Origin of the sequence: Thiorhodococcus fuscus (genome assembly GCF_042682685.1) — a bacterium.
Taxonomy (GTDB): Bacteria; Pseudomonadota; Gammaproteobacteria; order Chromatiales; family Chromatiaceae; genus Imhoffiella; species Imhoffiella fuscus.
In genome coordinates this window covers 57,672-173,014 of the sequence record NZ_JBHUHX010000001.1, presented here as the reverse complement: position 1 = coordinate 173,014, position 115,343 = coordinate 57,672, and the positions used below count along the sequence as shown (strand labels likewise).

Below are 115,343 nucleotides of genomic sequence, written 5' to 3'. Positions count from 1 at the left end.
TTCTGAAGCCCATTTCGCAGCGCCGCTTCATGGTCTTCCACCCTGCCTGGGGCTATTTCGCCGATGCCTATGGACTCACCCAAATTCCGATCGAGCATGAAGGCAAGGAGCCCGGCCCCCGAAGCCTGGCCGCACTGATCGACCAGGCACGACACGCGGAAACTCGGGTCATCTTCGTCCAGCCTCAGTTCAGTCGCCGTGCGGCCGAGCAGGTCGCCAACGCCATCGGCGGGCGCGTCGAGTCGATCGACAACCTGGCCCCCGACTATTTCGCCAACTTGAGGCACGTCGCCCAGGTCATCGCCGACGCCCAGCGATAGACGTAAACAGACGCCATGAACCTCAAGCGTGCATGCGTCGGTGTCGACATCGGCACATCCGGTTGCAGGGCGGTGGCGATCGACGACCAGGGTAACGAGATCGCCCAAGCCAGCGCTGCCATGCCGGAGCCGCAGCGTCCTCGACCTGGCGCGGTCGAACAGGACCCCGAATGCTGGTGGCGGGCCGTCTGCGAGGTGCTGCGAACGCTCGCCGACCAGATGAAGGACCACAGGCCAGCGGCCATCGGTCTGGACGCCACCTCGGGCACCCTACTCCTCGCGAACAGCTGCGGGCAGCCGCTCGGACCGGCGCTCATGTACGACGACCGTAGCGCGATCGAGGCCGCCGAGCGAATCGCCGAATTCGCGCCAGCCGACTCGCCGGCCAGAGGTATTGGATCCAGCCTCACCAAGGTCCTGGCACTCGTCGAGCGAACCGAACCGACCTCGGATGCGCTCGCGCTCCATCAGGCGGACTGGATCATCGGCCGACTCACCGGCCGCCATGGCCTCAGCGACTGGAACAATGCGCTGAAACTGGGATACGAAACAGAGCGTCTGCTCTGGCCTGGATGGGTCAAGGCATGCATCCCGAACGGCATCCGGTTACCCCAGGTCCTGGCGCCCGGAAGCCTCATCGGCACCCTGGATCCCGCCATCGCCAAGGAGATCGGCTTCCCGGCAACCACCCTGATCCTCGCCGGCACCACGGACAGTACGGCGGCCGTCATCGCGGCCGGAGCAGCGTCCCCGGGTGACGCCGTGACCTCGCTCGGCAGCACGCTCGTGATCAAGATCCTCTCCGAGCGCCCGGTGACCGCCAGCCGCTATGGGGTCTACAGCCACCGCTTCGGCGATCATTGGCTGGTCGGCGGCGCCTCGAACAGCGGCGGACGGGTGTTGCGCCAGTTCTTCAGCGACACCGAGATCGCCGCGCTCAGCCAGAGGATCGATCCGGCGACGGACTCGGGTCTCGACTTCTATCCGCTCCCCGGCCCGGGCGAGCGCTTCCCGCACCAGGATCCCGATCTGCGCCCGCGACTGGATCCGCGTCCCGCCGACCCCGTCCGGTTTCTTCAAGGGCTCCTTGAAGGCGTCGCCGCGATCGAGGTCGAGGGATACGCGCGTCTGGCCGAACTGGGCGCCCCCGCGCCCACCCGTGTCCTCAGCGTTGGCGGCGGTGCGCGGAATCCCGTTTGGACACATCTGCGAGCACGACGTCTGGGCATCCCGGTCATCCAGGCCGAACGGCAGGAAGCCGCACTCGGAGCGGCACAGCTCGCGCTCGACTCGATGACCAAGCCGGAACTGGTCAGCCATTCGGATCCCACCTAGAATCGCCCGACCAGCAGTCAATCAGGAGATGAAGGCGTGGCGGTTTCTTTCAATCTGGACCTGGAGCATGTGCGGATCGGAGTCATCGGTCTGGGTTACGTGGGACTCCCGCTCGCCGTCGAATTCGGCAAGGGCTATCCGACGACAGGCTTCGACATCAGCCAAGCCCGCGTGGACGAGCTGCGCGCCGGGCGGGATTCATCGCTGGAGGTGGAGCCGGCCGACCTGGTCGCCGCCACTCAACTCAGCTACAGCCTGAATGCGCAAGACCTGGCGGACTGCAACTGCTACATCGTCACCGTCCCCACCCCCATCAACGAGCACAAGCAGCCCGACCTCACCCCGCTCGAATCGGCCAGCCGCACGCTCGGCGGCATCCTGTCCGCAGGCGATGTCGTGATCTTCGAATCGACCGTCTATCCAGGTGCGACCGAAGAGGTCTGCGTCCCCATCATCGAGTCGGTCTCGGGACTGGTCTACAACCAGGATTTCTTCGCCGGCTACAGCCCGGAGCGCATCAACCCTGGCGACCGCGCGCATCGTCTGCCGACCATCAAGAAGGTCACCTCCGGCTCGACTCCCGAGGTCGCGCGTTTCGTCGACGCGCTCTATGCCTCCATCATCACCGCCGGCACCCATCTGGCGAGCAGCATCCGCGTCGCCGAGGCGGCCAAGGTGATCGAGAACACCCAGCGAGACCTCAACATCGCGCTCATCAACGAGCTGGCGCTCATCTTCAACCGCTTGGGCATCGACACCCAAGAGGTGCTGGAGGCGGCCGGAACCAAGTGGAACTTCCTGCCCTTCCGCCCGGGTCTGGTCGGCGGACACTGCATCGGTGTCGATCCCTACTATCTGACCCACAAGGCGCAGCAGATCGGCTACAACCCCGAGATCATTCTCGCCGGGCGACGTCTGAACGACGGCATGGGCGCCTATGTCGCCGGACAGGTCATCAAACTCATGACGCGCCGTGGCCGGCTCGGACCTGACTCCCGCATCCTGGTGCTGGGACTGACCTTCAAGGAGAACTGCCCGGATCTGCGCAACACCCGGGTGGTCGACATCATCGCCGAGCTTCAGGACTACGGCATCCGCTGCGACGTCCACGACCCTTGGGCCAACCCGGCCGAGGCCGAGCACGAATACGGCATCCAGCCGATCGCCGAGCCCCAGGAGGCTCGCTACGACGCCATCGTCCTGGCGGTCGCCCACCGCCAGTTCGCCGAGATGGGCGTCGCGCGGATCCGCGCGCTCGGCAAACCGGACGCGATCCTCTACGACGTCAAACAGGTCTTCCCGCGCGATGCGGTGGACGGGCGTCTCTGACCGTTCGTGCAGATCGTTTCGAACCGCGAAGGCGCCAAGAGCGCAAAGAGATCGAGAGCTAGCCAGAGTCATTTGGATCGGTCCAGCGGCTCATACCTTCGTTCACCCTTCGTGACCTTTGCGCCTTTGCGGTTCATCGGCCATATCCTTCGTTATCCAAATCTACGGAGTCTCCATGAAAGTCCTCGTGACCGGCAGCGCCGGTTTCATCGGATCGGCCCTGTCGCTGCGTCTCCTGGAACGGGGCGATGAGGTCATCGGGGTCGACAACCTCAACGACTACTATGACGTCAACCTCAAGCTGGCACGGCTCGCCCGCACCCAGGATCATCCGAATTTCACGGACGTCCGGCTCGACATCGAGGACGACCAGGCACTGAGCGAACTCTTCTCGGCCGAGAAACCGGACCGCGTGGTCAACCTGGCGGCCCAGGCCGGGGTGCGCTATTCGATCGAGAATCCTATGGCCTACGTCCGCACCAACCTGGTCGGATTCGCCAACATCCTGGAGGCCTGCCGCCACAACGGCGTCGAGCACCTGGTCTACGCCTCCAGCAGCTCGGTCTACGGCGCCAACACCGAGATGCCCTTCTCGGTACACCACAACGTCGACCACCCCTTGAGCCTCTATGCCGCGAGCAAGAAAGCCAACGAGCTGATGGCGCACACCTACAGCCACCTCTATCGGCTGCCGACCACCGGACTGCGCTTCTTCACCGTCTACGGCCCCTGGGGCCGCCCCGACATGGCGCTATTCAAGTTCACCCGCGCCATCCTCGCCGGCGAGCCCATCCAGGTCTTCAACTACGGCAAGCACCGACGCGACTTCACCTATATCGACGACATCGTCGAGGGCGTCATCCGAGTACTGGACCGAGTCCCCCAGGGCAACCCGGACTGGTCGGGCGCAGCGCCCGATCCGGCGACCAGCCAAGCGCCCTATCGGGTCTACAACATCGGCAACAACGCGCCGGTCGAGCTGATGGAATACATCCGGGTGCTGGAACAGAGTCTGGGCCGCAAAGCCGAGATGGAGATGCTGCCGCTGCAGCCGGGCGACGTCCCGGACACCTTCGCCGACGTCCAGGATCTGGTGCGCGACGTCGACTACCAGCCGAGCACCCAGGTCGCGGTCGGCGTCGCGCGGTTCGTCGATTGGTATCGAGACTTCTACCAGGTCTGATCGTCTGCGGATCGATTTCCGACCCGAGAATGCTTCGGGTTTCGCAACGCTCCACCCGGGCTACGGCAGGGCGCGCCTAGCCCGGATGAAGCGACAGCGGAATCCGGTAACGACGGAACCGGCGACCGGAAAGCCATGCCCGAACGGCGTTCTCAGAAAGGCGCATCCTGGCGGGTCGGCGCCGGACCTGGCTCGGCCGAACTGGATTCGGTCGGACTGGCCGCAGCCAAACTGGTCGCGGACAGGACGAACAGTTCGTCGAAGCGGGCGATCAACTGGCGCAGCTGTAGGGCCAGGATGGCGAACTCGGCATCCAGACGCATCGCCGGGTCCATATCATCATCGTCGAGCTCCTCCAGCAGCGAATCGCCGACCCGCAGACGCTTGAGCGACAGATCCTCGGCCAGGGTGAAGCTCAGACGCTCATCCCATTCGAGGGCCAGCTTGGTCGCCCGCTTGCCGGCGCGCAGATGGTTCAGGATCTCGTCACTCGCCAGATCCTGCTTGCTGCAGCGGATCACCCCGGCATTGTCTTCCGCATCGCGCAGCTCGCAGGCATCGCCCGGGACGAAGTCGTTGGGCGCAGAGTCTTCCAGCAGCCAGCTCGACATGATGGCGGTCGGGGTTTTGCTCGGGGCGGGAAGTTTCGCGGGGAGCGACTCCAGGGTCTCGCGCAGCAATGACACGATGTCCTCGGCCTGTTTCTCGCTCGCGGCGTCGACCACCAGCCAACCGGCCTCGGTGTCCACATAGAGCTGAGTGCGGCGCGAACGGGTGAAGGCCCGTGGCAGCATCTCGTTGATGATCTGCTCGCGCAAACGGCGCCGCTCGGCACGACCGATATCGCGTGCCTCGCCGGACTCCAGCTCGGCGACGCGCTCGTCCAGGGCCTCGGCCACCGCTGCGGACGGCAGCAACCGCTCCTGCTTGCGCGCACACATCAGAAAACAGCCGCCAACCGCATGCACCAACGCGGAGGTTTCCTCGCCAAGCGGCGCGGCCCAACCCATCGTCGCTGTCTCGATTGGACCGCAGGGGCGGAAGCGCCGGGTCGCCAGACGTTCCTCCAGTTCGGCGGCGTCCAGGCCGAAGGAGGTATCCAGACGAAAGAATCGAGCGTTCTTGAACATGGTCAGCCCTGTCGAAAAAGGGCCGGAGTATGCCCGACTCGGTGCGAACTGCAAGGGGTAGTCGATCGAGCGCCCGATCAATGTCACCCGAAACTCAGCGATCCAGCATCCGACGCAGCTCGGTCTCCAGACATTCGACCATGTCCGCCAGCTCCGCCGCCTCCGCGAAGGCGGCCTCCCGCCCCGCCTTGGCGGATCGCTCGGTCAAGGTGGCCTGCTTGACGACCCGAGGAGCCTCCAGATTGGCCACCGTACCCTTGATGGAATGGGCGACGAAATCGACCTCGCCGAGATTTCCCGAGGCGATTGCCGCGCGCAAGCGTCCGGGCGACTCGACAGTGACGCTCAGGGAGACGCGAATCAGCTTCTCGACGAAGCCAGGGCGACCTTCGAACCGGCGCGTCAACCTATCCCAGTCGACAAAGGGAAGCTCGGAGTCCAACGCGCGCCCAGTATCAGCATCCGAATCCGGCATGCCGGAATCCTCTTGTTCGATCGCAATATCCGGCTGAATCGGTGCGACATGGCTCAAAATAGCGGCCACAAGCGCGTCCGGCTCGATTGGCTTGGAGACATGATCCACCATACCGGCGCTCATGCACTTGGCACGTTCCTCGGGCAAGGCGTGAGCGGTCAGGGCGATCACCGGCAGGCCGGGGGCCACCTCGTGGAGCTGACGGGTCGCCTCGTAGCCGTCCATCTCAGGCATCTGCACATCCATCAGCACCAGATCGAATCCCTGAGGTCCAGCCTCTCTCACGGCGTCCACCGCCAGGCGACCATTCTCGACCAATCGACACAGAGCCCCCTCGTGCTCCAAAAGATCCTCCAGGATCACCCTGTTCAGCCCCACGTCCTCGGCCGCGAGCACATGAATTCCGGCGAGCCTGCGCCCGGCCATCTCCGACTCGAACTCAGCCCGATCTTGAACGGGCTCGGCGACCGGCAACGACAGGCTCAATGTAAAGCGGCTCCCCTGACCCGGAGCACTCTCCACCAGGATCTCGCCCCCCATGAGCCGCGCCAGGTTGCGACTGATCGCCAGCCCCAGCCCGGTGCCGCCGAATCGGCGGGTAGTCGAGCCATCCGCCTGCTCGAACGGCGTGAAGAGACGCGCAATCTGTTCATCACGCATTCCGACCCCCGTGTCCGTCACGCTGAATCGAATGCAGGGACCGGCCACCTCGACGCTCAGACACACCTCGCCCCGCTCGGTGAATTTGACGGCATTGGAGAGCAGATTGACGAGAATCTGCCGCAGCCGCTGGGCGTCGCCCATAACCCAGTCGGGCAGATCGGGCGAGCACTCGATGCGATAGCCCAACCCCTTGTCGCGCGCCACACCGACTTGCAGATCGGCGACCCTGGAGATCAGATCGGCCAGCCGAAAGGCGTGGGACTCGAGCACGAAACGCCCTGCCTCGATCTTGGAATAGTCAAGAATGTCGTTGATGACGCCGAGCAGATGCTCGCCGGCAACCAGGATACGCTCGAAGTTCGAGCACACCTTGAGGCCAACGCTATCGCGCGCCCCGATTCGGGCCAACCCCAGAACCGCGTTGAGCGGGGTTCTGATCTCATGGCTCATGTTGGCGAGGAAGGCACTCTTGATCCGCGCTAGGCGCTCGGCCTCGTTGCGCGCGGCAGCCAGTTCGGAGGTGCGGACCTCGACCAGCTCCTCCAAATGCAACCGATACTGCTCCAGTTCCTCGACCAAACGCTTCTGGTCCGTCACATCCATGTTGATGCCGAACAGCCGCGACCGACCCGAGGCGTCTCGCACCAGATGCCCCTTGGTGACGATCCAGCGCACCTCGCCATGCTCGCGGAAGATACGGAACTCATCCTCGAAGGCCGGATAGCCTTCCGGATTCGCTAGCCAGCCCGAACGCAAACGCTCGAAATCCTCGGGATGCAGACAGGCGCCCCAGTCGTCGATCTTGGAGAAACTATCCGGTGGCAAACCATAGAGCCTGTGGCATTCGGGCGAGCAATAGAGCCGATCCTCAGCCGGATCCCACTCCCAGATCCCAACATGCGCCCCCTCCTGCGCCAACAGCAGACGCTGCTCGCTCTCGCGCAGCGAAACGAAGGCGGTCTCGGCCCGCTCGCGGGCGGCGATGGCCTCCTCCATCAAGCTGAGCGCGGCAATCTGGGCGCGGCGCTGCTCCTCAAGCGCCGCCGTTTGCTGCTCGAACAAGGCGCGGTCGGCCCTCTTGCGCTCGCTGATATCGCGGATGAACGCGAAGAGCCGGCCACCGAACGCCGGACTGAAGGAGACGCTGATCTCCACCGGCCAAACCGCTCCACCCTTGGTCCGGTGGCGGGACTCGAAGAGATCGTGACCAGAACGCTTGATGCGCGCGATATGCGTTGCGACATGCTCGGGCGCCTCCATCGCCTCAAGGTCGGCGACCCGCATCCCGAGCAACTCTTCGCGCCCATAACCGGACCGCTTCAGATAGGCATCGTTCGTCGCCAGGATGCGCCCCTCGGAATCGAGCATCCAAAAGCCGTCGATCGACGTCGCGATCATGGCCTCGTAATGCAGGGTCTTCTCGGCCAGGGCGCGTTCGGCCTGCTTGCGGGAAGTGACGTCCTGCAAGGTGCCGCGCAGGGACTCGATCTCGCCCGAGTCATTGCGCAACGCCTCGCCGCGCACCGTGATCCACCGATGTCCGCCGTCGCGACGCAGGATGCGCAGATCGCATTCGTATGCGATCCCATCCGAGCGCGCGCGGTTCAGCGCCTCGGTAAAAACGGGCCAGCTCTCGGGATCGAAGAGATGTTGGAGCTCGGTCAGTCCGGGTGCTGGGGAGGCCGGATCGAGCCCGAAGATCTCGTAGATCTCCTCGGACCAGACCGGATGCTCCCGATCCAGACTCCAGTACCAATGCCCCAGCCTGGCCAACCGTTTGGCCTCTCTCAGGTTCGACTCGCTCTCCCTGAGCGCGGCGTCACTCTTCTGGCGCGCCTGCAACCAGAGATGCTGGCGACGCACGGCCAGGATCACGATGCCGATCGTGACCATCAAGGCCAGCACCGCACCGGTCAAGGTCACGACGAAATTACGCTCGATCCGCCCATTGAGCGCAACCAAGCCTTGCTCCACAGCCGCATCGGATTCCTCGGCCCTGCGCTCCAAATCGCCATAAGCAACCCGTAGCGCGACCATGCGCGATGGATCGGAGGACGGATCCCGACGCCAACGATCCAGCAGACGTTCGAACTCGGAGGCGGCACGCTCGAAGGATGCCAAGGCATCGGTCGACGCGCTCCCACGCGCAGCGAGCGCCCGCCCGAATGAGTCGATCGACTGATGCAGCAAGACAATCCCTGCGTCGCGACTGAACGGGGCGCCGGGACTGCCGGACAGGGACACCTGAAGAAAGCCCTTGGCGAGATCGATCCGGGCTTGACGCATCTCGGCGAGACTCTGCGCGACATGCTGCAACGCCACACGATGCTCCCAGTGCTGCCAGAAGAGAAGCACGCAGACCCCGATGGAAAGCAGAACCACGATAGGCACCGATCGACTCAGACCGGCGGCGAATGGTTTCGAATGATTCGACATCATCGGCGCGCAGGAACCTCCGTATTCTGGAAACCGAATCCAAGCAGGAGATGACGATGGGCCTCGCTACCGACAAAAACACGCTGCGCGGCATTCCAGGCCGAAACAAGCGCCCGGTCCTCGACTCTGAAGGCGAAGGCGCCGATGCCATAGGTGTCCCCGAGCACCGGGGCGGGATCTTCGGCGGAGATGAACAGTTGGGTCAGATCCGATCGATGCGCGGTGGCCATCCAGTGCACCGCCGGCGCGGAGAGCATCAGGGCATCCGCAACGCCCGATTCGACGGCAACCCGTCCGGTGAGCGCATCCGGAACCTGGACGAGACGCCCCGGATCGACACCCAGTCGCCGCAACAGCGACTCTTCCACCGAACCCGAGAGAACGGCCAATCGCACGCCGGAATCCTCGGCGATCTGACGAAATGCGTGCAGCCCGCGCGGATTGCCCTTGGAGACCAACAAATCTGGGCCCACCCGAAAGGTTGGGTCGGAGAAGCGTACCCGGCGCGCGCGATCCGGGGTGAAAAAAAGTCCGGCCGCAATCAGATCGATCCGCCCGGCCTCCAACTCCGGGATCAAACTGCCGAATTCCATCTGACGCCATTGGATGCGATGGATACCCAGCGCTTTCACGATCCGCTTCGCCACCTCGGGCGACTCTCCGGTAACCCGCCCGCCCGCGTCGATGAAGGCATAGGGCGGCTCGATAGCGTAGCCGATACGGATGACGCCCGAACTGCGTAGGCGCGACAGCGAATCATCGCGTAGATAGGCGGCGCCGAGAAACGACAGGATAACAGCCGCGATCAGCAGGATCGCGCCCCAGGTCCGTCCGTGCGTGTTCACGCCACGACCTCATGGGTATCGAGCACCTGACCGGCGGCTTCCTGGCCGATGGAGGCCGCTACGCCCGTTGCTCCAGCCAACGCGTCGCGATCAGAGATAACCATCCAATGCGAACCCTCGCGATGCCATCCAGAGACGGCAGGATGTGAATGTCGATCCCTACGTTCTACTCCAATCTATCGTCAAACGGGGCGTCGAACCTACGATGGTCATGCAAGGCGGTCCCGGACGGAAAACCGCTCTCCCGCCTCGATTCGCGGGGCACCGGGAGTTTCGCTAAAATGGCTCCCATCTTTCGCCATTGACCGGCCCCCCGTGAACGATCTCCCCCTACCCGGACTCTTTTTCGCACTCTTCATACTCATCAATCTTTCGGCCTTCTTCTCCGGCTCGGAAACCGCGCTCCTGACCATCAACCGCTACAAGCTGCGGCACATGGCCGACCAGGGACACCGAGGCGCACGCATCGCCCGCCGACTGCTCGAACGCCCCGATCGGCTGATCGGCCTCATTCTGCTGGGAAACAACTTCGTCAACATCATGGCCTCCTCGTTGGCCACGATCATCGCCATCCGTCTCGGCGGCGAGGCGGCGATCGGCATCGCTGCGGGCCTGCTGACGCTCGTCATCCTCATCTTCGCCGAGGTGGCACCGAAGACCTATGCCACGCTCCACCCAGAGCGTCTCGCCTTCCCGGCGGCCTATGTCTACCAGCCGCTGCTCAAGCTGCTCTATCCCATCGTCTGGTCCGTGAACCTCTTCACCAACGGGCTGCTACGCATGGTCGGCATCGTCCCGGAGGGCGCGCCGCCGACGGATCTGAGCCGAGAGGAGCTGCGCACCGTGGTCAGCGAAGCCGGCGCCATGATCCCGGAGCGCAGCCGTTCCATGCTGCTGGCGATCTTGGACCTGGAGCACGCGACCGTGCGCGACATCATGATCCCGCGCAACGAGGTCGAGGGCATCGACATCCAGGACGACGAAGAGGACATCATCAAGACGATCCGCAACGCGGGATATACGCGTCTACCACTCTATGACGGCAGCATAGACAACGTCATCGGCATCTTCCACGCGCGCCACGCACTGCACGCGCTACTGGAAAAGGGCCTGAGCAAGGATCATCTGCGCACTCTGGCTCAGGAACCCTACTACGTTCCGGAGGGAACGCCGCTCTACCAGCAGCTGCTCAACTTCCAGCGTGGACGCCAGCAGATCGGACTGGTCGTGGACGAATATGGGGACTGTCTCGGACTCATCACCCTGACCGACCTCCTGGAGGAGATCGTCGGCGAGTTCACCACCGACCCCTCGGACCACACCGAAGAGATTCACCGCACCGAAGACGGCAGCCTCTTGGTCGACAGCAGCATCAGTCTGCGCGCGCTCAATCGGGCGTTACGCTGGGAGCTGCCGACCACCGGGCCCAAGACGCTCAACGGACTCATCCTGGAATATCTGGAGACCATCCCCGAAACCGGAACCAGCCTCAAGCTGCACGACCATCCGATCGAGATCATCCAGACCTCGGATAACGCGGTGAAGACCGTCAAGATCATCCCGCGCCCCGTCCGCAAGGTAAGGCGCTGAGTTGGGGAGAGAGCCTCCAGCCTCCAGCCTCCAGCCTCCAGCCTCCAGCCTCCAGCGGAGAGTGTGCTGGAGTCGGGTGCGTCACTCCCGGGCAATCTTGAAACCTGTCTGCTCCTTGCGATTCACTCGTCAAGACACGGCGTCCAGTGCCTCGGCCAGGGTCCGCACGGCGGTGATCTCCAAGCCCTCGACGCCCTCCTTGGGCACGTTGCCCTTTGGGACCACGGCCCGGCGGATGCCGTGCTTGACCGCCTCGCGCAGCCGGTCCGGACCGTTCGGCACCGGGCGCACCTCGCCCGAGAGCCCCACCTCGCCAAAGACGGCCAGATCCAGCGGCAGCGGACGATCGCGATAGCTCGACAGCACGGCCATGATGACCGGCAGGTCGGCGGCGGTCTCGGCGATGCGCACACCGCCGACGACGTTGACGAAGACGTCTTGATTGAACATGCCCACCCCGCCATGACGGTGCAGCACGGCCAGCAGCATCGATAGCCGATTCTGATCCAACCCCAGCGCAACCCGGCGCGGATTGGCCAGCGGGCTCTCGTCGACCAGCGCCTGGACCTCGACCAACAAGGGCCGGGTCCCCTCGCGGGTCACCATGACCAGGCTCCCGGAGACCGGCGTGTCGTGACGCGAGAGAAAGATGGCGGATGGATTCTTGACCTCGCGCAGCCCCTGATCGCCCATGGAGAAGACGCCCAGCTCGTTGACCGCGCCGAAACGGTTCTTGATCGAGCGCACGATGCGGAAGGGACCGCCGTGCTCGCCCTCGAAATAGAGCACGGTGTCGACCATGTGCTCCAAGACGCGCGGCCCGGCGAGCGACCCGTCCTTGGTCACGTGCCCGACCAGGAAGACGACGGTCTCCTGCTGCTTGGCGAAGCGCACCAGCTGGGCGGCCGCCTCGCGCACCTGGGAAACCGAGCCCGGCGCGGACTGGAGCCCATCGGTGAAGAGCGTCTGGATCGAGTCCACGACCATAACGCGCGGACGTTCCCGAACCGCCTGCGCCAGGATCTGCTCGACGCAGGTCTCGGCCAGCAGCCGGATGCCGCCGCCCGAGAGCCCGAGCCGACGCGCGCGCAGACCGATCTGCTGCGGCGATTCCTCGCCGCTGACATAGAGGACGGACTGGTCGGTCGCGAGCGCAGCACAGGCCTGGAGCAGGAGGGTCGACTTGCCGATCCCGGGATCGCCGCCGATCAGCACCACCGACCCCGTCACCAGACCACCGCCCAGCACCCGATCCAGCTCACCGATCCCGCTCAGAATGCGCGTGCGTTCCTCTGGGCTGACCTCGGCCAGAACCTCGACCTTCGAGTCGATGACGACACCGGCATAACCACCGCCGCGATCCGTGGGACGACGCCGGATCTCGGCGGCCTCGGCCAGACTGTTCCAGGCACCGCAATCCGGACACTGACCGGCCCACTTGGGCTGACGCGCGCCGCAGGCATTGCAGACATAGGAGGTTCGGGTCTTGGGGGCGGCCATGGTCTTAATTACCTCTGGCCCATCAAGGTGAACCACAAAGACGCAAAAGACACCTCGATGCTTCGATCGGTTCGCGGCAGCACCGACCAGTGATCGCATCCCATCAGCACGGCTGGGGCACCACTTCAAGTTCGATCAGACACTTGAGATTGCCCATCATGCGATCGGAGGTCTCCTGGATCGCGCGTCGGACCATGCCCTCGAATGGTCGCAACGCACCGCTCAGATGCTCCAGCTCGAAGGTGAAGGCGATCTGGGTGCCACAGTCCAAAGGCTCGAAGCGATAGTCGATCAGATAGGAATCCGTGATCCCCTTGAAGGTGATCCGGCGGCCCGCCTCGAAGGTGGTGACGCGAAACTGGCTATCGCTGCGTCGTCCGCGATCGAAGCGGATCTGACGACCGATCCAGCCCACCTGCATTGGCCCCTCGGTCACCGCCTCCAAGGAGCGGACCTCGGGCGACCAGCGCGGATAGTTGTGCAGAAAATCCTCGGCGACGAACTGGAACACCAGCTCCGGTGGACGTGCGACATGGACTTCCGCTTGGCTCGTCAACATGCGTTCTCATTCTCCCAGCAGCTGGCGTTTGGCTGCGTTGATCTTGGCTGCAAGATAATCGGATCCGCCCCGGTCGGGATGCAATCGCTGCATCAACCGCCGATGGGCGGCGCGGATGGTCTCGACCTCGGCGCCCGGCTCGACGCCCAGGATGGATCGGGCCTCGGCGTCCGTCATGCGTCCGTCGCGGCTCGACGAGGCGCCGCCGGCGGATTGCTGCCCGGCACCGGCCGCCCCGTTCGCCCAAGCCCCCAATCCCAGGCCGTTCAACAGCTCGCGCAACCCGGACACCGTGCGCAGCAGATAGACCACACGCATCAGGGCCGGAATGGCTGCGGCCACGGCGGCGAGCAACGGATTCAGATGACCGAAAAGCACAGCGACCACTAGCACTCCGAGGCCGCCCCACACCAACGACTGGCGAAGCAGACGTCTGCGTCGCTCGATCGGCGTGCGACGCCAGGCCTGGAACGCGAAGAACATGGCGGCGACCAGGATGAGCAGAATCAACACACGTGACATGGAGAGAATTCCTGAAAACCGTGACGCAAAGATTTGGACATCGAATCAGGCCGCGTCCTGGAACGCAGCCGAGCACTCGGATGCGTTTCCGCACGGGCGCGCCGGATCATGGCCCGGCGGAGGCCCCATGATCCAGAGACTGGGATGTGCCCGCCGAGTTCGCCTCGAAGAAGGCCCGCACATCCTCGATCTTGCGGGTGCGCGCCATCGGCGGCAAGCTATCGAGAAAGGTGTAGCCGTAGGAGCGCGACAAGAGGCGCGGATCGCAGACCACCAGCACGCCGCGATCCTCCACGCCACGAATGAGACGTCCAGCACCCTGTTTGAGCGCGATCACTGCGCGCGGCAGCTGATAGTCGCGGAACGGATTGCCGCCGCGCTGACGCAACGCGTCGATGCGGGCCGACAGCACCGGATCGCCCGGCGAGGCGAAAGGCAGACGATCGATCAGCACGCAGGACAGGGCCTCGCCGCGCACATCGACCCCCTCCCAAAAGCTGGAGCTGCCGAGAAGCACGGCATTGCCAAGGGTGCGGAAGCGCTCCAGCAGCTCGGCGCGCGGGGCCGTCCCCTGGACCAGGATCGGATAGGGAATGCGCCCTTCCAACCCCTTCGCCGTCTCGCGCAACGCGCGGTGGCTGGTGAAAAGCAGAAAGGCGCGACCACGGCTGTAACCGATGATCTCGCAGGCCAGCTCCAACACCTGGCGATTGTAGTCCGGCTCCGAGGGCTGGGGCAGACCGCGCGGAACGAACCAGAGCGCCTGGCTCGGATAGTCGAATGGACTGTCCCAGCGTGCGGTCTCGGCGTCCTGGATACCCAGCTGATGCGAGAAGTGCTCGAACCCCTTCCCCACCGCCAGAGTCGCCGAGGTAAAGATCCAGGCGCTGTCGTCGCGCCCGACCTGGTCGCGAAAGAGATCCGCGACCTCCAGCGGCGTCTGGTGGAAGCGGAATCCGCGCCCCTGGATCTCGAACCAGCGCACCGCATCCTCGGACTCGGGCGCGGTGAGGATATGGAGTCGTCCGAGCAGATCCTTGGCGCGCGCCTGGCAGGCATCGAGCCCCTTGTCACGGCCGAGCAGCGCCTTGAGCCCATCGGCCAGGGCTGCGAGACGCCGATCCAAGGTCTCCAGCGCCCGCTGGACCGCCGGATTCTCGCCCAGCTCGCGCCAGGGGCCACGCCGCTCGGAGTCGCCCAATTCCAGGCGCGCATCCTGAAGCGCTCGCTTCAGCCGCGCGATCCGCTCGACCAGATCGGGCGCGTCCGATGCGGCACGCTGGGCCTCCAGTTCGGTGTCGCGGATCAGATCCATGAGCTGGCGGCTGCTGAGCGAGATACCGAAGAAGTTCGAGGCGGTCTCTGGCAGCTGATGGGCCTCGTCGATGACGAAGCAATCGGCACCGGGCAGGATCTCGCCAAATCCCTCGTCCTTGAGCGCCAGGTCGGCGCAGAACAGATGGTGGTTCACCACCACCAGATCGGCGGATTGGGCCTCGCGCCGCGCCGCGACCAGATGGCAGTCCTGCAAATCGGCGCACTCCTGGCCGAGACAGTTGTCGCTGCTAGAGGTCACATGGGGCCAGATGGGCGCATCCTCCGGAATGCCCAGCTCCACGATATCGCCGCTCCGGGTCGCTTTGGACCAGCGGGCGACTTCATTGAGCTGGGCGCGCTGATCGGCGTCCAGCGCGGCGGGGTCGTCCAGCGCCAGCTTGAGACGATAGCGGCAGAGATAATTCCCTCGCCCCTTGAGCAAGGCGATGGACAGAGGGCGCCCCAGCACCTTGCGGATCAGTGGAAGGTCGCGATGGAAAAGCTGATCCTGCAGATTGCGGGTGCCGGTGGAGACGATGACCTTACGCCCCGAAAGCAGCGCCGGAACCAGATAGGCGAAGGTCTTGCCCGTTCCGGTGCCGGCCTCGCAGATGAGCACGCCTCCACTGTCCATGACGGCGGCAAGCCGCTCGGACATCGCCTGCTGCTGCTCGCGGTGGATGAAACCGGGAATCTGGCTCGCCAGCAGACCTTCCGGGCCGAAAACATAGGATAGGTCTGACATCGAGTCTGTAACGGAATCGACCGAGGGCACGCGCCAGCGATCAGTTGGCGTTCGCGCGCTGCTCGGCGGCGCTGGCACCGGCCGCGTCGCCGGCACGCCGCTTGGCCTCGGCGATCATGCGCCAATTATCCCGCTTGACGTCCGAATCGCCACCGGCCAAATCGTTGGAGCGCGACGCCAGATTGCCCGCCTGAACCGCCTGTCCCTGCTCCATGCGCACCCGGGCCAGTCGATTCCAGAGATAGGCCTCGCGCGGCGCGATGCGCAACGAGCGTTCGAGCGAGGCGGCCGCGCCTGCGTAATCACCCGCCTGGCGCTGCTGCTCGGCCTGGTCAGCCAGAGCTCGGGCGGCCGGCGCCAAACTCGGCGCAGCGACATTGGATGCAGGCAGCGGTGCCGACGCAGGCTCTGCAGTAGCGACCTGCATTGGCGGTGTCGGCGCCTCGGAGGAGGGCTGCGGCATGATCGGAGGCTTCGACTTGGGTTTCGGCGGCTCGGCCTTGGCAGCCGCTGATTTGACCGGGGCGCTCTCGGGCGCAGCCTTACTTGCCGTCGCGGAGGGATTCGACGCGGACGCCGGAGGCGCCGTCCTCGGGGGCTCGGAGACCGCTACTGTAGGACTGGACGGCGCCGCACCCTGGGCCGATTGAGCTGGCGGCTCCGATTGAGCCGGTTCGGGGGGGGCTCCGGGATCCCGATAGGCATAGACCTGGGTCTCTTTCTGCACCGGCTTGGGCGGCTCTGCCGGCTTCGGCTCGGGCGCGGGTTGCGCCGGCTTGGCGGTCGAGGGCGCGGCTGAACGCGGCGTCACCTGAACCACGGGCGCGGGTGGCCCCTCTCGCGAGGGTAGCGCACAGGCCGCGAGGATCAGGGTCGGAAAGAGAATCGAGAGGACTCGCATGCCGGATCGCACGCGTGCGATTCGGGGCGCGACAGGACACCAATGAGCGACAGCTGACATCAGTTGTAGAAATCTCTCATGAAATGGTTGACGGGTTTGGACGGCTCCACCGGCTCGGGCTTCGGCGGTGGCGGCGGCTCCGACCGTGTCTCTTTTTCCGCCTTCTGGGCAACGCGTTTCTCACCATCACCGGAGGTCCGCTTGCCGGAGCCACAACCGCGTGCCGCCGCAGAGGCATCGCCGATGTAGGGAACGTCGGATCGGCCGCAGGCATCGGCGATCGTCACGCCATCCGGCGGCACGTCGGGCAGCGGCTCGTTCTCCATGGCCAGCATGAACTCGCCCCAGACACGCAGGGCCCCCGAACCGCCGGCGAGTCCCATCGGTTTGTAGTCGTCGCGACCGACCCAGACCACAGCGACCTTATCGCCCGAGAAGCCGGCGAACCAACTATCGCGCATATCGTCGGTGGTGCCCGTCTTGCCCGCCATGGTCATGCCTTTGGGAAGCTGGCCACCCAACCATCTGGCCGTGCCATTGGTCACGACCCGCTTGAGCGCCCAGGTAGTGAGAAACGCGGCCTTGGGATCGACCACCGCCTCGACCGCCAACGGATAGCGGTTCAAGGGGCGACCGTGGGCATCGACGACCTCGCGAATCGCCCGCAGCGGGGCCCGGTAACCGCCGGCCGCGATGGTCTGATACACCTGAGCCACCTCCAGCGGCGAGAGCGCCACCGAGCCGAGCAGCAAAGAGGGCACGACCCGAATCCGGCGCTGAGCACCGAGCCGGTAGAGCGTATCGGCCACCTTCGAGACGCCGACGCTGAGGCCCAGATTGACCGTGGCGAGATTGAGCGAGCGCATCAAGGCGTCGGACAGCATGACCGAGCCATTGACACGATGGTCGTAGTTCTTCGGCTCCCAGCGTTTGTTGCCGTCGGGCAGACTGACCGGCTTGTCCTGGATGCTGGTCGTCAGGGTATAGCGATCGGGCTCAGAGAGCGCGGTCAGATAGACCGCCGGCTTGACCAGGGATCCGATGGAGCGAACGCTGTCGAGCGCGCGGTTGAAACCCGCATAGCCCGGCTGACGACCGCCCGCGATCGCCAGCACCTCGCCTTGATTAACCGAGGTCACGACCGCAGCCGTCTCCAGGGTTCCAGCCTTCATGCGGCGGGATTTTTCGAGCTCGGCAAGCTTCTTGGGCAACGCCTTCTCGACCGTCGTCTGGACCAGCGGATCCAGCGTGGTGAAGATGTTGAGCCCCTCCGAGCGCAAATCCTCGTCGCGATAATCGCGCTGCAACTGGCGGCGCACCAGGGTGATGAAGTCTGGGTATTCGCCGGCCGGACGTCCGCCGCCATCCTGGATACCGAGCGGCGTGGTCTTGGCCGCCTCGGCCTGTTCCTGACTGATGACGCCATCGCGCACCATGAGGTCCAGGACCAGATTGCGACGTCTCAAGGCCGCCTCCGGATGGCGGCGCGGATCCAGACTGGAAGGCGCCTGAACCATCCCGACCAGCAAGGCCGTCTGCTGGACGCTCAGTGCGCTCAGCGGCAGGTCGAAGAAGAACTGGCTGGCCAGACCGAACCCGTGGATGGCACGGCTGCCATCCTGCCCGAGATAGATCTCGTTGGCGTAGGCCTCCAGGATTTCGTCCTTGCTGTAGCGACGCTCCAGCAGGAAGGCCATGTAGGCCTCCTTGATCTTGCGCTCGAAAGTCCGGTCGGCACTGAGATAGAAATTCTTGACCAACTGCTGGGTCAGGGTACTGGCGCCCTCGACCACGGCTCCGGCCTGGAAGTTGCTGATCGCCGCGCGCAGGATGCCTTTAGGATCGATGCCGAAATGTTCGTAGAAATTGCGATCCTCGACCGCCATCAGGGTCTTGACCAGCAGATCCGGCAGATCCTTGCGGCGCACCAGCACCCGATCCTCATGATGGGTCGGATAGATGCTCGCGATCAGCATGGCATCCAGCCGCACAAGTGCAGGATCCGGATCTCCCTCGGCCCCCTTGAGACTTGCCACCTTGCCGTCGGCAAACTGGATATCGAGATGCCGGCTCGGCTCCTGTCCGTCCCAGAAGCGGAAGGCGCGGGTCCGCACCAAAAAGCGATCCCCTTCGCGGCGGTAAGTTCCAGGCGTGCTGAGATCGGAGGCGGTGTGATACCCCAAGCGCTTCAGTTCGTCTTGAAACTGTTCGGGCTCCAGACGTCGCTCGGCATAGAGTTCCAGCGGACGCGCATAGACGCGCGCTGGCAAGGCCCAACGCTGCCCCTCGAATTTACCGCGCACCACCCGGTCGAGATGAATGCCGTAAACGAAGGCCACCGCGCCACCGACGACCCCAAGCAGCAAGACCCAACCGAGGAGAAAGGGGAGAAGACGGAAACGCTTGCGCCGGACCGAAGGTTTGCGGGCACGCGTGGAGGTTCGACGCTTATCGGCCACGGGTCAGCAACCGCCCGGCAGCGTCGAAACGCCACCATCCGTGTCGGACAAGGAAGGGGAAGGGTATGGATACATCCAGGGAGCTCGATCGGCCTGATTCAAAGACGGTTCAGCAGCTTATGGTCCCATTCGCGGCGCCCGGACACAACCGCTCGCGGCCGAGCGAAGACAGTGAGATGACCGGGGCTATCGCTGAAGGGAAGGACACGACGGGGTTAGATTATGGGGGTTCGGGACGCGAACGGCAAAAGTCGCTGCGGTTTGTGATGACGCGGTGCGGGGAAAGGGCGGGAGAGACTTGCGGGAGGCCCGGCCACCTCATCGGAAGGAAGGTGGCCGGGGCACGCGGGCACTCGGTCGGTCAGGAGCAGCTCAGGATACCGAAGCCGCCTTCTGGCGACGCCGCCGACCGGCCCAGCCAACTAGGCCCAGACCACCGAGGAACAAAGGTGCGGCGGCCGGCACGGGAACCGGAGTGCAATCAAAAGAAACCTTGGCAGACTTTAAATCAAAACAATCGGCAGACCAGTTTCCACTCGTCTCATAGAATTTAAAATTCAAGCCCGTATTATAATAGCCAGACCAATTCTTATGATTTCCAGCATATTCAGCCAAAGCGTCCACCACCGCCGCATCCAATTGGACAGATAACGAATTGCCACTCAAGGCAATCGTCTGAACGGCCGAAGAGCCATAGGAGCTAATCTCAACCTTACTCCAATTCTCACCGACCCACCAGGCATCAGAAATCCCGCTATAACTCATATCGAGAGACACGACCATCTCTCCATTCTTCGCGCTATCCTTCGCGGATGCAGTCCAATCCCAACTCATCGTGGTCGAGCCAGTTCCGTTCGGCTCCCAACCATACCCCCATTTCGATCCCTCCGAGATCTTTCTATTACCTATAGGGTAGGTGTCAGGCCAATCTTTCGTGCCCGGATCGCAATCGTAACAGGCTTGCGCCACTCCCATCGGACCAAGCATCAATGCAATCAACCCGAGAGCACCAACATATAATTTTGTCACGGCTAAACCCCTTAACATTGAATAAAAAACAGCTCACAATCCGATTGTTTGCACAGAAATCCGATGAACGATGGCATTATCAATCGAGTGCCTCAGCGATCGATTGCCCAAATCGAAGCTACTGGGATCCGGTATTGCTCCAATCCAACATTCCCATGGAACTTCAATGAACCGGACCAGAAATCGGCACTGAGACCGACCCCACAGGCTGCATATATGCATGCAAAAAGTGCGCCTCTCTCCGATAAACTCAACAAAAATTTCAACATCGCAAGCGATTATATTCAGGAACTTTCGGGACAGTTCAAATACATCGCCTCACACGCGCCCACACAAATGTAACAAAACCGCGAACCTAGACCACAAATGCCACAGAGACGTTACAGCTCACAGCAAGGGTCCAACGAAGGATCGGCAAGCATCGAATCCCCCAAAAGCATCAAGTCTTGATGCCGACGCCCTTCCGCAGCAGCCTCAGACTGTATCCAGCAAGCACAACGATAAAGACCAGAATCATGCCGAAGGCGGCGCCGAGCGGGATATCACTCACGCCCAACAATCCGTAGCGGAAGGCGTTGACCATGTAGAGGACGGGATTGGCCATGGAAACGGCCTGCCAGAAATCGGGCAACAGCTGGATGGAATAGAAGACACCGCCCAGATAGGTCAGCGGCGTGAGAACGAAGGTCGGGACGATGGAGATGTCGTCGAAGCTGTTAGCATAGACGGCGTTGATGAATCCGCCGAGCGAGAAGAGCGTGGCGGTCATGAGACAGACCAGCAGCATGACGCCTGGACTGTGGATGTGGATATCCGTAAAGACGAGCGCGACTGCCAGGACTGCGCCGCCTACCACCAGGCCGCGCGCGACCCCCCCGCCGACATAGCCGGCCAGAATGACCCAATGCGGCGCGGGCGAGACAAGCAGTTCCTCGATATAGCGCGAAAATTTGCTGCTATAGAAGGACGACACCACGTTCGCATAGGAATTGGTGATGACCCCCATGAGCACCAGACCCGGGACGATGAAATCCAGATACGCGAATCCGTCCATGGTGCCGATACGATCCCCGATCAGACGACCGAAGACCACGAAATAGAGGGTGGTAGTGATGACCGAGGGCAGCACCGTCTGCACCCAGATGCGCGAGAAACGCAAGATCTCCTTGGAGAGGATGGTCTGAAAGGTGACCGCATAGCGCGTCCAACGACGCCCCACCCCAGTCACGCCACACCTCCCTCAGCCGCTGCGACGCGACCGTCCACCATCTCCAAGAACAGACGTTCCAGCCGGTTCTGTTTGTTACGCAAACTGATGACCTCGATCCCGTTGCGCGAAAGCGCGTCGAAGAGCCCGTTGATGGTGTGATCCCGATTCATCTCGACCTCCAGGGTGCAATCATCGAGATACTGGAGCACGAAGCCGCCCAGCTCCGGCAGCTCGGACACCCGCCCCTTGAGGTTGAGCACGAAGGTCTCGGTATGGAGCTTGTTGAGCAGCGCCGAGATGCTGGTCCGCTCGGCGATCCGCCCCTGATTGATGATGGCGATGTTGCGACAGAGGCTCTCGGCCTCTTCCAGATAGTGCGTCGTGAGGATGATGGTCGTCCCCTCGGCGTTCAGATCGCGCAGGAAGGACCACATGGAGCGACGGATCTCGATGTCCACACCGGCGGTCGGCTCGTCGAGGATCAGCAGTCGCGGCTGATGGACCAGCGCGCGCGCGATCATCAGACGCCGCTTCATACCGCCCGACAGCCTGCGCATCTCCTGATTGCGACGATCCCAGAGATCGAGCTGGCGCAGATAGCGCTCGGCACGGATCTTGGCCTCGTGACGCGGGATACCGTAATAGCCGGCCTGATTGAGGACGACCTCGATCACCGGCAGGAAGAGATTGAAGTTGAACTCCTGCGGGACCAGACCGATGCAGGACTTGACCGCTTCGGGATCCGCGTCCTGGTCGTTCCCGAACACCCTCACCTGCCCCGTGGTCTTGTTGACGAGCGAGGAGACGATCCCGATGAAGGTGGATTTGCCGGCCCCATTCGGACCGAGCAGGGCGAAGAAATCGCCCTCGTCGACCTGGAGGTCGATTCCTTTCAGGGCCTGAAAACCGCCCCTGTAGGTCTTGGTGAGCTGCTGGACATCGAGTGCGAACATGTAATTCTTGGTCGTCTTGAATCTGGCGGCTCGGCGCCGGGGCTGGGGCCGAACCGAAATGAGCGAGACCGGATCGCCTGAACCGTCAGCATCGAGCGGCGGTCAGCGCGCCGAGCCGGCCATAATCTGATGCGGGTCGAGGGTACCCGAGTAGCGGTAGGGCAAGTCGATCAGTGCGCCGGCAACGGATAGGGTCCCGACAACCGTCCATTCGAGCGGGGTCTCCTTGCGCGCCAGGAGCGGCCAACGTTGAGCGATCGTCAGTAGGTTGCCGATGACTTCGACATCGACCGCCGCCTCACCGTGAGCCGGGATCTGGCGATCGAGACTCGCCGAACCCTCGGCCACCTCTTGGCCCTCAAGCGCAAGCCGATAGCGCAGCCCCTTCACCGGCAGCGTCCGATCGCTCGGATTCCTGACCGCCAAGGTGGCGATGAAAACCTGTCGCGCCAACCCCAGTTGCTTCGGCTGCAGCCCAATGAGCGACACTTCGGGGGCCTGCCAAGACTGAAGCGGGCTCGCGCACGCGGCGATCAGCCCCACCAGCAAGGCGATCAGAGCGATAATGCCAAACGACCGAGCCCGCACGAAACCATAGCGGACGCATCCAGCGATCGTCGACCCTCGTTGCAAACCCGCACTCGACATAGATCCACTCCGAAAAACAGAGCTTTCCGACCTTGCCATCCCTCGAACTCGCCCTCTGGTTGTTTCCTGTCGCCCTCACGGCCGGCCTCATCGACGCCATCGCCGGTGGCGGCGGACTCCTGACCATCCCCGCGCTTCTCTGGGCAGGACTCTCGCCGGTCGAGGCGCTGGCGACCAACAAGGCGCAGGCAGTCTTCGGCAGCGGGATGGCGACCGCGCATTTCGTCCGCCAGGGTTACATCGAACCGCACACGATGAAGGTCGCTATCGGCTTCACCTTCGTCGGCGCGGCGGCCGGGGCGCTCTTGGTGCAACTGATCGACGCGGCCTTTCTGGAGCGTCTCATCCCGCTGTTGCTGATCGCCTTCGCGCTCTACTTTCTCTTCTCGCCACGCGTCTCCGATCTGGATTCGCATCAGCGCATCAGTGAGCCGGCCTTCGCCGTCAGCGTCGGACTGGGAGTCGGTTTCTACGATGGCTTCTTCGGACCGGGAACCGGCACCTTTTTCACCATGAGCTACATCGCCCTGCTCGGCTACAACATGCGCCGGGCGATCGCCCATACCAAGGCGCTCAACTTTACCAGCAATCTGGCCTCACTGCTGTTGTTCATGGTCGGAGGACACATCGCCTGGACCATCGCGGCAGTCATGGCAGTCGGTCAGCTGACCGGGGCCTGGATCGGCGCCCATCTGGTCTTACGACATGGCGCGACGCTGGTACGACCGGTCCTTGTCGTCTCCTCGCTGGCCATCTCGGGCAAGCTACTGTGGGACGCGATCAGCTCGGGCTAAACGACCGATTGCGCGCCGCCCACGAGACTGCCAGACTGCGCGCGGCGTTTCGATTCACTATGGAGAGGTCCTCGTGTCCGCCGCCCTACCCCCTTCCGTCGGCCCCACAGGGCTGACCACGCGAGCCCTACTGCTCGGCCGCAACCTCGATCTGAAACGGCTCGATGCGATCGAGTCATTGGCCACCAACCCGCTCCTGGTTCAGGTGAGCGGCGGCGGACGCGCCGTGCTGCTGCGATCCGGGGCCGTCGTCCTATTCGACGTCGACCCTCAAGCCGAAGCCGCCTTCCTGGCCTATCTGAGACCCTTCGTGCGCGAGCCGCTCGATTCGCCAGAGCTGGAACAGCTCTCGATCACCATCGACCCAGGACGCACCGAGGGGCTGGAGCGCGACCGTCTGGTGATGACGGATACGGACACCGCGCGCCTGCAGGTCATCGCGGACATCCTCGGCAAGAGCGTCCTGCTTGCGCATCAAGAATCGCGCGTCGCGCTCGCCTTCGACCGCATCGAACCGCTCGCCGATCAGCTGCGGCGATTCGGGCGCGGCGCGAGCAACGCCCGCATCCTCATCCGTCACATCGGCGAATCGCTGGCGATCCAGCAAGAAATGGTGGGGCGGGGCGAGGTGGGCGACAAGCCCGAGATCATCTGGGAGCGCCCGGACCTGGAACGCCTGTTCCTGAATCTGGAGGCGGAATACGAGATTCGCGAGCGTCAGCTCGCGCTGGAGCGCAAGCTGGCCCTCATCAACGACACGGCCAACACGCTCCTCGATCTGCTGCAGAGCAAACGCAGCCTCAGGGTCGAGTGGTACATCGTCATCCTGATCGTGGTCGAGATCGTTCTGACGCTCTACGAACTCTTCATCGCCGGCCATCCCACGCCCTGAGCCAAGCACTGTGCCGCGCCGGGCTCAGTGCCTGGCGTCGAGCGCGGTACGCGAGATCCAAAGAATGGCCGGCTCCTCATCATCGCCCAGCGCCCCTTGGCGGATGAAGATCTCGCCATCGTCCACAGGATAGATCTTGACGCCCTCGCTCGACTCGCCCGTCACCGGTGGCGCCGTGCCGCGTCCGCCGAGACGGCGGCTCAGCCAATCGGACAACAGGGCATGGTAGGCGTGGCGATAGACGATCTTGGCGGCGCGCAGATCCGACCCGGCGAAGAAGAAGGTGACGCTAGAGGCCGGGATCTGGTTGAAGGAGCCGATATCGGCCTTGCACAGGCGGTCGCCGAACGGATTGGACCCATCGCTGCAGATCCAATCGAGCTTGGGGAAGACCTCGCGCAGACGCGCCTCGCTCAAAGAGCCATTGAAGGACTCCACAGCCGGATTGAATTCGGGATGCCCGAGCAGTGCCATGAGGGCCAGATCGGTCCGACGCTGACCGTCATCGGTGAAGGCCAGCCAATAAAATGGCCCCAGCACCAGGGCCAACATCAGCAGCGTCTTGTAGGTCTTGGGAAGTTTCAGATCCTTTTTCATGGCGGCATTCTAAGCGCGGACGCCGGACACCGCCATCATCGCCCCATCCAGCGCCGGATCAGCGAGGCACCAGCTCGATTCGACGATTACGTGCACGCCCCTCGGGCGTAGCGTTGGTGGCGACGGGCGCGAGGCTGGCCACACCTCTGGGGGTGAGACGCTCCCCCGGAATGCCGTAATTGAGAATCAGCGCCTGAACGACCTCGGTCGCGCGTCGGCGTGAGAGATCGAGATTCCCGTCCAAATCGCCTTGATTGTCGGTGTGACCCACGATGTAGACCGACAGGTCCGGCGACTCGCTCAGCATCCTGGCCATGGCTTCGAGCTGAGCCCCGGAGTCGGGCAACAGTGTGGCGCGCTCCGGCTCGAAACCGATGGCATAGAGGACGGCATGCCCCTCTTCGGTCGTCAATCGCGCCAACTCCTGGGCATCGATAACGTCCCCAGCGGGCGCCGCCGCAGACCTGGCCGCGTCGACGCCCTCCACAAATACCGCGACCCGCTCTCCTGCACCGGAATCGGCATAGTTGTCCTGATAGGCACCGAAGACGAAGAGATGCGCCTCCGCCCCGTCCGAGCGACGCTCGCCGACCAGCATCCAGGGATCCTTGGCCGAATCGCCCGAAAAGGCCCGCTTCAATAGATAGGAATCGGTCAATCCCTTGCCTTGGGCTGCGTCCGAATAGAAGTGAGCAACGGACGTACCGCACTCGTCCTCGCCGACACAGGCGTAGAGCGTCTCGTAACCCGCGCGCCCCAGGGCATCGCGGTAGTATTCCATGACCTCGCGCGATCCCACCGTGCGGGGGATGAGATAGAGGATGCGCGTGCGCCGACCGGCAACCTCAAGCGATTTCTTCCACTCGCCCTTGGACCGCCCAGCCACCCAGGGACCGAGCGGCACGCGCGTCGACTGTCCATCCTCGACACGGTAACCGATGATGACCGATTCCGCGAAACGCCCCATGTCCGCCGGATCCCGAGCCCCGGGCAGATCTCTGTCCAGCCCGCGCGCAAGGCCCACCTGGACAGCGGCAAGCAGCAGGAGACAGAAACAGACCAGCTTGGGACCGACATTCGGACGCATCGAGTTCCTCTCGGACGGATTCGTAATGATCTTTGCAAGGATGGGCATTCTAGTCTGGCACCCGATCGATATCGAATCGGACCGAGAACGGCGCCTGCACATTTGCGTCCAACCGCACTAGACTAGCGACCCTTTCGACCTCCAACAGACAGAATGGATCGCATGTCCAACGATTTCTCCCAGCACACGCCCATGATGCAGCAGTACCTGCGAATCAAGGCGGACCACCCGAACATGCTGCTCTTCTACCGGATGGGGGACTTCTACGAGCTCTTCTTCGAGGATGCCGAGCGCGCCGCGCGGCTGTTGGACATCACCCTGACCAAGCGCGGCCAGTCGGCCGGCCGGCCCATCCCCATGGCGGGCGTCCCCTATCATGCCGCCGAGGGCTATCTGGCCAAACTGGTGCGCAAGGGTGTCTCGGTCGCCATCTGCGAGCAGATCGGCGATCCGGCCGCAAGCAAGGGTCCGGTCGAGCGCAAGGTGGCGCGTATCGTCACGCCCGGTACGCTGACCGACGAGGCATTGCTGGACGAGCGCCGCGAGAACCTGTTGACCGCCATCGCCGAATCGAAGGACGGATTCGGTTTGGCCGTGCTGGAACTCTCCAGCGGCCGCTTCTCGGTGTTGGAAGTGGCCAGCCGCGAGGCGCTGGCGAGCGAGCTGGAACGGCTCAAGCCCGCCGAGATTCTGGTCGACGAGGACAGCCGCCTGCCACTGGACCTGCGTCTGGAGCGCGGCGTCACCCGCCGCCCGGCCTGGCATTTCGACGCCGATTCGGCGCAACAGTCGCTGTGCGAGCAGTTCGGCACCCGCGATCTGAGCGGATTCGACTGTGCGACCCTGCCGCTCGCCATTGGCGCGGCCGGCTGTCTGCTGCAATACGTGCGCGACACCCAATTCGCCGCCCTGCCCCACATCCGTGGTCTCAGCACAGAGCAGCGCGACGAGGCGCTCATCCTCGACGCCGCGACCCGCCGCAATCTGGAGCTCACCGAAAGCCTGACAGGACGCCCCGAGCACACCCTCGCCGGCATCCTGGACCGCACCGCAACGGCCATGGGCAGCCGACTGCTGCGACGCTGGCTCAACCGTCCGCTGCGCGACCTGCAATCGGTGCGCGAGCGCCACGCGGCCATCCGCACCCTGACCGACCAGCGTCGACTCGAACCCCTGCGGGAGCATCTGTCCGAGATCGGCGATCTGGAACGCATCCTCGCCCGTGTCGCGCTGGGCTCAGCCCGACCGCGCGATCTGGCCGTGCTGCGCGACTCGCTCGCGGTGCTTCCCGTGCTGCGCGAGCAGATCGCCGGACTCGACGATCCATTGCTAACGCGCCTGGATGCCGAGATCGGCGAGCATCCCGAGATCCTGGACCTGCTGATCCGCGCGATCCTCCCGCAGCCGCCGGTCCTGATCCGCGACGGCGGCGTCATCGCACCCGGATACGATTCGGAGCTGGACCAGCTGCGCGATCTCTCGAACAACGCGGACAGGTTCCTGATCGACCTAGAGACGCGCGAACGCGAACGCACCGGAATCCCCGGACTCAAGGTCGGCTACAACCGGGTGCACGGCTATTACATCGAGCTTTCCCGCGCCCAGGCCGATCAGGTGCCGGCCGAGTACATCCGCCGCCAGACGCTCAAGGGCGCCGAACGCTACATCACGCCCGAACTCAAACGCTTCGAGGACCAGGTACTGAGCAGCCGCGAGCGGGCCCTGGCGCGCGAAAAGGCGCTCTACGAAGAACTGCTCGGCCGGCTGACCGAACGACTGGCACCGCTACAAACGAGCGCCGCCGGAATCGCCGCGCTCGATGCCATCGCCAACTTGGCCGAGCGCGCCGAGACACTGAACTGGTCATGCCCCACGCTGACCGAGGACAGCCGCATCGAGATCCGCGACGGCCGCCATCCGGTGGTCGAGCGGGTGATCGACGTCCCCTTCGTCGCCAACGATCTGCTGATGGACGCCGAACGCCGCATGCTGGTAATCACCGGCCCCAACATGGGCGGCAAGTCGACCTATATGCGCCAGAATGCGCTCATCGTGCTGCTCGCCTATGCCGGCAGCTATGTTCCGGCCGCATCGGCAACCATCGGCACGGTGGACCGTATCTTCTCGCGTATCGGCGCATCGGACGACCTGGCGGGCGGGCGTTCGACCTTCATGGTCGAGATGGAGGAGACCGCCAACATCCTGAACAACGCGACCGAGCGCAGCCTGGTGCTGATGGACGAGGTGGGACGCGGCACCAGCACCTTCGACGGACTCTCGCTGGCCTGGTCGTGCAGCATCGAGCTGGCGACCCGGATCGGCGCCTACAGCCTGTTCGCGACCCACTATTTCGAGCTGACCACCCTGCCCGACGAGCACCCAGGCATCGTCAACGTGCATCTGGACGCCGTCGAGCACGACAACTCGATCGTCTTCATGCACGCACTACGCGAAGGCCCGGCCAACCAGAGCTACGGACTGGCGGTCGCGGCCCTTGCGGGCGTTCCGTCCGAGGTGATCAAGCGCGCCCGCACCCGGCTACGCGAGCTGGAGGCTGCGGCCCATCGTCACGCCGAGCGTGAGGCCGTGCAGCTATCCCTGTTCGCATCCGAGCCGGAACCGATCCCCGAGCCTCCGGTATGCGACGCGCTACGCGAGCTGGACCCGGACGCACTGTCCCCGCGCGAGGCGCTGGCACAGCTGTATCGCCTGAAGGAGATGGTTGATTAGCCAAAGAGCTACCAGCTACCAGCTACCAGCTACCAGCTACCAGCTACCAGCTACCAGCTACCAGCTACCAGCTACCAGCTACCAGCTACCAGCTACCAGCTACCAGCTACCAGCGATTGTTCACCCAATGACTGGAATCGAGAAAGCGCAGATCGATAATGCCCCTGGAGGCTGGAGGCTGGAGGCTGGAGGCTGGAGGCTGGAGGCTGGAGGCTGGAGGCTGGAGGCTGGAGGCTGGAGGCTGGAGGCTGGATCAGCCGATACGCTCGCCGACCTTGACCAGGGCCAGCGTGATGTTGTCGGTTCCGCCGCGCTCGTTGGCCATGCGGATGAGTGCGTCGGCCGCCGCGTCGAGCGAGTTTTCGCCCACGACCATGAGGATCTGACACATCCAGTCCTCCGGGACCATGCCGGTCAGACCGTCGGTGCAGAAGACGAAGACATCCCCGCTTTGGATCTCGACCAGATCGGAGGAGACCCCGACGCCAGGGGCGGAGCCGAGCGCGCGGGTCAGGATGTTCTCGCCGATCCCGTAACGTCGGGCATCCTCGCGCGAGGTAAAGAATCCCTGATCCACGACCTCTTGGATAAATGAATGGTCGCGCGAGAGCTGAACGAACGCGCTCTCCCTCAGCCGATAGATGCGCGAATCGCCGACATGGGCAAAGGCCATCCAGTCCCACCCCAGCGATCCGACCACCACCGTCGTGCCCATCCCGGTGCACTCGGTGCGCTGCTTGCTGTGACGCCAGATGCTGATATTGGCCTCTTCGACTGCGGCCTCGACATAGAGACGCGCCTTTTCCGGGTCGGAACGCGGCGTCGAGAGACGGCCAAAACGCTCGGAGATGGTCTCGGCCGCCAAACGACTGGCCACATCCCCGGCGCTGGCGCCGCCGACGCCGTCGGCGACGACCACCAACCCCCATTCGGGGTGGACGACGACCGCATCCTCATTACGCGACCGCACCCGCCCCTTATCCGTGCGCCAGGCGAACTCCAATTCAAATGCACTGATCGGACGACGCACCATGGTTCTCGACACTAAAAAGACAGAATGAGGGTTCGTTCCCGGATCAACTGCCGGTACCGCCGTCGAGCTCAGCCGCCAGACGCTTGGGCTCCACATAGCCCGGAATCAGCTGACCATCCTCGGTCACGATGGCCGGCGTACCGCGCAACCCGATCTCCTGACCGAGCGCCATATGGGTATCGACCGGATTGTCACAGGTCTTGACCGGAATCTTCTCACCGGTCTTGGCCTTGGTCATGGCCGCGCGACGCGCATCGGCATCGCCGGCACACCAGACCGATACCGCCTCTTCATAGGCTGGACTGTTCTTGCCCGCGCGCGGGAAGAAGAGATAGCGCACGCGAATCCCCTCCTTCTCGTAGTCGGCGATCTGGCTATGCAGCTTGCGGCAATAACCGCACTCGATGTCGGTGAAGACCGTCACCGTATGCTTGGCGTCCGGCTGGCCGAAGATCACCATCTTGTCCTCGCCGACCGAATCGATCAAACGCTTGCGCGCCTCGGCCAGACGGGGCTCGGTCAGGTCCTTGCGGGTCTTCAGATCGACGATATGACCGCTCATGTAATAACGGCCGTCAGCGGTCACGTACATCAGCTCGGAGCCGGCCATCACCTCGTAGAGGCCCTTGATGGGTGACGCCTGAATGCTGGTGATCTCGATGTCCGGGATCACCTTCTTGAGCGAGGCGCGCACATCATCCTCGGGCGAGGCGAGCGCCGCGCTCGAAACCAGGGCCAGCGAACCGGCCAGCAGGGCGAAATCACGAAGTCTCAGCATGAGGAAAAGTCTCTAGTCTCTGAAATTATTGAACTGGACCGGCAGCCCCCAATCCTGCGCGCGCAAGTGCGCGATCGCCTCCTGCAGGTCGTCACGTTTCTTACCGGTGACCCGCACCTGGTCGCCTTGGATCTGGGCTTGCACCTTGAGCTTGCTGGCCTTGATGGACTTGACCATCTTCTTGGCCGTGTCGGAATCGACACCCTGTTTGAGGAGGACCTCCTGGCGGGCGGCATTGAGCGAGGAAACCGGTTCCTTGGGATCCAGGCAGTCGAGATCGACCTTCCGTTTGACCAGTTTCTGGCGAAGGATATCCATCATCTGCTGAAGGTGGAATTCCTGCTCGCCGACCATGAGGATCTTGTCGTCGGTCAACTCGAAACTGGCATCGATCCCTTTGAAGTCGAACCGCGTACCGATTTCGCGATTGGCCTGATCGACCGCGTTGCGGACCTCCTGAAGGTCGATTTCAGAGACAATATCGAAAGAGGGCATGAATGAATCTCTCGCTGGAACGCCGAAAGCGACTAACTATAACGCGTTCGGACGTCCGGTGCGTTCGCAACGGAATGGCGCCGCAAACGCGAATACCGCATGACTCATCCTCTCGGATGGTGCCGCGCATGCAACCGCTTCAGCCGCTCACGCGCCACATGGGTATAGATCTGAGTGGTTGAAAGGTCACTATGCCCCAGCAGCATCTGAACCACTCGGAGATCGGCGCCGTGATTGAGGAGATGGGTCGCGAAGGCATGGCGCAGCGTGTGCGGAGACAACGGCTTCACGACCCCTGCCTGGATGGCGTAACGCTTGATAAGCAGCCAGAATGCCTGGCGCGTCATGCAGTCGCTACGTCCGGTCGGAAAGAGATAGTCGCTGACCCGCCCGCCGAGCAGATCCATGCGCGGCCCCCGGAGATAGTCCTTCAGCCAGACGCAGGCCTCCTCTCCCAAGGGAACCAGACGCTCCTTGCCGCCCTTGCCCATGATGCGCACCACGCCCTGGGTCAGACTCACCTGACTCGGCGTCAGGGTTACCAGCTCGGTGACGCGCAAACCGCTCGCATAGAGCACCTCCAGCATGGTGCGGTCGCGATGACCGCGCGGATCCTGGGTATCCGGCGCGCCGAGCAGCGCCTCGACCTCGGACTCGCTGAGACTCTTGGGCAGCGGACGACCCAGCTTGGGCGAGTCCACGCGCGCACTGGGGTCCTCCGAGATCAAACCCCGGCGCAGCAGGTGCTGATAGAACTGCCGAAGACACGAGAGCAGACGCGCCGTCGAGCGTGGGTTGCGCCCCTGCTCGGCGAGTAGCTCCAAATACCCCAATAGATCGATCCGCCGCGCCTCCACCAATCCGTGCCCTCGCTCTCGGACCATCCAGACCGCGAAGGCACGCAGATCCGACTGATAGGCCGCCAGGGTGTTCTGACTCAGACCGCGCTCCATCCAGAGCGCATCCGCGAAACCCTCGATCACTGCCCGATCGTCGGCCATCAGCGCGCCCCCCGATCAGACATGGGCGACACCCTCGTGGCGCAACAGCCAGCGCTTCACCTCCAAGCGACGACCGCTCGTATCGCCCGCAAATCCGCCCAGTCCCTGCTTGGCCACCACCCGATGGCAGGGCACGACGATCGGACAGGGATTGGAGCGACAGGCCTGACCGACCGCGCGCGCGGCGCTTCCCAACTCATGCGCCAGATCACCATAGGTACGGGTTTCGCCGACCGGGATCGCTTGCAGCGCCGACCAAACGCGCCGCTGATAGGGCGTTCCAGCCAGTGCCAAAGGGAAATCGAAGCGGGTCTCGGAGCAGGTGAAATAGGCCTCCAGCTGCCGAGCGATCCAGCCGGGCAATGACGCCAACGAACTGGAATCCGGGCCGGCCAAACCCAGTGGCTCCAGATCGATCCCAGTCAAGGTCTCGCCCTGCCAATGGACCGCGATGGGGCCGAGGGGTGTATCGAAAAGAGAGGATGGCATCGAACATCGCCCCTGAAGCGACAGATACATCGACATTCCCGCTGGAGCCCAAGTCGATCGGGTTCCGCGTGTGTGGAGTCCGAGTATAACGCGAGCCGCACCAACGATTTCGCCCTTCCGCTATACTCGCCCGCCTGCGATGAACCACTGACGATGCACGGGCGGCGACGAGCGAGATGAACGAACCATTCTGGGAAACAACTCCACTGACAGACATGACGGCCGAGCAGTGGGAGTCGCTCTGCGACGGCTGCGGCAAGTGCTGCCTCGAAAAATTCGAGGACGAGGACACGGGCCGCATCATCTATTCGCGCGTCGCCTGCGCACTGCTGGATCTGGACAGCTGCCGCTGTAGCGACTACAGCAATCGCGCCCGATCGATGCACGACTGCGTGACGCTGACTCCGGAAACCTTAGAGAAACCCTCCTGGCTGCCCGAGACCTGCGCCTACCGGCGTCTCACCGAGGGAAGACCGCTCCCGATCTGGCATCCGCTGCTGACCGGCGATCCCCAGTCCGTCTTCGAGGCCGGTCAAGGCGTGCGCGGACGCGTCATCAGCCCAGAGACGGGGGCGAATCCACTGATGAACCTGATCGACTGGGTCGAGTGACGGTTGGAGCCCTGGATTCGACAGGGTGTCTAATCGGCTCCCGAGTCCGACTCACCTGGCGCTCAAGAGGCATCGAGCACGCGCGCAAGCAGCGACATGGATGCGGGCCGTTCGGGCAACGGAATGCGGACGCGCCAGCCGGCGCCGGGGGCGACCTCCAGTGGACCATGTTCCAAATCCAGCATGCGATCGAGCCGAAAGCGCCGATTGCCCTCGGGAGACATGAGCTCCAGTTCGTCGCCGACGGCAAAGCGGTTGCGGACCTCGATCTCGGCCCAGTCGCCCTCGCCCGGAGTCACATCCCCGACGAACAGCAGCCGCTGGTTGCGCGAGGCACCGTCGGCATAGTTCTGTAGATCGGACGCTGCGGCATGGCGCCGGTAGAAGCCTTCCGTATAGCCGCGATTGGCAAGCCCCTCCAAATCCCCGATCAGTTCGGGACGGAATGGACGACCGGCGAGCGCATCGTCGATGGCCGCGCGATAGACCTGCGCGGTCCGAGCGGCATAGTAGTGCGACTTGGTGCGCCCCTCGATCTTGAGACAGTCGATCCCCATCGCGACCAGACGCCCGACGTGCGCGACCGCCTGTAGGTCGCGCGAGTTCATGATGTAGGTGCCGTTCTCGTCCTCGAAAACCGGCAGATACTCGCCGGGACGCTTGGCCTCTTCCAGCAAATAGACCTCGTCCGCAGCCGGGTGGCGACCGCCTTCGGACGCGCCCGCGACTGGCGAAACGGCGCCCAGCCGATAGTCCCAGCGGCAGGCATTGGTACAGGACCCCTGATTGGCATCGCGATGGTTGAAATAGCCCGAGAGCAGACAGCGTCCCGAATAGGCGACACAGAGCGCACCATGGACGAAGACCTCCAGCTCGATATCCGGACAGGCGTCGCGGATCTCGGCGATCTCGTCGAGCGAGAGTTCGCGCGAGAGGATGACGCGCGTCAGCCCCTGGCTCGCCCAGAAGCGCACGGACGCGGCATTGACCGTATTGGCCTGGACCGAGAGATGGATCGGCATCTCGGGCCAGCGCTCCCGGACCAGCATGATCAGTCCAGGATCGGCCATGATGAGCGCATCCGGTCCGAGCGCCAGGATGGGTGCCATATCGTCGAGAAAGGTACGCAGCTTGGCCCCGTGCGGCATGAGGTTGGCCGCGAGATAGAAGCGCCGGCCCTGGGCGTGCGCCTCGGCGATCCCGAGCCCCAGGTTCTCCAGATCGAAGTCGTTGTTGCGCACCCGCAGGCTGTAGCGCGGGAGCCCGGCATAGACCGCATCGGCACCGTAGGCGAAGGCGTAGCGCATGTTGCGCGGGGTTCCGGCCGGCGACAGCAGCTCCGGCCGGCGATCGAGGGACGTCGTCAATGCAGTTCAACCTCAAGGGTCAGGCGTTGGTCGCCGCCGACCAACCGTTTACGCAACACCTCGACGGACAGACGCTGTCCAGGTGAGGCGTCGAGCAACGCGATGCGAATGTCAGCATAGCGGGCAACCGGCTGTCCCTCGATGCTCAGGATGCGATCGCCCTCATCCATCCCGGCCGCCTTGGCCCCGCTGCCCTCGCCAAGGCCGACCACTCGGACGCCCTCGCCCGGCGTGTCTTCGTCGAGCTGGATGCCAAGCAGCCCGGAGGCCGGCAGCTCGACCGAGGCCGGAAATAGGAAATAATCGGCGGCCTCTCGATCCAAGGCGCGATCGGTCCCGTTGAGCACGACGGCCGCCGGCGCCGGAACGCGGCGCAGCAGACGCTGGGGAATCCCTTGCCCATATTCCAGGTGTCCAGCACCGGCCAGCACCACCAGGGTGCGATCCGGATGCGCCTTCAGATACTTGGCAGCGCGCTCGGCCATGCCCTCGTCCCACAACAGCTGCACCACCAGGAAATGCTCGAAGTTGCGATGCTCGGCGCCCGGATGCTGATCGAAGACCGCACGCAGGCGGTCACGATAGGCGGGATCCCCGCGATCGATCTCGGCCGGGATCGACGTGCGATCGGCCGCGTCGAGTCCATCGATCCCGAGCGCGCCGACCTTGCCGGTCAGCTCGGCGGGCAGATTGAGCGCGATCAGCGGAATTTTATGGGCGCGCGCATAGCGCAGGATCGGACGATAGAGTCGATAATCGAAACGCCAGCGGTCGAAATACTGGGTCCGGCGCAACAGCTCGACCTCGTCGATTCGGCCGGCGACATAGTCGTCGAGGGCGCCCTGAAAGGGCTGCTGGAAGCACTCCATGCCGATCGCGAGCCTCTTACCCCGAGCGACCAATCCCTGAATGATGGCCAACTGGTTCAGATGGTCCGCATAACGGTCGTGGCGTTCGCCGACGAAGACCAGCCGCCGATCGGCCAGGCGCCCGATCAGCCAGTCCATACCCAGCAGGCGCGCCGACTCGACCACCCGAGTGTCGTTAGCCGCCAGCGCGTCCTTCGCATCGTGGGCGAAGGTCGTCCGATCCGCCATGCTCGTCGAGCAGGCCAGACCACCGAACCCAAACAGTGTGGCCGCGAGGACCATGGCCGAATGTGTGTTGTGAGACACGCGTTCTCCCAGCCGCCATCGAAACGGGCGGCCTCCTTATGGTTGCGGCATCCATAGATGGGTGCCTGTTCTTGAATCGTTCCCATCCCTCGGTCATTCTCATCCAGAGACCGCCGAACCCGAAAGGATATCCAATGTTTCCGCACAGATTCCCAGCATTCCAGTTCGCCGCACCGCTCGTCCTCATCGCGCTCGCGCTCATGCCGCCTGTCGCGCATGCGACCGAAGCAGCAGTCATAGAACACCGGCTGAGCGTCAATCTCGACCCGGCTGCCGGTCGCATCAGGGTCCAGGATCAGATGCGGTTCCCCGAGGGCCGGGACGCATGGACGCTTTTGCTGCACGCGGGGCTCGATCCAAAGGTCGCATCCAACAACGCCGAGCTGATCCCAAATGGCCACTGGCGACACCTGGAACGCTTCATCCTGCGGCCAAGCCAAACCGGACCCGTCACTCTAACCTATGGCGGCACCATCCAGCACGGCTTGCAGCCGATCGACGACGGCATGGGTCGCACCCGGCACGCCTCCACCGGCACCATCCAGCCGGACGGGGTCTTCCTCGACGGCAACAGCGCCTGGTATCCGCAGGTGCCGGACACGCTGCAGCGCTTCGCGCTCGACGTCGCGCTTCCGACCGGCTGGATCGCCGTCTCGCAAGGCGCAGGTCCCGGCGACCCCGCATCCGGACATTCGGTCTGGCGAGAAGCGCAGCCACAGGACGACATCTATCTGGTCGCAGCCCCCTTCGAGCTCTACCGCAAGCACGCGAACGGTCTCGACGCCCAGGTCTATCTGCGCCACCCCGACCCCGAACTGGCGCAACGTTATCTGGATGCAACGCTGCGCTACGTGCGTTTCTACTCCGACCTGATCGGCCCCTACCCCTACGCCAAGTTCGCCCTGGTCGAGAATTTCTGGGAAAGCGGCTACGGCATGCCTTCTTTCGCCCTGCTCGGCTCCCAGGTCATCCGCCTGCCATTCATCATCGACACCTCATTCCCGCATGAAATCCTGCACAACTGGTGGGGCAACGGCGTCTATATCGATGCGGCGTCGGGCAACTGGAGCGAGGGCATCACCAATTATCTGGCCGACTACTGGATGAAAGAACAGCAAGGCCAAGGTGCCGAGCAACGTCGAGCCATGCTCAAGGACTATGCCGACTACGTCCGCACCAGCCAGGATTATCCATTGACGGAATTTCGTGCCAATCACGGATCGGCCTCGCAGTCGATCGGTTACGACAAGGGGGCCATGTTCTTCCATATGCTGCGACGCCAACTGGGCGATGAGACCTTCAAACAGGGGCTGCGCCGCTTCTATCGCGACAACCGATTCCGCGCCGCCGGCTATGCCGATTGGCGCCTGGCCTTCGAGTCGGTCAGCGGGCGCGATCTCGGCAACTTTTTCTCCGCCTGGACGCAACGCACCGGCGCCCCGAGACTTGAGCTGAGAGACACCAACAGCCGGCGGACGAATGCCGGATTCGAGGTCACCGGAACCATCGGTCAAGCACAGCCTGAAGCGCCTTTCCCGCTGGAGATTCCGATCCTCATCGAACAACGCGACGGGGCGCCCGTGCGACTGAAGATCGCGAGCGATGCGCGCGAAACGGCCTTCAGCGCCACACTCGATTCGGCGCCGACCCGGGTCGCCGTCGACCCGGAGTTCGATCTCTTCCGCCAGCTGCGTGCAGGCGAAACACCGGCAACCCTGAGCACTTTATTCGGATCCGAACAAGGCACCGTCATCCTGCCGACCAGGGCGTCGAAGGCGCTCCTGCAAGGCTATCGCCAGCTCGCCGAGACCTGGGTGCGAACACGCCCAGACTGGACGATCCGCAACGACACGGATATCTCGGAGCTGCCAAACACCGGCCCCGTGCTGCTGCTCGGCTGGGAGAATGCCATGTTCGACAGGTTCACCGCCGATCCCAAGGGTTTCGCGCTGAAACAGGCCTCAGGCCACCTCAGGGTCGCGGAAACGCCGATCGACCCGCGTTCGGACAGCCTGGTACTGATCCGTCTGCACCAGGGTCGCTCGCTCGCCTGGCTGGCAACCGAAGACGCCCAGACGCTTCCAGCACTCGCGCGCAAGGTTCCGCACTATGGACGCTACAGCTATCTCGTCTTCGCTGGTCCGGAGGCCACCAACCGTCTCAAAGGGCAGTGGCCATCCGGTGACTCGGCGCTCGCCCATCGTTTCGACGCGCCCGAACGCCCCTGACTCCGAGCCCCCTCGCAACGATTCAGGTCGCCCCAAACTCGGATAAGACATCGCACGCCCAGACACCAAGCGCCACTCATGCCGACTGAGAAGGATGAGGACAGCAAGAACCGACTTTCCAGCTGAGAGGGCGCAAAGGGCGGACCGATCCTATACTGAATCGCAAGGACGCTCCGACCTAATTCAGCGAATTCGATTGATGGTAGCGTTTTCTGGAGCGGGAACAGAACAACAACGGGATCCCTGGATGCCAAATAACAACCACCACGCCCACACCCGAATGAGCGGCATTCAACCTGCGATCGGCATTGACGCAAACTCTAAAGCACTCCGCCGCGAACCAATCAAGCCATAGTGAAAAACGGGAATTAGCGAACATGACCGAACTTGACGCGAATAATCGCAAAGCGCTGGAGCAAATCGCCGAGATTAAACGAATACTCGTCGCGATCGAGCATGCATTGAAAGGAAATCGGCCAACAACGATCTTGTGTACGAGCGCGACCACTGGTGAGGGCAAGAGTTTACTCATGTCCTCACTCGCCACCACCTCTGCGCTCATGAAGGAATCCCGTGCGGTCCTCATCGACCTCAACTGGTACAGGCCCGCAATACATCGCTTTTTCGGTGTGGAGTTGATGCATCCGCTGGAACGATTCCAAAACGCGGATCTCGCCGACCTGACCTTGAGACCCGACGGCTATGACTTGGACGTTCTTCTTGCCCCAACCGATCATGAAACGCATCAGCGCACGAGCAGCGACCTGCTTCTCATTGGACAGCGGCTGATCGAGCAGGCGAAAGACACGTATGATCTCGTACTAATCGATGGCGGCGCAATCTTCCCAACGAATCGAATGATGATGGACCCAGTCATGCTCGCGCGCATGGTCGACGGAGTCATCATGGTCGTCATGAATGGAGTGACCCCGCGACAGAGTGTAAGAAAGGCGTGCAAGGCACTGGAGATTTCCGGAGTGAACATCATCGGAGCGGTAACCAATCAGCGAGGTCTATCGAAGCGCAGGTAACGGTGCATCGCTGACGAAGAGCCAGTCACGCCGCTCCGAAATTCAAACCCTCTCATAGCGAGCGAAAACCGCATCGCTCAGGCCACACCAAATACGGATAACGACACCATGCACTTCAATGTCAAACGCCTTTTGACCGCATTAAACACGCATCGAAAATGGCTACCTTTGGCCTTACTCCCGCCATTCATCTATTTAGCCTCGGCGACTTTATCGGAGCGTGCCGTAACCGTAACGCAAACGTTTTCGTATTCCGGAAACGTTCTCATCGCGAAGAACCCAGTGGTTTCGATCGATCTCAACGAGTTGATCGCGAGCCCTGACCTCTTATTCCAGGAAGGTTTCGCCCTCACGGATTTATCACGAAAGGCCGAACTCCTACAAAAGGCCAACTTTGCGACCGACAACACAACGGACCTCCGCCGACTCGTCTATAAATCACTAAACTTGTCGAAGGTTGGCGACTCGGATTTGCAACTCGCGTATCAGGGATCCCAAGAGGCGCTGGGGCGTTACTTGGTCGATTACTATAGCGATCGCCTCATGACCAGACACAAAGAAGCCTTACAGCACGCCAAGCGGCCTATCGGAGTGGCTCCCAGCCTAGACAGGGGTGCACTCACGATCGACTCTCGCCTGGTTTTTTGGAATCCCGATCGACTGCCGCGCGCATTTTGGGTCTTGATCGTCTCGATGTTAGCGATGATGGCTGCAATCGCAATCCGCGAATTCTCGGACCCGGCATTCAAATCCGAACGCCAAATCGCACGTTATCTTGGCCTACCCATTCTGGGAGCACTTCCGGACGCCGAGCCCCTGACAAAACGACTCAATCATTAACATGATGATCGCGTCACACCTAAAATCAGAGCACGCGATCACATCGCGATTTCTGATGGAGTTCAGACATGAAGAGCCGAACGAATCGCCTACAGTTGACATGCCTCATGGCTACCGCCCTAGCCTCCAGCAGTGCCCTAAGCCAGCCCAACTCCATTACCATCGAATGGGACCCTGTCGATGACACGCGTGTAACGAACTATGAACTCTACTATGGTACACAAACGGGAGATTACGAAAATCCACCCATCGAATTAGGCAAACACACGACCACCTATACCTTTTCCGATCTCGATTCACTCCAAGTCTATTATTTCGCCATCAAAGCCACGGACGGGCAGAATGAAACATCCGATTTCTCGAACGAAATCACATCTGGAGAATTTCGCTATGTTCTTGGAGCGAAATCCGGCGATGGGGAGGCCGGATGGGTCGAGATCGATAACAAGAACAAGGAACTGGAGCGCACCCTATCCGTCGGCCCGCAGAGATTTCTTCAGACTGAAGGGGATTCGAGAGTCGCGGTCGGCGATATCGATGGTGACGGTCGCGACGAGGTGGTTATTGGCTATGCCGCTCGGGACGGACAACCCCCATTGGAAGGCTCATTCCAAGTTCTCGACGATGATTTTTCCGTTCTCGCCTGGGGAACTGTCTCTTGGCCTGAATACAACTCGACGAGCGGCGAAACATATCCGGCGATCGGCGATATCGACGGCGACGGTCGAGACGAGATCGTCATCGGCCTCGGAACCGGCGGCTTGGGCATGATGGAAGTGTTCGGTTACAAAAACGGCGCCTTGACGTCGCTCGGCTGGACGGCGGTTGACTGGCCCGAATATTTCGCGGCTGGAGGTAAGACGTTTCCCGCACTCGGTGACATCGACGGCGATGGGCGTGACGATCTAGTCGTTGGATTCGCAGGAATCGATGGCAACCCGAACATCATGCCTGGAGGTATTTTCGTCGTTCAGAAAGGCATCGCGCTAGACAAGAAGGCATTGACCACCCCCGAAGCGATTCGTAATGTCGCCAAGGATCGACTTCTCCGAGTCGAAGACACGGTCAGTGGCGATCTCACCTGGAGCAGTTACGCCTCTCAGATCGGCGAAACTCGTCCTGCGCTCGGCGATATCGATGGCGATGGTCGGGACGAGGTCATCATCGGCCTCGGGTCGGCCGGAGACGGACTCGTGGAGGTCTTCGACTATCAATCCAACGCACTCGTGTCCAAGGGACTTGCCGGAGTCAACATGCCGAATTACGACTTCGTCAATGGTGAGACCCGCCCAGCGGTCGGCGATGTCGATCTTGATGGAAGAGGCGAAATTCTCGTCGGCCTAGGAGCAGGAAGCCACGGAGTCATCGGAGTGCTAGACGACGCCACGCAAGGCTTCGTTTCCCTGGATAGCTTTCAGGGCAACTCGTACTCCGTCGGGTACGAGGACGCTGGGTTCTGGCCTGCGCTCAAGCACGAAGTAAACAGACCCATCAACGCTTCCGGCCAAGGAGCATCACGCGAAAGCTATCAGTCCCGATGAGACGTGAGCGCGTGAGCACTCCCCAGTGACGAAGGGGCGAGAGTCCCGGAGTCGCACAGGCAAAATACAGAGCCCTCGTTGAAAGGACATAACGAAGTGGCAGGAGCGATTTCAGACCTCGACTCCAAGCGAGGCCGGCACGAGACTCATGCCACCGACTGGTAGTAAAGATTCTGCGGATGGCGCGCCTCGGCAAAAAAGGACCAGCGTTCCAGCATCAAGCCCACGAACTGGATAGCAAAGGCCAGAATCGGGAGCGTCGAGGACTCGGTGACATAGGCGGCGCCGATCAGCAGGATGGGAGCCGGGAAAACCAGGACCAGGAAGCAATAACGGATCAGAATCAGGACCTTGGAATCCCGGCCATGGAAGAACTCGCGCGTATTGAAGCTCCCGCCGGTCGCGCCTTGAGCCATCTGGTTCAAGGCGGTGTGACGCACACCGATGGCCGTCTGAACGGTGCTCTTGTGCTTGATGCGCGCATTGCGCAGAAGATGGGCGAGACGCGAGCCCAATGCGACGACGGTCAGAATGGCCGCCCAGGTGCCGTAGAAGGTCACCAGCGGATTGCCGACGTAGGCGGAATAGGCCGCAGCCAGCATGAATCCGGAGGCTGCTCCGAAAAAGATGAAATTGGTCACCGTCAGGGGGGTGTGCCACTCCTCAAGGAATTTGACCCCGGCATAGATCATGGCGGTGCAGACATAGAGCGCGAAGCTTGCGACCGTTCCCAGCAGACCGAGCAAGAGCGTCACATCGACATCAAGCGACTGACCGACCCGGAACAGCGGCTGCGTCCAGTCGAGCAGATGGGCGATGCCATAGGCGAAGACCAACGCCATGACCACCGGAAGCACGATGACCTCGCGTGACAGCCAGGATGTCTTCCACATGGCGGCAGCGCGCCAGGCGCGTTCGGGACGCCCCAGATGAAAGAAGGAGGCAACCAGACCGGCGATCAGCAGAACCAGCGCGACCAGACTGCCGATCGCGTAGAACTGCTCCTCCTGCCGTGGCAAAAAACGGGCAACCGCATACAACTGCCCCGTAACCATGGCCAGATAGAGACCCTGACCGGCACCGATCAACGTGGTCAGGAAGATGACAGAAAGGGCTGGATGCATGGCGATGGGTCCTGGTAAATGTCCGATATCCGGGGTGTGCGCGGGCAAAGGCGCCGCATCGGCGACGCTGGCCTACCAGGCCACATCGTCGAGCGTCTCCTCCCCCGTGTAGCTGGTGAGATCTTCCTTGCGCAACGGGTTGTCGACACGCGTGAGCTCGTCCGGATCGATATGTATCCGAGTCTTCTGGCGAGGCAGATAGTGATTCGCCGGCTTGGTCCCCCACTCCGGCATCAGTTGATAGCCACCATGCTCGCGGATCGCCACCGAAACCTCCGAATCCGGATCGTGGACATCCCCGAAGAGCCGTGCGCTCGCTGGGCACGCCAGCACGCAAGCCGGCTTGCGATCCCGTTCGGAGAGCTTGGGGTCGGTAATGCGATCGATGCACAGCGTACATTTCTTCATCACCTTCTGCTCGGCATCCAGTTCGCGCGCGCCGTAGGGGCACGCCCAGGAACAATACTTGCAGCCGATGCATTTGTCGTAGTCGACCAGCACCACGCCGTTGTCGGCGCGCTTGTAGGACGCACCGGTCGGACACACGGGAACGCAAGGCGGCTCCTCGCAATGCAGGCAGCTCTTGGGGAAATGCACCGTCTCCGTATTAGGATAGGTTCCGACCTCGAAGGTCTGCACGCGATTGAAAAAGGTCCCGTTGGGCGAAGCGCCATAGGGATTCTGATCGACCATCGGTCCGGCCCACCCGGAGGTGTTCCACTCCTTGCAGGACGTGACGCAGGCATGGCAGCCGACACAGACGTTGAGATCGATCACGAGCGCGAGTTGAGTCATATTTCAGCCTCCAGCCCCCAACTCCCGGCCGCTGGCTCGCAGCGCGATACCGGCGATCGGAAGTGACGAACTGGTCGTTGGGGGTTCATTTCTTGCCGAAGACGCCGGCGACGTAGGCCTGCCATTTGCCGCGTTTCTTCTCCTGTCCAGGCAGACGCGGCATCGCCTTGAACTGCGGTGAGGTCGTCTTGGCCTCGCCGTCTTCCGCCTTGTAGACCCGTACCCGTACATCGAACCAAGCCGCCTGGCCCGTCACCGGATCTGAGTTGGAGAGATGGTCCCCCGCCGCGCTGGGCGGAAGTTCCTCGGCGATGACATGATTCAACAGGAAGCCCTTGCGCGACTCGTCCGCGTCGGCGCTCAACCCCCAGGCACCCGATGCCTTGCCGATGGCATTCCAGGTCCAAACGGTGCCAGGCTCGACCGCCTCCGAGAAGCGGCACATACAGCGCACCTTGCCATGGGGCGACTCGACCCAGACCCAATCGCCATCCCCGAAGCCGTTCGAGAGTCCGACCCGAGGACTCATGAACAGATAGTTATGGCTATGGATCTGGCGCAGCCAGGCATTCTGGCTATCCCAGCTGTGATACATGGCCATCGGGCGCTGGGTTAGGGCGTTGAGCGGATAGCGCCGGGTGTCGATCAGCTGAGACTCCAGCGGATCGTAATAGAAGGGCAAGGGATCGAAGAAGGTCTCGACCCGCTCGCGCAGACGCTCGGGCGGAATCCGCCCCGGCCACTTGCCCTGGGCCGCGAGCCGGAACTTCTGCAGCACCTCGGAATAGAGATGCAGATTGATCGGCTCGGCATAGCGGATCATGCCGTGCGCGCGTGCCCAGTGCAGATAGCCCTTGTTCCAGTTGCGCATGTACTGGTAATTGCGCGGCAGCTCGTAATGGAAGACGCAACCGTTCTGGGCATACATCTCCCACTGGCGCGGATTGGGCTCGCCCTTGAGCACCTTGTCGCCGCTCTGACCGCGCCAACCGGCCAGGAAACCGATACCCGAACCAGGCGAGGTCTCGTAATTGACGACGAAGTCGGGATAGTCGCGGAATTTACGGCTGCCGTCTTCCTTGGTGAACGCTGGCAGCTTGAGCCGCGACCCGAGTTCGACCAACACATCCTGGAAGGGCTTGCAGTCGCCCTTGGGCGGCAGGATCGGAATCCGCACCGCATCGACCGGTCCATCGAATTCGGAGATGGGACGGTCGAGCATGGAGAACGCATCGTGGCGCTCCAGATAGCTGGTGTCCGGCAGCACCAGATCGGCAAAGGCCACGGTCTCAGAGGCAAAGGTGTCGCACACCACCAGAAAGGGGATCTTGTATTCGCCGTTCGGATGCTTGTCGACCAGCATCTTGCGCACCTCGACCGTGTTCATGGTCGAGTTCCAGGCCATATTGGCCATGAAGAGAAAGAGCGTGTCGATCGGATAGGGGTCGCCGCGCCAGGCGTTGGTGATGACGTTGTGCATCAACCCGTGAACCGAGAGCGGATACTCCCAGGAGAAGGCCTTGTCGAGACGCACCGCCTCGCCGTCCGCGTCGACGAAGAGATCGTCGGGCTTGGCCGGCCAACCGAGCGGCATCCCATCGAGCGGGGTGTTCGGCTGCACCGCCTCGGGACCATGCGGCGGCTTGGGACAAGGTGGAATGGGGCGCGGAAAGGGTGCCTTGTGTCGAAAGCCACCGGGACGATCGATGGTCCCGAGCAGGGTCATCAGGATGCCGAGGGTCCGAATCGTGTGAAAGCCATTGGAATGCGCAGCCAGTCCGCGCATGGCATGGAATGAAACCGGATTGCCCGTGACCGACTCATGCTCGTTGTCCCAACAGTCGGTCCATTTGATCGGCAGCTCAATCTTCTGATCCCGCGCCGTGACGCCCATCTCGTGGGCCAGACGACGGATGGTCTCGGCTGGAATACCGGTGATCGGCGCCGCCCATTCCGGGGTGTATTGCTCGACCCGCTCCTTCAGCAGCTGGAAGGACGGCTTGACCGGCGTGCCATCGGGGAGCACGTAGCTGCCCATGAGACGCGGATCGGCACCAGGCGTGTGGGTGCTGATAGGGCCGTTGATGTCGCGATCCCACCAGAGCTTGTTCTGCGGATCGAAACAGCCCTCCTCCACATGCATCTCGGCACGATAGAAGAGACCGTGATTCTCACGCTCCGGGTCGTCCACGACCAGCTCGGCCGAGTTGGTGTACTGAACCAGGAACTCGCGGTCGAAGAGTCCCTTGCTGATGATCTCGTGGACGATAGCCAACAGCAGGGCGCCGTCGGTGCCCGGCTTGATCGGCACCCACTCGTCAGCGATCGCCGAGTAGCCGGTGCGAATCGGATTGATCGACACGAAACGCCCGCCACGCCGTTTGAACTCGGAGATGGCGATCTTGAGCGGGTTGGAGTGATGGTCCTCGGCGGTGCCGATCATCACGAACAGCTTGGAGCGCTCGAGGTCCGGCCCGCCGAACTCCCAGAAGGAGCCCCCCATGGTATAGATGAGACCCGCAGCCATGTTGACCGAGCAGAAGCCGCCGTGCGCCGCATAGTTCGGTGTCCCGTACTGCTTGGCGAAGAGTCCGGTCAGGGCCTGCATCTGATCGCGACCGGTGAAGAGCGCGAATTTCTTGGGGTCCTCGGCGCGCAGCTTGGCGAGACGCTCTTCGAGCATTCCGAACGCCTCATCCCAGGAGATCACCTCGAAGGCGCTCTCGCCACGCTCGGCACCCGGCTTGCGCCGCAGCGGTTTGGTGATCCGCCCCGGCGAATACTGCTTCATGATCCCCGAACTGCCCTTGGCGCAGATGACGCCCTTGTTCAACGGGTGCTTGGGGTTGCCATCGATGTAGCGGACCTCGCCGTCGCGCAGGTGGACACGGATGCCGCATCGGCAGGCGCACATGTAACACGTCGTTTCCTTGACCTCGACCCGGCCGATCGTGCTGTCCGAGTGGCTGACTGGATCCTGCATGGGGACACCTTCTGGCGGAATGCGGCGATAGATTTACCGCATTCTAATATTCGCGCAGTGGATGTTTCAAACCCACGCAATACTCGGCATTGATTTCGCCAAAAAAGAAAAAGGGCCGCAAGCGGCCCTTTTCGAGATCGACGAGCGGTGCGTGCCTCAAGCGGCGTCGCGATACTCGACCGGCAGCCAGCTGCTCAGACGCTCGCGCTCCTGATTGAAATCCAAGGTGAAGAAGTGATTCAGCACCTCCAGCGCCTCGTCCAAGTCCTCGCAGGGCCACTCGTTGGTGACCGTGCGGCAATTCCAATCCTCGACGTGGAAGCAGCAATGGCAGCCCTTCGCAGCGCCTTCGGCGTCGAAGCGCAGTTTGAATCCGGTCGATGTGCGGGGATCCCATTTGTAGCGGATCGCGTTTTCGGTTGCATCAAACATGTCTGGACCTTCTCGGAATTTGGTTCATGAAGTCGGTAGTCCCACCCGAGACACCGCCAGAGCTGCCATCAAACCCCCGCCGAAACAAACAAACAACACGCTTGTATCATTTAGGCTGCATGCAGCATCTCATGGTTTAATTCTAGTACCAAAACGCAACAGTTGACAACCGGGATTTGCACCCATTCGCGATAAAAAATGTGATGGATTAAGACTTATCAAGAATCCATAACCAAAGGCCGGATTAACGAATTGCGTATCGATCAGCCGGAAGCTCGTATCAATTTCACAACAAAACGTGTGGTAAAAGCATACGCAGCCCTGATAACACGGAGACCGGCCCGACGACCTAACCGACGGTACCATCGGTTTCGGACTTATCTGTTGCGAGAAAGTGTTTTTGAGCCTTTAAAAGCAAGCACTCGGCCAATCCAAACCGAGCGGATCATCGGGATTCACGTGCGACATGAAGTTCCGGGCACGATCATGATGGGTGACCTTGTAGACGAGCCCCATCCAGTTGCCGAGCACCCCTTCGGCCGTGTCGTGCCAGGTATTGTGCAGCCCATGGAGGATTAGATCCTCCGGAAACTCGGGCATTTCGCACCCTTGATCCAGGGCCGCGAGCACATGGGCTCGGTGCTCGTCGAGAATGGCGCCTGCCTGCACCCCGAAATAGTTTTCCGGGAATGGCGGGTAGTCCGGTCGCGCACCGACGGCAAACCGCCTGACCTCGCGCTTGTACTCCTTGAGCAGCGAAACAGTGTCGTATTCAGGATGTCCCTGAAAGAAGACCTGGCGGAAGCCGTCGGGACTCACCGCCAGATGAACCCCGGCCTCATCGCTCCCTGCAAGCACGCTCAGACCAGCGGCCTCGAACTGCTCGCGACTAATGTCGTTGAAGCGCGAATGGGGTACGTCGAAGCGCGTATTCACGTTGCTGACCAACGGATGGGTACGCGCCAAGACGCGATGCGAGAAGACGCCCCAACGCTTCTCGGGCAACCGCCGACGACGCTGGTCATAGCGGAACTGCATGACGGCATGGGTGGCGAGACAGGAACAGAGCGTGGAACAGACGTTCTCGTAGGCCCAATCGACCACCTCGATCAACGGCTGCCAAAAGGGCTCGTCGGCAAGCTCGGGACCCGAGACATTGGCGCCCGTAATGATGAGCGCATCCAGCCCCTCCTCACGAACCCGCTCGAACGGCTCGTAGAAGCGAGCGATATGGGCGCTCGCCTCCGGGCCGCGTTCAAGACCACTCAAGCTGAATGGATGGACGTAGAACTGCGCGATCTGGTTGCTCTGCCCAATCAAGCGGAAGAACTGGCGCTCGGTCGCGGCCAGGGCCGCGTCGGGCATCATATTGAGCAAGCCCACGTGCAATTCCCGAATGTCCTGCTGCAACGCCAGATCGGGCGGAAGGATCTGCTGCCCCTCCTCGCGCAGACGGGCGAAGGTGGGCAGGTCGTTGTGGGCGACGATCGGCATAGTCTTGGCGTTCCTCTATTTCACGCTCGGGAACCGTCCAGCAAGAGACCTCCGAAGTCTCGTGGACGCGCAGTCATACGCATCACCGAGGCTTCACGCGCGAAAACTCGCGCGGCCACACCGGGTCGCCCTGCTCTTGAAACGCCAGCCGCACCCAGAGATCGGGAAGCAATCGATGGACACTCAATGTAGAGAACACCGTTCTCTAAATCACACAATTGGGCGCCATCGGCTACCGCCGATGGCGCTAAGGGTCAGGACCGGACCGTCTCGGCCTTTGCGATCGCCGACTCGATCAAGAGCAGGAAGTCCTGCTCGTCACGAACCTGGGCCACGTCCTCGGACGACACCGTATAACCATACGGACGCGCGATCGCCTCGTATCGAGGCACCCGCGAATGGAAGAGACGCGGGAAAACCCAGCGCGTAAAGTCGTCCGGATCGATCTCGGCGACATAGTCGAGCGACTTGAGGGCGAGATAATCCTTGACGGCGACCTGCAGGAACTCGGGACGATAGTAAAGCGGCTTCGGGTCGGCCTGGGCACGCTGGATGAGCTTGATCTCGTCCACCTCCGGCACCCGGATATAGAGTATCAAGCTGTGCTTGGCGAGCATCTCGATGACCCGCGGCTCGTCGAGCTCGCACAGACTGCCGCCCACGTCATTGACCAAATGGGCATAGCTGTAGATGTCCTGCGCCTTGCGCACGAAATCCGGGAGGTCGAGCATGGCGGCGATCTCGGCCTCGCGATAGAGCGCCTGGCGCCGGTTGAACTCGTCCAGCGGCAGGCCGCCCTGCTCGGGATTGCCGAGCTTGCCGATGAAACTCAGCACGGGTCCCAGGTCGGTGACCTTGATATTGTTGCGGATGGCGATCCAGTCCCGACGCAGTAATTCGCGCAGGAAAGGCTCGCGCATCGCCTGGGCCTTGATGAGGTCGAGGATCGGCTCATCCAGATAGCGGGTACCGATCCGGTAGTCACCCGAATAGTGGAACCAGTCGTTGCGACGCAGCATCGCCGACAGGTAGGTTTTGCCCACCCCGGACATGCCGAGCAGGGTCACGCATTTGTGCTTCCAGGCGCGGAATTCGTCGACCGAGAACTTCAAGGATCAGGACTCCATTAGGCGATGATTGGGATGCAGGACAAACGACCGCAGACCTCGACCAACATGTGCCGAGCCTATCGGGACCAGCCAACCCGCAGAAGGATCGATGGTAATGCAGCACCCGCCACGCTGACCAGAGACGCCAGCCCAGGAACGCCAGACGGCCGACCCGCTCAACGCCGCGCCTCCAGCGCCTCCCAGCGCGCATAGGCGTCTTCCAGGATCGATTCGACCTCCGCCAGACGCTCCTTGACCCGCACCACCTCGCCCGAATCGCCCTGATAGAGTGCAGGATCGGCCATGCGCGCCTGCAGGTCGGACTGCTCCGATTCGAGCGATTCGATACGCGACGGCAACTCGGCCAGCTCGCGCGTTTCCTTATAGCTGAGCTTATCCGCTGTCCGTTTGGGGCTGGCCGGTTCGACGGGCGGTATCGCCTTCGACTTGGGTTCGAGATCCGGCTTCGGGGCCGGACGCTGGCGCAGCCAGTCCTCGTAGCCGCCGATATAGTCGCGCACAAGGCCGTCGCCCTCGAACACCAGGGTGCTGGTCACGACGTTATCCAAGAGCGCGCGGTCGTGGCTGACCAGCAGCAGGGTGCCATTGAACTGGACCAGCAGCTCTTCGAGCAACTCCAGCGTCTCGGCATCGAGATCGTTGGTCGGCTCGTCGAGCACCAGCAGGTTGGCCGGACGGGTGAAGAGCTTGGCCAGCAGCAGCCGATTGCGCTCGCCGCCCGAGAGCGCCTTGACCGGCTGTCGCGCACGCTCCGGGGTGAAGAGGAAATCCTTGAGATAAGAGAGGACGTGCCGGCTGGCGCCCTCAACCTCGATCTGATCGCTACCGCCTGCGACATTGTCCTGGACGCTTTTCTCCAGATCGAGCTGATCGCGCATCTGGTCGAAGAAGGCCACCTGCAGGTTGGTGCCACGCCGGATGAGGCCCTGCTGCGGCTCCAGATCCCCGAGCAACAGCTTGAGCAACGTACTCTTGCCCGCGCCGTTCGGACCGATGATGCCGATCTTATCACCGCGCAGAATTAGCGTGTTGAGGCCCCGAATCACCGGACGCTCGCCCCAGCTGTAGCCGACATCCTCGGCCTCGGCGACCAATTTTCCAGAGCGATCGGCCTCTGTCATACGCAGCCGCGCGGTCCCTTGCAATTCGCGCCGCTGAAGACGCTCGTCGCGCATCGACTTGAGTGCGCGGACACGCCCCTCGTTGCGGGTTCGCCGCGCCTTGATGCCCTGACGGATCCAGACCTCCTCCTCGGCCAGCTTGCGGTCGAACTGCTCGGCCGCCAGCGCCTCGGCATGCAGCCGCTCCTCGCGACGCCGCAGATAGTTGGCATAATTGCCGGGCCAGTCGGTGATGTGGCCGCGATCGAGTTCGAGGATGCGGGTGGCGACGCGCTGCAGGAACCGGCGGTCATGGGTCACGAACAGCAACGATCCGGAAAAGCCGAGGAGGAACTCCTCCAGCCAATCGATGGATTCGATGTCCAGATGGTTGGTCGGCTCGTCGAGCAGCAGCAGATCCGGCTCGATGACCAGGGCGCGCGCCAGCAGAACGCGACGCTGAAGACCTCCGGAGAGTGATTCGAATCGGGCCTCGGCATCCAGCCCCAAGCGCGAGATGACACGCTCGGTACGCTGCTCGATCTCCCAGCCTCCCTGGTCGTCGAGCTGATGCTGAAGCCGCGCGAGATGCGCCAACTGCTCCTCCGTGGCATTGGTCCCGAGCGCGTGCGACAGCGTGAAATACTGCTGCACGACCGAACCCAGCTCGCCCAAGCCATCGGCCACCACCTCGAAGACGCTCGCCGTCTTGCCGCGCGGGACCTCCTGCGCCAGCGTGGCGATCCGCAGCCCCTGAGCGCGCCGCAATTGGCCGCCGTCGGCCTGCACCTCGCCCGTAATGATCTTGAGCAGGGTGGATTTTCCCGCACCGTTGCGGCCGATCAGACAGATCCGCTCTCCCCGGTCGATGGTGAATGAGACCTCATCCAGGAGCGGAGGAAGACCGTAGGACAAGCTGATCGTGTCGAGACTGAGCAATGACATCTGAATTCCAGAAAATTGAACGTGCGATGGAGCAAGGGGTCTGAAGCCGATATCCGGTCGAGAGTAGAGAGGGCGACCGGGTGACGCAACCTCAGCCCAACCCCGCGCCCTTGCGATATGTCAATGACAGGATTCGCCCGGACGCCACTCGGGGCAAATCGGTTACTATTCGCAGATCGCGCGCGCCGTAACGAGACGCGCATGCCTAAGGGATCAACCTAACCCGATGACGAAGAGTGTGACTTTACGGGACGCCTGGTCGGGCGAAGCCAATTGTCTGAATTGTTCCCTGCGCACATCGGTCTTGTTCGCCGGCCTGCAGGAACGGGACTTCGAGCGTATTCACGATCCCATCGATCAGTTCACCCTCAAGCCCGGCAACAATCTCTACCACGCCGGCGACCGGGGTGACTACATGTTCACCGTGCGTACCGGCGTGCTCAAGCTCGTCCAGTACCTGCCCGACGGCGGTCAGCGCATCGTGCGCATCGCACGCCCGACGGACGTGCTCGGACTGGAAGCCATCCTGGACGACGCCTATCACCACGATGCCGTCGCACTGCAGCTGACCGAGGTCTGCCGCTTCCCCGCCCGACTGGTCCGCGATCTGGGGGCGGAAACCCCGGAGCTGCACCGCGAACTCATGGCACGCTGGCAACGCGCGCTGAACGAGGCGGATGCCTGGTTGACCGAACTCTCCACCGGCTCGGCGCGCCAACGCGTGGCGCGACTGCTGCTGCGACTCGTGCGCGACCGCGAGACGAGCGAATGCCATCTCTTCAGCCGCGAAGACATGGGCGCCATGCTCGGGGTCACGACGGAGACCACCAGCCGCACCATCGCCGAGTTCAAGCGCCAGAGCCTGCTGGTCGAGACAACGCCCAACCTCTTCCTGCTGGATATCCCCAACCTGCGACGCATCGCCGAGGACTGAGGTCGCGGCCGGTTCTCGCCCCGCGAGACCCGGCACACCTCGGTGAATGTGCATCCCTGGTGGCCCGGAAACAAAACACCTCGACGGCTTGACTGATTTCAATGCCCGGGCCGGATACGACCGCTTAATCTGTCGCTCTTCCGTCGCACACGGCCGTTTCGTCTCGGCCGTCGCGGGAATCATGACCCTGAGTGGACCTCAGAGCGCCCCGCATCCGCATCGCTCTGCTGCTGTACTGGCCCCGGCCATCCTCCTGCCGCGCGACTCCATTGTCACCGCACTCGCCGTTGGAGCCCGCCATGAAACAGACGTTCTCAACCACAGAATATCCAGTCTTCACACTGGAATTCTCACGAAACGAGACCAGCTTCGATTCGGTGGACGCCATCTGCGGCTACTTCAGGGCCTGTATCGAGGCACACAGGGCCGCAGTCTTCATCGCCGAATTCGATCACCTCGCGCATACGATGAGTCTGCCCGAGGGACAGGTCGGGGATGAGATACGAGCGGCCAAGAACGTGGTCTTCTGTTTCGGCATCGCCTTACCCAGTCCGCAGGCGCTCGCCGGTCGACCGCGCTCCATCGGGGTGGCCGAGATCGAGCAAGGCTTCATGGTCACCTTCCTGGAGGCGCCCATGCCGATCGCAAACGCCGCCATGGAGGACTGGGCCAATGGCCTGCTCAAGGTCCAGAGCGCGGTCGCCTGATGTGACGGAAGCACCCATTTCATCATCCTTCATTTCGTGGAGTACGCGATGCGCATCGCTGTCACCAGCCAAAACTTCCGGACCATCACCGGCCACGCGGGCAAGACCCGGCGATTCCTCATCCTGGAAGCCGACGGCCGCTCGGAGCCGATCGAAATCGACCGGCTCGACCTCCAACCCAATATGTCGATGCACGATTATCAGGGAAACGATCATCCACTATTCGAGCTGGGCCTCGATGTCATCATCACCCAGAGCGCGGGGCGCGGCTTCATCGAGCGTATGGCCCAGCGCGGCATCCAGGTCCATGCCACGAGCCTCACCGACCCGCGCGACGCAGCCACCACCCTGGCTGCGGGTCGCCCCCTACCGATGGCACAACCGCACGCGCATGAACATGTTCAACTGAACGTTTCAAACAACTGACCAGATCACCGTTTGCCCCGCAGCACTTGCGATCGCGGGGCACACCCCCCATTTGGCTCTCCGCCTGAACGCCTGAACCGCGCCAGCCGTTCGACACCCAGGTATCCCGACCTATTCGCCATCCGTTGGATCCGCTCCGTTTCGCTCGGGCACCCCGGTTCCTATGTGTTGCGGTAGGTCATTTCTGATGATCCCCGACTCCTTTAGTCTGGACTCGAGCGCTGGGCAACCGGATTGCCGCCTCAGGCCCACGCAAGCCGGAACGCAGGGCCTCGGCACTCAAGCTGAATCATCCGCAAATCAGGTTTTCGTTCTCCAGGAGAATCGCTCATGCTCGACAGTTCCATGATCGAACTCTCGCGATGGCAATTTGCCGCCACGGCGATGTATCACTTTCTATTCGTTCCCCTGACACTGGGTCTCTCCTGGATTCTGGTGATCATGGAAAGCGTCTATGTCATGACCGGACGCGAGATCTACCGGGACATGACCAAGTTCTGGGGCAAGCTCTTCGGCATCAACTTCGCCCTGGGCGTCACCACCGGACTCACCATGGAGTTCCAGTTCGGCACCAACTGGGCCTACTACAGCCACTATGTCGGGGACGTCTTCGGCGCCCCGCTGGCGATCGAGGGCCTGATGGCCTTCTTCTTGGAATCGACCTTCATCGGTCTCTTCTTCCTCGGCTGGGAACGCCTGTCCAAGCGCCAGCATCTGACCGTCACCTTCCTCACCGCATTTGGCTCGAACCTGTCGGCACTCTGGATCCTGATCGCCAACGGCTGGATGCAAAACCCGGTCGGCTCCGAATTCAGCTATGAAACCATGCGCATGGAGATGACCAGCTTCGTCGATTTGGTCTTCAATCCTGTCGCTCAGGTGAAATTCGTCCACACCGTCGCTGCCGGCTATGTCACCGCCTCCATGTTCGTGCTCGGCATCAGCGCCTGGTACATCCTCAAGGGCCGCGACCTGGCGTTCGCCAAGCGCTCATTCTCGGTCGCGGTCGGCTTCGGCCTCGCCTCGATCTTCTCCGTCATCCTGCTCGGCGACGAATCCGGCTACGAGGTCGGCGACGTGCAGAAGGTCAAGCTCGCCGCCATCGAAGCCGAATGGGAGACCGAACCGGCCCCCGCCGCCTTCACGATCTATGGCGAACCGAGCAACGACGAGCAGGAAACGCGCAACGCGATCAAGATCCCCTGGGCACTGGGCCTGATCGCGACCCGCTCGCTCGATACCGAGGTGACCGGCCTCAAGGAACTCATGCGCGAGCATGAGGTGCGCATCCGCAGCGGCATGCTCGCCTATCAGTATCTCGAACGTCTGCGCGGCGGAGAGGACACCGCCGCGAATCGCGGGCTCTTCGAGGAACACAAGGACGACCTCGGCTATGGACTGCTGCTGAAGCGCTATACCGAGAATCCGGCCGAGGCCACCGAGGAACAGATCCAAATGGCCGTGAAAGACTCGATTCCCGAGGTCGCACCGCTGTTCTGGACCTTCCGCATCATGGTCGGCGCGGGTGTCTGGATGTTGCTTCTGCTCCTGCTCGGCTTCTACTACAACGCCAAACGCGTCATCCAAGAGAAACGCTGGCTGCTGCGCCTCTTCCTCATCAGTATCCCCGTACCCTGGATCGCCGCCGAAACCGGCTGGTTCGTCGCCGAGTTCGGCCGTCAGCCTTGGGCGATCGGCGAGGTCCTGCCGACCAGCATCGCCTCATCGAGCCTCACCGCAAACGACATCATGATCAGCCTCTCGGCCTTCATCCTCTTCTACACCGGGCTCTTCGTGATCGAGATGTTCCTCATGTTCAAGTTCGCCCGCCTCGGCCCCAGCTCGCTGCACACCGGGCGCTACCACCACGAGCGCGGCAATCTCCACGCCGGAGGCATGCCACCCGCGACCGCCCCTCAGAAACCGGCCGAATAAGCCCAGGAGGAAAGATCATGATCCTCGATTACGAAACGCTGAAGTTCATCTGGTGGGTTCTGGTCGGCGTGCTGTTCATCGGCTTCGCCGTCACCGACGGACTCGACATGGGGGTGGGCGCACTGCTCCCATTCCTCGGCAAGAACGACCTGGAGCGGCGCGTCATCATCAACACGGTGGGGCCGCACTGGGACGGCAATCAGGTCTGGCTGATCACGGCCGGAGGCGCCATCTTCGCAGCCTGGCCGATCGTCTATGCCTCGGCCTTCTCGGGCTTCTATTTCGCCATGCTGCTGGCGCTATTCGCGCTCTTCTTTCGGCCGGTCGGGTTCGACTACCGGAGCAAGATCGCCGATCCGCGCTGGCGTAACGCCTGGGACTGGGGGCTGTTCGTCGGAGGCGCCGTGCCCGCGCTGGTGTTCGGCATCGCCTTCGGCAACCTGCTGCAAGGCGTACCCTTCCATCTGGACGGCATGTTGCGCCCCTACTACAGCGGCAGTTTCTTCGGCCTACTGAACCCCTTCGCCCTACTCGCAGGCGTCGTCAGCGTCGGCATGCTGGTCATGCATGGCGCCATCTGGCTACAACTGCGCACCGCCGACCCCGTGTCGAGCCGCGCCAAGGTCGCAGTGAAAAGGGCCGGCCTGGTGACGATCGGGGCCTTCGCATTGGCCGGAGTCTGGCTGAGCCTCGGAATCGACGGCTTCCGCGTCGTCGCCATGCCCGCGCTCGACGCCACGCCCAATCCGTTGACCAAGGAGGTCGTTCAGGAATCGGGCGCCTGGCTGTCCAACTACGCCAACTATCCTTGGACGCTGGCCTTCCCGCTACTGGGATTCGGTGGACTGGCGCTCGCGATTCTCGCCTCCATGTCGAATCGTGCCGGACTCGGCCTCGTCGCCAGCAGCCTCGGCCTGACCGGGATCATCGTGACTGCGGGGGCCGCCATGTTCCCCTTCATCATGCCGTCGAGCACCAACCCCAATAGCAGCCTGATCGTCTGGGACGCGGTGTCGAGCCACCTGACGCTGACGGTGATGTTCTGGGCCGCCGTCATCTTCGTGCCACTGATCATCGGCTACACCACCTGGACCTACACCAAGATGTGGCGTCGCGTGACGGTCGAGGAGATCGAGGCGCAGGACCATCTGGCCTACTGAAACCGGACCGGGTCTTCGTCGCGGCGAACCCGGCCTTCGCGGCCGGGCCGCCGGACGGACGATAGCCCTGGGATCACCGCAGATTGAGAGGAAAACGCGATGTGGTACTTCTCGTGGATCTTGGGCGTCCTTCTGGCGCTCGCATTCGGCATCGTCAACGTCATGTGGTACGAATCGGAGCAATTCGCCGGCCCCGCCTCGGATGACGATCACGCCCCAAATTGATGCCTGAACAGGTCGGGCGGACGTCCGCCCGACCTATCGAATGGAGACTCAGCTCGCCCGAATGGGGATGATGACGATATCGACGCGGCGATTCAGACGCCGCCCCTCCTCCGTATTGTTGCTCGCCACCGGCCGCGTCATTCCATAGCCACGCGACTCCATGCGCCCCGGGTTGACCCCGCTGCTCGCCAGATAGTTCTCGACGGAGACCGCACGACGTCGCGAGAGGTCCATGTTGTACTGGGCGGCCCCCGTGTTGTCGGTGTGCCCCGCGATCGCCAGCTGGGTCTTGCCGTACTTGTTCACGACCCCCGCGATTTTGTCCATGGTGCTGTAGAAGGCCGGTTTGATACGATCCGAATCCACCTCGAAGCTCGTGGCGCCGGTCATACCGACCAGCAGCTGATCGTCGGGCAGCTTCTCGACCCAGATCACGCCGCTCGCGATCTCCGGGGCGAGCACCCGCTCGAAATCCTGCCGCTGCTGATCCATGTAGGCGCCCACGGCCGTTCCTAACAGGGCGCCACCGACCGCGCCGATCAAGGCGCCCTTGCCCGCATCGGCGCTCAATGAGCCGATCAGCGCCCCCGCAGCCGCGCCAGTTGCCGTACCGATCGTAGCGCCCCGGCCAGTCTCGGTCATACCAGAACCATCGGCCGCACAACCAGAGACGAGTACGGCGACGGTCGCCGAAACGATCAGGCGTTTCGAGATAGCAGGACTCATTGATGCCCCCTTCAGTAGATTGAGGTATGGAGTAATTGATCCAGAGCCGGGCAGCACAACGAGACGCCGCACAGATGCTGGAGCAGCCCGAAATCGGGCCTGGCCCAATAAAAGACGGGCGCTCCAGGCATCATAACTGATGTCCGCATGGCTCAGCGGCAAGAACTGACGACGGCAGACAGGACGCATTGACACCCCCTAGATCCTACAAACCCGTCAGCCCCTTCAGCGTCAGAATCGCCAAGGCGGTCACGACGCTCGCCCTGAGCAATCCGTTCCTCGATTCGGCGTCGGACATCAACACCTCGATGGCGTAGAAGAGAATGATGGCGCCTAGCGCCAGCCAGCCGACACGCTCATACAAGGGTGCACTCAGATTGGGTACGACGACGGCGACGACCAGGATGAGGACATCGAGCGAATTGACCTGAAAACCGGTCTTGGAAAATCGCACCCAAATCGCCGTCAATCCGCCAAACAGGCCAAAGGCCGCAAAGGCCCAGGATTTATGGGATTCGATCGCGGAGATGCTCGACATGAAATAGACGACGGCGACCGCAATCACATAGGCGGCCAGCCGCTCGCCCCAGAACCGCCAACTCGGCGGCAGCCAAAACCCGAGCATCAGGAACACCAGCAGGAGACCCGAAAGGGTCGCCACATCCGAGCTGACATCCGGTGCGATCACCGCGCCGGCCACCAGGGTCGAGGAAACCGCGATAGCGAGAAATCGAGAGGCCCAGATTGCCACATACCTGCCGACCAACTCCGTCGATCGGCGTCCATCCGAATCGACATCCAGATCGACCCGATCGGGACCCTGCCCCGAACGGGATGCGCGCACCGACAAGACGCAGAGGGTATAGAGCAGACCCGCAGAGAAACCGGCATAAACGGCCAGGAGCACCAGGTCGGCGCTAAAGCGCAACACATAGGCCAACAGAATGAGAAACAACTGAGCGCCATAGATGCTCACGACCGCCTGGTACTGATTCCAGCCCAACCCCAACAATCGGTGGTGCAGATGCAAGCGGTCTGGCGAAAAGGGCGATCGGCCATCCGCGATGCGGCGAATCATGACCGAGAGCGTATCCAGAATCGGCAGCCCGAGAATCAGCACCGGAACCACCTTGCTGACCGCCGTGTCAGGACGCTGGGTCACAATCAGGGCGATCACGGCGGTGCTGAACCCGAGAAACTGACTCCCGGTGTCCCCCATGAAGATCTGGGCCGGATTGGTGTTGAAACGCAGAAACCCGAATATCGCACCCATGATGGCGAAGGAGACCATGAGCGCCGCCGAATCCTCGCATTCGTAGGCAAGAACTGCGAGCGCCCCCAGTGCAAGCAGACTCAAACCGCCCGCGAGCCCATCGAGGCCATCGGAGAGGTTGACGGCGTTGGTCAGCCCGACCAGCACGAGCAGGGTCAAAGGCAGGCCCAGCCAACCCGGCAGTGGATCAAGCCCCAAGAAGGGGATCCGATCGATCAGCACCCCACCGAGCAACACCACGACGAGTGCCGACACCAGCTGTCCCAGCAACTTCAGCCGGTAGTCGAGGTTGAACCGATCGTCCAGGATCCCGAACCCGAAGATCACAACCGACCCCAGCACCCAGGCGAGCAGATCGGGTCGCATCGGCACCCACAGAAGAATCGGCGTCAAGGCGCCGATGACGATCGCGATCCCACCCGTTCGAGGAATGGCGCGGCTATGAATCTTCCGATCGCCCGGCTGATCCGTCATACCGAGCCGACCGGCGAAACGCGACAGCGGTGGGACCAACAGCATCGAGATGAACAAAGCCACGAGCAATACGTAGATGGCTTGCATATTCAGATAGGCACCGAATTGCCCGTCGACGTCCAGCTGAGGGAAGGATACGCCTGAGGAAACGCCCAGCTGCCAGCCAGCCTCAGCGCAGACACGGAGATGACAGCAAAAGCGTCGAAAACGCGCCTGTATGGCACAGTCCCCGGCCCAAGGCCCCCAGATGGAGGATTCGAATCTCGGTCGGCGTCCATTATAGATGGGGCGCCATACGTGTTTCCCTCAAGTCATGGACAAGTAACACCTGTCACCACTCAGAAGGCCCGTTCGTCAATCGGCGTTCTCACAACCCCAGTTCGCGCCATCGCCCCTGAAGGCGCTTGATCGACACCGGCACGGGCGTTCCAAGCTGCTGGGCAAACAAGGAGACGCGCAACTCTTCGAGCAACCAGCGGATCTCGTCGAGACGGGGATCCTGACGTCCAGCCGCCTGGGCCGCCCTGTCGCGCTCGCGCCAACGAGTATTGACCTCGGCCATCTCCGCCATCCACTGACGATCCCGACCAGGGGCATGACCCAACCGCTCGATGCGCTGCTCGATCGCCTTGAGATAGCGCGGATACTCCTTGAGACGCCTGTAAGCCACCCGCTGCGTGAAACCGCGAAAGACGAGCGCGTCCAGCTGCTCGCGGATATCCATCACCGACGGCATCCAGTTGACCTGAGTGATCGCTGAAAGCTGCTTGCGCAAGGACTGATAGCCAGCGAGGATGCCGCCGATCAGGACGCCAACCTCCTTGGCCGTCCCGAAGAGATGCGACTTGCGCTCCGCCAATCGCTGCTCGAAGACGGACTGCCCCCGAATCGGCGGCAAATCCTCGACAAAGGTCAGATCCAGCGCGAGCGCGACCAGTTCGTCGGCCAGATCAGGCTCCTTACCGCCACCGGAAGACGCACTCACGGCGCTTACGGGCGGCTTGGGTGCCTTGGCGTACTGCAATCGCATTCGATCGAGATTGGGCAGATCCTTGCGCAACCGACGCAGATCCGCACCAAGATGCAGCATGAACAGCCGTCTGAGCCCATCGCGCTGGACCAGCGCCGCACTCTCGGCCGAATCCAGCACCTGGATCGCCACAGAATCCCCACGATCGACCAAGGCCGGAAACCCACGCAACCGGATACCGGCGCGGGTCAGATCCACATGTTCGGGCAGATCGCCGAAATCCCAACGGGTGATGCCCTCGCGCTCCAGTCCGCTGGTTGGGATGTGGGCGAAACCCTCCTGGGCCTGACCGCCGAACTGACGTTTGAGCCGGACCGGATCGTCCCCGACGGCGAGCCGCTTCCCGGACTCGTCGACGAGACGGATCTTCATCCGCAGATGCTCGGGAATATCGCTCTGATCCCAGACATCCTCCGGCACCTGGACCCCAGTCATGGCCTTGAGCGCCTCGCCCAGCGCCTGGATCAGGGGACGATCAGAGGGCTCAAGCCGAGCCGCCAGCCGGGCGGCCGTATCCGGGATGGGCACGAACGCCTTGCGCAGCTGCTTGGGCAGACCGCGCAGCAAGGCGGTGATGCGCTCCTCGATCAGCCCCGGCACCAGCCACTCCAAGCGCTCGGGCGAGATCTGATTGATCAGCGGCAGCGGGACCACCAGGGTCACGCCATCAGCCGCATGGCCCGGGTCGAAATGGTATTCCAGAGGCAGCGCGGTCGCCCCCACCTGGAGACTGTCGGGAAATGTCTGCTGAGTGATGTCCGCCGCCTCGTGGCGCATCAGGTCGGACATGCGCATGTGCAGAATCTTGGGATCCTTCCTCGACGCCTTCTTCAGCCACTGCTCGAACAGCGGCTTGGAATAGATGCCGCTCGGGATCCGCTCGGCATAGAAGGCATAGATGGATTCCTCGTCGACCAGGATGTCGCGCCGTCGCGACTTGGCCTCCAGATGATGAACGTACTCGATGAGGTCGAGGTTGTGCCGCCAGAAGGGCGCGCGGGTATCGAAGTCGCCCTCGGCCAGACCGAAGCGCAGAAAGATCTCGCGCGACTCCGCCGGATTGATTGGACCGTAGTTGACACGCCGCTTGGGCACCAGGGTGACGCCGTAGAGCATCACCTTCTCGAAGGCCGCGACCTGCCCCGACTTAGCCTGCCAGTGCGGCTCCGAATAGCTGCGCTGGACCAGGTGCCGCCCGGCCTCCTCCACCCAGGTCGGCTGGATCTTGGCGGCGATGCGCCCGTACTGGCGCGTCGTCTCGACCCGCTCCGCGACCATGACCCACTTGGGCGGCTTGGCGAAGAGTGCCGAACTGGGATGGACTAAGAAGCGACTGTTGCGCGCCCCCTGGAATTCGCGCTCGGCCTCGCGGAAGCCGATGTTGCCGAGCAAACCCGCCAGCAGGGCGCGATGGATCTTTTCGGAGCTATCAGCCTCCAGCTTCCTGCCTCCAGCCTGAGGCTGCAGCTCCTGAGCTGGAGGCTGGTGGCTGGCCGCTGAAAGCTGAAAACCCATCTCCAACATCTGCTCGCGCAGCTGGGCGTGGATGTCGCGCCATTCCTGCACCCGGTTCCAGGACAGGAAGTGCCGCTGGCACAGCTTGATGAACTTGTTGCGCGAGAGCGCCTTGCGTTCCTTCTCGATGAAGCGCCAGAGATTGAGGAAGGTGAGGAAGTCCGAGTCCTCGTGGGCGAAGGTGGCATGGATCTCATCGGCCGCCTGCTGCTTGTCGAGCGGACGCTCGCGCGGGTCCTGGACGCTGAGCGCGGCGGCGATGACCAGCACCTCCTCCAGACAGCGATGCTCGGTGGCAGCCAGCAGCATGCGTCCGATCCGGGGATCGACCGGTAGCCGCGCCAGCTGACTGCCCAGCTGGGTCAGATCGCCCTTGTCGTCGATCGCCCCCAGCTCCTCGAGCGTGCGGTAGCCGTCCGACACCAAGCGCGAGTCGGGCGGATCCACGAAGGGGAAGCGCTCGATGGCCCCGAACCCCAGCAACTTCATCTGCAGGATGACCGAGGCCAGGTTGGTGCGGGCGATCTCGGGCTCGGTGAACTCGGCGCGGGACTGGAAGTTGTCCTCGCTGTAGAGCCGGATGCAGATGCCCGAGGCGACGCGACCGCAGCGCCCCTTGCGCTGGTCGGCGCTGGCCTGGGAGACACGCTCCACCGGCAGCCGCTGGACCTTGGTGCGATGGCTGTAGCGGCTGATGCGGGCGAAGCCCGGATCGATCACATAGTGGATGCCGGGCACGGTGAGCGAGGTCTCGGCCACGTTCGTGGCGAGCACCACGCGCCGGGTGCTGTGCGAGTGGAAGATGCGCGCCTGCTCCTGCGGCCCCTGACGGGCGAACAAGGGCAGGACCTCCGTCGAGGGCGGATGGTGCTTGCGCAGTGTCTCGGCGGTCTCGCGGATCTCGCGCTCGCCCGAGAGAAACACCAGCACGTCGCCCGGGCCGCTCTGCGCCAGCTCCTTCACCGCGTCCGAGATCGCCAGCTGCATGGCGTCGTCGCGCTCGGCCGCGCTCTCCTCCTCGGGCGGGCGGTAGCGCACCTCGACCGGATAGGTCCGGCCCGAGATCTCGACGATGGGCGCCGGATTGCCCTGCCCGTCCGCGAAATGCTTGGCGAAGCGCTCGGGATCGATGGTCGCCGAGGTGACGATGATCTTGAGATCCGGCCGCCTGGGCAGGATGCCGCGCAGATAGCCGAGCAGGAAGTCGATGTTGAGACTGCGCTCGTGGGCCTCGTCGATGATGAGGGTATCGTATTCAGTGAGGAAGCGGTCCTGCTGGATCTCGGCGAGCAGCATGCCGTCGGTCATCAGCTTGATCGCCGTCTCCGGGCGCACCCGGTCGTGGAAGCGCACCTTGTAGCCGACCAGACCGCCGGTCTCGGCGCCCAGTTCCTGCGCCACCCGTCCGGCCAGGGTGCGCGCGGCGATACGCCGCGGCTGGGTATGGCCGATGCGCCCGGCGATCCCGCGCCCGAGTTCGAGACAGATCTTGGGCAGCTGGGTGGATTTGCCCGAGCCGGTCTCGCCGCACAGCACGACCACCTGATTGCGCGCGATCAGCTTGGCCACCTCCTCGCGGCGCTCGCTGACCGGAAGCTCGGGCGGATACAGGATCTCGGGCACCGAGGTGCGCCGCTGCTCCAGGAGCGCCTGGGAACGACGGATATCCTGCCACAGCTTGTCCAGGCCCTGATCGCAGGGCTGTCCGGCACGCTGACGCTTGCGCAGACCGCGCAGCCGTGCCTGCACGCCATGCCGGTCGCGGATCAGACAAGCGTCGAGATCCGCCTCGGTGGGAAACTGGGAGGCGTCGGGTAAAACGGCAGTCATCGAAAGAATACACCGCAGGCCGCGAGCGCAGCACCCGCGGATGTGAAGATAAAATCAGGCCTCGGCAATCGCGAAATCGAAGCCCATCTCCGGGCTGGGCGGCTGCACGTAAGGCCCCTGAATCAGATCCACGCCCGCCCCATAGAGACGTGCGATGGTAACGGGTCCGTCCACGCCTGTCGCGATCACCTTCGCCCCGGATGCCTTGACGGACTGAATCAGCCAGGCGATCGCATCCAGCTCCGGCCCCTGCACCACGCGTCGCCCGATGCGCACGAAGCTCGACGACAGCGCCTGCAGCACCCGCGTGCTCTGTTCGCTGAAATCGACCCCGTTGAGACAGACCCGTATGCCGAGCCGCGCGAGCTGGCGGGCACGGCGAATGGCCAGCTCCAGATGTCGGTCTACATCCGCCACCTCGAACTGCAGAACGGGACGCAGCCGAATCAGATCGCGCGCATTGATCTGATCGCGCAGCCAAACGACCCAGTTATCGTCCGCGATCCCCTCTGGAGACTGGTGGATGAAGAGCTGCACCGGGCGCCGTTGGTCGAGCCGCGCCTTGAGCGCATCCAGTCCGGCGAGCAGAATCCTGTGATCGAGATGCGCGGACAACCCCGCCTTGGCCGCAATCGGGATGAACTCGCCTGGCCCGAGCAGTTCGCCATCGCCGATCAAAAGACGCGGCGTCAGCTCGTAACGCTCGCCCATCAGACCGGTCAGCGCGACCATGGGTTCATAGAGCGGCTGGAGCTGTTCCAAGCGGATCGCCTCTACGACCAGGGCGCACCGATCGACCTCTTGCGTGGAGGTCTCTGGCGAGCCGTACCTCCCCAGCGCCCTGGCGCCATCGCGCAGCGACCAATGCGCGGCCTTGCTCGCGCGCGACAGCAGGGTGACCGAGTCGGGACAACCATCCGTCAGCGGATACCAGCCGGCGCCCAGGCGCGCCTCGGGGATATGGCGACCGAGCACCTGCCCGATCTCGTAGGCAAGATGCTGGGCGAACTCAGCGAGCGACAGGGCATCCTGACGATGGATGAGCACGGCGACGGCCTGATCGGCGGCCCGCGCGGCGACATCCCCAGGTCCAATCTCGGCGGCCAGGCTGGCCGCGACCAGCTCGAGCGCGGCCGCGTCTCCGTCGACCTCCAGATAGACCAAGGCCCGCTGCACGCCAGGATAGTGTTTCCCGAACCGTCCGCCATCCTTGGCGATCGCCCCGGATTGGATCTGTCCGATCAGACGATCCAGTTGCCGCAACAGCCGGTCTCGCGTTCCCAGACGCGTCAGATCGTCGATGGAGTCCGGTGCGTGCACCGAATGCCGACGGTTCCTGACGCGCATCAGACGCCCCTGCACACTGGCAACCAGCCGATCCGGGGCCACCGGCTTGGACAGAAAATCGTCTCCGCCAATGCGTAGCGCCGCCATCTGCTGATCGGGATCCAGCTCCGACGACAGGAAGATGATCGGTAGATCGGCAAAGCGCTCTTGGGTGCGAATGACGGCGGTCAGCTCGATTCCGCTCGCGCCCGGCATGTGCAGATCCATCAGGATCAGGTCCGGAGCGAAGCGGTCCAGGGCCTCCATCACGGCGAGCGGATCCAGGACGCGCTCGGTCACCATGCCCGCGCCCTGCAGGACGCGCGCGGCGAAGAGCGCAGCGACCGGCTGGTCGTCGACCACCAGGATGCGGTCCGGTCTCTGTCCCTGGATACCGAGGATCTGAACGAGCCGTTCGGCGAGATCCTCGGCACTCGCGGAAACCGAAAGATAGGTGCCGGCCCCAGCGCGCATGGCGGCGAGACGGAAGCGGATCTCCTCGGAATGCGCCAGGACGACCAAAGGCACGGATTTCGGAAAATCCTTCAACAGCGCCGAGGCGGTCGTCTGCAACGTCTCGGGCTCGCCAAAGACGCGCGAGTCGAGCAGCAGCGCCGCCGGTCGCTCCCCCGCCCCATCCAGACTCGCGGGCGGCTCGGCAGAGGATCGGAGCGACACGCGATACACACTCAGCGCCTCGGACAAGGAGTCCGCCAGCACCGTATCCGATGTGACGAGATGAACGACAGTCAAAACGCTGGGATCGGAAGTCATGGATTCAGGGTCACCGGAATAGGTCGCGCCAAGACTGGCCGCACCAAAAGATACGCAGTCGTATGGTCGAATCTTGCCACAGCGTACACGCAATCATCCAGGGCATGGACAGGACGAGCAGCAGATGCGCGGATGGAGATGACATCCGATGGCATGGGCGGGATTATCCGCGCCGGAGACACGCGGGGGAAGCGAATGCCCCTGAAAATTGGCCTGCCGGAACGGCGAAGCCGACCGGGATCCGACGCGCGGGGGCCGAAGCCGGCTCCCGCGCAGGAATCACAAACCGTAGGGATCCTGATACCAGTCGCGCAGCACCTTGAGATCGCGCGCAGGGAGATAATCGTAGGCGCCCATGAGATCCGCATGCACCGCCTCGGCCAGCTTGTGCGAGACCTTGCGATTGGTGAGCATGTGGAAGTACCAGGCGAAGGGATAACCGGCCTCGCGGTCGAAACCGTGGATCTGATTCGCCAGCCCGGAGCCGCGGGCGACCTGAGAATCCGACAGTACCGGCAAGGGGTTGGCCACGACCGGCACGGGTTTGGCGGTCAGATGTCCATCGCCATCGCGATCCTGGTATTCACGGATCGACAGGACCCAATGGTGACAGAAACCCTCTGACTCGGCGGCCGAGCTGCGATCCCATTCGTCGAGAAAACGCATCAGATGCGAACCGGCATCCTGAGAGTCCATGAGATCGGAGACCCGAACCAAACGCCGGAACAGCAGCCTGGGCGAACCGATCGGCTCTGGCTCCAGACGCGGGAAATCGACCGGATCGACGAAATCGGCGATGCTGTCCGGAAACCAATCGGGATCCGAGATACAGCGATCGAGCACCTCCTGGAGCTGCTCAATCTCGATTTGGATGTAATCGCGCGCGAGCGGCCCCGTCTGGGCCACCAAATAGTGCGTCTGACCGTTGAGGCGGGTCGCGAAATACTGAACGTCGGAAAGCTTGAACATCAGTTCGTCGACATCGCCCTCGGACTCCGCCTCGGCCCATTCGGTGATGTTGTGCGCAATCCGGTTACCGTCCAGATCGACCACGCCGCCAAGCCGGTGCCAACCCGAACGCGTCATCGCATGATGCACGCTCAGGTCCGGCAACAGTGTCTGGATGGCCTCGATCAGGGGCGCGATTCCGTCCGTCACCTCGATCGAGCGACAGATCTCGGCGACCTTCAAGTCGAGTTCGGCCGCCAGACCTGAATCCAGGTTGCTCGCTGTCTTCGCCATAGTTATTTACGCCATTGTTCTATTCGTTGTGGTTCACGAATCACGGTTCGTCCTGGCCGAACGCGTCTCGATCCGGCGCATCCTCGTTGAGTCCGGCACGCTCGACCCGACTCTGCGCGATCGCCCGCACATCCGGGTCCGAATCCGCCAGCAAGGCTCCCAGCCTATCCAGCGGAAGACGTTCGGCGAGACGGGCGCGCACCCGCCAGTCGATATCCTTGACCATGAGTTCCGCCTCGTCGAACGGAATGCGCTCGGCGACCTTGAGGCGCACCTCGGGTTCGGAATCATCACGCATCAGCCCGAGGCTTTCGAGCGGTAGCCGCTCGGCCACGGTCACACGTACCTGACGGTCTGGATCGCGAATCATGCGGAACAGCCGACCCGGCGCGAGTCGCCGAGCCACGTACTGTCGCACCAGATAATCGGGATCCGAGGCCAGACGCTCGACCCGGTCCGGCGGCAGACGATCCGCCACCGTCACCCGGACCTCACGGTCGGGGTCGCCGATCAGTTCGTCCAGCGCCTCGATCGGGAGTCGATAGGCCAGAACCCGGCGCACGACCTCATCGGGGTCGCGGATCAGCGGAAGGAGTTTTCTCTGCGAGAGATACCGCGCGGCGATCGCACGCCGCTCCCAGAAGCCGTCTCCGGCATAGTCGTCGGCCAGGGTCGGATTGACGCGAAAGAAACGCTCGATCTGACGCCCGCTCATGGCCCGGACACAGACGTCACCAGGCGTGCAGCGCCCCTCTGTCAGCAGATCCCGGCGATGGGGACAGCCATTGCAGTTGCCGACGGAGGGTCGCGTTGGCTTGACGTGGTCCGAATTCATGTCCGCAGGGGCGCCGCGAATCAGTCCTCGTCCTCGACCTGAGCGAGGAGCAGACCAGTCGCGCCATCGAGATCGTTCGTCAGTTTCAGACAATGCGAGCGTCCGTCGACCAAATAGATATTGAAGTCCTCGTCGCGATGCGCCGGCTCACCGACACCCACATCCTCATCCAAACAGCTGGTGAAATGCAGTTCGGTGAAGGTCTCGCGCAGCAGTGACAGGGTCTGATCGTTGAGACCGGCGCGGCGCAGGATCTCGGCGACCTGCTGAAGGCGGGTCTCCTCGATCATGCCTCGACCTCATCGCGCTCGAAGCGGATACGGTCCTCGGGTGCCTGACCCATGACCTTAGCCAGCCAAGGCGGGGCCTTGCCGGCGAGGATGCCCTGGAGCGCGACCATACGATCGCGGGCGCTGCCGCCCTCGGCGTCCTTGATGGGATGGATATCCCGTTTCACCACCTTGGCCGCCGCCGGTCCGCCGATCGAGGCGACGTAGAGCACCTGACAATCGGAGATGAGTTCGGCGCGATAGGCGTTCTTGTCATCGCCGGCCTTGGCGTCGTCCACCACACGGACATCGATCAGGCGATTCTCATTGGCCGACACCTGATAGATGAGAAAGCAATGCGCGGCACCGAAATGGCCGTCCAATTCCTCGCCACGATCGGAGGCGCAGGCGACCCGGATGGAATCGGGCATGTCGCCATCGGCATAGGGCTGGACCGGCGGGGGCGGATCGGACTCCTCAAACCCCTCACCTTTGAGGATGGCGAGCGCGGCCTTCAGCTCGGCCTGGTCGAGATGGGCGAACTCACCGTCGGCGGCCTGCTTGAGGTCCTTGACCTTGAGCGTCGCGAGACTCTCGGCGGTCGGCGGAAGACCGACGGCGTCCGCCAACACACGAATCAGTCGGGCGGGATCGGTGTCCGGAAGGGTGCGCGCGGCGAGGCCAATGCGCAGTGCGACGTCTTCGGAGAGTGTTCCGGCAACCATGGTGAATCTCCTCGATCTCAAGTATCAGGCCGATAGATGGCGCAATAGGCTGGGCTATCGCACCCGACCCAGCGCGCTCAACCTCGCGGCGGCGCCTGGGGTGTGGGCGATCCCTCGCCCCGAGCCGTGTCAGACGGACACGATACAGTCATCTTCCATACAGGCTTCCATGCATTGCGGGACGCCGGGCTCGCCGTCGCCCTCGCACTCGGTACAAGTCGCAGCATCGATCTTGTAGACACCCTTGAACGGGCTGATGGACATCGTCGGGCAGACTGGCTCACAGTCACCGCAAGCGGTACACAAATCACGAACGATTTTCAAAGCCATTGGACTTCTCCATTACGAAACAAACGAGAGGGCATCATCGCCCTCGCGATCATCACTCGTCGCCGCGCTTGAAACGCAGCGTCGTCGGGAAGGTGGGCGGGGGACTGATGGGATCGATGTACCAGCGCGATCCGTCGGTGAGAACCACATCGCCGCCCCAGGTCTCGGGAGTATCCATCTCGACGGAGGAGATGGTCTCCTCCATGTCCTTCTTCGCGACGTAAAAGAGCAGATCTCCCGCGTCGTTCTTACGAATCATCACATTCGGCATAGGGATCTCGCTTCTTCAAGGATCCGTTCATCGGGTTCGATCAGCAAACGCGAAGAACGGCATTCTCCAGTCATGCAACGCTTCAGCTCAACGCAAACCGCGCACCCCGCACGAGGCGAAATGCGCGGAAGCTTACATCAGCGGACCAGATCGTAGTTATAGTCGGTCACGCCCATCTCGCGGGTTTCCTCGTCGAGACGATCCAGAACCGCATTGACCAGGGTGGTGAGGATGTACATGGCACCCTCGTAGCCCAGCGTCGTCATGCGATGCAGGTGATGACGGTCGAAGATCGGGAAACCGATGCGGATCAGCGGAACCTCGAACTCCTTGCCCTTGTGCAGCGTGTCGCGCTGGATGAACTTACCGTAGCTGTTGCCGATCAGGAAATCCGGCTTGTCGGTGAAGCACAGCGAACGCAGGTGCCAGAGGTCGCAACCGATGTGGACCTGACCACCCGCACCGTAAGGCGAGGATGCCAGAACCTTTTCCACTTCCTTCTTCCAACGCTTGTTGGCGTGGTTGCAGAGGATGTGGGTCGGCTCAGCGCCCAGCTCCAGCAGGAACTTGACCATGCCCAGGACGTAGTCGGCATCGCCGTAGAGGGCGAACTTCTTGCCGTGCAGCCAGGTGTGGCTGTCGGTCATCATGTCGACCAGACGACCGCGCTCCTTGGCCAGCGACTCGGGGATTTCCTTGCCGGTCAGCTCGGAGACCTTCATCAGGAACTCGTCGGTCCACTCCAGTCCCATGGGGATGTTGACGGCCGGAACGTCGTGCTTCCAGGTGATCTGCGCGAACTTCTTGGTCTTCGGCAACTGCCAGGGCTGGAGCAGGATGGTGTCGATGGCGTTCGGCGCATCCTTCATCTCGGCCACCGGGGTGCCGCCCGCGTACATGCGGAACTCACCGTCGGCCGGGGTATCGAGCACCTCGGTCGGATCGCACAGCAGGCTGTAGCCGACGCCCATTTCCTTCATCATGCGATGCATGACGCGGTAGTTGCCGAGATAGGTCTCGAAACCGGGCACCAGGTTGATCTTGGCGTTGGAGCCGACGACCTTGTCGTCCATCTCGTTCAGCGTGAAGTAGCGCTGAATGCCCTCGAACATGTTGTCCCAGCCGGTGGTGTGGCTGCCGACGAAGCTCGGGGTATGGGCGAACGGCGTCGGGAACTCGGGCGGGATGTGCCCTTCCTTCTTGGCGTTGCCGATGAAGGCATTGAGGTCGTCACCGATGACCTCGGCCATGCAGGTGGTGCTGACCGCGATCATTTCGGGCTTGTAGAGCGCCTTGGCGTTTTCCAGGCCGTCGAACATGTTCTTCTGGCCGCCGAACACCGCCGCGTCTTCGGTCATGGAGTCGGAGACGCAGGCGACCGGCTCCTTGAAGTGACGGTTGAAGTAGGTGCGGAAGTAGGCGACGCAGCCCTGCGAACCGTGAACGTAAGGCAGGGTCTTCTCGAAACCGAGCGCGCAGAGCACGGCGCCGAGCGGCTGACAGGCCTTGGCCGGGTTGATGGTCAGGGCCTCACGCTTGAAGTTGAGCTCCTGGTATTCCTTGGTGGTCGTCCACTGGAAGACCTCTTCGATCTTATCGAGACTCTCGACTTCCTCGACGGTGTTACGCTTGGCTGCAAGGTTGGCCTTGTAGTCTTCGTCGCCGAACAAGGGGTAGCAGGGTTTGATCTTATCGACTGTCTGGCTCATGAGTGTGCTCCTACCGCGCCGCTAATCTGCGGACAGACGGCATGACAAAGGGGGTCGGGCTTCCAGCCGCCAGCCTCCAGCGGCCAGCTCGAAGCTGCTGGCGGCTGGCCGCTGAGAGCTGGTGGCTAATTCAATCAGGCGCTGGCGGCAACCGCCTCGGCCTCACCCTCGGCAGACTTCTGCCAGGGCGCCTGCATGCTCTTCCAGCAGGGATTGTTGACGGTCATGTCCATATCGCGAGCGAAGATGGCGAAGCCGTCGTAGCCGTGGTAAGGACCGGAATAATCCCAGGAGTGCATCTGACGGAAAGGCACGCCCATCTTCTGGAAGATGTACTTTTCCTTGATGCCGGAGCCGATCAGGTCGGGCTTGACCCTCTTGACGAACTCCTCGAACTCGTAGCCAGTGACGTCGTCGTACAGCAGGGTGGCGTCACCCATTTCCTTGATGGTGCGGTCGTAGTCGTCGTTGTGCGCGAACTCGTAGCCCGTGCCGACCACTTCCATGCCCAGATCCTCGTAGGCGCCGATGACGTGACGCGGACGCAGACCGCCGACGTAGAGCATCACCTTCTTGCCTTCCAAGCGCGGACGGTACTTGGCGATGATGGCCTCGTACTCTGCCTGATACTTGGCGATGACCTTCTCGGCGTTGGCCTGGATGGTCTCGTCGAAGAAGGCCGCGATCTTACGCAGCGATTCGGCGATCTTGGTGGGACCGAAGAAGTTGTACTCCATCCACGGAACCCCGTACTTCTCTTCCATGAAACGACTGATGTAGTTCATGGAGCGATAGCAGTGGATGAGGTTCAGCTTGACTTTGGGGGTCAGCTCCATCTCGGACAGGGTGCCGTCACCGGACCACTGAGCGACGACGCGCAGACCCATCTCTTCGAGCAGGATGCGCGAGGCCCAGGCATCACCGCCGATGTTGTAGTCGCCGATGACCGCCACATCGTATGGAGTGGTCTCGAAAGAGTTGTCGCCGTCACGGTTGCCGATGACCCAGTCGCGGATGGCGTCGTTGGCAATGTGGTGACCCAGCGACTGGGACACGCCACGGAAACCCTCGCAGCGCACCGGAACGATCGGCTTCTCGATCTCCTTGCCCATCTTCTTGGACACGGCCTCGATGTCGTCGCCGATCAGACCGATCGGACACTCGGACTGGACACTGATGCCCTTGACCAGAGGAAAGAGCTCATTGATCTCGCTGATCAGCTTGGAGAGCTTCTTGTCGCCGCCGAACACGATGTCCTTCTCCTGGAAATCCGAGGTGAAGTTCATGGTGCCGAAGGTGTTCACACCGGTGTGACCGACGTAATAGTTGCGACGACCGGCGCGGGAGTAGGCGCCGCAGCCGACAGGGCCGTGGGAGATGTGGACCATGTCCTTGATCGGACCCCAAACCACACCCTTGGAACCGGCGTAGGCACAACCACGAACGGTCATCACGCCCGGCTGGGACTTGCGGTTGGAGATGATGCACTTCTTGGACTGCTCGATCGACTGATCGTTGACGGCCAGGTGCTTGGCGCGATCCTTCTTCGCCTTATCCGGATAGACCTCAAGCACCTCTTGGATGAGGGACTGGGTCTCTTCGCGAGTCAATGTTGCCATGTTGGCTTTCCTCTATTCGGCGCCGCGGCTAATCCGCCGACAGTCACACGGTGAGAAACCTTAAAGCGATGGACGACGGCACTCGGGTGCCGCGCCCGCTGGACGAGCAGAGGGCGACTTAGGCCGTTGCGTCTGCAGCCTTGCCGATGATGCTCTCGTCTTCCTCGTCCATCAGACCGAAGTCCATCAGCAGGTCTTCGAGCGCATCCATGGAAATCGGGGTCGGGACGACGAACATCTTGTTGTCGATGATCTTCTGCGCCAGGGTGCGGTACTCGTCGGCCTGCTTGGCCTTCGGGTCGTACTCGATGACGGTCATACGACGGATCTCGGCGCGCTGCACGACGTTGTCACGCGGCACGAAGTGGATCATCTGGGTGCCGAGCTGACGGGCCAGCTCCATGATCAGTTCGTCTTCGCGGGCGGTGTTGCGGCTGTTGCAGATCAGGCCAGCCAGACGCACGCCACCCGAGCTTGCGTACTTCACGATACCCTTGGAGATGTTGTTGGCCGCATACATGGCCATCATCTCGCCGGAGCAGACGATGTAGATCTCCTGCGCCTTGTTCTCGCGGATCGGCATGGCGAATCCGCCGCACACCACGTCGCCCAGCACGTCATAGAAGACGAAGTCCAGGTCTGCCTCGTAGGCGCCTTCCTCTTCGAGAAAGTTGATAGCGGTGATAACACCGCGGCCAGCGCAGCCGACACCCGGCTCAGGACCACCGGACTCGACGCACTTGATGTTGCCGTAACCGACCTTGAGCACGTCTTCGAGCTCGAGATCTTCCACGGAGCCAGCCTCGGCGGCCATCTCCATGATGGTGTTCTGCGCCTTGGAGTGCAGAATCAGACGCGTCGAGTCGGCCTTGGGGTCGCAGCCGACGATCATGACTTTCTTGCCCAGCTCGGCCAAACCGGCCACCAGGTTCTGGGTGGTGGTGGACTTGCCGATTCCGCCTTTGCCGTAAATGGCGCATTGACGCATTGCCATGGTATGGTCTCCTGTTGGCTCGCTACCGCGAGCGTTGAACGAATTCTTCACTCGACAGCTATTGAGCAATCGCTGTGCCAAATCCAGGAAAAACGCACAAGCCTTTGATTCAAAAGAGACCATAACCATTAGTGGTGGCTGTTCGAGTTGGTCGCATCCCCGACAAAGCCGCAGGGGCTGTATGGATAACAACAGACAAATCGAACAAGAAACCCGACAACCGCCCCCCAGCCTGCCACCAAACGCCCAGCTTCCCATCAACCGCTGCAACCTCCCCGCCGTCATCCTCGGCAGCCTGACCTTTCAGGAGCATCCGATCGCACTGGAGATCGACGGAATCAGAGACTTCCACGCCAGCCTCTTCCGCACGCTGGACGCCATGGAGCAACAGGACGAGCGCGCCCAGCACTTCATCGACTACATGACGGTGCGTTTCTTATTGGAGGAACTGGAAGAGGCGGGACTGACGCCCGGACGCAAGCGCAAATCCAGGGTCAACGCCAATTATCTAAGGATGGTGCGCGGCTGGTCGTTCGACTCGGACGGACGCGAGGGCGCCATTCTCAAACGCTGGGTGGAAAGCCGCTTCGGGTTGCTCGCCCGCCATCACGCCGGACCTCTGCTCGACCCGAGCGGCGATGCCTATCACCGCTACATCAGCGAAGGCACCCGAGGGCTCTACGCCACCAACGCCCTGGAGGCGCAGCTCGACCTGCTCTTCACCTACTGTCAGTACGAGCTGACCCGCGAACACGGCGAAAACGCGCACCTGAAGCTCTATCGCGGCATCAACCGCATGGATGAACACGAGATCCTGGAGACCCGCCCCTGCGGCCGCAACCGCGTCCTGCTCAACAACCTCAACAGCTTCACCAGCAACCGCGAGCGCGCAGACGAATTCGGCGACTACATCCTCATGGCCCAGGTCCCGACCTCCAAGATCTTCTTCTACAACAAGCTACTGCCCGGCATGCTCAAGGGCGAGGACGAATACGTCGTCATCGGCGGCGCCTACGAGGTCTGCATCAGCTCCATCTGAAAAACCCGCTGCCGACCGAAGCACAGGACCGTCTTGTCGGAGAGGCTCCACAGGCGCGGGTCGATCGCGACATAAGCCGCATCTCGCGGACGAACGCCCTCGACACGCCTCAGAAACCGTCGCTCTCCTGAATGGGCCGGCTCCACCAGCGCGACAGCCGCTGCTCGACGCAACGCCCAGGCAGCGGGTCATAGTGTGAGATGTCGTTGAACAAACGCAGCCGAGCGCGAACGTCGTTGGCGAACTCCAAGATGGTCAGCGCCGCAGGACTCTGGTCGAGCCGATCGCGGTAGCCCCGCGCATCGAACCCGAGCAGGCTGCTGATCAGGAGCCGATTGGTCCCTTTGTGGGAAACGACCAGCACGGACTGATGGCGATGGCTCTGAACGATGCGCCGCATTACCGGCAAGGCGCGCGAGAGCACCTGGATACCGGATTCGCCGCCCGCCGGAGCCGTCGTCAAGGGATCCTCCTCCCAAGCCTCATATTCCGCAGCGAACTCGCGCTCGATCTCGTCGCGCGTCCGACCCTCCCAGTGCCCGTAGGCGATCTCGCGCAGATCCGGCTCGACCTGAACCTGGCAGTCGTGAGGCGCGCCGACGATACGCGCGGTCTCGATGGTGCGCCCCATCGGGCTGGCGTAGATACCGTCGAGCCGATCGCACTTCAGCCGCTCCGCCAGCGCCGCCGCCTGATGCCGCCCCTCGTCGGAGAGCGGGACATCCGTCGATCCGGCGAAACGGTCCTCAGCCGTGAGTTCAGTCGCCCCATGTCGGACGAGATAGATTCGAGTTGGCATATTCGCTCCTCCACAAATGGTTGACCGTACGCATTATCGCCACAGAACGTGACAAGAGCACCGAGTTCTACTGATTGCTGCCTCGCGCGCCCTCTGAGCAGGCATCGCTAGGGCGCGCATTACCATGCCTCGACCGAGCTCCCAACAGGCGACCCAATCCCAATGAGCCAGGAACTGGTCATCCGCCACAATCGCCCCCAATTCGAAGCAGGCCGACGCACACGATCAAGGTGCGTCGCCAACACGCCAAAAACACCGGCTCACACAGAAACGGGACCAGCATGCGCCCGTTACAGCCAACGATAGGCATCGAAAACAACGCCGCATCGAATCCGGTCCAACCGAGGGATGAAGGGAGAAACGATGGCCATCACATCCATCCAGCAAAAGATCGCGCTCACCGGCGGGGCCTGCCTCCTCGCCACCGCAGGCATTCTGGTCGGCTACGGCGTCTATTCCGCCTATTCCACCCAGCGGCTGGTCTCCGAACGCGTCGAGACGCAAGCCGAAAAGGCCGCCCTCGACAGCCTCGTAAACCTCGCGGGCAAATATGCCGGAGACATCCGCAGCAAATTCGATGTCGCCCTTGATGCGGCACGCACGATGGCGAGTATTTTCGCCGTCTCAAAGGCGCAGACAGGGCTTGCGGCCGACCTCAGCCTACAGCGGCGCGACGTCAATGCCATTCTTCTGGAGATCCTCAAGGAAAATCCGGAATTCAACGGCACCTACTCCTGCTGGGAACCGAACGCCATCGAGGGACAAGACCTTCTGTTCACGGACGAGGGCAATGGGAACAACGCCCAAACCGGCCGCTTTACGCCCTACTGGACGCGCGACCCCAACGGAAAGATCGATGTCCAGGCGCTCGTCGAATACGACACCCTGGATACGCATCCGAACGGTGTCATGAAGGGCGGCTGGTACATCAACCCCAGCAAGACCCACAAGGAAAGCATCCAGGCCCCCCTGCCCTACGTGGTGCAGGGCAAGCAGGTCTGGCTGGCCACGCTATCGGCACCGATCCTGGTGCAGGACACCTTTCTAGGCGTTGCCGGAACGGACTACAACCTGGACTTCGTCCAGCAGATCAGCAAGCAGGTCTCCCAGCAGATCTTCGACGGCCAGGGCGACGTCGCCATCGTCAGCGATCAAGGTCTACTGATCGCGGCCAGCAAACATCCCGAATTCATCGGCCAGCATTTCAAAGCGCTCGACGCGAATGACTGGCAGAAGAGTCTGGAGATCATCCAGCAGAAACAGGCGGTCGCCAGAATCAATCAGGAGTCGCACAAGGTCGAGGTCTTCTCGCCGATCGAAATCGGTCGCACAGGCACCATCTGGTCGCTCATGCTGACCGTCGATACCGATCTGGTACTCGCCAGCGCGCGCGCTCTGAGTCAGGATATGGCCGAACAAGGAAAGCGTAGCGCCCTGATGCAGGTTGCCGTCAGCATCCTGGTCGTCCTGCTCGCCATGGTGGCACTCTGGCTCGCCGCGCGCTCGATCGCAGGACCGATTCGCCGTGCCGCAAACTTGGCTGGCACCATTCGAGCCGGCGATCTATCGCAACGCCTGGCGCATCGCTCGGCGGACGAAGTCGGGCAACTGACCAACAACCTCGACGAGATGGCCAACAGCCTCCAGGAGCGCGCCGAGCTTGCGGAGCAGATCTCCCAAGGCGAACTGGATCTCGACGTTCGACTGGCATCCGACAAAGACCAGCTCGGAATCGCCCTCAGCCGCATGGTTGAAAACCTCAATCAACTGGTCGCCCAAGTCCAATCCGGCGCAACGCTCATCACCGACAAGGCACAGGCGGTCTCGGATCTGAGTCAGAGCTTCGCCAGCGGAGCCACGCAATCGGCGGCCTCGGTCACCGAAATCAGCGCCACCATCAACCAGATGGCGGGACAGATTCGCCAAAGCTCTGAAAAGGCGGACCGGGCGAACGCGCTCTCCAAGAGCACCGAGCAAGCCGCCCAGCAAGGCAATGCGCTGATGGAGGGTCTACGCTCCGCCATGCAGGACATCGAACACTCCGGGCAGGACATCACCAACATCACCATCGTGATCGAAGAGATCGCCGCTCAAACCAACCTGCTCGCACTCAACGCCGCGATCGAGGCAGCCCGAGCGGGCGAACACGGACGCGGCTTCGCGGTGGTCGCCGACGAGGTACGCCGCCTCGCGGCCCGCAGCGCCGAGGCCGCTCAGCAAACGGCTCAGCTGATTCAAAAGACCGGCGAACGCACGGTCAAAGGCATGGAGTTGACGGACGACACGGCGCTCGCCCTGCAAAAGATCGTGACCGAAGCGGCAGAATCCTCCTCGCTGGTCGCGGATATCGCGCTGACGGCCAACGAGCAGGCGACGGGAACCGAGCAGCTGAGCGATGCCATCGGGCAGATTGACGAGGTCATCAACCACAACAGCGACAATGCCGAGCAATCCTCGATGGCCGCACACACCCTGACCGAGCAGGCCAAACAGCTGGAGCAGCTGGTTCGCAAATTCAACATAAAAGCTGACGCGAGGCAGACAACGTAGATCCGGGGCGTTTGCGAGGACCAAGTCCTCGCCCCGACTCATCCTCGACGGCCCCAGGCTCGCCACAGCACAACGCCTGGTCGAAAAACCAGCCATAGACGGCAATGACGGAACCGCAACACGCGGAGACTGCGACGCACGTTCAGGAAGACCAGAATCGCTGATCCCAATCGCAGCCAGTGGAGAACCGGGGGAGACTCTAACGAGACGTCATGCCGCGCTCTTGCAGAGACGCGATCGGCCACAGCCAAGCCGCACCCCGCACGCCCGAGGAGTCACCATACCTCGCCGGAAGCAGGCGGGTCGAGATCTGATCGGAAAAGATCCATTCGCCCCACAGCCTGGGCACATTCCGATACAGCCGTTCGAGCTTCGAGAGTCCGCCTCCGAGCACGATGACGTCGGGATCCAGCAGATTGACGACACCCGCGAGCGCGCGGGCCAGACGTCGCTCGTAGCGTTGCAGCGTTTCAATGCATCCGGGATCGCCGTCCTCGACGCCTGCCGCGATGGCCACCGCATCCAGCGCCATGCCCGTATGGCGCACATGATCCAATGCCATGCCGGGACCGGAGAGATAGGTCTCGATGCAACCCGAACGACCGCAATAGCAGCTCGGCAGCGGCAAATCCTCCTTCTCAGGTGAAGGCAGCGGCGAATGCCCTCACTCGCCCGCAATGGCGTTCGCCCCGACCAGCAAACGACCACGCACGACCAGACCACCGCCGACGCCCGTACCGAGAATGGCGGCGAATAGCGTTTCAGCCTCGGCGCCAGCACCATCGCTCGCCTCCGACATCGCCAGACAGTTGGCATCGTTGGCCAGCCGAACCTCACGACCCAAACGCGTCTCCAGATCCTTGCGCAGCGGCTGTCCGATCAGACAGGTCGAATTGGCGTTGCGGATGAGCCCAGTCAGGGGTGAAACCGACCCGGGAATGCCAACCCCAACAGAGGCACCGGCCCCAAGCACGCGCTCGGCTTCCTCCACCAGGTCGCAGACCGTTTCGACCGTGGCGCGATAATCACCTGCAGGTGTCGGGACACGCCGACGCCATCGTTCGCGCCCATCGGGGTCGAGCACGATGATTTCGGTCTTCGTACCGCCAAGATCGATTCCGATGCGGACCATGAGGACCTCCATGAACGGATCATTGATACCAAGCAAGATCGCCTGCTGCTCGACGCGTCATCAAGATCATCGTGGAACCGATCCACGCTGACGCAGTGAATGGGGTTGTAGCAATCAAGAGAACCCCGAAGACCCAAGGCTTACATCGCGGGAGACCTGTTCTGTCTCTTTGCTCTGGATAGGTTAGCAATGCACGGCCCACGATAAGGAACAAACAAGCCCCCGGTGCCGCCTCGATGCCTGCGCGCTGGAGGCACGCACGTACCGATCGGACGATCCGGCTTGGTTTCAGATCGACCTTGCAGGCACAATGCGGCTCTTTTCCGACCCGCAAGACCATGCCTCAAGCACGCATCCGCCTCATCACCTTCGATCTGGACGACACCCTCTGGCCCTGTCTGCCGGCGATCCAGGCGGCGGAGCAGGCGCTCCACGACTGGCTGCGCGATCATGCGCCCCGGCTCGCCGAGGCGCACGACATCGAGAGCATGCGCGCGCATCGCCGCGCAGTCATGGAGACGATGCCCGAGATCGCGCACGACCTGGGTCTGGTCCGGCACCGTTCGCTGATCCAGCTCTTGGAGTTTTTCGAGTATCCGATCGACCTAGCCGACGGGGCGGTCTCGCTCTTTTTGGACCATCGCAGCCGGGTCGAGCCCTATGCGGACGCACTGCCCGTACTGCGCTCGCTGGCACCGAACTACCGTCTGGTGAGCCTCACCAACGGCAATGCCGATGCCGAGGCGACGCCGCTGCGCGGGATCTTCGACCACAACCTCACGGCGGCCGGCATTGGCGCGGCCAAGCCGGACCCGGCCATGTTCCGCCGTGCGCTGGAGCTTACCGGCTGCCGCGCCGACGCATGTCTGCACCTGGGCGACGATCCCTGGACCGATGTGGAGGCGGCACGCGCGCTCGGCATCGCTGCAATCTGGGTCAACCGCACCGGTCGCGACTGGCCGGACGAACTCCCACCACCGTCGCTGACGGTGACGAACCTGTACGAATTGACCGCCTGGCTGAACGGCGGTTGCACCGGAGACACTGATGGAATTTGATCTGCTTGGCCAAGACGGTCTGGCACGACGCGCCCGCCTGACGTTCGAACGCGGAACGGTCGAGACGCCCGCCTTCATGCCCGTGGGCACTTACGGCACCGTGAAGGCGATGACGCCCGAGGAGCTACTGGAGGTCGGCGCCGAGATCGTGCTCGGCAACACCTTCCATCTGATGCTGCGGCCCGGGACCGAGATCATCCGCCGGCTCGGCGATCTGCACGACTTCATGCACTGGGACAAACCGATCCTGACCGACTCAGGCGGTTTCCAGGTCTTCAGCCTCGGCGACCTGCGCAAGATCACCGAGGAGGGCGTGCATTTCCAGTCGCCGGTCGACGGCAGCAAGGTCTTCATGAGCCCGGAGGTCTCGATGCAGGTCCAGCGCGAGCTGGGATCGGACATCGTCATGATCTTCGACGAGTGCACCCCCTACCCGGCCGACGAGACCCGGGCGCGCGCATCGATGGAGCTGTCTCTGCGCTGGGCGGCCCGCTCGCGCGAGGCGCACGGCGACAATCCGTCGGCCTTGTTCGGAATCGTACAAGGCGGCATGCACGAGGGTCCGCGCGCCGAGTCGCTCGAAGGGCTGACGCGGATCGGCTTCGACGGCTACGCCATCGGCGGGCTCTCGGTCGGCGAACCGGAAGAGGACCGACTGCGGATCCTCGATTTCCTGTCCGACAAGATGCCGACCGACCGGCCACGCTATCTGATGGGTGTCGGCACGCCCGAGGACATCGTCGCGGCGGTGCAGCGCGGCATCGACATGTTCGACTGCGTCATGCCGACCCGCAACGCCCGCAACGGCTATCTCTTCACCCACCAAGGCATCGTCAAGATCCGCAACGCCGCCAACCGCACCGACGAGGGGCCGCTCGACCCGCTATGCGACTGTTACACCTGCCGCCACTACAGCCGCGCCTATCTGCACCATCTCGACCGCTGCAAGGAGATCCTGGGCGCGCGGCTCGCGACCATCCACAACCTGCATTATTACCAAACGCTCATGCGCGGTCTGCGCGAGGCCATCGCCGCCGGCAAACTCGATGCATTCGTCAGTCATTTCAAGGAACAACGCCGCCCGAGGGCCGTCAGAGTGTAGCCTGGCGGCGAAGATTGGGGTCTTACTCGTCATCGACCTTGTGCGATAATCCGCCGCCATGTCTCGTGCGGCAGCTGCACCGCCGCACGATGCAGCGCTGTTCATGCAACTGGATCCGGATCACGGATCCACACACCACTAGGGAAGCGATATGAGCTTTTTCATCACCGACGCCCTGGCCCAGGGCGAGCCTGCGGCAGCCGCTGGCGACCCCTTCATGGCACTGCTGCCGCTGGTGCTGTTCGCGGTCGTCTTCTACTTCCTGCTGATCCGCCCTCAGTCCAAGCGTCAGAAAGAGCACCGCAAGATGATCGAGGCCCTGTCGAAGGGCGATGAGATCACCACCGTCGGCGGTGTCGCCGGCCGCGTCATCGACCTTGGCGAGAATTTCATCCTCGTCGAGATCGCCGACGGCGTGCAGATCAAGGTTCGCCGGATGGCGGTCGAGGCTGTGATGCCGAAAGGAACCCTGAAAGACCTCTGAGCCACCGGCAGAGAAGGCAGGGACCCGGCTCGATCGCCCCTGGCGAGCGAGCCGTCTCATCCGGAATGCCGCTATATCTCCAAATTCGGTCGCGGCCACCGCTGCACGGCGGTCTCTCCCGCGCGCCCTCCCCGCCTCCCCTCCAGGCTGTCGCGACCAGCGATGTTGAGATTTGAACTGCAATGAACCGATATCCCTTGTGGAAGAACCTGCTGATTCTGAGCGTGATTCTGGCGAGCCTCTTACTGGCCTTGCCGAACATCTATTCTCAGGACCCATCGATCGAGATCAGCGCCGCACGCAGCTCGACCATCACCGACGCCAGCAGCGGAGAGATCCGCGCCGCGCTGGAGAATGCCAAGGTGCCCTTCAAGGACATCGAACCCCGCGAAGGTGACAAGCTGCTGGTGCGCTTCTCCAAACCGGGCGAACAGCTCAAGGGCCAGGAGGCGATCGAGCGCACCCTGTCCGAGCGTTACCGCACCGCGCTCACCCAGGTCGCCGATCTGCCCGGCTGGATGCGCGCCATCGGGCTGAACCAGATGGCCCTGGGTCTCGACCTGCGCGGCGGTATCCATGTCGTCATCGACGTCGACATGGAAGCCGCACTGGATCAGGCGCTCGAACGCTATATCGGCGACCTGCGCTCGCAGCTACGCGAGGCCAAGATCCGCTACCTGACCGTCACCCGCGATGGCGGAAATATCATGGTCAAGTTCTCGGATGCCGACAGCCGTGCTGCGGCCGAGAAGCTCCTGAACCGCGAATTCCGCAACCTTCAGGTGCAGTCGAGCGAGAGCGGCTCCACCTTCGAGCTCCAGGCCAGCCTGCCCGAGACCGAGCAGAAGGAGATCAAGAACTTCGCCCTGCAGCAGAACATCACCACCCTGCGCAATCGCGTCAACGCACTGGGCGTCGCCGAACCCAGCATCGCGCGCCAGGGCGATCGGCGCATCGTCGTCGAGTTGCCCGGCGCCCAAGATCCCGGGCGCCTCAAGGAGATCCTCGGCGCCACGGCAACCCTGGAGTATCGCCTGGTCGATACCGAGGGCAGCGTAGCCGATGCGATCGCCGGACGGGTTCCGGTCGGCAGCAAGCTCTACTATGAGCGTGACGGAACCCCGATCCTGCTCAAGCGTCGCGTCATCGTCACCGGCGACCAGATCACCGACGCCTCGGCCGGCTTCGACAACCAGAGCGGCACCCCGACGGTCTTCGTCAACCTGGACGGACAGGGCGCACGGCGGATGCGCAACGTCACCACCGAAAACGTCGGCAAACCGATGGCGGTCGTCTTCATCGAGAACCGCACCACCACCAAGATGGTCGATGGCCAACCGGTCAAGAACACCCGCAAGGTCGAGGAGGTCATCAGCGTCGCCAATATCCGCGAGCCCTTCGGCCGGCGCTTCCAGACGACCGGTCTCGACAGCAGCGAGGAGGCCCACAACACCGCACTGCTGCTGCGCTCCGGCGCGCTGGCCGCACCCATTCAGATCGTCGAGGAACGCACCATCGGCCCCAGCCTGGGTCAGGACAACATCGACCAGGGTTTCTTCTCGGTCATGGTGGGTCTGGCGCTGGTGGTCGGATTCATGGCGCTCTACTACCGCAAATTCGGCCTGATCGCCGACCTGGTGCTGGTGGTCAACCTGGTGATGATCATCGCCATCCTCTCCATGCTCCAGGCCACCCTGACGCTGCCCGGCATCGCGGGTATCGTGCTGACGGTCGGCATGGCGGTGGACGCGAACGTGCTCATCTTCGAGCGCATCCGCGAGGAGATTCGCAACGGCAGTTCGCCTCAGGCGAGCATCCATGCCGGATACGACAAGGCGCTCTCGACCATCGTCGACGCCAACGTGACCACGCTCATCGCCGCCGTCGTGCTCTTCAGCTTCGGCACAGGCCCCGTCAAGGGCTTCGCCGTGACACTCTTCATCGGCATCGTGACCTCCATGTTCACCGCCATCCTCGGATCGCGCGCCCTGGTGAACCTCATCTACGGCGGCAAACGCCTGAACAAGCTGTATATCTGACGGAGGGACCACCATGAAATCGCAAAACACGGTCAAAACGAAGCGTACGATCAACGACTTCGGCATCGACTTTCTGGGCAAGCGCAAGCTGGCGGCCATTATGTCCGGCACCGCCCTGGTCATCTGTCTCCTGTCGATCCTGTTTCGAGGATTCGACTTCGGCCTCGACTTCACGGGCGGCACCGTGATCGAGGTCGGCTATCAGGAACCGGCCGAGCTGACCGATATTCGTCAATCGCTCGAATCGCAGGGCTTCCCCGGGACGACGATTCAGTATTTCGGCTCGAACCGCGACATCCTCATCCGCCTCCCCCCCCAGGAGGAAAATGACAGCGCCAAGCAGAGCGACCGGGTCTTCCACATACTCAGCGAGGAGGCCAAGGGCCAGGTCGAGCTGCGCAGGGTGGAATTCGTGGGCCCGCAGGTCGGTGAGGAATTGCGCGAGCAGGGCGGCCTGGCGGTCCTCTTCTCGCTCATCGGCATCCTCATCTATGTCGCGCTACGCTTCGAGTGGCGCTTCGCAGTGGGAGCCGTGGTCGCACTCGTCCACGACGTCCTCTTCACGGTCGGCATCTTCTCGATCTTCCAGATCCAGTTCGATCTCACGGTGCTCGCCGCCGTGCTGGCGGTCATCGGCTACTCGCTGAACGACACCATCGTCATCTTCGACCGCATCCGCGAGAACTTCCGGCGCATGCGCAAGGGCACGGTGATGGAGATCACCAACAACTCGATCAACCAGACCCTCTCGCGCACCATCGTCACCTCGGGAACCACCCTGCTGGTGCTGTTCGCGCTCTATCTGTTCGGGGGCGAGGCGATCAGCGGCTTCTCGCTGGCACTGATCGTCGGCATCTTCGTCGGCACCTACTCCACCATCTACGTGGCGACCGCCATCGTCATCTGGCTGGGACTGACCAAGGCCGACCTGCTGCCGGTACCGGTCAAGAAGGAAGGCGCCGAACTGGACGCCATGCCATAGCCAGCCGCCAGCCGCCAGCCGCCAGCCGCCAGCCGCCAGCCGCCAGCCGCCAGCACTATAATCTTGCTGGTAGCTGGTAGCTGGTAGCTGGTAGCTGGTAGCTGGTAGCTGGTTCAGGCCGAGCGGTAGCGGCGCAGATACATCCACTCGAAGAAGCGCTTGAGCCAGTGGAAGAGCTTCATCGAGGGCAGCACCAGGTTGTATTTCTCGTTTCGGGCCACGAGCATGCCGCTGTCGTTGGTATCGACGATGCACAGCAGCTCGACCCGGAATCCCGCCTTGGGCTCGCGACCGGCGAATTCGGCCAGCAGATTCTTCGCCGCAGCGCGTGCCTGCAGATCCGCCATGTGGCCCTGCTTCGGCATCCAGTCCGGCCCGGGGAAGCTGCCCGAGTCGCCCGCCACGTAGACCCGCTCGAACCCAGGCACCCGACACTGGGCGTCGGCCTGGAGCAGACCGCCCGGCGAGCGCGGCAAACTGGTGTTGTCGAACCAGGCGTTGCCCGTCACACCCGGCATGAAGAGGATGAGATCGGCATCGAACTCATCGCTCTCGGTGGTGACCTTGGTCTCCGAAAAGCCCTTCATCTTGCTGCCGAGATGGGTCTCGATCCCCCGACGCTTCATCTCGGCTAACAGGCCATCGACCGCCTTGGGCCCGAGACGGTTGCCGGGACGCTCGGCCGGGGTGAAGAAATGGAGCTTGAACCTGTCGCGCCGCTTCTCCTTGCGCAACTGGTTGTCTATGCCGAACAGGAACTCGAACATGGGTCCGCCGCGCATGGAGCTCTGCTCATTCGGGTTGCTGGCGAAGCCCATGGCGATGCTGCCGCCGTCCATCGCCTTGACCCGATCGCGAATCGCCTTGGCCGCCGCCACGCCCTCGCAGGGAACGATGGCATGCTCGATTCCAGGCAGCTTCTTGATGAAGCGTCCGCCGCTGGCGAGGATGAGACCGTCGTTCTCGATCGGACCATAGGTGGTCTCCAGGACGCGACCATCCGCGCTGAGACCTGTCGCCTCGCCGGGGATGTGATTCACCCGCATCCGCTCGAAAAAGCGCCCCAGGTCGATGACCAGATCGTCCCCGGTGCGCAGCCCCGAGGGCACCCAGATCAGGCCGGGATAGTAGACGAATTCGGGCTTGCGGCTGACCAGCGTGATCTCGAGACTCGGATCGGCTTGGCGCAGCGCCCGGACGGCGGTCAAACCGGCAAAGCCGGCCCCCACGATCGTCACGCGTTGCATGTCATAGACCCCCAATCGATGGATATCCAGCCGAGGCTGGACAAAAGGAAACCAAGACCATCCAAGGATGGCCAATGATCGAAACCTGGCACGAAATCAGTGCTCCTCGGACGCGCTCAACAGTGGTTCGAGCGCCGGCCAAACATTATCGAGGATACGCCCCTGAGCCTTGGCCAGCGGATGCAATCCATCCGCCTGCATCAGATCCCAGTGCTCGGCGACATCGGCGAGCAGGGCCGGAACCAGGGGCACGTCGAGCGACGCGGCAACCTCGCCGAACAGGGATTGAAAGCCCTGGGTGTAGGACGCACCGTAGTTCGGCGGCAGCCGCACGCCGATCAAGAGAACACGACACCCGGCGTCCCGCCCCAGCTGAACCAACCGAGTCAGATTCTGTCGGACCACATCGAGCCCAAGCCCGCGCAGACCGTCGTTCGCGCCCAATTCGATGACCAGCACCGCCGGCCGATGCCGAGCGAGCAGCGACGGTAGACGCGTCAGGCCGCCCGCCGTGGTGTCGCCCGACACGCTGGCATTCACGACGGTCTGCGCGCGACCATCGGCCTTCAAACGCTCGGCGAGCAGCGAGACCCAGCCTTCGCCCGGAGCCAGCCCATAGCCGGCGCTCAAGCTGTCGCCCAGAACCAGCACGACCGGCGGCTTGGCGATCACGATGGCGGGAAACGCCAGGATACAGATGAGGAGTAGTCGGATCATGTCAGAACCTTTGACTCGAACAGTGCCGCAAACCCTGTCGAAGGCGATCGGCTTGGGCAAACATGTTAACGGTCCGGCCGGCGGATTGACCATCCTCGAAGGGCTGGACCTGGAGATCGACGCTGGCGAGGCCGTGGCCATCCTCGGCGCCTCCGGATCGGGCAAATCCACCCTGCTCTCGCTGCTGGCGGGACTGGACGACTCCAGCGCGGGCGAGGTCTGGCTCTGCGATCGGCGCATCGGCGACCTGGACGAGGACGGACGCGCCGAGCTGCGCGCCGGCCGGGTCGGGTTCGTGTTCCAGAATTTCCAGTTGCTCCCGACCCTGACCGCGCGCGAGAACGTACTACTGCCCCTGGAACTCACTGGGACAGCGAATGCGGCCGAACGTGCCGATTCGGCGCTGGAACGGGTCGGTCTCGCCGCCCGCGCGGGACACTATCCGCGCCAGCTCTCGGGCGGCGAACAGCAGCGGGTCGCCATCGCGCGCGCCTATGCGCCGCGCCCGAGCGTGCTCTTCGCCGACGAACCGACCGGGAATCTGGACCAGCAGACGGGCGAACAGATCATCGACCTGCTGCTCGATCTGCGCCAGGCCAGCGATGCGGCCTTGATCCTGGTCACGCACGACCCGCGCCTGGCCGAACGCTGCGACCGCCGCCTGCGGATGCGCGACGGCCGACTGGAGACGCTGGCATGAGCGCCTGGCGGATCAGTCTGCGACTGCTGCGCCGCGACTGGCGCAGCGGCGAGCTCTATCTGCTGGCCGCCGCCCTGGTGATCACGGTCGCGGCCGTCACGGCGGTCGGCTTCTTCACCGACCGGGTCGAGGCCACCATGGAGCGTCAGGGCGGCGAATTGATCGCCTCCGACCTCTCGATCCAATCCTCCACCCCTCTGCCCGAAACGCTCGCCGACGAGGTCGAGACGCGCGGCCTGAGCACGGCCCGCACACTCGAATTCCGCAGCGTCGTGGTCACGGACCAGACGCCCCAACTGGTCAACATCAAGGCCGTCGACCCGGCCTATCCGCTGCGCGGCGAACTGCGGATCCGCGCGAATACGGATAGCCAGGACGCACCCGTACCCCAGGGTCCTCCCGCCGGCGAGGTCTGGCTGGAATCGCGACTCCTGCCCCTGCTGCAGGTCCAGATCGGCGACCGCATCAAAATCGGCGAGACGCGGCTGCGCATCGGCGCCATCCTGACCCGCGAACCCGACGAGGGACGCAGTTTCTTCAACATCGCGCCACGGGTCATGATGAACATCGCCGACCTGAAGGCCACAGGACTCATCGGACCGGCCAGCCGCGCCACCCATCGTCTGCTGATCGCCGGCGATGCCGAGGCGGTGTCACGCTATCGCGACTGGATCGAGCCACGGCTCGCGGCCAATATGTCGGCCGAATCGGCGAGCGAGGCGCGTCCCGAATTCGCTTCGGCGGTCGAGCGTGCCGCCCGCTTCCTGCATCTCGCCACACTGACGACACTCCTGGTCGCGGGCGCCGCCATCGCGCTGGCCAGCCATCGCCTGGTCGAACGCCAAACGGACGCGGTCGCCATCATGCGCTGCCTGGGTGCACCACGACGCCTGCTGACACGGATCTTTCTGCTGCGGCTGGTGCTGTTCGGACTGATCGCAAGCCTGGTTGGCTGCCTGGTCGGCTGGCTCGCCCAGGCCGGGCTCGTCGGCGCGCTGAGCGACTGGCTCGGAGAGGATCTGCCTCCGGCCTCGGCAGCCCCGATCGTGACGGGTGTCGCCACCGGTCTCATCTGCCTGCTCGGATTCGCCCTTCCGCCGCTCCTGCAACTGACCCGCGTCACCCCGCTGCGGGCACTGCGCCGCGACATCGGCGGACCGAAAGCGCCGGCCACGCTGGCGCTCGTGGCGGCAGGCGGCGCCCTCGCGCTGCTGATCCTCTGGCAGGCGCAGGACCTGTCGCTGGCCTGGAAACTGATCGCCGGGGTAATGGGCGCGCTGGTCACGCTCGTCCTCTGCGTCCTGCTCCTGGTCCGTCTGGCCGGGCGGTTGACCGGACGGGTCCGGGGCATCTGGCGACTGGGACTGGCGGCCCTGGCGCGACGCCCGAGCGGGGCCGTGCTGCAGATCGGCGGTTTCGGAATCGGAATCCTGGCGCTGCTGCTCCTGGCCGTGGTTCGACTCGACCTGCTGCACGCCTGGCAGAACAGCCTGCCGACCGACGCACCCAACTATTTCCTCATCAACATCCAACCCGAAGAGGTCGAACCGCTCAGGGACTTCCTCGCCGAAGCGGGCATCGACCGGGCTCCGATCTATCCCATGATCCGGGGCCGCCTGACCCGCATCAACGCCCATGAGATCGAGCCGAGCGACTACGAGGATCCGCGCGCCGAGCGGCTCGCGACCCGCGAATTCAACCTCAGCTACGGCACCGAACCTCAACCGGACAACCGCATCGTCGCCGGCAACTGGTGGTCTGGAGAAGAGGCGCCGCCCCAGTTCTCGGTCGAGACCGGCATCGCCGAAACACTCGGCATCGCATTGGGCGACACGCTCACCTTCTGGATCTCGGGTCACGCCGTCAGCGGCCCCGTGACCAGTCTGCGCGAGGTGCAGTGGGACAGCTTCAACGTCAACTTCTTCGTCACCGCGAGCCCGGCCCTGCTGCGCGACGAGGCCGCGACCTATATCACCAGCTTCCACCTCGCGCGCGAGAACGAGGGGCTGGTCGCCGAGTTGTCGCGACGATTCCCAAGCGTGACGCCGCTGGACGTGGACGCCATTCTGGGACAGGTGCGACAGGTGATCGACCGAGGCGTGCTGGCGGTCGAATACGTCTTCGCCTTCACGATCTTGGCGGGGCTGCTGGTGATGTACGCGGGAATCCAGGCAAGCCTGGAGGATCGGCGCGCCGAGCACGGCATCCTGCGCACGCTGGGGGCCGGGCGTCGGGCATTGCTTGGAAGTCTGGCGGTCGAGTTCACCGCCGCCGGACTGCTGGCCGGACTGCTCGCCTCGATCTTCGCCGAGGCCACCGGCTGGCTGCTGGCCGAGCAACTGTTCGAGCTGGAGTTCAGCTTCAACCCCTGGCTCTGGGTCGTCGGCGTCCTAGGCTCCGGATTGGCGATCGGGCTGGCCGGAACCCTGGCGACCTATCCGCTGCTGATTCGGCCACCACTGCACTCGCTCAGACGGGCGGGTTGAACGGGGTTTCAGGAAGGGATCGGCAGGATTTCAAGGATTTGCAGGAGCGAAGATCCTTCCCGATCCTGCAAATCCTGCCTCGCTCGTGTGCGCGAGGCCGAGGTCAGTCAGCGGCTGAGTTCAGGCCGTAATCCAATTACCGAAGTTCTCGGCACTCTTCTCCTCGCCGTCGCTGTAACCGGCCTCATAGGCCTCGGTCAGACGCTGCTCCTCGCGCTTGGGGTTCTGGAGGAAACCACACTGCCATCCCTGGATGTATTCATCGTCGACGCCCATCTGCTCCATCTTGGTCACGGCATCGTAGTAGAACTGGTTCATTTCCGGTCTCCGAGCTGTTTTTCATTTGGTGAAGGCGGCATCCATCAGGACTGGGCCATCGATTTATTCTGTGGACGAATCCGACCCTCATCGGCGGGACCCGTCGAGTCCTCTCTGGTTATAGACTCTCGGACGGAGCGTCGCCCGACAGCGGGCACGATCACGGGGACGAGAAGGGACATAAGAATACAGCGTTTTTCTAATAGGTGACAAGAAGCATGGGCAATCGAACGGCACCTGGGTTGCAATGACGATCATCAATTTCAAGCGGTTGCCAAACCGCCGATTCAGTCCCATCTGAGCCATTCAGCCTCATCCAGCCGACCCTTGCGATCATCCGACCCGGAGGAACCAGACACGCCATGCGTCCAGCCCAGTTGTTTCGCGTCCTGGATCGCGAGCTCGCCAGTACCGCCGAGGGCCACCACACGCCGACCATGCTTTGGGGGCCGCCGGGGGTCGGAAAATCACAGATAGTGTCTCAAACCGCCGGACACCACGGTGTTCCGGTGATCGACATCCGACTGTCGCAGATGGAACCGAGCGACCTGCGCGGCATCCCCTTCCGCGACGGCAACCGGGTCGAATGGGCCATCCCTGCGGTCCTGCCCGACATCCAGCGCCACGGCCTCAGCGGCATCCTTTTCCTCGACGAGATCACCTCCGCCCCGCCAGCGGTTTCGGCCGCAGCCTATCAACTCATCCTGGACCGCCGACTGGGCGAGTATCGCGTTCCGAACGGCTGGGCCATCTTCGCCGCCGGCAACCGCCAGGGCGATCGCGGCGTCACCTACGCCATGCCGGCGCCGCTGGCCAACCGTTTCGCCCACTTCGAGGTCGAGACCCATCTGGACGACTGGGTGGCCTGGGCCTATGCCAACGGTATCGACGAACGCCTTATCGCCTTCCTGCGCTTCCGCCCCGAACTCCTGTTCGATTTCGATCCCGCCCACAATCCGGTCGCCTTTCCATCGCCGCGATCCTGGGAGTTCGCCCATCGCGGACTCCAGAAATTCCAGAACGACCCGGACCTGCTCCAAGGGGCGCTTCAGGCCTGCGTCGGGCCGGCCGCCGGAATCGAGCTGGCCGCCTTCATCCGCAGCCTGCAACAGATGCCGGACCTGGACGCCATCGCGCGCGGCGAGTCGGTGAGCGTTCCGCGCGAGATCGACCTCCAGTATGCCGTCGCCGCCGCCCTGGTCGGCCGGGCGATCCGCGCGACCGGGGAGGACGACGGTCACACCCTCATCGGCAACATCCTCAACTACGCCGGGCATTTCCATGAGCGCGAGATGGGCGTGATGCTGGTCTCCGATCTGCACCGCGCGCTCGGCAACCGACTCTTCGAGATACCCGCCTTCGCCGACTGGGCTCAATCCGTATCGGACGTCATGCTCTATGCCTGAGGCCGCCATGCAGCCGGACCCGTCTGCGGTCGAGACCAAGCTGACCGCAGCGCGCACGCGCCTCATCCTCGACAAGCCCTTCCTGGGCGCGCTGGTGCTGCGCCTACCCTTGAAGGCAGCCGGCTCCGACTGGTGCCCAACCACCGCGACCGACGCCAAATCCTTCTATTTCAATCCGGCTTACATCGCGTCGCTGACTCTGGAGCAGACCCAGTTCATCCTGGCCCATGAGGCACTGCACTGCGCGCTCTCGCACTTCGCGCGACGCCAGCACCGAATCAAGCATCGCTGGGATCTGGCCTGCGACCACGCGATCAACCCGCTTCTGATCGACGACGGACTGACCCCGCCGCACTCCGCGCTCGCGCAGCCGCGATTCAAGGGACTGACCGCCGAGGAAATCTATCCGCTGATCGACGAGGAGGACCCGTCCGAGACGCTCGACCAGCATCTCTACGACCGAGAAGCAGGATCGAACGGCAGCCGACCCGAGCATAACGACACCGAGTCGAACGGCAGTCGGGACGCAGAAGATGCAGAGGACAATGGCGGGGCAGGATCCAGCGCGCCAACCCCCGAGACCGACACCGAGGGCTCGGTCGCGCCCGAGCCCCGCCCCCTGTCGGCGAGCGAGCGGGAGACGCTCGCGACGCAATGGCGGCAGCGACTCGCCGGCGCCGCCCAGCAGGCACTCCAAGCCGGCAAGCTCGGCGGCGAGATGGCGCGCATGATCGAGCATCTGCTCCAGCCCCAGCTGCCCTGGCGCATGCTGCTCGCACGCTATCTCACGGCCCACGCTCGGGACGACTACGACTATCACCGCCCCTCGCGCCGCGAGGGCGGTTTCATCCTGCCCCGTCTGCACAGCCACCAGATGGATCTGGTCGTGGCGATCGATACCTCGGGCTCCATTCGAAGCGGCGAACTCGACGACTTCATGGCCGAGATCGACGCGCTCAAGGGACAGGTGCGGGCGCGTGTCACCCTGCTCCCCTGCGATGCGCGGCTCGATCCGGGCGCGCCCTTCCAGTTCGAGCCCTGGGACGCCTTCCAGCGTCCCGCTCAGCTCGCTGGGGGCGGCGGGACCCGCTTCACGCCGGTGTTCGAGTGGATCGCCGACCGTGAGCGGCCTCCGGACCTGCTGGTCTACTTCACCGACGCCAACGGCGAGTTTCCAACGCGCGAGCCCACCTATCCCGTCATCTGGCTGGTGAAGGGACGCACCCCGGTGCCCTGGGGTCAGCGCATACAGCTCAACTGATCCATGCGGATGCACCCGCTTGACCCAAGCCCGGCGGCGGGTTCATTGTGTTTGCACCCCGTCGCCGAAAACCTTCGGCCATACTTCTCTCGCCCACCTGAATCGGCACGACCGTCGCGACGGGAACTCAGCGGACGGTCGCCTCTCTGAGCAAGCGATGATGACGACCAGATTTCCCACCCGAATCAGAAAACTCCTGCTCGCGGCCGGCGTGATCGCGACGACCGGACTCGCAGCACCCACCACCCAGGCGTTCGATCTGCCGGACATGGGCAGCTCGGCGGACGCCGTCATGTCGACCGGAGCCGAGCAGAAGCTCGGCAAGGCCTTCATGCGCAGCGTGCGCGAATCGCTGAAGATCGTCGACGACCCGACCCTGATCAGCTACATCGAAACCCTCGGTCAGTCGCTGGTCGCCGCCGACCCCGAGGCATCGGGCAACTTCACCTTCTTCCTCATCGACGAGCCCGTGGTCAACGCCTTCGCCGGTCCGGGGGGCTACATCGGCGTCTATGCCGGTCTCGTCCTGGCCGCCGAGACCGAAAGCGAACTGGCCGCAGTCATGGCCCACGAAATCGCCCACGTGACCCAACGGCATCTGATGCGCAGCATCGAAGACCAGAGCAAGATGTCGATCCCGGCGACCGCGCTGCTGATCGCGGCCGCCATTCTGGGCGCACAGGTCTCGTCCGATGCGGGCGTCGCCGCCATCGCTGGCATCCAGGCGGCAGCGCTTCAGCGTCAGATCAACTTCACCCGCGACAACGAGAAGGAGGCCGACCGGCTCGGCATCGCCACGCTCGCGAACGCCGGATTCGACCCCTACGCCATGGCCGGATTCTTCGAGAAGCTGACCAAGTCGAGCCGGCTCTATGCGAACAACGCGCCCGAGTTCCTGCGCACCCACCCGGTCAACAGCAACCGCATCGCCGATGCGCTCGGACGCGCCGACGACCACGGCGCCAGGCAACGCCCGGACAGCCTGGGCTTTCAATTGACGCGCGCCAACCTGCGCCAGCGCGCCTATTCGCGCGCGGAACTCTCGGTCGACCATTTCCGCAAGACGCTGCGCGAGGGACGGCTGCGCAGCGAGATCGCCGAGCGCTACGGCTATGCGCTGGCGCTGGAGCGCGCCGGAAACCTGTCCCAGGCCAAGGAACTGACCGACGCACTGCTGTCGGCGAAACCCAGCCAGGCCGAATTCATCATTCTTGACGCGCGGCTCGACCGCAAGATGGGCAAGGCCAAGCAGGCCGTTCAGATGCTGCGCCAGGCGACCAGCCTCGCATCGGATCAATGGCCGCTGCGCGTGGCCTACGCCGAGGCGCTCCTGGACGCGGGGCAGCCGAACAAGGCGATCGACGAACTGACGACGGTCGCCAGGCTGCGCCCCGGAAACGCCTACCTCTACGACATGCTGGAGCAGGCCGCGATGAAGGCCGGCAACCGCGCCGCGACCCATCGATTCCGTGCCGAAAAGCTCTATGCCGAGGGCGACCTCGAACCGGCGATCCGTCAACTTGAGTTCGCCCTGCGCGAGCGCGATATTCCCTATCACGACGCCGCGCGAATCCAGGCGAGACTGGATGCTTGGAAAGAAGAAGAACGCGATCAGAAGCGCGAGGGAAAGGACAGGAATCGAGGGGAAGGCCGGACCGGCTGACGCGCCGTATCAAGGGCCGTGATCTGCAGGCGTTGCCAGCCGAACGCAAGCCCTTTCAAGGCCCGCGAGGACTGCTGTAAGCTCGGGGTCGCGGTGCAACCGGCGGAGCGTCCCTATCTCCGTTGCCGTACTACACATTCGACCGGCTCGCCCCCATCACGGCAAGACCGTCCTTCAGCGAGCCAGGACGTTGCATTCGACCATTAGGCTCGCCCATTTCATTTCATCACTGACGCTCGACAGGAGATCCTGCATGATCGACGCGAAACGTAGAATCCTACTGAAAGGCTCTCTGGCAGCCGGCTCGATCGGCCTCGCGGCCGGAGCCGGATTGCTGACACCTGGACGCGTGCTGGCCGAATGGAACGAGACCGCCTTCCGTGCCAAGGACATCCCCACCGCCTTGAGCAGCCTCATGGGGGCCGACAACGCCGAGGTCAGCGACAAGATCAAGATCAAAGCCCCGGACATCGCCGAGAACGGCGCAGTGGTTCCGGTCACGGTGGAAACGGACCTGGAGGGGGTCACCTCGATCGCCATCATCGCCTCCGGCAACCAAACCCCGCTGATCGCCTCGTTCGAGCTGTCGCCGATCGCCCTTCCTTTCGTCGCAACCCGTATCAAGATGGCCAAAACGGCCGACGTGGTCGCGGTCGTCAAGGTCGGGGACACGCTTTACAAAAACGCGAAGAACGTCAAGGTCACCATCGGCGGATGCGGCGGCTGAGCCACGGCTTCACCGACCGCCTCAAGCAACACCGCCTCCCGATCAAAGACGCCAATAGAGGATTGAGACGATGCCAGACATCAAGATTCGCGCCAAACTGAGCGGCGATGAAACCACCGTCAAATGCCTGATGAGCCACCCGATGGAAACCGGACTGCGCAAGGACAGCAAGACCGGAGAATTGGTCCCGGCACACTTCATCCAGGAGGTCGTCGGCAAATACAAGGACCAGGTCGTGATGACCGCATCCTGGAGCGGCGGGGTTTCCAAAAATCCCTACCTCTCTTTCAAGTTCAAGGGCGGCGCGGTCGGCGATCCGATCGAGATCGCCTGGACCGACAACAAGGGCGAATCCAGCAGCGCCTCCGACACCATCTCCTGATAGCGTCCGCCCCACGGATCCGATAGCGCCCCGGCCTGTCGCCTGCTGGCGACTTCCCTGGGGCCTACGATCCCGCCGCTCAATCGTCTCGCAAACGCCTCACATGGCGAAAGACATGGGCGTCGTCCAACGGACCCGTATAGACCTTGGCCCCGCCCTCTGGACGCCGACGAAAACGCTTGTAGGACCAGAGATACTGCTCGGGACAGGTCAGGACGCAACGCTCGATCCCTTCGTTGAGCGCACGCGCAGCGACCTCGTCATCCGCGTTGGCGACCCCCTCGGGCGCAGGGATGCAGTGCAGCCTGAATCCTCCCTCGGCCAGACGCTCGGCGAAGAGGAACACCACCGGGGCCCCAGTGCGCTTGGCCAGTCGATTGACCAGTAGCATGGTGAATGCGGGTATGCCGAAGAAGGGCGCGAAAACGGCACCCTTGTTGGCCTTGGGCTCCTGATCCGGCAGGATCCCGACGAAATCGCCGCGCTCCAGCGCCTGAACCAGCACCCGGATGCCTTTGGCGGTAATGGGCGCCAACTCCCCTCCGGTTCGCGCGCGAGCGGCACGGATGAGGTCGTCGAGATAGCGCTGGGGTTTGTAGAAAATGGCTGTCGGCCCTTGCGCCGCGAGATAGAGCCCCGCCAGCTCCCAGGCTCCGATGTGCGGAGAGAGCACGATCACCCCCTTCCCCTCTTCCCGTCGCAGCCATTCGGCCCCTCGGACCTCCTTCACCAACCCCAAGACCTGATCGACCGGGCGCAGCCAGAGATAGCCGATCTCGGCGTAGGTCTTGCCGAATTCCCTGAGATTGCAATCGCGCAGACGTACCTGCTCCTTGGCAGACAGATGCGGCATGCAGAGCGCGATATTCATGAGCGCATTGCGGCGCTGCCGATTCGGCCAGCGCGCGACGATCGCCCCGGCGAACGCGCCTAGACGATGGGTCGTCGACAGGGGCAGACGAGCGATGAGACGCACCAGAAAATGCGCCAGCGCGTCCTTCCAGACCACACCGAAGGTCCGATTTGTTTGTTGTTGGGATTGCTTCGCCAATCGATTCTCCTCGAAAAGGCCATCCAGGCGCCCCGATCCGGCCCGCAAGATGAAAAAAAGACGTATCGCCCCTAGTTAGCTGGGCTAGCTGACCGAGGACGAAGCCAACCGGATCGAGCAACGCGCCCCGCCGGACAAACCTGGCATCGGTGCGCGCGGTTCGAACACCGAGCCGCTATGATCGCGCCAGACACGAAAACGATCGCCACATGCGAAACCCCGGCTCCCGATGGGCCGACGGAACATCAAGGCGACTGCATTCCGCCGTTGCATGGCAACGACACCAACCACCAACCGAACCCCGATCTGGAGGAAGACCGCATGAACGAAGATCAACCGAAGGGACTGAGTCCTCAGGAGGCCATGGAACTGCTCGAATCCCATCCGCAGGCGGTGCTGGTGGATATTCGCTCCTCCATGGAGTTCCTCTTCGTCGGGCATCCCAAGGGGGCCGTCCACGTCCCCTGGATCGACGAGCCCGACTGGGTCGTCAACCCGCATTTCGTTACCGAGATTCGCAAGCTTCTGCTCGGAGGCGCCGTCTGCGACCAAAATGCAGGGTGCGCCCCGGTGATCCTCATCTGCCGCAGCGGCAAACGCTCGCTCGAAGCCGGCAAGGCACTCGTCAGCGAGGGGTTCAAAGCGGTCTACCACGTCGATGAGGGATTCGAGGGCGATCTCGACGAACAGCACCATCGCAGCACCCTCGGCGGATGGCGCTTCCAGGGACTTCCCTGGGAGCAGTGCTGAGAAGACACCCCGACAGGCGCCTGAGTCAGTCCTGAATACCCAGTTCGAGCCGCCGCTCCTCGGCATCGCGCCGGCAGCGGCTCAAAGACTGGAGCTTGCGGACGATCTGACGCGCCGCGCGCAGATTGCTCGGGCACGGATCGGCGAGCAAATCGTGGAGTTCCTTGTCGAGCGCAGCGCACTCCTCAGCGAGACTGGTCAGGATCTCGGCCACTGCGGTTGCGGGATCCGGCCGGCTGGTTGCCTCGGCCAGCGTCTCGCGCAGCTCCATCTCCTCCATGAGGGACGCCCCGCGATTCCCGCGAATCTCGGCGTAATCGCCAGACTCTGCCGCAGTCTCCGAATAGAGGCTGAAGAGATATTCCGCCCTGGAGAGCGGATCGGTCAGGGTGCGGTAGGCCTCCTCGACCTGGGTCAAGGCCCGAACGTTTCCGGCGGAATCGACATCGTTGTCGATTCCGTAACGGATCCTCCGGGCGCTTCTGAGCAGGGCGCGATACCGCTCGGCCAACAGGCTGGCATCGATCGCGAAGCTCATCGGAAGGTCGAAGAGTTCGAAATAGTTCTTGGTGGAGTTCAGCACGACGAGCAGCATGGGTGAAGAAGGTCACCCGTCCGCAATCAAGACGACCCTAGGCTGGCCGGGTAGCCTCATGCTAACCGGATTGACGACGAAGGCAAGTGCTTGTTCAGGCCAGCCCCCCACCTCATGGGCGAATGGTCCTTCAGGCGCTCGCAACGATGCGTTGAACGTCGAGCTTGACGTCCACGGCGGCGCAGGACGTAGGGGGGCGTTGCCCGGATTCGTCGCGTCGATCGACCAACTGCTGCAGATCGATCTTATTCAGATGTTCGTAGATGAGATCGCTTAGATCGTGCCAAAGATCATGGGTGAGGCAAGGGCCGTTGTCCTGACAATTGTGGGCACCGCCACAGCGCGTGGTATCGACGCTCTCGTCCACCGCTGCGATCACCTCGGCGACATGGATCTCGGCGGCGGCGCGCGCGAGATTGTAGCCGCCGCCCGGGCCCCGAACGCTGGTCACGAGCGAGCGCTTACGCAGCTTGGCGAACAGTTGTTCCAAATAGGACAGGGAAATGCCCTGCCGCTGAGCGATATCGGCCAACGCAATCGGTCCCTGCCCCTGATGGATAGCCAGATCCAGCATCGCGGTCACGGCGTAGCGGCCCTTGGTCGTCAATCTCACGTGCAGCCCCTCCGGCTTCGTTTTCGAGGGTGAATCATACGTTACCCGACAAGAACGATCAATTAAGCCCTATGCGCGGTAGGGTCGTCCAGTCCGTCCGCGTTGGTCGCCGACTCCATCGTCATGGAGTCCAGATCAGTCTCGTGCTCGAAGCACTGCATGATGCCTTGGGCTTCGAGCGCCTGAGACATGGCCTCCATGCGCCGATCCATGTGATGGATGTGATCGAGCATGCGGTTGATGGCATTGGCAACCGGGTCCGGGGCATCGCGGGTGGCACCATAGGCGTCGAAGCCGATCCGCTTGGCGGTATCGGCACGACGCTGGGTCGCCGCGTCGCCCGCCGGCTCGATGATTCGCCCCGGCACGCCGACCGCCGTCGCGCCGGCCGGAACCGATTTGACGACGACCGCGTTGGAGCCGATCCGCGCGCCATCGCCGATCTCGATCGGCCCCAGCACCTTGGCCCCCGCCCCCACGACCACGTCACACCCGAGGGTCGGATGACGCTTGCCCTTCTGCCAGCTCGTCCCGCCGAGCGTCACCCCATGATACAGGGTGCAATCGTCGCCGATCACGGCGGTCTCTCCGATCACGACACCCATGCCGTGATCGATGAAGAAGCGCCGCCCGATCACGGCGCCCGGATGGATCTCGATGCCGGTGAAGAGCCGCGCGAAATTGGACAAGACGCGCGCCAGCCATTTGAAGTCACGGTGCCACAGCCAATGCGACAGACGATGGGCCATCACGGCATGAATCCCCGGATAGGTCGTCAGCACATCGAAACCGTTGCGCGCGGCCGGATCGCGGTCGAAGACGCAACGGATATCTTCATTCAATCGGGCGAACATGAATCTCACTCACTGTCTGAAACGGGTGCGGATCGTCGCCGAGACCGGCAGGTCTAGGCGTCGTGCCGCTTGAAACGGTCGGACGTCTTGCGTCCCTGGGCGGCATTGAGGATGCCGCGCAGGATATTGAGCTCGACACGGTCGAGACGCGCGCGATTGAACAGACGCCGCAAACGCTTCATGAGGGTGCGCGACTGCTCTGGGTCGCTGAACCCGATATGCAGCAGCGTTTCGAGCAAATGGCCAAAGAAACCCTCCATCTCATCGGCCGGCGCCAAATCGCGCCGCTCCTCCGAAACCGCAGCGGACTCGCGCCGAACGCCGGCGAGCGCCTGACGTCGGATCTCGTAGGCCAGCACCTGGCCGGCTGCGGCGATGTTCAGCGAGCTGAAGTCGGGATTGGTGGGGATGTGCACCAGATAATGACAGCGGGCCAACTCATCGTTGGACAGCCCAGAGCTCTCGCGTCCGAACACCAGGGCGACATCGCCCTCGGCGGCCTCGTCCAGCAAACGGCGCGCGCACTCGGACGGATCGAGCAGCGGCCACTCGATACTGCGCAAACGGGCGCTGGCACCGATCACCAACCGACAGCCGGCAAGCGCATCCACCAGGTTCTCATGGACGCCTGCCGACTCGAGCAGCGCGTCGGCACCCGAGGCGCGGGCCATGGACTCGGCATCCGGACGGGTCTTTGGGGACACCAGTTCCATGCGCGAGAGACCCATGGTCTTCATCGCTCGGGCCATCGCCCCCATGTTGCCGGTGTGGGTCGTCTCCACCAGCACGAAGCGGATTCGTGCGAGCGAGTCGGTCATTTGGTCTATCATGCGCGGTCAGTTCATCAAGAATATCGCCGTATCATCGAGCTATGATACAGCGACCGCTCGGGATATCCTTCACGACATGCACCCAAGTCTCAACATCGCCATCCGTGCCGCTCGCAGTGCCGGCAGAATACTCCTGCGCTTCTCGGATCGCGTCGATCAGATCAAATTCGAGTCCAAGAGTCACAACGACTTCGTCAGCGACGTCGATCGCGCCGCCGAAGCCGCCATCATCCAAGAGCTGCGGGGACGCTTCCCCAATCACGCCATCCTGGCCGAGGAAAGCGGCGAACAGGGCAGCGGCGACTTTCAGTGGATCATCGATCCCCTGGACGGAACCACCAACTATCTTCACGGCTTCCCCCAATACTCCGTATCCATCGCGCTCAAGCACAAGGGACAGCTCGAATGCGGCGTGGTCTACGATCCGCTGCGCGAGGAGATGTTCACCGCCGCGCGCGGACAGGGCGCCCAGCTCAACGACCGCAAGATCCGCGTCACCAACCGCCCGTCGCTCGACGGCGCACTCATCGGCACCGGATTTCCCTTCCGCGACCAGCGGTACATCGACGCCTATGTCGGCATGTTCAAGGCCATGACCGAGGCCACGGCCGGACTGCGCCGCCCCGGATCGGCCGCCCTCGACCTGGCCTATGTCGCGGCGGGCCGTACCGATGGATTCTGGGAACTGGGCCTTTCGCCCTGGGACTGCGCCGCTGGCGCCCTGCTGGTGCAGGAAGCGGGGGGAACGGTCACCGATCTGAGCGGCGGCACCCGCTATCTGGAGACCGGCAATCTCGTCGCCGGAAACCTCAAGGTCCACCGCGCCATTCTGGACCTCATCACCCCCTTCCTAAACGACAAGCTGAAGGCCTGATCGCCCTCGGCGGCCCCCGATATTCATCGGTACGGCCGCTTGAGGCGCTATTCGACGTTGAGAACGACCCGCACCGAGAGGCCCCAGGCAGCAGTGTTTGCTGGGGCGTCTACCTCCCGCCCCAGGCGATCCTCCTCACCGACCCGCAGGATCGGATCCCGCGCGCCGTTGGTCGATCAGCGCTTCGGCGCGGTCGCGCTCGCGGCAGCCAAGATAGGCGCCCGGATCAGTTGCTGGGGAGGTAGACGCTGACCGGACGCACCGGACGACCATCGGACCAGACTCCCAGGTCGAAGCTTAGCTGGTCGGCCCGCTCGCCTTCGCGGATGACCCGGTCGAGCGCGAACCAGAGGTAGCGCCAATCCAGGTCGTCTTCCGTGCCGACGCCGTCGAGCATCAGCTGCGCGAGCAGCGGCGGGAAGAAACTGGTGTCGTCGGTGGCCTGCTCGTGGTTGGCGAAATGGCCGGGACAGCCGTGGGTGTCGGTGTAGGACAGGAACATGCGCTTGTGTTCGGTGGCGATGTAGCCGAAGGGTGTGTCCCACTGGGCCTTGGGCACGATCCAGTCCGAGTCGCCGTGAAGGATGGCGACCGGCATGGTCAGGGCGGTGCCGGTGACGCGAATGTCCACATCGTCGGCGAGGCTGTTCAGCGCCTTGCCGAACTTGCCGGGCGCCGACGCGGTCGAGGTGCTGGGGATCGGGTCGGCGGTGAGCACCTGCAGCGGCAGCAGGTTGTCCGGGTAGCCCTCCTGCTGCACGTAATAGGGCCAGCTGAGCGCGAACAGACCGCCCAGGGAGTGGCCGTAGACGTAGGTATCCACTGGCTCGCCTGGGCCGAACCCGGACCGAACGTAGGCGTCGGCGACGCTTGCCAGGGCATTCTTCAGCCATTTTTCCTGAGACGGAACGAGCCCGTCGCCGAAGATCTCGTCGAGCAGCTCCGCGACGGTCATCAGCCCGCTGTCCGGGAACCGGCAGAATCCGGTCTGGTAGTTGGGATAGAAGACGCTGTAGCCCTGCCTGACCAGATGCTCCAGATGGGCGCGGTAGATCTGCGAGGCGCCGAGCGCGAACCCGTGCAGGAAGATCACCGCCTTCGGACGGCCGTTGTCGCCGAGGAAGGGCGTCGCCGGCCGGTAGACCTCGATATAGGTGCCGGCCTGGCAGTCTCCGTGGGTCTCGACGCTGTACTCGGGCGAGCTGTAGATGGCGCTGTAATCCAGCTTGGCCGGTGGCTTCGGACGCAGCCAGCCGAACAGGCGGCAGATCGTCGTCTGGACGAGGTAGGCGAGGGTACTGCCCAGAACGGTCAGGAGCATGGACATGGCTCGGGCCTCCAGCGGGATTGTGAGTATGCGGGCGGAGCGAATCGCCGCCCGGTGCGCTCATGGCGCGGGTATTCGGCGACCGGCCACGGATTCATGACCGGCCTCGCGAATTCTTGCCCAATCGATTATGGGCTAGGGTGCAAGATCGAGCGTCCGGACCGCCGCTTCGGTCTCGGTCACCACATCGTCTGGCCCGGCGATGAGCAAGACCCGCTTGGTGTCGTGCAGGATGCGAGGTCTCGGCGGCGCATCCCGCATCGTCTCGGCCGGCACCGGCGCATTCAGGACGGCGACGACATCCGCAGCGTCCTCCGCACTGTCCCACAGGGTATCCAGCAAGGCGATATTGGCGCCGTCGCGCGTCTGGATCACGACGGCCCAATCCCCATTCCAGCCTGCGGCGGCCCGGGAGGCGGATTCTTCGTCACCTTGGGCGATCAGGCTGGCAATCACCAGCTCGCCCAGACGGGTCTGATAGAGCACCTGTCCGCCGAGCGCCTTGGCGATGGCGTCGGCCTTGCCCACCAGGGGCGATTGCTCCGGCTCCTCGCCCGCGACGAATTTGTCGCGATGCAGGATCTGTTCCGTCGTGGTCGGCACCCGGTCGAACATGGCGGCAAAGTCCCGTTCCTGGCCGTCCTGATAGCGCTGAAGCACGAAGAGGGCTCCGGCGGCATAGGGAACGACGCTCAGTTCGCCGAGGAACCGCTCGCCCGGTGTCGGGACGAGTTCCACGGGCTCGCTCAGGATCTCGGCGAGATAGGTCTCGGCGTCGTCCGGCATCTGGGATTGGAGCATCTGCAGAACCTGGACGGCTTGTGCCTGCCCCTCCAGGAGCGCGGTTGCGGCCAGCGTCGCATCCAGCGTGCCGGGGTGCCGCTCCTGGTACGCCGTCAAACCGATAGCCTGATCCTGCGCGGCATGAACCAGCTCGTGGATCAGTGTCTGCGCGAGCTCGTCGCCGGATGCGCCTTTCACCAGAAGAACGTGCTTCCCGGACGGGTCATAGACGCCGGCGATGTCGGTCAAGGGCGACATGCGGTCTCTGGCGGCAAGCGCGAAGTCCGCAGGGATGAGGCCCAGAGTGCGGAAGAGCGCGATCTGGCCGTCGACCTCCTCTGCCTGGGCCGCGTCCCAGAGAAACGGCGATTGCTTGAAGTAGGTGGCGAGGACATCGCCACGCGACGCGGACTCGACCTGAGGCAAGGGGTCGAGCCTGAGACCGCTGACCTGCGTGATGACGGTCGCATAGCGATCCATCATGAGACGCGGATCTTCGCGGCCGGTGTCGCGCCGAAAGTAGTCGAGCAAGGGATTCGAGAAGTTCTCGCCCGCCGTCGCCCCAGTGGCGGCGCCGACGAGGCAGAGCAGGGCGAGAACGAGACCTGACTTAGCGCTCGTCTTCCTTGTCGTCGAGCTTGCGCAAGAGGTCGTAGGCATACTGATACTCCATGTAGTTGGCGGCGCGGGTCTGCAGGCTGATCGTGAGGTGACGCTCCGCCTCCGCGCGGCGGCCTTGCTCTGCGGCGATCGCGCCCAGGAAGTAGTGCGCCTCGCAGAGGCGCGAGCGGCCCTTGGCGGTGGCGAGCAGTGTGGGCGCGTCGATCTGTCGGGTGAGGAAGCGCACGCGCGTGGCGAGCCAGTCGTCGTCGAAGTCCTGAAGTCGCGCCAGGATCGCGTGCTGCTGCTCGGCGTCGACACCTCCGCCCTCGCGCCAGGCGAGGGCCGCCATCAGCAGGGAGATGTCGGCGCGATACGGCGACAGATCCATGCGTTCGAGGAAAACCGGAACCGCAAGCCTTGGCTCGTCGTTCATGAGCAAGTGCACCCCGAGGTACTCCGTGACGGTGGGGATGGTCTTGGAATAGAGGTCGAGCAGCTCCCGAAGCAACGGCGCGGTCGAGCCCGGCTGCGCGGCCTCGCTCGCCGCGAGATAGCGCGGGGCGTAGTTGTGGGGGTACGTGCGACGGGGGTCCGTGATGTCGCGGGCAAGGGCGCCATAGAGCTCGGCGGCCGTCGCCGGCTCGTCGAGTTCGAGGAATTCCCTGGCCAGGGAACTGCGCACCCGGATTCCTTTCCAGTCAGAGGGCGACGCCTCCTGTGCGAGTTCGACGGCTAGCGATGGATCTCCCGCTTCGTGGGCGTATTTGGCCAGCCACGGCACGAAATAGTCGGCGGCGTTGTAGCGTCTGTAGGTTCGCAGCACCTGCAGGGCTGCGGCGCGGTTGCCCTGGCGCAGGTAGAAGAGGGCCAGCTCGGCGGGCGCGCGGCCCCTCGGATAGCGCTTGGCTGCAGTCGTGAAGTACTTTTCGGCCTGCAGTTCGCGGCCGGTGCGCTCGCTCGCCAAGGCGAAGCCGATGAGGCCATAGCCGGTTCCGTTCCTGGCAGCTTGTTCCAGGATGGGATAGGCCGTCTCGACATTGCCGGCGTCCATCTCCAGATCGCCGATGCTGATCCGCAAGCGCCCCGCCGTCAGCGTGGTGTGATCGTGCTCCAGATAGGACTGCATGACCTCGATGGCCTGCTGCGGCTTGCCGTCGTCGATCAGCATGGTCGAAAGCAGATCATAGGGCTTGCTGTCGCTGGGATTCGCCGCAATGGCGCGGCGCAGCTCGGTCTCGGCGACGGCAGAGTCCCCCGCCTCCTTCGACAGCTTGCCCTTGAGGTAGAGGATCGCCGGAAGATGTTCGATGCCCTCGGCGTAGGCGCCGAAGGCGCTCGGAGACAGCTTCAGGCCGACGATCTCGCGCGCGACCTCGTAGTCGAAGGGCGCGGCGGCCATGGCCAGGTCGAGCTGCGGGCGCGCACAGCCGTTGACGAGATGGAGATCGCGACAGGAGGAGACGAGAGCGAGCAGATCTCCCCGCGCCGGGTCGCTGAGGGCATGCAGTGCGTCCAGGGCGTCGAGCACCTTGGGAAAATCCGCAGCATTCTTGGAGGTGTGCAAGAAAAGAATGAAATCGCTGAGCAGACGACGATCCGCTCCGTCGAGACTCAATGTCTTAAAAAACTGGATCCGCGTCTCGACCTCCGGATCATAGCCGCGCACCCAGATCCAAGCGGTTTGGCGCAGCGGAGCGTCGGGGTAGGCCTGCTCGATCAGCTGCGCGATCTCGCTCGCTCGCGGGGGACGGCCAAGTCCCTGGGCCTCGAAGGTCACCTGATAGTAGAGGGCGTCCTGCATCTCCAGCGCGAGCAGCGTCTTCACCAAGTCCATGTCGAAGAGATGGCTGGCCTGCCGCATCCGCAGCGGCTGGCCCAGGAGTCGCGATTCCAGCTGGACCCAGTGCGGCAGGGCCTCGTTCCGCGTGGTCCCGAGTCGTGCGGTCGCGACCAGGTCGGGATCGGACATCAGCGAGGCCGGCTCGACCAGCTCGCCCAGGATCTCCAGGTGGGTTTCGAGGAGATCGAGCGGGTACTGGCGGACATGGGAATTGCTGACCCCGACGACACGGATCGAGGCGGCGTATTCGGCGAGATGGATGAAATCCACATAGTCGCCCGCGAAACGCTTGATGAGGGCCGATCCATCGGAACCCATGCCGCTTTCGCGGCTGGCGCGCGCGAGCAGATAGCTCGCGAGCTTCGCATCGTCGCTGCCCGCCTCGGACGCGGTTTGAAGTCCATCCAGATCGCGCTTGACGAAGGCGATGAGCAAGCGACTCCGATCCATCTCGGGGGCGGTTTCAAGCGACGCCAGCGCGGGCGCCGGCAGGTCGAGCGCAAGCCAGACCAGGCCCTCGACGAAGGGATCCCGCGCACCGGAGGCCAGATAGGCGGCCAGGGCGCGCGTCGCCAGAAGGTCGGCGACGCCGCTGTCGGTCACGGCGGTCTTGAAGAAGGCCTCCCAGGCATAGAGCTCGGCGGCCTGGAGGAGGATATCTGCCTCCGGGGCTGCGTCGAGTCGTCTATCCAGATCGGCCAATGCATGCAGCATGTCGCGGCTGTTGAGCGGAATCGGTTGCTGCCTTCCCGGCACTGCCTCGGCCGCAATGGTCGGCGGCTTCGGCGCGAGCGCGTCGAGCAGGGTCCGCAGCGCGATCAGGTTGGCGTCGGAGCGCTCCGGCAGGGCGGACAGGGTGAGGCGATGAAGACGGCCGTCCAGCCGGTATTCGACCTGATAATCGTCCCCAGCGCCATCGCGGACCTCGACATCGACGGCTGCCGGGGCCTGCGCGGCGTCGGCGAGACCCTGGCGCAGCTCCAGCGCGATCGGCAAGGCGGCGACGAGGCGCTTGTCGCGCGGGGGGCTTTCGAGATAGGAGACCGGCAGCGGTCGTTCATCGAAGGGATGCGGGCTCCTGGATCCGGGCGTCGACGCCTGCTGGTACCCAGTCGCAAACAGGGGCCAGGGCGCGATCGGACTGGCGAAAAGGGCGTAGAAGAGGACGAGAAGGAGCAGAACCAGGAGCAGCAGTTCCCGTGTCTTCCCGCCCCCCTTGGTCGTGTCCGCCATATCCGGGGTGTGACGAACGTGCGGGTTCGCCTTGTCCTGATCCGTAGCCATCGAGGGCCGCTCCCTGGTCTGAATGTGAAGGCTTCCACTTATTGTGGAGACATCCTCATCCCCGACGCAATGCGAGTGCGCCGTCCCTTGGGTGCCAATATGCCGAGACTGTGACGGGATTCACAGATCGTTCAAGAAGCGACCAACGACGAATGTCCGATTTTGGAGATTCGAATGTATTCGCACTTCGGGCGCTCGAAGTGCGAATACACCAGTCCCCCTCGACGAGACGCGCCGTGATCGACTGTGAGCGCAAAGCGCTGCAAGACGCTTGGACGAACGCCTCGAATCAGCCCGGCTGGATCGGAAAACCGGCGCGCGGCCCGATGCCGAAGCGGTCGCGGCTATAGAGCGGAGGACCCTGCATATAGACGGAGACCAGCCGCGCCAGGGATTCGAGCGCATCCAGATGAATGCGTTCGTATCCGTGAGAGGCGTCCACGCCGAAAGTGACCAAGGCGGTACGCACGTCGTTGCCCGCCTCCAGCGCGGCCGCGCTGTCCGAGCGGTAGTACTTGAAGACGTCGCGCTGATGCTGGATGGAGAACTCCTGGCAGAGCTGGATGATGCGATGGGTCAGGTGATAATCGAAAGGTCCACTCTGGTCGGCCATGGCGATGGTGACGCCGAACTCGCTGGAGTTCTGGCCAGGCGCGCTGGTGCCGTTATCGATGGTGAGCATCTCGGCGACGTCCTGATGCAGCGCGGCCGAGGCGCCGGACCCGACCTCTTCCGAGATGGTGAAGAGCGGATGACAGTCGACCGGCAGGTCGAAGCCCTCGCGCATCAGCGCCTCGATCGAAGCGAGTAGCACGGCGGCGCCGGCCTTGTCGTCGAGATGGCGCGAATTGATGAAGCCGGTATCCGTGATCTCAGGGGTCGGATCGATGGCGAGGAAATCGCCAACATGGACCCCGAGTCGCAGCAGGTCCTGCAGAGACCGCACCTTGGCGTCGATACGGAACTCGACGTGATCCCAACCACCGGGCTGATTGTCGATCTCGGGCGCGAAGGTGTGCCCAGATGCCTTGAGCGGCAGGATGGTGCCGCGCCATTGGCCGTGATCCGTGAAGAGCGTGGCGCGCGCACCCTCGGCGAAGCGCCCGTTCCAGTGACCAACCGGCACCAGCACGAGCCGACCATTGTCCTTGAGCGACTTGACCATGGCCCCGAGCGTATCGATATGAGCGACCACGGCCCGATCCGGCTCCGAGACGCGCCCCTTAAGGGTCGCCCGAATGGCCCCGCGCCGGGTAAGCTCGAAGGGAACGCCGAGACGCTCCAGCTCCTCGCTGACCAGGTGCACGACCCGATCGGTATAGCCCGATGGGCTCGGAGTGAATAGCAACCGAAGCAGGATGTCGACCAGATAGTCGGAATCGATTCGAGGTAGTTTCACGTGTCGTCCTCACGGGCAGCCGTCTGGGGAAAAAGCAGATCGACGAAACGCTCCGCCGTCGGCTGCGGCTCGTGGTTGGCCAAACCCGGCCGCTCGTTGGCCTCGATGATGACATAATCCGTTCCGCCAACGGAGGGAACGATCATATCCAGCCCAGTCACCGGTATATCGATCGCGCGCGCTGCGGCGATGGCCGCCTCGGCCAGACGGGGATGCAGATCGGCGGTCACGTCATGGATGGTGCCCCCGGTGTGCAGATTGGCCGTCTTGCGTACCTGCAGGAACTCACCCTCGGGCAAGAGATCGTCCAGATCGTAGCCGGCCTGGGTCACGCAGCGCTCGGTCTCCGAATCCATGGGAATCGCACTCTCGCCCCCGGTCGCCGCCCGGCGACGTCGGCTCTGCGCCTGGATCAGATCGCGAATGCTGTGCTGACCGGTTCCCACGATCTGGGCCGGACGCCGAATCGCGGCGGCCACGACCTGGGAGTCGATCACCACGATCCGCAGATCGTCGCCCTCGACGTACTCCTCCAGGATGACCGTCTCGCACACCCCTTTAGCCGCAGCGATCGCCCGCTCCAATGTCTCGGCATCGCGCACATCGACACTGATTCCAGCCCCCTGCTCTCCCCGCGCCGGCTTGACCACCAGGCTGCCGAGACGCGACAGGAATGCCTCGGCCTGATCGAGCGCCTCGAAACGCGCCTGCTCGGGCACCCGCAACCCGGCATGCCGCAGCAGCCGATGGGTGACCGCCTTGTCGTCGCAGCGGCTCATGGCAACCGCGCTGGTCAACTCGCTCAAACTCTCTCGACAGACGATCCGGCGTCCGCCGAGCACCAGCGCGAAATAGCCGGCCGAGGCATCGATCACCTCGATCCCGATCCCGCGCCGACGCGCCTCGTTGACGATGATGCTGGCATAGGGATTGAGATCGCCCTCCGGCTGGCGTCCCATGAACAGTGGCTCGTTGAAGGCGTTCTTGTTCTTGAGCGCGAAGGCGGGAATGCGCTCGAAGCCCAGTTTCTGATAGAGCCGGATCGCATTGGCGTTGTCGTGAATGACCGAAAGGTCCAGAAATGACCGGCCACGAGCGAGGAAGTATTCGATCACCTGGCGCACCAGCGCCTCGCCGATCCCCGGATAGGGGGCCTGCCCATCCACCGACAAGGCCCAGAGACTGGCGCCGTTCTCGGGATCGTCGAAGGCAGCGGCGTGATCGACACCGGTCACCACACCCAAGAGCGATCCGTCCTGATCGTCCTCGGCGACCCAGTAGGTCAGCACCTTCGAGGTTCGGTGGTCCCAGATGAAATCGGCCCCGGGCGGCACCATCCCCCGAGCGATGTAGAGACGCTGGATCGCCTCGGCGTCGGCACGGCTGTTGAGCAGTCGGATCTGAAATCCCTTGGGACGTCGCTGACAGGACTGATAGCGCTCCAGCCAGAGCCGGAAGGTATGGGACGGATCGAGAAAGAGATCCTGAGGCGCATAGGACAGCACCACGTGCGGATCGCTCAGATAGAGCGCGACGTCCCGCTTGCCCGGACGCTCGTCCTGAAGCGCCGCAGCCAAGACCATGGGGTCAGTGAAGGTCTGTCCGAACAACAGCCGACCCCAGCCGCAATCGACCGTCGCAGACTCACCCAACTCCTGATCGGCGCGTGGTCGCCGGTCCCAGTTCTTCACCGATGGGGCACGGCTGCGCTCGAGACGGTGATGGATGCGGTCTTTGGTATTCATCGTCGCATGTCCTGTATCGCTCGCGTTGATCGGACGAGGTATCGAGCCCTTAGATCCCATGTTCCTGCAACCACATCTCCAGAAGCGCGACCTGCCACAGCTTCGATCCGCGTAACGGAGTGATATGGTCATCCGGCGCGGCCAGCAACTCCTCGACATAGGCCGACTGGAAGAGCCCCCGCTCGCGGGCGCGACTCGAATGGACCAGGTCGGCGACGGTGTCCAGCACCTTACCACGCAGGTATTTCAGCGCCGGGACAGGGAAATAGCCCTTGGGACGATCGATGACCGAGCTCGGGATGATGCGACGACCCACGGCCTTGAGCACGCCCTTGCCATCGTCGCAAAGCTTGAAGCGATCGGGCATGCGCGCGGCCAACTCGACCAGCTCATGATCCAGGAAGGGTACCCGCGCCTCCAGTCCCCAGGCCATGGTCATGTTGTCCACCCGCTTGACCGGATCGTCGACCAGCATGATGCCCTGATCCATCCGCAGCGCCTTGTCGACCTGAGCCTCGGCCCCAGCGCGCGCGAACTGCGCGGCGATGAAGGCGCGGCTGTGGTCGTCGCCGTGGAAGCGCGGATCGACCGCACGCCGATAGTCCTCGTGGGAGCGATCGCAGAAGGCGCGGGCATAATCGGCCGCCGGATCCTGGCTGCCGACCATCGGCGGATACCAGTGGTAACCGGCGAACACCTCGTCGGCCCCCTGCCCGCTCTGGACCACCTTGACGTGCTTGGACACCTCCTCGGACAGGAGATAGAAGCCGATGACATCGTGACTCACCATGGGCTCCGCCATGGCGCGCACGCAGTTGGGCAACTCGGGCAGCAGCCGCGAGGCCGAGTCCACGCGGATCTTGTGATGACGCGTGCCATAGTGCGCCGCGATGATGTCCGAATACTGGAACTCGTCGCCGACCTCTTCGCCCACGGTCTCGAAACCGACCGAGAAGGTGTTCAAGCCGGTCTGACCCTGTTCGGCGAGCAGGCCGACGATGAGACTGGAGTCCAAACCGCCCGAGAGCAGCACGCCGACGTCCACGTCCGCGACCAGACGCCGCCTCACCGCCGTGCGCAGCGCGTCCAGCACCCGCTCCTGCCAGTCCTCGAACGAGAGCCCACGCTCCTCGGCCGGGGTTTCGAAGCGCGGATCCCAATAGAGCCGATCGCTCGAACGTCCATTGGGCTCGATGGTGCGAATGGTCGCTGGGGGAAGCTTGCGCACACCGCTCAGGATGGTATGGGGAGCCGGCACGACGGCATGGAAATGCATGTAATGATGCAAGGCGACCGGGTCGATGTCGGTCGAGATCCCCCCGCCCGCCAGCAGGGCCGGAAGGGTCGAGGCGAAACGCAGTCCGCCGGACACCTCGGCATAGTAGAGCGGCTTGATGCCGAGCCGATCGCGGACCAGGGTCAGACGCCCCGAGTCGCGCTCGGCGACGGCGAACGCGAACATGCCGTGAAAGCGATCGACGCAGGCGGAACCCCATGCGTGGAAGGACTTGAGCACCACTTCGGTGTCGCCTTGGGAGAAGAAGCGATATCCCCGCCCCTCAAGCTCGGCGCGCAACTCCTTGTAGTTATAGATGCAGCCATTGAAGGCGACCGAGAGTCCCAGCTCGCTGTCGACCATGGGCTGGGCCGCATGATTGCTCAGGTCGATGATCGACAGGCGCCGGTGCGCCAGCGCGATGCCACCCTGCTGCCAGATCCCGTGTCCGTCCGGTCCCCTGGGCGTCATGGTCGCGTTCATGGCACTCAGGGCACCGAGGTCAACCGGATTGTCATCGAAGCGGATCTCACCGCAAAAACCGCACATGGCTGCTGCTCCTTCTTGGAATGGGTCGCGCAATCGCGAGTTCCCAACCCCTCCGCTCACGACGACGTCAGACCGTCGAGAACGGCGACGCATCCTGCATCGCGGAAGGCGCCGCATCTCGCGGGCTTCCAATCGGGGTCGGAGTAAGAGGTGGTCGGACGACGCCTTTCACGACAACCGATCGGTGTAAGACCGAAGTCGGGTTGACGGCCAATCATCGACACGCCAAACCGAGCCGACCTGGAACCGAAGGGATCCGGTATGGCGCGGGCTCGAAAACCCGAATCGAAATTCGGACCATGCCGCAACCGAGGTGCGGGACGCGACAAACGAGGGAGATGGCTGGACCGATCGGCTGACAACGCGGGGCCTTTCGTCCGCAATTCAAAATTTCGCTAGATATTTTCTATACATACTAACCGAGCCAGCCCCTTGGGTCCAGAAAACGTAAAACAGCGGGGACAGTGACACCCCGCAACGCAGACCCGTTAGCGGACCAAACGAAGGGCTGGGAAGCAGCGACATCAAAAGAATTCGCGGCAGTCGACGACCTGGCAGCCCGACGTAAAGACCCGCTGTCGGCAAGGGCCATGCGACCACTGACCCGCCAGAGCGCGACCCGACGAACACACAACGCAGACGGCGGCTGATCCACCCGGATGGCGGCTATTGGCCAGGCATCCAGTTGTAGGGCATCATCCAATGCATATCGCGCCCCATAGATCCGGTGTCGTAGGACATCTTTTGGACCGCCGGAGTCATCGTGGACATGATACCGACGCTGTGAGTCATGCGATCGACCGCCGTCGACATGCGCCCCACGTCGGCCGACATCGCGTCGACCTTGGCGGTCATCTGGCGTATATCGGCCCCCATGGAATCCATGGTCGCCATCACCTTCGACATGGTCTCGATATGCGCCCGCATGGCCGTCATATCGGAACGCATGGTCTTCATCGACAGATTCATGTCGTGCATGTCATCGCTCATGGAGACGACCAAGCCGCCGATGTTGACACCGGCTGCAACCACGCCGATTCCCAGTATGCCCACGATCGTATAAACCAGCTTGCGATCCTGCTGATTGTCCTTTTGGACCTCTTCCACCAACTGGCCAAGCGCCTGCGCGATCGCCGCCGCGCTGTTGTCTTGACCTGAATTCCCCGCTTGCCCCTCGGAATTTCCATTCGTCATCGGTCTATCCTCTCGGTCATTGTCGACTCGCCAAAACGCTTGCCCGCGCGGTGCGCGCTCCAATCGCGGACATCAGCCTAGACGAAGCCCCATGGTTGTCGAATGTTCGACGAACGCCCTGGAGACGCCCGTCGAAAACGCCGCGATCAGCCCGACTTCAGCGCCGCGTGCGCCGCCGCCAGACGGGCCACCGGCACGCGCGGCCCGGAGCAGCTCACATAGTCGAGCCCGATCTGGTGGCAAAAGGCGATCGAAGAGGGATGACCGCCGTGCTCGCCGCAGATGCCGACATGCAGGCCAGGCTTCACCGCGCGCCCCCATTCGACCGCAAGCTGCATCAGCTTGCCGACGCCCTTGACGTCCAGCACCTCGAAGGGGTTGTCCTGCAGGATGCCGGACTGGTTGTAGAGCGGCAGAAACTTGTTCTCGGCATCCTCGCGCGAGAAGGAGAAGGTCGCCTGGGTCAGATCGTTGGTGCCGAAGGAGAAGAACTCGGCCTCCTCGGCCAGCGAGTCGGCGCGCATACAGGCACGGACCACCTCGATCATGGTGCCGAACTTGTACGGAACCGGCTTACCGAATTTCTCGGCCACCTCGGTATGAATGGAGTCGACGAACGCCTTGACCTTGCGTAGCTCCTGCGCCGTGCAGACCTGAGGCACCTTGATCTGGGGATGGACCTCGATCCCCGCCTTGGCGCACTCGGCGGCGGCCTCCAGAATCGCACGCACCTGCATCTGGTAGATCTCGGGAAAGGTCATGCCCAGACGCACGCCCCGATGACCCAGCATGGGATTGGTCTCGTAAAGCGCCCTCACCTTCTTGAGCATCGCCTCCTTCTTGGCGATCGCTTCCTCGACCACCGCCGGATCCACCATGCGCCGCGCGGTCTCGATCTCGTGACGCAGACTCTCGGAGGCATGCAACAGCCCCATGGCCCCGGCGAGCACGCTCACGCCCCGCGCGCTCTGCGCCAGCACCCGCAGCTCGGCGAGCTCGCGCTCCAGAACATGCTCATCGGGCAGAAACTCGTGGATCGGCGGATCGAGCAGACGGATCGTCACTGGGTTCGGCGACATCACCTCGAACAGATCGCGAAAGTCGTTACGCTGCAAGGGCAGCAGCTTGTCGAGCGCCTCCTGGCGCTGCTCGGGCGTCTCGGCCACGATCATCTCGATCACGATCGGCAGCCGTTCGACGTCGTTGAACATGCGTTCGGTGCGCGCCAGCCCGATACCGACCGCGCCATAGCGACGCGCCCGACGGGCATCGACGGGCGTGTCGGCATTGGCCATGACCTTGAGCCGGGCCATCTCGTCGGCCCAATCGAGCAGGATATTGAGTTCCGGGGTGAAATCCGGCTCGACCATTGGGATGGCGCCCAGATACACCTTGCCGGAGGTGCCGTCGATGGTGATGACATCGCCCTCCTTGAAGCTGGTGAGGCCGACCCGCGCCTCGCGCCGGTTGACGTCCACGCCGATGCCCTCGGCCCCGGCCACGCAGGGCTTGCC

The 115,343-nt window shown here is 63.3% G+C and carries 94 protein-coding genes and 1 pseudogene (2 of these 95 cut by a window edge); 35 read left to right on the top strand and 60 right to left on the bottom strand.

Annotation, left to right across the window (positions count from 1 at the left end; translation table 11 throughout):
- The 4 genes from ACFSJC_RS00730 to ACFSJC_RS00715 form a co-directional block, all read left to right on the top strand.
- Positions 1-320: the 3' end of a metal ABC transporter solute-binding protein, Zn/Mn family gene (locus ACFSJC_RS00730; RefSeq protein ID WP_386021764.1), read on the top strand. 574 nt of this gene lie to the left of the window's left edge; 320 of the gene's 894 nt are visible here — the last part of the coding sequence; its start codon lies beyond the left edge, outside the window; it ends in the stop codon at positions 318-320.
- 15 nt (positions 321-335) lie between these two features.
- Positions 336-1,655, top strand: a complete 1,320-nt coding sequence (locus ACFSJC_RS00725; RefSeq protein WP_386021762.1) for an FGGY-family carbohydrate kinase — start codon at positions 336-338, stop codon at positions 1,653-1,655.
- 36 nt (positions 1,656-1,691) lie between these two features.
- Positions 1,692-2,984: a Vi polysaccharide biosynthesis UDP-N-acetylglucosamine C-6 dehydrogenase TviB gene (gene tviB, locus ACFSJC_RS00720; protein WP_386021759.1), complete on the top strand. Its 1,293-nt coding sequence runs from the start codon at positions 1,692-1,694 to the stop codon at positions 2,982-2,984.
- Positions 2,985-3,159: 175 nt separating this feature from the next.
- Complete coding sequence (locus ACFSJC_RS00715) at positions 3,160-4,167, top strand: NAD-dependent epimerase (RefSeq protein WP_386021756.1); 1,008 nt, start codon at positions 3,160-3,162, stop codon at positions 4,165-4,167.
- Between the two features lie 152 nt (positions 4,168-4,319).
- Here ACFSJC_RS00715 and ACFSJC_RS00710 read toward each other — a convergent pair whose 3' ends face one another.
- The 3 genes from ACFSJC_RS00710 to ehuB all read right to left on the bottom strand — a co-directional run bounded on the left by ACFSJC_RS00710 (position 4,320) and on the right by ehuB (position 9,716).
- On the bottom strand, positions 4,320-5,297 hold the full coding sequence (locus ACFSJC_RS00710; RefSeq protein ID WP_386021753.1) for a recombination-associated protein RdgC: 978 nt from the start codon (positions 5,295-5,297) through the stop codon (positions 4,320-4,322).
- 94 nt (positions 5,298-5,391) lie between these two features.
- A complete protein-coding gene (locus ACFSJC_RS00705) occupies positions 5,392-8,817 on the bottom strand; it encodes a PAS domain S-box protein (protein ID WP_386021750.1) in 3,426 nt (1,141 codons plus the stop codon).
- A gap of 53 nt (positions 8,818-8,870) precedes the next feature.
- Entirely contained in the window at positions 8,871-9,716 is an 846-nt protein-coding gene (ehuB, locus tag ACFSJC_RS00700; RefSeq protein WP_386021747.1) for an ectoine/hydroxyectoine ABC transporter substrate-binding protein EhuB, read from the bottom strand.
- Positions 9,717-10,031: 315 nt separating this feature from the next.
- Between ehuB and ACFSJC_RS00695 the strand changes: the two genes are divergently transcribed.
- Entirely contained in the window at positions 10,032-11,306 is a 1,275-nt protein-coding gene (locus ACFSJC_RS00695) for an HlyC/CorC family transporter (protein WP_386021744.1), read from the top strand.
- A 129-nt stretch (positions 11,307-11,435) separates the two neighbouring features.
- On the opposite strand, the gene radA is transcribed toward ACFSJC_RS00695, so the two are convergent.
- From radA to ACFSJC_RS00645, 10 genes are all read right to left on the bottom strand, one after another.
- A complete protein-coding gene (radA, locus tag ACFSJC_RS00690; protein ID WP_386021741.1) occupies positions 11,436-12,806 on the bottom strand; it encodes a DNA repair protein RadA in 1,371 nt (456 codons plus the stop codon).
- Between the two features lie 103 nt (positions 12,807-12,909).
- The gene (locus ACFSJC_RS00685) at positions 12,910-13,365 is read right to left on the bottom strand and encodes an SRPBCC family protein (RefSeq protein ID WP_386021738.1); all 456 of its coding nucleotides are present in this window, start codon (positions 13,363-13,365) and stop codon (positions 12,910-12,912) included.
- A 6-nt stretch (positions 13,366-13,371) separates the two neighbouring features.
- Positions 13,372-13,887 (bottom strand): J domain-containing protein, encoded by a 516-nt coding sequence (locus tag ACFSJC_RS00680; RefSeq protein ID WP_386021735.1) that lies wholly within the window; start codon positions 13,885-13,887, stop codon positions 13,372-13,374.
- A 106-nt stretch (positions 13,888-13,993) separates the two neighbouring features.
- A complete protein-coding gene (locus ACFSJC_RS00675) occupies positions 13,994-15,949 on the bottom strand; it encodes an ATP-dependent DNA helicase (protein WP_386021731.1) in 1,956 nt (651 codons plus the stop codon).
- A 40-nt stretch (positions 15,950-15,989) separates the two neighbouring features.
- Positions 15,990-16,850 (bottom strand): tetratricopeptide repeat protein, encoded by an 861-nt coding sequence (locus ACFSJC_RS00670; RefSeq protein ID WP_386021728.1) that lies wholly within the window; start codon positions 16,848-16,850, stop codon positions 15,990-15,992.
- A 59-nt stretch (positions 16,851-16,909) separates the two neighbouring features.
- Positions 16,910-19,309 carry a penicillin-binding protein 1B gene (gene mrcB, locus ACFSJC_RS00665; RefSeq protein ID WP_386021725.1) on the bottom strand — a complete coding sequence of 800 codons (2,400 nt, stop codon included), beginning with the start codon at positions 19,307-19,309 and terminating at the stop codon, positions 16,910-16,912.
- A 372-nt stretch (positions 19,310-19,681) separates the two neighbouring features.
- The gene (locus tag ACFSJC_RS00660; RefSeq protein ID WP_386021722.1) at positions 19,682-20,086 is read right to left on the bottom strand and encodes a PEP-CTERM sorting domain-containing protein; all 405 of its coding nucleotides are present in this window, start codon (positions 20,084-20,086) and stop codon (positions 19,682-19,684) included.
- A 691-nt stretch (positions 20,087-20,777) separates the two neighbouring features.
- Positions 20,778-21,566 (bottom strand): ABC transporter permease, encoded by a 789-nt coding sequence (locus ACFSJC_RS00655; protein ID WP_386021719.1) that lies wholly within the window; start codon positions 21,564-21,566, stop codon positions 20,778-20,780.
- On the bottom strand, positions 21,563-22,501 hold the full coding sequence (locus ACFSJC_RS00650) for an ABC transporter ATP-binding protein (protein WP_386021714.1): 939 nt from the start codon (positions 22,499-22,501) through the stop codon (positions 21,563-21,565). Before ACFSJC_RS00650 ends, ACFSJC_RS00655 begins: the two co-directional genes overlap by 4 nt.
- 102 nt (positions 22,502-22,603) lie before the next feature.
- Positions 22,604-23,134 (bottom strand): LEA/WHy family protein, encoded by a 531-nt coding sequence (locus ACFSJC_RS00645; RefSeq protein ID WP_386021711.1) that lies wholly within the window; start codon positions 23,132-23,134, stop codon positions 22,604-22,606.
- A gap of 47 nt (positions 23,135-23,181) precedes the next feature.
- On the opposite strand from ACFSJC_RS00645, the gene ACFSJC_RS00640 reads away from it, so the two are divergent.
- The gene (locus ACFSJC_RS00640) at positions 23,182-23,943 is read left to right on the top strand and encodes a TSUP family transporter (RefSeq protein ID WP_386021708.1); all 762 of its coding nucleotides are present in this window, start codon (positions 23,182-23,184) and stop codon (positions 23,941-23,943) included.
- A 73-nt stretch (positions 23,944-24,016) separates the two neighbouring features.
- Positions 24,017-24,835 carry an RMD1 family protein gene (locus ACFSJC_RS00635; protein ID WP_386021705.1) on the top strand — a complete coding sequence of 273 codons (819 nt, stop codon included), beginning with the start codon at positions 24,017-24,019 and terminating at the stop codon, positions 24,833-24,835.
- Positions 24,836-24,859: 24 nt separating this feature from the next.
- Here ACFSJC_RS00635 and ACFSJC_RS00630 read toward each other — a convergent pair whose 3' ends face one another.
- On the bottom strand, positions 24,860-25,432 hold the full coding sequence (locus ACFSJC_RS00630; protein ID WP_386021702.1) for a hypothetical protein: 573 nt from the start codon (positions 25,430-25,432) through the stop codon (positions 24,860-24,862).
- Between the two features lie 58 nt (positions 25,433-25,490).
- Positions 25,491-26,519, bottom strand: coding sequence for a DUF4892 domain-containing protein (locus tag ACFSJC_RS00625; RefSeq protein WP_386021699.1), 1,029 nt, complete (start codon positions 26,517-26,519; stop codon positions 25,491-25,493).
- 162 nt (positions 26,520-26,681) lie between these two features.
- Between ACFSJC_RS00625 and mutS the strand changes: the two genes are divergently transcribed.
- Positions 26,682-29,249, top strand: a complete 2,568-nt coding sequence (gene mutS / locus ACFSJC_RS00620; RefSeq protein WP_386021696.1) for a DNA mismatch repair protein MutS — start codon at positions 26,682-26,684, stop codon at positions 29,247-29,249.
- Between the two features lie 253 nt (positions 29,250-29,502).
- On the opposite strand, the gene ACFSJC_RS00615 is transcribed toward mutS, so the two are convergent.
- From ACFSJC_RS00615 to ACFSJC_RS00595, 5 genes are all read right to left on the bottom strand, one after another.
- Entirely contained in the window at positions 29,503-30,282 is a 780-nt protein-coding gene (locus ACFSJC_RS00615) for a PP2C family protein-serine/threonine phosphatase (protein ID WP_386021693.1), read from the bottom strand.
- 43 nt (positions 30,283-30,325) lie between these two features.
- Positions 30,326-31,060 (bottom strand): DsbC family protein, encoded by a 735-nt coding sequence (locus tag ACFSJC_RS00610; protein ID WP_386021690.1) that lies wholly within the window; start codon positions 31,058-31,060, stop codon positions 30,326-30,328.
- 12 nt (positions 31,061-31,072) lie between these two features.
- A complete protein-coding gene (locus ACFSJC_RS00605; protein ID WP_386021687.1) occupies positions 31,073-31,555 on the bottom strand; it encodes a YajQ family cyclic di-GMP-binding protein in 483 nt (160 codons plus the stop codon).
- A 104-nt stretch (positions 31,556-31,659) separates the two neighbouring features.
- Positions 31,660-32,556 (bottom strand): site-specific tyrosine recombinase XerD, encoded by an 897-nt coding sequence (gene xerD, locus ACFSJC_RS00600; protein WP_465324410.1) that lies wholly within the window; start codon positions 32,554-32,556, stop codon positions 31,660-31,662.
- Between the two features lie 15 nt (positions 32,557-32,571).
- Positions 32,572-33,045 carry a methylated-DNA--[protein]-cysteine S-methyltransferase gene (locus ACFSJC_RS00595; RefSeq protein WP_386021684.1) on the bottom strand — a complete coding sequence of 158 codons (474 nt, stop codon included), beginning with the start codon at positions 33,043-33,045 and terminating at the stop codon, positions 32,572-32,574.
- Between the two features lie 176 nt (positions 33,046-33,221).
- Here ACFSJC_RS00595 and ACFSJC_RS00590 point away from each other — a divergent pair, with 176 nt between their 5' ends.
- A complete protein-coding gene (locus ACFSJC_RS00590; protein WP_386021682.1) occupies positions 33,222-33,656 on the top strand; it encodes a YcgN family cysteine cluster protein in 435 nt (144 codons plus the stop codon).
- Positions 33,657-33,718: 62 nt separating this feature from the next.
- Here ACFSJC_RS00590 and trhP read toward each other — a convergent pair whose 3' ends face one another.
- Positions 33,719-34,963, bottom strand: a complete 1,245-nt coding sequence (gene trhP / locus ACFSJC_RS00585; protein ID WP_386021786.1) for a prephenate-dependent tRNA uridine(34) hydroxylase TrhP — start codon at positions 34,961-34,963, stop codon at positions 33,719-33,721.
- A 56-nt stretch (positions 34,964-35,019) separates the two neighbouring features.
- Positions 35,020-36,198, bottom strand: coding sequence for a ChaN family lipoprotein (locus tag ACFSJC_RS00580; protein WP_386021679.1), 1,179 nt, complete (start codon positions 36,196-36,198; stop codon positions 35,020-35,022).
- Between the two features lie 134 nt (positions 36,199-36,332).
- On the opposite strand from ACFSJC_RS00580, the gene ACFSJC_RS00575 reads away from it, so the two are divergent.
- The 4 genes from ACFSJC_RS00575 (at position 36,333) to ACFSJC_RS00560 (ending at position 41,838) form a co-directional block, all read left to right on the top strand.
- Positions 36,333-38,426, top strand: coding sequence for a M1 family metallopeptidase (locus tag ACFSJC_RS00575; RefSeq protein WP_386021676.1), 2,094 nt, complete (start codon positions 36,333-36,335; stop codon positions 38,424-38,426).
- Between the two features lie 377 nt (positions 38,427-38,803).
- Positions 38,804-39,457 carry a CpsD/CapB family tyrosine-protein kinase gene (locus ACFSJC_RS00570; protein WP_386021673.1) on the top strand — a complete coding sequence of 218 codons (654 nt, stop codon included), beginning with the start codon at positions 38,804-38,806 and terminating at the stop codon, positions 39,455-39,457.
- A 108-nt stretch (positions 39,458-39,565) separates the two neighbouring features.
- Positions 39,566-40,297 (top strand): hypothetical protein, encoded by a 732-nt coding sequence (locus ACFSJC_RS00565; RefSeq protein WP_386021670.1) that lies wholly within the window; start codon positions 39,566-39,568, stop codon positions 40,295-40,297.
- Positions 40,298-40,404: 107 nt separating this feature from the next.
- Positions 40,405-41,838, top strand: a complete 1,434-nt coding sequence (locus ACFSJC_RS00560) for an FG-GAP-like repeat-containing protein (RefSeq protein WP_386021667.1) — start codon at positions 40,405-40,407, stop codon at positions 41,836-41,838.
- A gap of 146 nt (positions 41,839-41,984) precedes the next feature.
- On the opposite strand, the gene soeC is transcribed toward ACFSJC_RS00560, so the two are convergent.
- From soeC to ACFSJC_RS00525, 7 genes are all read right to left on the bottom strand, one after another.
- Positions 41,985-42,962, bottom strand: a complete 978-nt coding sequence (gene soeC / locus ACFSJC_RS00555; protein WP_386021664.1) for a sulfite dehydrogenase subunit SoeC — start codon at positions 42,960-42,962, stop codon at positions 41,985-41,987.
- A gap of 72 nt (positions 42,963-43,034) precedes the next feature.
- On the bottom strand, positions 43,035-43,757 hold the full coding sequence (gene soeB, locus ACFSJC_RS00550) for a sulfite dehydrogenase subunit SoeB (RefSeq protein WP_386021662.1): 723 nt from the start codon (positions 43,755-43,757) through the stop codon (positions 43,035-43,037).
- Between the two features lie 85 nt (positions 43,758-43,842).
- A complete protein-coding gene (gene soeA / locus ACFSJC_RS00545) occupies positions 43,843-46,740 on the bottom strand; it encodes a sulfite dehydrogenase subunit SoeA (RefSeq protein WP_386021659.1) in 2,898 nt (965 codons plus the stop codon).
- Positions 46,741-46,896: 156 nt separating this feature from the next.
- Positions 46,897-47,172 carry a hypothetical protein gene (locus tag ACFSJC_RS00540; RefSeq protein ID WP_386021656.1) on the bottom strand — a complete coding sequence of 92 codons (276 nt, stop codon included), beginning with the start codon at positions 47,170-47,172 and terminating at the stop codon, positions 46,897-46,899.
- A 408-nt stretch (positions 47,173-47,580) separates the two neighbouring features.
- On the bottom strand, positions 47,581-48,666 hold the full coding sequence (gene metA, locus ACFSJC_RS00535; RefSeq protein ID WP_386021653.1) for a homoserine O-succinyltransferase MetA: 1,086 nt from the start codon (positions 48,664-48,666) through the stop codon (positions 47,581-47,583).
- A gap of 254 nt (positions 48,667-48,920) precedes the next feature.
- Positions 48,921-49,778 (bottom strand): ATPase, encoded by an 858-nt coding sequence (locus tag ACFSJC_RS00530; RefSeq protein WP_386021650.1) that lies wholly within the window; start codon positions 49,776-49,778, stop codon positions 48,921-48,923.
- 173 nt (positions 49,779-49,951) lie between these two features.
- A complete protein-coding gene (locus ACFSJC_RS00525) occupies positions 49,952-51,841 on the bottom strand; it encodes an ATP-binding cassette domain-containing protein (RefSeq protein ID WP_386021647.1) in 1,890 nt (629 codons plus the stop codon).
- Between the two features lie 226 nt (positions 51,842-52,067).
- Between ACFSJC_RS00525 and ACFSJC_RS00520 the strand changes: the two genes are divergently transcribed.
- From ACFSJC_RS00520 to cydX, 6 genes are all read left to right on the top strand, one after another.
- Positions 52,068-52,775 (top strand): Crp/Fnr family transcriptional regulator, encoded by a 708-nt coding sequence (locus ACFSJC_RS00520; RefSeq protein WP_386021644.1) that lies wholly within the window; start codon positions 52,068-52,070, stop codon positions 52,773-52,775.
- A gap of 299 nt (positions 52,776-53,074) precedes the next feature.
- Positions 53,075-53,482, top strand: a complete 408-nt coding sequence (locus ACFSJC_RS00515) for a DUF6858 family protein (protein ID WP_386021641.1) — start codon at positions 53,075-53,077, stop codon at positions 53,480-53,482.
- A 48-nt stretch (positions 53,483-53,530) separates the two neighbouring features.
- Positions 53,531-53,908, top strand: coding sequence for a NifB/NifX family molybdenum-iron cluster-binding protein (locus ACFSJC_RS00510; protein ID WP_386021638.1), 378 nt, complete (start codon positions 53,531-53,533; stop codon positions 53,906-53,908).
- A gap of 330 nt (positions 53,909-54,238) precedes the next feature.
- Positions 54,239-55,843: a cytochrome ubiquinol oxidase subunit I gene (locus ACFSJC_RS00505; protein WP_386021635.1), complete on the top strand. Its 1,605-nt coding sequence runs from the start codon at positions 54,239-54,241 to the stop codon at positions 55,841-55,843.
- A gap of 17 nt (positions 55,844-55,860) precedes the next feature.
- On the top strand, positions 55,861-57,003 hold the full coding sequence (cydB, locus tag ACFSJC_RS00500; protein WP_386021632.1) for a cytochrome d ubiquinol oxidase subunit II: 1,143 nt from the start codon (positions 55,861-55,863) through the stop codon (positions 57,001-57,003).
- 99 nt (positions 57,004-57,102) lie between these two features.
- The gene (gene cydX, locus ACFSJC_RS00495; RefSeq protein WP_386021629.1) at positions 57,103-57,228 is read left to right on the top strand and encodes a cytochrome bd-I oxidase subunit CydX; all 126 of its coding nucleotides are present in this window, start codon (positions 57,103-57,105) and stop codon (positions 57,226-57,228) included.
- A gap of 48 nt (positions 57,229-57,276) precedes the next feature.
- Here the strand turns inward: cydX and ACFSJC_RS00490 are convergent, their stop codons facing one another.
- From ACFSJC_RS00490 to nifH, 13 genes are all read right to left on the bottom strand, one after another.
- Positions 57,277-57,954: a YiaD family glycine zipper/OmpA-like lipoprotein gene (locus tag ACFSJC_RS00490; RefSeq protein WP_386021627.1), complete on the bottom strand. Its 678-nt coding sequence runs from the start codon at positions 57,952-57,954 to the stop codon at positions 57,277-57,279.
- 205 nt (positions 57,955-58,159) lie between these two features.
- Positions 58,160-59,788, bottom strand: coding sequence for a glycosyltransferase family 4 protein (locus tag ACFSJC_RS00485; RefSeq protein ID WP_386021624.1), 1,629 nt, complete (start codon positions 59,786-59,788; stop codon positions 58,160-58,162).
- 280 nt (positions 59,789-60,068) lie between these two features.
- A complete protein-coding gene (gene hrpA, locus ACFSJC_RS00480; protein ID WP_386021621.1) occupies positions 60,069-64,076 on the bottom strand; it encodes an ATP-dependent RNA helicase HrpA in 4,008 nt (1,335 codons plus the stop codon).
- A 54-nt stretch (positions 64,077-64,130) separates the two neighbouring features.
- Entirely contained in the window at positions 64,131-66,176 is a 2,046-nt protein-coding gene (locus tag ACFSJC_RS00475) for an EAL domain-containing response regulator (protein WP_386021618.1), read from the bottom strand.
- Positions 66,177-66,455: 279 nt separating this feature from the next.
- On the bottom strand, positions 66,456-67,418 hold the full coding sequence (locus tag ACFSJC_RS00470) for a hypothetical protein (protein ID WP_386021615.1): 963 nt from the start codon (positions 67,416-67,418) through the stop codon (positions 66,456-66,458).
- A gap of 40 nt (positions 67,419-67,458) precedes the next feature.
- On the bottom strand, positions 67,459-68,253 hold the full coding sequence (locus ACFSJC_RS00465) for a 4Fe4S-binding leucine-rich repeat protein (RefSeq protein WP_386021613.1): 795 nt from the start codon (positions 68,251-68,253) through the stop codon (positions 67,459-67,461).
- 20 nt (positions 68,254-68,273) lie between these two features.
- Positions 68,274-68,543 carry a DUF6129 family protein gene (locus tag ACFSJC_RS00460; protein ID WP_386021611.1) on the bottom strand — a complete coding sequence of 90 codons (270 nt, stop codon included), beginning with the start codon at positions 68,541-68,543 and terminating at the stop codon, positions 68,274-68,276.
- Positions 68,540-69,247: a dinitrogenase iron-molybdenum cofactor biosynthesis protein gene (locus ACFSJC_RS00455; RefSeq protein ID WP_386021609.1), complete on the bottom strand. Its 708-nt coding sequence runs from the start codon at positions 69,245-69,247 to the stop codon at positions 68,540-68,542. The genes ACFSJC_RS00460 and ACFSJC_RS00455 overlap by 4 nt, the downstream gene beginning before the upstream one ends.
- Before the next feature lie 129 nt (positions 69,248-69,376).
- Positions 69,377-69,577 carry a 4Fe-4S binding protein gene (locus ACFSJC_RS00450; RefSeq protein ID WP_386021607.1) on the bottom strand — a complete coding sequence of 67 codons (201 nt, stop codon included), beginning with the start codon at positions 69,575-69,577 and terminating at the stop codon, positions 69,377-69,379.
- Positions 69,578-69,629: 52 nt separating this feature from the next.
- Complete coding sequence (nifT, locus tag ACFSJC_RS00445; RefSeq protein ID WP_007041616.1) at positions 69,630-69,848, bottom strand: putative nitrogen fixation protein NifT; 219 nt, start codon at positions 69,846-69,848, stop codon at positions 69,630-69,632.
- A 137-nt stretch (positions 69,849-69,985) separates the two neighbouring features.
- Positions 69,986-71,557, bottom strand: a complete 1,572-nt coding sequence (gene nifK / locus ACFSJC_RS00440) for a nitrogenase molybdenum-iron protein subunit beta (protein ID WP_386021605.1) — start codon at positions 71,555-71,557, stop codon at positions 69,986-69,988.
- A 134-nt stretch (positions 71,558-71,691) separates the two neighbouring features.
- Complete coding sequence (gene nifD, locus ACFSJC_RS00435; protein WP_386021603.1) at positions 71,692-73,176, bottom strand: nitrogenase molybdenum-iron protein alpha chain; 1,485 nt, start codon at positions 73,174-73,176, stop codon at positions 71,692-71,694.
- Between the two features lie 118 nt (positions 73,177-73,294).
- The gene (nifH, locus tag ACFSJC_RS00430; RefSeq protein WP_386021601.1) at positions 73,295-74,170 is read right to left on the bottom strand and encodes a nitrogenase iron protein; all 876 of its coding nucleotides are present in this window, start codon (positions 74,168-74,170) and stop codon (positions 73,295-73,297) included.
- Positions 74,171-74,351: 181 nt separating this feature from the next.
- Here nifH and ACFSJC_RS00425 point away from each other — a divergent pair, with 181 nt between their 5' ends.
- On the top strand, positions 74,352-75,209 hold the full coding sequence (locus tag ACFSJC_RS00425; RefSeq protein WP_386021598.1) for an NAD(+)--dinitrogen-reductase ADP-D-ribosyltransferase: 858 nt from the start codon (positions 74,352-74,354) through the stop codon (positions 75,207-75,209).
- Positions 75,210-75,318: 109 nt separating this feature from the next.
- Here ACFSJC_RS00425 and ACFSJC_RS00420 read toward each other — a convergent pair whose 3' ends face one another.
- Positions 75,319-76,008 (bottom strand): histidine phosphatase family protein, encoded by a 690-nt coding sequence (locus tag ACFSJC_RS00420; RefSeq protein WP_386021595.1) that lies wholly within the window; start codon positions 76,006-76,008, stop codon positions 75,319-75,321.
- A 363-nt stretch (positions 76,009-76,371) separates the two neighbouring features.
- On the opposite strand from ACFSJC_RS00420, the gene ACFSJC_RS00415 reads away from it, so the two are divergent.
- Positions 76,372-78,558: a methyl-accepting chemotaxis protein gene (locus ACFSJC_RS00415; protein ID WP_386021592.1), complete on the top strand. Its 2,187-nt coding sequence runs from the start codon at positions 76,372-76,374 to the stop codon at positions 78,556-78,558.
- Between the two features lie 199 nt (positions 78,559-78,757).
- Here ACFSJC_RS00415 and ACFSJC_RS00410 read toward each other — a convergent pair.
- Positions 78,758-79,690: pseudogene (locus ACFSJC_RS00410) on the bottom strand (ROK family protein).
- A gap of 338 nt (positions 79,691-80,028) precedes the next feature.
- On the opposite strand from ACFSJC_RS00410, the gene ACFSJC_RS00405 reads away from it, so the two are divergent.
- From ACFSJC_RS00405 to secF, 5 genes are all read left to right on the top strand, one after another.
- Positions 80,029-80,748: an HAD family hydrolase gene (locus tag ACFSJC_RS00405; protein ID WP_386021589.1), complete on the top strand. Its 720-nt coding sequence runs from the start codon at positions 80,029-80,031 to the stop codon at positions 80,746-80,748.
- Positions 80,738-81,850, top strand: a complete 1,113-nt coding sequence (tgt, locus tag ACFSJC_RS00400; RefSeq protein WP_386021586.1) for a tRNA guanosine(34) transglycosylase Tgt — start codon at positions 80,738-80,740, stop codon at positions 81,848-81,850. The genes ACFSJC_RS00405 and tgt overlap by 11 nt, the downstream gene beginning before the upstream one ends.
- Positions 81,851-82,001: 151 nt before the next feature.
- Entirely contained in the window at positions 82,002-82,334 is a 333-nt protein-coding gene (gene yajC / locus ACFSJC_RS00395; RefSeq protein WP_007041236.1) for a preprotein translocase subunit YajC, read from the top strand.
- A 182-nt stretch (positions 82,335-82,516) separates the two neighbouring features.
- The gene (secD, locus tag ACFSJC_RS00390) at positions 82,517-84,373 is read left to right on the top strand and encodes a protein translocase subunit SecD (RefSeq protein WP_386021582.1); all 1,857 of its coding nucleotides are present in this window, start codon (positions 82,517-82,519) and stop codon (positions 84,371-84,373) included.
- A 13-nt stretch (positions 84,374-84,386) separates the two neighbouring features.
- Positions 84,387-85,355 carry a protein translocase subunit SecF gene (gene secF / locus ACFSJC_RS00385; protein WP_386021579.1) on the top strand — a complete coding sequence of 323 codons (969 nt, stop codon included), beginning with the start codon at positions 84,387-84,389 and terminating at the stop codon, positions 85,353-85,355.
- Positions 85,356-85,468: 113 nt separating this feature from the next.
- On the opposite strand, the gene ACFSJC_RS00380 is transcribed toward secF, so the two are convergent.
- Complete coding sequence (locus ACFSJC_RS00380; RefSeq protein ID WP_386021576.1) at positions 85,469-86,602, bottom strand: NAD(P)/FAD-dependent oxidoreductase; 1,134 nt, start codon at positions 86,600-86,602, stop codon at positions 85,469-85,471.
- Between the two features lie 96 nt (positions 86,603-86,698).
- Complete coding sequence (locus tag ACFSJC_RS00375) at positions 86,699-87,319, bottom strand: arylesterase (protein ID WP_386021573.1); 621 nt, start codon at positions 87,317-87,319, stop codon at positions 86,699-86,701.
- Here ACFSJC_RS00375 and ACFSJC_RS00370 point away from each other — a divergent pair.
- Together ACFSJC_RS00370 and ACFSJC_RS00365 are read left to right on the top strand one after the other, a co-directional pair.
- A complete protein-coding gene (locus ACFSJC_RS00370) occupies positions 87,318-88,019 on the top strand; it encodes an ABC transporter ATP-binding protein (RefSeq protein WP_386021570.1) in 702 nt (233 codons plus the stop codon). The genes ACFSJC_RS00375 and ACFSJC_RS00370 overlap by 2 nt on opposite strands.
- Complete coding sequence (locus ACFSJC_RS00365) at positions 88,016-90,505, top strand: ABC transporter permease (RefSeq protein ID WP_386021567.1); 2,490 nt, start codon at positions 88,016-88,018, stop codon at positions 90,503-90,505. The genes ACFSJC_RS00370 and ACFSJC_RS00365 overlap by 4 nt, the downstream gene beginning before the upstream one ends.
- A gap of 120 nt (positions 90,506-90,625) precedes the next feature.
- On the opposite strand, the gene ACFSJC_RS00360 is transcribed toward ACFSJC_RS00365, so the two are convergent.
- The gene (locus ACFSJC_RS00360; RefSeq protein ID WP_386021564.1) at positions 90,626-90,823 is read right to left on the bottom strand and encodes an Alvin_2107 family globule sulfur oxidation protein; all 198 of its coding nucleotides are present in this window, start codon (positions 90,821-90,823) and stop codon (positions 90,626-90,628) included.
- A 362-nt stretch (positions 90,824-91,185) separates the two neighbouring features.
- On the opposite strand from ACFSJC_RS00360, the gene ACFSJC_RS00355 reads away from it, so the two are divergent.
- The 5 genes from ACFSJC_RS00355 (at position 91,186) to soxZ (ending at position 96,262) form a co-directional block, all read left to right on the top strand.
- On the top strand, positions 91,186-92,229 hold the full coding sequence (locus tag ACFSJC_RS00355; protein WP_386021562.1) for an AAA family ATPase: 1,044 nt from the start codon (positions 91,186-91,188) through the stop codon (positions 92,227-92,229).
- On the top strand, positions 92,222-93,490 hold the full coding sequence (locus ACFSJC_RS00350) for a vWA domain-containing protein (RefSeq protein WP_386021559.1): 1,269 nt from the start codon (positions 92,222-92,224) through the stop codon (positions 93,488-93,490). The genes ACFSJC_RS00355 and ACFSJC_RS00350 overlap by 8 nt, the downstream gene beginning before the upstream one ends.
- A 157-nt stretch (positions 93,491-93,647) precedes the next feature.
- Positions 93,648-95,153, top strand: coding sequence for a beta-barrel assembly-enhancing protease (locus ACFSJC_RS00345; RefSeq protein ID WP_386021556.1), 1,506 nt, complete (start codon positions 93,648-93,650; stop codon positions 95,151-95,153).
- Positions 95,154-95,406: 253 nt separating this feature from the next.
- Complete coding sequence (gene soxY / locus ACFSJC_RS00340; protein WP_386021553.1) at positions 95,407-95,880, top strand: thiosulfate oxidation carrier protein SoxY; 474 nt, start codon at positions 95,407-95,409, stop codon at positions 95,878-95,880.
- A 70-nt stretch (positions 95,881-95,950) separates the two neighbouring features.
- Positions 95,951-96,262 carry a thiosulfate oxidation carrier complex protein SoxZ gene (soxZ, locus tag ACFSJC_RS00335; RefSeq protein ID WP_386021550.1) on the top strand — a complete coding sequence of 104 codons (312 nt, stop codon included), beginning with the start codon at positions 95,951-95,953 and terminating at the stop codon, positions 96,260-96,262.
- Positions 96,263-96,341: 79 nt separating this feature from the next.
- Here the strand turns inward: soxZ and ACFSJC_RS00330 are convergent, their stop codons facing one another.
- A complete protein-coding gene (locus ACFSJC_RS00330; protein ID WP_386021547.1) occupies positions 96,342-97,313 on the bottom strand; it encodes a lysophospholipid acyltransferase family protein in 972 nt (323 codons plus the stop codon).
- 321 nt (positions 97,314-97,634) lie between these two features.
- Here ACFSJC_RS00330 and ACFSJC_RS00325 point away from each other — a divergent pair, with 321 nt between their 5' ends.
- Positions 97,635-98,063, top strand: a complete 429-nt coding sequence (locus ACFSJC_RS00325) for a rhodanese-like domain-containing protein (protein ID WP_386021544.1) — start codon at positions 97,635-97,637, stop codon at positions 98,061-98,063.
- Between the two features lie 25 nt (positions 98,064-98,088).
- Here ACFSJC_RS00325 and ACFSJC_RS00320 read toward each other — a convergent pair whose 3' ends face one another.
- The 4 genes from ACFSJC_RS00320 to trmJ all read right to left on the bottom strand — a co-directional run bounded on the left by ACFSJC_RS00320 (position 98,089) and on the right by trmJ (position 100,943).
- Positions 98,089-98,658: an iron-sulfur cluster co-chaperone HscB C-terminal domain-containing protein gene (locus ACFSJC_RS00320; RefSeq protein ID WP_386021542.1), complete on the bottom strand. Its 570-nt coding sequence runs from the start codon at positions 98,656-98,658 to the stop codon at positions 98,089-98,091.
- 130 nt (positions 98,659-98,788) lie between these two features.
- Positions 98,789-99,271, bottom strand: a complete 483-nt coding sequence (iscR, locus tag ACFSJC_RS00315) for a Fe-S cluster assembly transcriptional regulator IscR (protein WP_386021540.1) — start codon at positions 99,269-99,271, stop codon at positions 98,789-98,791.
- Positions 99,272-99,333: 62 nt separating this feature from the next.
- The gene (gene cysE, locus ACFSJC_RS00310; RefSeq protein WP_386021537.1) at positions 99,334-100,125 is read right to left on the bottom strand and encodes a serine O-acetyltransferase; all 792 of its coding nucleotides are present in this window, start codon (positions 100,123-100,125) and stop codon (positions 99,334-99,336) included.
- A 53-nt stretch (positions 100,126-100,178) separates the two neighbouring features.
- Positions 100,179-100,943, bottom strand: a complete 765-nt coding sequence (gene trmJ / locus ACFSJC_RS00305; RefSeq protein ID WP_386021534.1) for a tRNA (cytosine(32)/uridine(32)-2'-O)-methyltransferase TrmJ — start codon at positions 100,941-100,943, stop codon at positions 100,179-100,181.
- A gap of 88 nt (positions 100,944-101,031) precedes the next feature.
- Here trmJ and ACFSJC_RS00300 point away from each other — a divergent pair, with 88 nt between their 5' ends.
- Positions 101,032-101,829, top strand: a complete 798-nt coding sequence (locus ACFSJC_RS00300) for an inositol monophosphatase family protein (protein ID WP_386021531.1) — start codon at positions 101,032-101,034, stop codon at positions 101,827-101,829.
- Between the two features lie 226 nt (positions 101,830-102,055).
- Here the strand turns inward: ACFSJC_RS00300 and ACFSJC_RS00295 are convergent, their stop codons facing one another.
- From ACFSJC_RS00295 to ppdK, 8 genes are all read right to left on the bottom strand, one after another.
- Positions 102,056-103,156, bottom strand: a complete 1,101-nt coding sequence (locus ACFSJC_RS00295) for an esterase/lipase family protein (RefSeq protein ID WP_386021529.1) — start codon at positions 103,154-103,156, stop codon at positions 102,056-102,058.
- Between the two features lie 135 nt (positions 103,157-103,291).
- Positions 103,292-104,470 carry a DUF6782 family putative metallopeptidase gene (locus ACFSJC_RS00290; RefSeq protein WP_386021526.1) on the bottom strand — a complete coding sequence of 393 codons (1,179 nt, stop codon included), beginning with the start codon at positions 104,468-104,470 and terminating at the stop codon, positions 103,292-103,294.
- A 79-nt stretch (positions 104,471-104,549) separates the two neighbouring features.
- Positions 104,550-107,666: a hypothetical protein gene (locus ACFSJC_RS00285; protein WP_386021525.1), complete on the bottom strand. Its 3,117-nt coding sequence runs from the start codon at positions 107,664-107,666 to the stop codon at positions 104,550-104,552.
- Between the two features lie 289 nt (positions 107,667-107,955).
- Positions 107,956-109,065 carry an osmoprotectant NAGGN system M42 family peptidase gene (locus ACFSJC_RS00280; RefSeq protein WP_386021522.1) on the bottom strand — a complete coding sequence of 370 codons (1,110 nt, stop codon included), beginning with the start codon at positions 109,063-109,065 and terminating at the stop codon, positions 107,956-107,958.
- Positions 109,062-110,810, bottom strand: coding sequence for an N-acetylglutaminylglutamine synthetase (gene ngg / locus ACFSJC_RS00275; RefSeq protein ID WP_386021519.1), 1,749 nt, complete (start codon positions 110,808-110,810; stop codon positions 109,062-109,064). Before ngg ends, ACFSJC_RS00280 begins: the two co-directional genes overlap by 4 nt.
- 49 nt (positions 110,811-110,859) lie before the next feature.
- The gene (locus ACFSJC_RS00270) at positions 110,860-112,635 is read right to left on the bottom strand and encodes an N-acetylglutaminylglutamine amidotransferase (RefSeq protein ID WP_386021516.1); all 1,776 of its coding nucleotides are present in this window, start codon (positions 112,633-112,635) and stop codon (positions 110,860-110,862) included.
- Positions 112,636-113,301: 666 nt separating this feature from the next.
- On the bottom strand, positions 113,302-113,892 hold the full coding sequence (locus ACFSJC_RS00265; RefSeq protein WP_386021513.1) for a hypothetical protein: 591 nt from the start codon (positions 113,890-113,892) through the stop codon (positions 113,302-113,304).
- Between the two features lie 83 nt (positions 113,893-113,975).
- Positions 113,976-115,343, bottom strand: the end of a protein-coding gene (gene ppdK / locus ACFSJC_RS00260; protein ID WP_386021511.1) for a pyruvate, phosphate dikinase. It continues 1,401 nt past the right edge of the window; 1,368 of the gene's 2,769 nt are visible here — the last part of the coding sequence; its start codon lies off the right edge, out of view — the gene reads right to left on this strand; its stop codon occupies positions 113,976-113,978.

What these genes read in the sequence shown, in the direction of transcription:
- ACFSJC_RS00725 (WP_386021762.1), top strand. Translation starts at nt 336, where the DNA reads ATGAACCTCAAGCGTGCATGCGTCGGTGTCGACATCGGCACATCCGGT.
- ACFSJC_RS00715 (WP_386021756.1), top strand. Translation starts at nt 3,160, where the DNA reads ATGAAAGTCCTCGTGACCGGCAGCGCCGGTTTCATCGGATCGGCCCTG.
- ACFSJC_RS00710 (WP_386021753.1), bottom strand. Translation starts at nt 5,297, where the DNA reads ATGTTCAAGAACGCTCGATTCTTTCGTCTGGATACCTCCTTCGGCCTG.
- radA (WP_386021741.1), bottom strand. Translation starts at nt 12,806, where the DNA reads ATGGCCGCCCCCAAGACCCGAACCTCCTATGTCTGCAATGCCTGCGGC.
- ACFSJC_RS00685 (WP_386021738.1), bottom strand. Translation starts at nt 13,365, where the DNA reads ATGTTGACGAGCCAAGCGGAAGTCCATGTCGCACGTCCACCGGAGCTG.
- ACFSJC_RS00680 (WP_386021735.1), bottom strand. Translation starts at nt 13,887, where the DNA reads ATGTCACGTGTGTTGATTCTGCTCATCCTGGTCGCCGCCATGTTCTTC.
- ACFSJC_RS00675 (WP_386021731.1), bottom strand. Translation starts at nt 15,949, where the DNA reads ATGTCAGACCTATCCTATGTTTTCGGCCCGGAAGGTCTGCTGGCGAGC.
- ACFSJC_RS00670 (WP_386021728.1), bottom strand. Translation starts at nt 16,850, where the DNA reads ATGCGAGTCCTCTCGATTCTCTTTCCGACCCTGATCCTCGCGGCCTGT.
- ACFSJC_RS00650 (WP_386021714.1), bottom strand. Translation starts at nt 22,501, where the DNA reads ATGTTCGCACTCGATGTCCAGCAGCTCACCAAGACCTACAGGGGCGGT.
- ACFSJC_RS00630 (WP_386021702.1), bottom strand. Translation starts at nt 25,432, where the DNA reads ATGAAAAAGGATCTGAAACTTCCCAAGACCTACAAGACGCTGCTGATG.
- ACFSJC_RS00625 (WP_386021699.1), bottom strand. Translation starts at nt 26,519, where the DNA reads ATGCGTCCGAATGTCGGTCCCAAGCTGGTCTGTTTCTGTCTCCTGCTG.
- mutS (WP_386021696.1), top strand. Translation starts at nt 26,682, where the DNA reads ATGTCCAACGATTTCTCCCAGCACACGCCCATGATGCAGCAGTACCTG.
- ACFSJC_RS00615 (WP_386021693.1), bottom strand. Translation starts at nt 30,282, where the DNA reads ATGGTGCGTCGTCCGATCAGTGCATTTGAATTGGAGTTCGCCTGGCGC.
- ACFSJC_RS00610 (WP_386021690.1), bottom strand. Translation starts at nt 31,060, where the DNA reads ATGCTGAGACTTCGTGATTTCGCCCTGCTGGCCGGTTCGCTGGCCCTG.
- ACFSJC_RS00605 (WP_386021687.1), bottom strand. Translation starts at nt 31,555, where the DNA reads ATGCCCTCTTTCGATATTGTCTCTGAAATCGACCTTCAGGAGGTCCGC.
- xerD (WP_465324410.1), bottom strand. Translation starts at nt 32,556, where the DNA reads ATGGCCGACGATCGGGCAGTGATCGAGGGTTTCGCGGATGCGCTCTGG.
- ACFSJC_RS00595 (WP_386021684.1), bottom strand. Translation starts at nt 33,045, where the DNA reads ATGCCATCCTCTCTTTTCGATACACCCCTCGGCCCCATCGCGGTCCAT.
- ACFSJC_RS00590 (WP_386021682.1), top strand. Translation starts at nt 33,222, where the DNA reads ATGAACGAACCATTCTGGGAAACAACTCCACTGACAGACATGACGGCC.
- trhP (WP_386021786.1), bottom strand. Translation starts at nt 34,963, where the DNA reads ATGCGCTACGCCTTCGCCTACGGTGCCGATGCGGTCTATGCCGGGCTC.
- ACFSJC_RS00575 (WP_386021676.1), top strand. Translation starts at nt 36,333, where the DNA reads ATGTTTCCGCACAGATTCCCAGCATTCCAGTTCGCCGCACCGCTCGTC.
- ACFSJC_RS00570 (WP_386021673.1), top strand. Translation starts at nt 38,804, where the DNA reads ATGACCGAACTTGACGCGAATAATCGCAAAGCGCTGGAGCAAATCGCC.
- ACFSJC_RS00565 (WP_386021670.1), top strand. Translation starts at nt 39,566, where the DNA reads ATGCACTTCAATGTCAAACGCCTTTTGACCGCATTAAACACGCATCGA.
- ACFSJC_RS00560 (WP_386021667.1), top strand. Translation starts at nt 40,405, where the DNA reads ATGGCTACCGCCCTAGCCTCCAGCAGTGCCCTAAGCCAGCCCAACTCC.
- soeC (WP_386021664.1), bottom strand. Translation starts at nt 42,962, where the DNA reads ATGCATCCAGCCCTTTCTGTCATCTTCCTGACCACGTTGATCGGTGCC.
- soeB (WP_386021662.1), bottom strand. Translation starts at nt 43,757, where the DNA reads ATGACTCAACTCGCGCTCGTGATCGATCTCAACGTCTGTGTCGGCTGC.
- soeA (WP_386021659.1), bottom strand. Translation starts at nt 46,740, where the DNA reads ATGCAGGATCCAGTCAGCCACTCGGACAGCACGATCGGCCGGGTCGAG.
- ACFSJC_RS00540 (WP_386021656.1), bottom strand. Translation starts at nt 47,172, where the DNA reads ATGTTTGATGCAACCGAAAACGCGATCCGCTACAAATGGGATCCCCGC.
- metA (WP_386021653.1), bottom strand. Translation starts at nt 48,666, where the DNA reads ATGCCGATCGTCGCCCACAACGACCTGCCCACCTTCGCCCGTCTGCGC.
- ACFSJC_RS00525 (WP_386021647.1), bottom strand. Translation starts at nt 51,841, where the DNA reads ATGTCATTGCTCAGTCTCGACACGATCAGCTTGTCCTACGGTCTTCCT.
- ACFSJC_RS00520 (WP_386021644.1), top strand. Translation starts at nt 52,068, where the DNA reads ATGACGAAGAGTGTGACTTTACGGGACGCCTGGTCGGGCGAAGCCAAT.
- ACFSJC_RS00515 (WP_386021641.1), top strand. Translation starts at nt 53,075, where the DNA reads ATGAAACAGACGTTCTCAACCACAGAATATCCAGTCTTCACACTGGAA.
- ACFSJC_RS00510 (WP_386021638.1), top strand. Translation starts at nt 53,531, where the DNA reads ATGCGCATCGCTGTCACCAGCCAAAACTTCCGGACCATCACCGGCCAC.
- ACFSJC_RS00505 (WP_386021635.1), top strand. Translation starts at nt 54,239, where the DNA reads ATGCTCGACAGTTCCATGATCGAACTCTCGCGATGGCAATTTGCCGCC.
- cydB (WP_386021632.1), top strand. Translation starts at nt 55,861, where the DNA reads ATGATCCTCGATTACGAAACGCTGAAGTTCATCTGGTGGGTTCTGGTC.
- cydX (WP_386021629.1), top strand. Translation starts at nt 57,103, where the DNA reads ATGTGGTACTTCTCGTGGATCTTGGGCGTCCTTCTGGCGCTCGCATTC.
- ACFSJC_RS00490 (WP_386021627.1), bottom strand. Translation starts at nt 57,954, where the DNA reads ATGAGTCCTGCTATCTCGAAACGCCTGATCGTTTCGGCGACCGTCGCC.
- ACFSJC_RS00485 (WP_386021624.1), bottom strand. Translation starts at nt 59,788, where the DNA reads ATGCAAGCCATCTACGTATTGCTCGTGGCTTTGTTCATCTCGATGCTG.
- hrpA (WP_386021621.1), bottom strand. Translation starts at nt 64,076, where the DNA reads ATGACTGCCGTTTTACCCGACGCCTCCCAGTTTCCCACCGAGGCGGAT.
- ACFSJC_RS00475 (WP_386021618.1), bottom strand. Translation starts at nt 66,176, where the DNA reads ATGACTTCCGATCCCAGCGTTTTGACTGTCGTTCATCTCGTCACATCG.
- ACFSJC_RS00470 (WP_386021615.1), bottom strand. Translation starts at nt 67,418, where the DNA reads ATGGCGAAGACAGCGAGCAACCTGGATTCAGGTCTGGCGGCCGAACTC.
- ACFSJC_RS00465 (WP_386021613.1), bottom strand. Translation starts at nt 68,253, where the DNA reads ATGAATTCGGACCACGTCAAGCCAACGCGACCCTCCGTCGGCAACTGC.
- ACFSJC_RS00460 (WP_386021611.1), bottom strand. Translation starts at nt 68,543, where the DNA reads ATGATCGAGGAGACCCGCCTTCAGCAGGTCGCCGAGATCCTGCGCCGC.
- ACFSJC_RS00455 (WP_386021609.1), bottom strand. Translation starts at nt 69,247, where the DNA reads ATGGTTGCCGGAACACTCTCCGAAGACGTCGCACTGCGCATTGGCCTC.
- ACFSJC_RS00450 (WP_386021607.1), bottom strand. Translation starts at nt 69,577, where the DNA reads ATGGCTTTGAAAATCGTTCGTGATTTGTGTACCGCTTGCGGTGACTGT.
- nifT (WP_007041616.1), bottom strand. Translation starts at nt 69,848, where the DNA reads ATGCCGAATGTGATGATTCGTAAGAACGACGCGGGAGATCTGCTCTTT.
- nifK (WP_386021605.1), bottom strand. Translation starts at nt 71,557, where the DNA reads ATGAGCCAGACAGTCGATAAGATCAAACCCTGCTACCCCTTGTTCGGC.
- nifD (WP_386021603.1), bottom strand. Translation starts at nt 73,176, where the DNA reads ATGGCAACATTGACTCGCGAAGAGACCCAGTCCCTCATCCAAGAGGTG.
- nifH (WP_386021601.1), bottom strand. Translation starts at nt 74,170, where the DNA reads ATGGCAATGCGTCAATGCGCCATTTACGGCAAAGGCGGAATCGGCAAG.
- ACFSJC_RS00425 (WP_386021598.1), top strand. Translation starts at nt 74,352, where the DNA reads ATGGATAACAACAGACAAATCGAACAAGAAACCCGACAACCGCCCCCC.
- ACFSJC_RS00420 (WP_386021595.1), bottom strand. Translation starts at nt 76,008, where the DNA reads ATGCCAACTCGAATCTATCTCGTCCGACATGGGGCGACTGAACTCACG.
- ACFSJC_RS00415 (WP_386021592.1), top strand. Translation starts at nt 76,372, where the DNA reads ATGGCCATCACATCCATCCAGCAAAAGATCGCGCTCACCGGCGGGGCC.
- ACFSJC_RS00405 (WP_386021589.1), top strand. Translation starts at nt 80,029, where the DNA reads ATGCCTCAAGCACGCATCCGCCTCATCACCTTCGATCTGGACGACACC.
- tgt (WP_386021586.1), top strand. Translation starts at nt 80,738, where the DNA reads ATGGAATTTGATCTGCTTGGCCAAGACGGTCTGGCACGACGCGCCCGC.
- yajC (WP_007041236.1), top strand. Translation starts at nt 82,002, where the DNA reads ATGAGCTTTTTCATCACCGACGCCCTGGCCCAGGGCGAGCCTGCGGCA.
- secD (WP_386021582.1), top strand. Translation starts at nt 82,517, where the DNA reads ATGAACCGATATCCCTTGTGGAAGAACCTGCTGATTCTGAGCGTGATT.
- secF (WP_386021579.1), top strand. Translation starts at nt 84,387, where the DNA reads ATGAAATCGCAAAACACGGTCAAAACGAAGCGTACGATCAACGACTTC.
- ACFSJC_RS00380 (WP_386021576.1), bottom strand. Translation starts at nt 86,602, where the DNA reads ATGCAACGCGTGACGATCGTGGGGGCCGGCTTTGCCGGTTTGACCGCC.
- ACFSJC_RS00370 (WP_386021570.1), top strand. Translation starts at nt 87,318, where the DNA reads ATGTCAGAACCTTTGACTCGAACAGTGCCGCAAACCCTGTCGAAGGCG.
- ACFSJC_RS00375 (WP_386021573.1), bottom strand. Translation starts at nt 87,319, where the DNA reads ATGATCCGACTACTCCTCATCTGTATCCTGGCGTTTCCCGCCATCGTG.
- ACFSJC_RS00365 (WP_386021567.1), top strand. Translation starts at nt 88,016, where the DNA reads ATGAGCGCCTGGCGGATCAGTCTGCGACTGCTGCGCCGCGACTGGCGC.
- ACFSJC_RS00360 (WP_386021564.1), bottom strand. Translation starts at nt 90,823, where the DNA reads ATGAACCAGTTCTACTACGATGCCGTGACCAAGATGGAGCAGATGGGC.
- ACFSJC_RS00355 (WP_386021562.1), top strand. Translation starts at nt 91,186, where the DNA reads ATGCGTCCAGCCCAGTTGTTTCGCGTCCTGGATCGCGAGCTCGCCAGT.
- ACFSJC_RS00350 (WP_386021559.1), top strand. Translation starts at nt 92,222, where the DNA reads ATGCCTGAGGCCGCCATGCAGCCGGACCCGTCTGCGGTCGAGACCAAG.
- ACFSJC_RS00345 (WP_386021556.1), top strand. Translation starts at nt 93,648, where the DNA reads ATGATGACGACCAGATTTCCCACCCGAATCAGAAAACTCCTGCTCGCG.
- soxY (WP_386021553.1), top strand. Translation starts at nt 95,407, where the DNA reads ATGATCGACGCGAAACGTAGAATCCTACTGAAAGGCTCTCTGGCAGCC.
- soxZ (WP_386021550.1), top strand. Translation starts at nt 95,951, where the DNA reads ATGCCAGACATCAAGATTCGCGCCAAACTGAGCGGCGATGAAACCACC.
- ACFSJC_RS00325 (WP_386021544.1), top strand. Translation starts at nt 97,635, where the DNA reads ATGAACGAAGATCAACCGAAGGGACTGAGTCCTCAGGAGGCCATGGAA.
- ACFSJC_RS00320 (WP_386021542.1), bottom strand. Translation starts at nt 98,658, where the DNA reads ATGCTGCTCGTCGTGCTGAACTCCACCAAGAACTATTTCGAACTCTTC.
- cysE (WP_386021537.1), bottom strand. Translation starts at nt 100,125, where the DNA reads ATGTTCGCCCGATTGAATGAAGATATCCGTTGCGTCTTCGACCGCGAT.
- trmJ (WP_386021534.1), bottom strand. Translation starts at nt 100,943, where the DNA reads ATGACCGACTCGCTCGCACGAATCCGCTTCGTGCTGGTGGAGACGACC.
- ACFSJC_RS00300 (WP_386021531.1), top strand. Translation starts at nt 101,032, where the DNA reads ATGCACCCAAGTCTCAACATCGCCATCCGTGCCGCTCGCAGTGCCGGC.
- ACFSJC_RS00295 (WP_386021529.1), bottom strand. Translation starts at nt 103,156, where the DNA reads ATGTCCATGCTCCTGACCGTTCTGGGCAGTACCCTCGCCTACCTCGTC.
- ACFSJC_RS00285 (WP_386021525.1), bottom strand. Translation starts at nt 107,666, where the DNA reads ATGGCTACGGATCAGGACAAGGCGAACCCGCACGTTCGTCACACCCCG.
- ngg (WP_386021519.1), bottom strand. Translation starts at nt 110,810, where the DNA reads ATGAATACCAAAGACCGCATCCATCACCGTCTCGAGCGCAGCCGTGCC.
- ACFSJC_RS00270 (WP_386021516.1), bottom strand. Translation starts at nt 112,635, where the DNA reads ATGTGCGGTTTTTGCGGTGAGATCCGCTTCGATGACAATCCGGTTGAC.